The organism is Agrobacterium leguminum, assembly GCF_015704895.1.
Taxonomy (GTDB): domain Bacteria; phylum Pseudomonadota; class Alphaproteobacteria; order Rhizobiales; family Rhizobiaceae; genus Agrobacterium; species Agrobacterium leguminum.
Genome location: NZ_JADQWB010000013.1, coordinates 1 through 114,633, shown reverse-complemented (window position 1 = coordinate 114,633; position 114,633 = coordinate 1). Strand labels below are relative to the sequence as shown.

Annotated in this window: 108 protein-coding genes (1 of these 108 only partly in view); 46 read left to right on the top strand and 62 right to left on the bottom strand. The window is 61.1% G+C overall.

Annotation, left to right across the window (positions count from 1 at the left end; translation table 11 throughout):
* The 5 genes from I3J13_RS18425 to I3J13_RS18405 form a co-directional block, all read right to left on the bottom strand.
* Window positions 1–758, bottom strand: partial view of an ABC transporter permease gene (locus I3J13_RS18425; RefSeq protein ID WP_196379714.1) — the 5' portion only. The gene continues 175 nt to the left of window position 1, outside the view; 758 of the gene's 933 nt are visible here — the first part of the coding sequence; it begins with the start codon at window positions 756–758; its stop codon lies off the left edge, out of view.
* Window positions 755–1,822: an ABC transporter permease gene (locus tag I3J13_RS18420; RefSeq protein WP_196379713.1), complete on the bottom strand. Its 1,068-nt coding sequence runs from the start codon at window positions 1,820–1,822 to the stop codon at window positions 755–757. The genes I3J13_RS18425 and I3J13_RS18420 overlap by 4 nt, the downstream gene beginning before the upstream one ends.
* Before the next feature lie 32 nt (window positions 1,823–1,854).
* Window positions 1,855–3,495, bottom strand: coding sequence for an ABC transporter substrate-binding protein (locus tag I3J13_RS18415; RefSeq protein WP_065655285.1), 1,641 nt, complete (start codon window positions 3,493–3,495; stop codon window positions 1,855–1,857).
* A gap of 49 nt (window positions 3,496–3,544) precedes the next feature.
* The gene (locus I3J13_RS18410) at window positions 3,545–4,600 is read right to left on the bottom strand and encodes a dipeptidase (protein WP_196379712.1); all 1,056 of its coding nucleotides are present in this window, start codon (window positions 4,598–4,600) and stop codon (window positions 3,545–3,547) included.
* Between the two features lie 207 nt (window positions 4,601–4,807).
* The gene (locus I3J13_RS18405) at window positions 4,808–5,515 is read right to left on the bottom strand and encodes a phosphoribosyltransferase (RefSeq protein ID WP_196379711.1); all 708 of its coding nucleotides are present in this window, start codon (window positions 5,513–5,515) and stop codon (window positions 4,808–4,810) included.
* Between the two features lie 312 nt (window positions 5,516–5,827).
* Here I3J13_RS18405 and I3J13_RS18400 point away from each other — a divergent pair, with 312 nt between their 5' ends.
* A complete protein-coding gene (locus tag I3J13_RS18400; RefSeq protein WP_059761247.1) occupies window positions 5,828–7,000 on the top strand; it encodes a M20 aminoacylase family protein in 1,173 nt (390 codons plus the stop codon).
* Window positions 7,001–7,011: 11 nt separating this feature from the next.
* Here the strand turns inward: I3J13_RS18400 and I3J13_RS18395 are convergent, their stop codons facing one another.
* Window positions 7,012–8,259, bottom strand: a complete 1,248-nt coding sequence (locus I3J13_RS18395) for an MFS transporter (RefSeq protein ID WP_196379710.1) — start codon at window positions 8,257–8,259, stop codon at window positions 7,012–7,014.
* Window positions 8,260–8,351: 92 nt separating this feature from the next.
* Between I3J13_RS18395 and I3J13_RS18390 the strand changes: the two genes are divergently transcribed.
* Entirely contained in the window at window positions 8,352–9,275 is a 924-nt protein-coding gene (locus tag I3J13_RS18390; RefSeq protein WP_196379709.1) for a LysR family transcriptional regulator, read from the top strand.
* A 27-nt stretch (window positions 9,276–9,302) separates the two neighbouring features.
* Here the strand turns inward: I3J13_RS18390 and I3J13_RS18385 are convergent, their stop codons facing one another.
* The 9 genes from I3J13_RS18385 to I3J13_RS18345 all read right to left on the bottom strand — a co-directional run bounded on the left by I3J13_RS18385 (window position 9,303) and on the right by I3J13_RS18345 (window position 18,686).
* On the bottom strand, window positions 9,303–11,096 hold the full coding sequence (locus tag I3J13_RS18385; RefSeq protein WP_196379708.1) for an adenine deaminase: 1,794 nt from the start codon (window positions 11,094–11,096) through the stop codon (window positions 9,303–9,305).
* Window positions 11,093–12,013, bottom strand: coding sequence for a nucleoside hydrolase (locus I3J13_RS18380; RefSeq protein ID WP_196379707.1), 921 nt, complete (start codon window positions 12,011–12,013; stop codon window positions 11,093–11,095). The genes I3J13_RS18385 and I3J13_RS18380 overlap by 4 nt, the downstream gene beginning before the upstream one ends.
* A gap of 2 nt (window positions 12,014–12,015) precedes the next feature.
* Entirely contained in the window at window positions 12,016–13,041 is a 1,026-nt protein-coding gene (locus I3J13_RS18375) for an ABC transporter ATP-binding protein (protein ID WP_196379706.1), read from the bottom strand.
* Window positions 13,034–13,813 (bottom strand): ABC transporter permease, encoded by a 780-nt coding sequence (locus I3J13_RS18370; protein ID WP_065655279.1) that lies wholly within the window; start codon window positions 13,811–13,813, stop codon window positions 13,034–13,036. The genes I3J13_RS18375 and I3J13_RS18370 overlap by 8 nt, the downstream gene beginning before the upstream one ends.
* Window positions 13,810–14,637 carry an ABC transporter permease gene (locus I3J13_RS18365; protein WP_196379705.1) on the bottom strand — a complete coding sequence of 276 codons (828 nt, stop codon included), beginning with the start codon at window positions 14,635–14,637 and terminating at the stop codon, window positions 13,810–13,812. The genes I3J13_RS18370 and I3J13_RS18365 overlap by 4 nt, the downstream gene beginning before the upstream one ends.
* Before the next feature lie 165 nt (window positions 14,638–14,802).
* Window positions 14,803–15,825 carry an ABC transporter substrate-binding protein gene (locus tag I3J13_RS18360; RefSeq protein ID WP_003520909.1) on the bottom strand — a complete coding sequence of 341 codons (1,023 nt, stop codon included), beginning with the start codon at window positions 15,823–15,825 and terminating at the stop codon, window positions 14,803–14,805.
* The gene (locus I3J13_RS18355) at window positions 15,822–16,883 is read right to left on the bottom strand and encodes a LacI family DNA-binding transcriptional regulator (RefSeq protein WP_080853609.1); all 1,062 of its coding nucleotides are present in this window, start codon (window positions 16,881–16,883) and stop codon (window positions 15,822–15,824) included. Before I3J13_RS18355 ends, I3J13_RS18360 begins: the two co-directional genes overlap by 4 nt.
* Before the next feature lie 148 nt (window positions 16,884–17,031).
* Entirely contained in the window at window positions 17,032–17,664 is a 633-nt protein-coding gene (locus I3J13_RS18350) for a VOC family protein (protein ID WP_196379704.1), read from the bottom strand.
* A gap of 98 nt (window positions 17,665–17,762) precedes the next feature.
* Entirely contained in the window at window positions 17,763–18,686 is a 924-nt protein-coding gene (locus I3J13_RS18345) for a LysR family transcriptional regulator (RefSeq protein WP_174058699.1), read from the bottom strand.
* Between the two features lie 168 nt (window positions 18,687–18,854).
* Here I3J13_RS18345 and I3J13_RS18340 point away from each other — a divergent pair, with 168 nt between their 5' ends.
* Window positions 18,855–19,970, top strand: coding sequence for an acyl-CoA dehydrogenase (locus I3J13_RS18340; RefSeq protein WP_236001012.1), 1,116 nt, complete (start codon window positions 18,855–18,857; stop codon window positions 19,968–19,970).
* A gap of 222 nt (window positions 19,971–20,192) precedes the next feature.
* On the opposite strand, the gene I3J13_RS18335 is transcribed toward I3J13_RS18340, so the two are convergent.
* Complete coding sequence (locus tag I3J13_RS18335; RefSeq protein ID WP_196379702.1) at window positions 20,193–22,259, bottom strand: TonB-dependent receptor; 2,067 nt, start codon at window positions 22,257–22,259, stop codon at window positions 20,193–20,195.
* A gap of 298 nt (window positions 22,260–22,557) precedes the next feature.
* On the opposite strand from I3J13_RS18335, the gene I3J13_RS18330 reads away from it, so the two are divergent.
* A complete protein-coding gene (locus I3J13_RS18330) occupies window positions 22,558–23,334 on the top strand; it encodes an IclR family transcriptional regulator (RefSeq protein ID WP_196379723.1) in 777 nt (258 codons plus the stop codon).
* 2 nt (window positions 23,335–23,336) lie between these two features.
* Here I3J13_RS18330 and I3J13_RS18325 read toward each other — a convergent pair whose 3' ends face one another.
* Window positions 23,337–24,638 (bottom strand): NtaA/DmoA family FMN-dependent monooxygenase, encoded by a 1,302-nt coding sequence (locus I3J13_RS18325; RefSeq protein ID WP_196379701.1) that lies wholly within the window; start codon window positions 24,636–24,638, stop codon window positions 23,337–23,339.
* 214 nt (window positions 24,639–24,852) lie between these two features.
* Here I3J13_RS18325 and I3J13_RS18320 point away from each other — a divergent pair, with 214 nt between their 5' ends.
* The 7 genes from I3J13_RS18320 (at window position 24,853) to I3J13_RS18290 (ending at window position 32,961) form a co-directional block, all read left to right on the top strand.
* Window positions 24,853–25,653: an ABC transporter ATP-binding protein gene (locus tag I3J13_RS18320; protein ID WP_196379700.1), complete on the top strand. Its 801-nt coding sequence runs from the start codon at window positions 24,853–24,855 to the stop codon at window positions 25,651–25,653.
* Entirely contained in the window at window positions 25,650–26,663 is a 1,014-nt protein-coding gene (locus I3J13_RS18315) for a FecCD family ABC transporter permease (RefSeq protein WP_196379699.1), read from the top strand. Before I3J13_RS18320 ends, I3J13_RS18315 begins: the two co-directional genes overlap by 4 nt.
* An 11-nt stretch (window positions 26,664–26,674) precedes the next feature.
* Entirely contained in the window at window positions 26,675–27,739 is a 1,065-nt protein-coding gene (locus tag I3J13_RS18310; RefSeq protein WP_196379698.1) for a FecCD family ABC transporter permease, read from the top strand.
* A 23-nt stretch (window positions 27,740–27,762) separates the two neighbouring features.
* Window positions 27,763–28,716 carry an ABC transporter substrate-binding protein gene (locus I3J13_RS18305; RefSeq protein ID WP_196379697.1) on the top strand — a complete coding sequence of 318 codons (954 nt, stop codon included), beginning with the start codon at window positions 27,763–27,765 and terminating at the stop codon, window positions 28,714–28,716.
* Between the two features lie 234 nt (window positions 28,717–28,950).
* On the top strand, window positions 28,951–29,790 hold the full coding sequence (locus I3J13_RS18300) for a siderophore-interacting protein (RefSeq protein WP_196379696.1): 840 nt from the start codon (window positions 28,951–28,953) through the stop codon (window positions 29,788–29,790).
* On the top strand, window positions 29,783–30,061 hold the full coding sequence (locus I3J13_RS18295; protein ID WP_196379695.1) for a phosphopantetheine-binding protein: 279 nt from the start codon (window positions 29,783–29,785) through the stop codon (window positions 30,059–30,061). Before I3J13_RS18300 ends, I3J13_RS18295 begins: the two co-directional genes overlap by 8 nt.
* A gap of 62 nt (window positions 30,062–30,123) precedes the next feature.
* Window positions 30,124–32,961 carry a condensation domain-containing protein gene (locus tag I3J13_RS18290; protein ID WP_196379694.1) on the top strand — a complete coding sequence of 946 codons (2,838 nt, stop codon included), beginning with the start codon at window positions 30,124–30,126 and terminating at the stop codon, window positions 32,959–32,961.
* 201 nt (window positions 32,962–33,162) lie between these two features.
* Here the strand turns inward: I3J13_RS18290 and I3J13_RS18285 are convergent, their stop codons facing one another.
* Together I3J13_RS18285 and I3J13_RS18280 are read right to left on the bottom strand one after the other, a co-directional pair.
* On the bottom strand, window positions 33,163–34,509 hold the full coding sequence (locus tag I3J13_RS18285) for a condensation domain-containing protein (RefSeq protein ID WP_196379693.1): 1,347 nt from the start codon (window positions 34,507–34,509) through the stop codon (window positions 33,163–33,165).
* A gap of 60 nt (window positions 34,510–34,569) precedes the next feature.
* The gene (locus tag I3J13_RS18280) at window positions 34,570–39,018 is read right to left on the bottom strand and encodes an amino acid adenylation domain-containing protein (RefSeq protein ID WP_196379692.1); all 4,449 of its coding nucleotides are present in this window, start codon (window positions 39,016–39,018) and stop codon (window positions 34,570–34,572) included.
* A gap of 81 nt (window positions 39,019–39,099) precedes the next feature.
* Between I3J13_RS18280 and I3J13_RS18275 the strand changes: the two genes are divergently transcribed.
* The 6 genes from I3J13_RS18275 to I3J13_RS18250 all read left to right on the top strand — a co-directional run bounded on the left by I3J13_RS18275 (window position 39,100) and on the right by I3J13_RS18250 (window position 46,485).
* Complete coding sequence (locus I3J13_RS18275; protein WP_196379691.1) at window positions 39,100–40,275, top strand: isochorismate synthase; 1,176 nt, start codon at window positions 39,100–39,102, stop codon at window positions 40,273–40,275.
* 17 nt (window positions 40,276–40,292) lie between these two features.
* Window positions 40,293–41,918, top strand: a complete 1,626-nt coding sequence (locus I3J13_RS18270) for a (2,3-dihydroxybenzoyl)adenylate synthase (RefSeq protein WP_196379690.1) — start codon at window positions 40,293–40,295, stop codon at window positions 41,916–41,918.
* Between the two features lie 95 nt (window positions 41,919–42,013).
* Entirely contained in the window at window positions 42,014–42,883 is an 870-nt protein-coding gene (locus I3J13_RS18265; RefSeq protein WP_196379689.1) for an isochorismatase, read from the top strand.
* Window positions 42,884–42,896: 13 nt separating this feature from the next.
* Entirely contained in the window at window positions 42,897–43,652 is a 756-nt protein-coding gene (gene dhbA / locus I3J13_RS18260; protein WP_196379688.1) for a 2,3-dihydro-2,3-dihydroxybenzoate dehydrogenase, read from the top strand.
* A gap of 78 nt (window positions 43,653–43,730) precedes the next feature.
* On the top strand, window positions 43,731–44,444 hold the full coding sequence (locus I3J13_RS18255) for a 4'-phosphopantetheinyl transferase family protein (RefSeq protein WP_196379687.1): 714 nt from the start codon (window positions 43,731–43,733) through the stop codon (window positions 44,442–44,444).
* Between the two features lie 127 nt (window positions 44,445–44,571).
* On the top strand, window positions 44,572–46,485 hold the full coding sequence (locus I3J13_RS18250) for a PhoX family protein (RefSeq protein ID WP_196379686.1): 1,914 nt from the start codon (window positions 44,572–44,574) through the stop codon (window positions 46,483–46,485).
* Between the two features lie 108 nt (window positions 46,486–46,593).
* Here the strand turns inward: I3J13_RS18250 and I3J13_RS18245 are convergent, their stop codons facing one another.
* The 14 genes from I3J13_RS18245 to ubiT form a co-directional block, all read right to left on the bottom strand.
* A complete protein-coding gene (locus tag I3J13_RS18245; RefSeq protein WP_031234041.1) occupies window positions 46,594–47,289 on the bottom strand; it encodes a cytochrome c3 family protein in 696 nt (231 codons plus the stop codon).
* Between the two features lie 2 nt (window positions 47,290–47,291).
* Entirely contained in the window at window positions 47,292–47,783 is a 492-nt protein-coding gene (locus I3J13_RS18240) for a nitrate reductase cytochrome c-type subunit (protein WP_065655264.1), read from the bottom strand.
* Window positions 47,753–50,257 (bottom strand): periplasmic nitrate reductase subunit alpha, encoded by a 2,505-nt coding sequence (gene napA, locus I3J13_RS18235; RefSeq protein ID WP_196379685.1) that lies wholly within the window; start codon window positions 50,255–50,257, stop codon window positions 47,753–47,755. Before napA ends, I3J13_RS18240 begins: the two co-directional genes overlap by 31 nt.
* Complete coding sequence (locus I3J13_RS18230) at window positions 50,232–50,519, bottom strand: chaperone NapD (RefSeq protein ID WP_196379684.1); 288 nt, start codon at window positions 50,517–50,519, stop codon at window positions 50,232–50,234. Before I3J13_RS18230 ends, napA begins: the two co-directional genes overlap by 26 nt.
* Window positions 50,512–51,012, bottom strand: coding sequence for a ferredoxin-type protein NapF (locus I3J13_RS18225; RefSeq protein WP_196379683.1), 501 nt, complete (start codon window positions 51,010–51,012; stop codon window positions 50,512–50,514). Before I3J13_RS18225 ends, I3J13_RS18230 begins: the two co-directional genes overlap by 8 nt.
* Before the next feature lie 7 nt (window positions 51,013–51,019).
* Window positions 51,020–51,205, bottom strand: a complete 186-nt coding sequence (gene napE, locus I3J13_RS18220; protein WP_031234042.1) for a periplasmic nitrate reductase, NapE protein — start codon at window positions 51,203–51,205, stop codon at window positions 51,020–51,022.
* A 201-nt stretch (window positions 51,206–51,406) separates the two neighbouring features.
* Complete coding sequence (locus I3J13_RS18215; protein ID WP_196379682.1) at window positions 51,407–52,594, bottom strand: NnrS family protein; 1,188 nt, start codon at window positions 52,592–52,594, stop codon at window positions 51,407–51,409.
* Window positions 52,591–53,343, bottom strand: coding sequence for an ATP-binding cassette domain-containing protein (locus I3J13_RS18210; RefSeq protein ID WP_196379681.1), 753 nt, complete (start codon window positions 53,341–53,343; stop codon window positions 52,591–52,593). Before I3J13_RS18210 ends, I3J13_RS18215 begins: the two co-directional genes overlap by 4 nt.
* Window positions 53,340–54,149, bottom strand: a complete 810-nt coding sequence (locus I3J13_RS18205; RefSeq protein ID WP_142845982.1) for an ABC transporter permease — start codon at window positions 54,147–54,149, stop codon at window positions 53,340–53,342. Before I3J13_RS18205 ends, I3J13_RS18210 begins: the two co-directional genes overlap by 4 nt.
* 5 nt (window positions 54,150–54,154) lie before the next feature.
* On the bottom strand, window positions 54,155–55,138 hold the full coding sequence (locus I3J13_RS18200) for an ABC transporter substrate-binding protein (RefSeq protein WP_196379680.1): 984 nt from the start codon (window positions 55,136–55,138) through the stop codon (window positions 54,155–54,157).
* A 148-nt stretch (window positions 55,139–55,286) separates the two neighbouring features.
* A complete protein-coding gene (locus tag I3J13_RS18195; RefSeq protein WP_196379679.1) occupies window positions 55,287–55,670 on the bottom strand; it encodes a hypothetical protein in 384 nt (127 codons plus the stop codon).
* Complete coding sequence (gene ubiV / locus I3J13_RS18190) at window positions 55,667–56,605, bottom strand: ubiquinone anaerobic biosynthesis protein UbiV (protein ID WP_196379678.1); 939 nt, start codon at window positions 56,603–56,605, stop codon at window positions 55,667–55,669. Before ubiV ends, I3J13_RS18195 begins: the two co-directional genes overlap by 4 nt.
* A 5-nt stretch (window positions 56,606–56,610) precedes the next feature.
* Window positions 56,611–57,588: a ubiquinone anaerobic biosynthesis protein UbiU gene (gene ubiU / locus I3J13_RS18185; RefSeq protein ID WP_196379677.1), complete on the bottom strand. Its 978-nt coding sequence runs from the start codon at window positions 57,586–57,588 to the stop codon at window positions 56,611–56,613.
* A complete protein-coding gene (ubiT, locus tag I3J13_RS18180; protein WP_196379676.1) occupies window positions 57,579–58,094 on the bottom strand; it encodes a ubiquinone anaerobic biosynthesis accessory factor UbiT in 516 nt (171 codons plus the stop codon). Before ubiT ends, ubiU begins: the two co-directional genes overlap by 10 nt.
* Window positions 58,095–58,243: 149 nt before the next feature.
* On the opposite strand from ubiT, the gene I3J13_RS18175 reads away from it, so the two are divergent.
* From I3J13_RS18175 to I3J13_RS18165, 3 genes are read left to right on the top strand one after another with little or no spacing between them, the layout of a single operon-like run.
* Window positions 58,244–58,594 (top strand): DUF488 domain-containing protein, encoded by a 351-nt coding sequence (locus tag I3J13_RS18175; protein ID WP_196379675.1) that lies wholly within the window; start codon window positions 58,244–58,246, stop codon window positions 58,592–58,594.
* A 55-nt stretch (window positions 58,595–58,649) separates the two neighbouring features.
* Window positions 58,650–60,164: a UbiD family decarboxylase gene (locus tag I3J13_RS18170; protein ID WP_196379674.1), complete on the top strand. Its 1,515-nt coding sequence runs from the start codon at window positions 58,650–58,652 to the stop codon at window positions 60,162–60,164.
* Entirely contained in the window at window positions 60,161–60,751 is a 591-nt protein-coding gene (locus I3J13_RS18165; RefSeq protein ID WP_196379673.1) for a UbiX family flavin prenyltransferase, read from the top strand. The genes I3J13_RS18170 and I3J13_RS18165 overlap by 4 nt, the downstream gene beginning before the upstream one ends.
* Before the next feature lie 4 nt (window positions 60,752–60,755).
* On the opposite strand, the gene I3J13_RS18160 is transcribed toward I3J13_RS18165, so the two are convergent.
* Together I3J13_RS18160 and I3J13_RS18155 are read right to left on the bottom strand one after the other, a co-directional pair.
* Entirely contained in the window at window positions 60,756–61,433 is a 678-nt protein-coding gene (locus I3J13_RS18160; RefSeq protein WP_196379672.1) for an NnrU family protein, read from the bottom strand.
* A gap of 12 nt (window positions 61,434–61,445) precedes the next feature.
* Window positions 61,446–61,601, bottom strand: a complete 156-nt coding sequence (locus tag I3J13_RS18155; protein ID WP_003504656.1) for a hypothetical protein — start codon at window positions 61,599–61,601, stop codon at window positions 61,446–61,448.
* Between the two features lie 137 nt (window positions 61,602–61,738).
* Between I3J13_RS18155 and I3J13_RS18150 the strand changes: the two genes are divergently transcribed.
* From I3J13_RS18150 to I3J13_RS18115, 8 genes are all read left to right on the top strand, one after another.
* A complete protein-coding gene (locus I3J13_RS18150) occupies window positions 61,739–62,272 on the top strand; it encodes a cytochrome c oxidase subunit 3 (protein WP_196379671.1) in 534 nt (177 codons plus the stop codon).
* A gap of 4 nt (window positions 62,273–62,276) precedes the next feature.
* Window positions 62,277–62,567 carry a cytochrome C oxidase subunit IV family protein gene (locus I3J13_RS18145; protein WP_196379670.1) on the top strand — a complete coding sequence of 97 codons (291 nt, stop codon included), beginning with the start codon at window positions 62,277–62,279 and terminating at the stop codon, window positions 62,565–62,567.
* Between the two features lie 166 nt (window positions 62,568–62,733).
* Entirely contained in the window at window positions 62,734–63,186 is a 453-nt protein-coding gene (locus I3J13_RS18140) for a c-type cytochrome (RefSeq protein ID WP_046800955.1), read from the top strand.
* A gap of 24 nt (window positions 63,187–63,210) precedes the next feature.
* Entirely contained in the window at window positions 63,211–64,557 is a 1,347-nt protein-coding gene (locus I3J13_RS18135; protein ID WP_020811069.1) for a nitric-oxide reductase large subunit, read from the top strand.
* A gap of 64 nt (window positions 64,558–64,621) precedes the next feature.
* Window positions 64,622–65,434 carry a CbbQ/NirQ/NorQ/GpvN family protein gene (locus I3J13_RS18130; RefSeq protein WP_196379669.1) on the top strand — a complete coding sequence of 271 codons (813 nt, stop codon included), beginning with the start codon at window positions 64,622–64,624 and terminating at the stop codon, window positions 65,432–65,434.
* Window positions 65,435–65,502: 68 nt separating this feature from the next.
* Window positions 65,503–67,401 (top strand): nitric oxide reductase activation protein NorD, encoded by a 1,899-nt coding sequence (locus I3J13_RS18125; protein ID WP_196379668.1) that lies wholly within the window; start codon window positions 65,503–65,505, stop codon window positions 67,399–67,401.
* Between the two features lie 143 nt (window positions 67,402–67,544).
* A complete protein-coding gene (locus I3J13_RS18120) occupies window positions 67,545–67,850 on the top strand; it encodes a DUF2249 domain-containing protein (protein WP_196379667.1) in 306 nt (101 codons plus the stop codon).
* A gap of 78 nt (window positions 67,851–67,928) precedes the next feature.
* Window positions 67,929–68,462 carry a DUF2249 domain-containing protein gene (locus tag I3J13_RS18115; protein WP_196379666.1) on the top strand — a complete coding sequence of 178 codons (534 nt, stop codon included), beginning with the start codon at window positions 67,929–67,931 and terminating at the stop codon, window positions 68,460–68,462.
* Window positions 68,463–68,545: 83 nt separating this feature from the next.
* On the opposite strand, the gene I3J13_RS18110 is transcribed toward I3J13_RS18115, so the two are convergent.
* Entirely contained in the window at window positions 68,546–69,778 is a 1,233-nt protein-coding gene (locus I3J13_RS18110) for an NnrS family protein (RefSeq protein WP_196379665.1), read from the bottom strand.
* 236 nt (window positions 69,779–70,014) lie between these two features.
* Between I3J13_RS18110 and nirK the strand changes: the two genes are divergently transcribed.
* The 3 genes from nirK (at window position 70,015) to I3J13_RS18095 (ending at window position 73,036) form a co-directional block, all read left to right on the top strand.
* Window positions 70,015–71,157, top strand: a complete 1,143-nt coding sequence (gene nirK / locus I3J13_RS18105; protein WP_196379664.1) for a copper-containing nitrite reductase — start codon at window positions 70,015–70,017, stop codon at window positions 71,155–71,157.
* 109 nt (window positions 71,158–71,266) lie between these two features.
* The gene (locus I3J13_RS18100; protein ID WP_196379663.1) at window positions 71,267–72,184 is read left to right on the top strand and encodes an SUMF1/EgtB/PvdO family nonheme iron enzyme; all 918 of its coding nucleotides are present in this window, start codon (window positions 71,267–71,269) and stop codon (window positions 72,182–72,184) included.
* A gap of 150 nt (window positions 72,185–72,334) precedes the next feature.
* Entirely contained in the window at window positions 72,335–73,036 is a 702-nt protein-coding gene (locus I3J13_RS18095; protein ID WP_078053290.1) for a Crp/Fnr family transcriptional regulator, read from the top strand.
* 72 nt (window positions 73,037–73,108) lie between these two features.
* On the opposite strand, the gene I3J13_RS18090 is transcribed toward I3J13_RS18095, so the two are convergent.
* The 11 genes from I3J13_RS18090 to I3J13_RS18040 all read right to left on the bottom strand — a co-directional run bounded on the left by I3J13_RS18090 (window position 73,109) and on the right by I3J13_RS18040 (window position 84,772).
* Window positions 73,109–73,504 (bottom strand): c-type cytochrome, encoded by a 396-nt coding sequence (locus tag I3J13_RS18090; protein ID WP_196379662.1) that lies wholly within the window; start codon window positions 73,502–73,504, stop codon window positions 73,109–73,111.
* 69 nt (window positions 73,505–73,573) lie between these two features.
* Window positions 73,574–74,134, bottom strand: a complete 561-nt coding sequence (locus tag I3J13_RS18085) for a gluconate 2-dehydrogenase subunit 3 family protein (protein ID WP_196379661.1) — start codon at window positions 74,132–74,134, stop codon at window positions 73,574–73,576.
* Window positions 74,134–75,819 carry a GMC oxidoreductase gene (locus I3J13_RS18080; RefSeq protein WP_059760993.1) on the bottom strand — a complete coding sequence of 562 codons (1,686 nt, stop codon included), beginning with the start codon at window positions 75,817–75,819 and terminating at the stop codon, window positions 74,134–74,136. Before I3J13_RS18080 ends, I3J13_RS18085 begins: the two co-directional genes overlap by 1 nt.
* Before the next feature lie 149 nt (window positions 75,820–75,968).
* Complete coding sequence (locus I3J13_RS18075; protein ID WP_196379660.1) at window positions 75,969–76,823, bottom strand: TIM barrel protein; 855 nt, start codon at window positions 76,821–76,823, stop codon at window positions 75,969–75,971.
* Between the two features lie 129 nt (window positions 76,824–76,952).
* Window positions 76,953–78,122, bottom strand: coding sequence for a Gfo/Idh/MocA family protein (locus I3J13_RS18070; protein ID WP_196379659.1), 1,170 nt, complete (start codon window positions 78,120–78,122; stop codon window positions 76,953–76,955).
* Window positions 78,123–78,132: 10 nt separating this feature from the next.
* Window positions 78,133–79,182 (bottom strand): sugar phosphate isomerase/epimerase family protein, encoded by a 1,050-nt coding sequence (locus I3J13_RS18065; RefSeq protein ID WP_196379658.1) that lies wholly within the window; start codon window positions 79,180–79,182, stop codon window positions 78,133–78,135.
* A 33-nt stretch (window positions 79,183–79,215) separates the two neighbouring features.
* The gene (locus I3J13_RS18060; protein WP_196379657.1) at window positions 79,216–80,238 is read right to left on the bottom strand and encodes a LacI family DNA-binding transcriptional regulator; all 1,023 of its coding nucleotides are present in this window, start codon (window positions 80,236–80,238) and stop codon (window positions 79,216–79,218) included.
* A gap of 3 nt (window positions 80,239–80,241) precedes the next feature.
* Window positions 80,242–81,210, bottom strand: a complete 969-nt coding sequence (locus tag I3J13_RS18055; protein ID WP_137087700.1) for an ABC transporter permease — start codon at window positions 81,208–81,210, stop codon at window positions 80,242–80,244.
* A gap of 1 nt (window position 81,211) precedes the next feature.
* Entirely contained in the window at window positions 81,212–82,156 is a 945-nt protein-coding gene (locus I3J13_RS18050) for an ABC transporter permease (RefSeq protein WP_196379656.1), read from the bottom strand.
* Window positions 82,153–83,646 carry a sugar ABC transporter ATP-binding protein gene (locus I3J13_RS18045; RefSeq protein WP_196379655.1) on the bottom strand — a complete coding sequence of 498 codons (1,494 nt, stop codon included), beginning with the start codon at window positions 83,644–83,646 and terminating at the stop codon, window positions 82,153–82,155. Before I3J13_RS18045 ends, I3J13_RS18050 begins: the two co-directional genes overlap by 4 nt.
* Window positions 83,647–83,749: 103 nt before the next feature.
* Window positions 83,750–84,772 (bottom strand): substrate-binding domain-containing protein, encoded by a 1,023-nt coding sequence (locus I3J13_RS18040; protein WP_003522041.1) that lies wholly within the window; start codon window positions 84,770–84,772, stop codon window positions 83,750–83,752.
* 304 nt (window positions 84,773–85,076) lie between these two features.
* On the opposite strand from I3J13_RS18040, the gene I3J13_RS18035 reads away from it, so the two are divergent.
* Complete coding sequence (locus I3J13_RS18035) at window positions 85,077–85,472, top strand: (R)-mandelonitrile lyase (RefSeq protein ID WP_196379654.1); 396 nt, start codon at window positions 85,077–85,079, stop codon at window positions 85,470–85,472.
* A gap of 157 nt (window positions 85,473–85,629) precedes the next feature.
* Window positions 85,630–86,589 carry a LysR family transcriptional regulator gene (locus tag I3J13_RS18030; RefSeq protein WP_196379653.1) on the top strand — a complete coding sequence of 320 codons (960 nt, stop codon included), beginning with the start codon at window positions 85,630–85,632 and terminating at the stop codon, window positions 86,587–86,589.
* A 149-nt stretch (window positions 86,590–86,738) separates the two neighbouring features.
* Here I3J13_RS18030 and I3J13_RS18025 read toward each other — a convergent pair whose 3' ends face one another.
* A complete protein-coding gene (locus tag I3J13_RS18025) occupies window positions 86,739–87,989 on the bottom strand; it encodes a Zn-dependent hydrolase (RefSeq protein ID WP_196379652.1) in 1,251 nt (416 codons plus the stop codon).
* Window positions 87,990–88,536: 547 nt separating this feature from the next.
* On the opposite strand from I3J13_RS18025, the gene I3J13_RS18020 reads away from it, so the two are divergent.
* Together I3J13_RS18020 and I3J13_RS18015 are read left to right on the top strand one after the other, a co-directional pair.
* Window positions 88,537–89,853: an MFS transporter gene (locus tag I3J13_RS18020; protein ID WP_236001004.1), complete on the top strand. Its 1,317-nt coding sequence runs from the start codon at window positions 88,537–88,539 to the stop codon at window positions 89,851–89,853.
* Between the two features lie 60 nt (window positions 89,854–89,913).
* The gene (locus I3J13_RS18015; RefSeq protein ID WP_196379650.1) at window positions 89,914–90,552 is read left to right on the top strand and encodes an RraA family protein; all 639 of its coding nucleotides are present in this window, start codon (window positions 89,914–89,916) and stop codon (window positions 90,550–90,552) included.
* A gap of 88 nt (window positions 90,553–90,640) precedes the next feature.
* Here the strand turns inward: I3J13_RS18015 and I3J13_RS18010 are convergent, their stop codons facing one another.
* From I3J13_RS18010 to I3J13_RS18000, 3 genes are all read right to left on the bottom strand, one after another.
* Window positions 90,641–91,045 carry a RidA family protein gene (locus I3J13_RS18010; RefSeq protein WP_196379649.1) on the bottom strand — a complete coding sequence of 135 codons (405 nt, stop codon included), beginning with the start codon at window positions 91,043–91,045 and terminating at the stop codon, window positions 90,641–90,643.
* Entirely contained in the window at window positions 91,042–92,004 is a 963-nt protein-coding gene (gene lhpI / locus I3J13_RS18005) for a bifunctional Delta(1)-pyrroline-2-carboxylate/Delta(1)-piperideine-2-carboxylate reductase (RefSeq protein ID WP_196379648.1), read from the bottom strand. The genes I3J13_RS18010 and lhpI overlap by 4 nt, the downstream gene beginning before the upstream one ends.
* Window positions 92,005–92,123: 119 nt before the next feature.
* Window positions 92,124–93,023 (bottom strand): LysR family transcriptional regulator, encoded by a 900-nt coding sequence (locus I3J13_RS18000; RefSeq protein WP_196379647.1) that lies wholly within the window; start codon window positions 93,021–93,023, stop codon window positions 92,124–92,126.
* Window positions 93,024–93,159: 136 nt separating this feature from the next.
* Here I3J13_RS18000 and I3J13_RS17995 point away from each other — a divergent pair, with 136 nt between their 5' ends.
* Complete coding sequence (locus I3J13_RS17995; protein WP_196379646.1) at window positions 93,160–93,933, top strand: SDR family oxidoreductase; 774 nt, start codon at window positions 93,160–93,162, stop codon at window positions 93,931–93,933.
* Between the two features lie 150 nt (window positions 93,934–94,083).
* Window positions 94,084–94,962, top strand: coding sequence for a hypothetical protein (locus tag I3J13_RS17990; protein WP_196379645.1), 879 nt, complete (start codon window positions 94,084–94,086; stop codon window positions 94,960–94,962).
* A gap of 19 nt (window positions 94,963–94,981) precedes the next feature.
* On the opposite strand, the gene I3J13_RS17985 is transcribed toward I3J13_RS17990, so the two are convergent.
* The gene (locus tag I3J13_RS17985) at window positions 94,982–96,016 is read right to left on the bottom strand and encodes a LacI family DNA-binding transcriptional regulator (RefSeq protein ID WP_059761019.1); all 1,035 of its coding nucleotides are present in this window, start codon (window positions 96,014–96,016) and stop codon (window positions 94,982–94,984) included.
* Window positions 96,017–96,155: 139 nt separating this feature from the next.
* Between I3J13_RS17985 and I3J13_RS17980 the strand changes: the two genes are divergently transcribed.
* The 8 genes from I3J13_RS17980 (at window position 96,156) to I3J13_RS17945 (ending at window position 103,675) form a co-directional block, all read left to right on the top strand.
* Window positions 96,156–97,190 (top strand): Gfo/Idh/MocA family protein, encoded by a 1,035-nt coding sequence (locus I3J13_RS17980; protein WP_196379644.1) that lies wholly within the window; start codon window positions 96,156–96,158, stop codon window positions 97,188–97,190.
* A 12-nt stretch (window positions 97,191–97,202) separates the two neighbouring features.
* Window positions 97,203–98,105, top strand: a complete 903-nt coding sequence (locus tag I3J13_RS17975; protein WP_078053304.1) for a sugar phosphate isomerase/epimerase family protein — start codon at window positions 97,203–97,205, stop codon at window positions 98,103–98,105.
* A 62-nt stretch (window positions 98,106–98,167) separates the two neighbouring features.
* Window positions 98,168–99,400: an ABC transporter substrate-binding protein gene (locus I3J13_RS17970; protein WP_196379643.1), complete on the top strand. Its 1,233-nt coding sequence runs from the start codon at window positions 98,168–98,170 to the stop codon at window positions 99,398–99,400.
* 111 nt (window positions 99,401–99,511) lie between these two features.
* A complete protein-coding gene (locus I3J13_RS17965; protein WP_196379642.1) occupies window positions 99,512–100,414 on the top strand; it encodes a carbohydrate ABC transporter permease in 903 nt (300 codons plus the stop codon).
* Window positions 100,411–101,238: a carbohydrate ABC transporter permease gene (locus I3J13_RS17960; RefSeq protein WP_065655228.1), complete on the top strand. Its 828-nt coding sequence runs from the start codon at window positions 100,411–100,413 to the stop codon at window positions 101,236–101,238. Before I3J13_RS17965 ends, I3J13_RS17960 begins: the two co-directional genes overlap by 4 nt.
* Entirely contained in the window at window positions 101,235–102,320 is a 1,086-nt protein-coding gene (locus tag I3J13_RS17955) for an ABC transporter ATP-binding protein (protein ID WP_196379641.1), read from the top strand. Before I3J13_RS17960 ends, I3J13_RS17955 begins: the two co-directional genes overlap by 4 nt.
* A gap of 54 nt (window positions 102,321–102,374) precedes the next feature.
* Window positions 102,375–102,596 carry a hypothetical protein gene (locus I3J13_RS17950; protein WP_196379640.1) on the top strand — a complete coding sequence of 74 codons (222 nt, stop codon included), beginning with the start codon at window positions 102,375–102,377 and terminating at the stop codon, window positions 102,594–102,596.
* A 92-nt stretch (window positions 102,597–102,688) separates the two neighbouring features.
* Window positions 102,689–103,675 (top strand): LacI family DNA-binding transcriptional regulator, encoded by a 987-nt coding sequence (locus I3J13_RS17945; protein ID WP_196379639.1) that lies wholly within the window; start codon window positions 102,689–102,691, stop codon window positions 103,673–103,675.
* Between the two features lie 32 nt (window positions 103,676–103,707).
* Here the strand turns inward: I3J13_RS17945 and I3J13_RS17940 are convergent, their stop codons facing one another.
* The 3 genes from I3J13_RS17940 to I3J13_RS17930 are packed head-to-tail and all read right to left on the bottom strand — an operon-like array spanning window position 103,708 to window position 106,895.
* Window positions 103,708–105,393: a metallophosphoesterase family protein gene (locus tag I3J13_RS17940; RefSeq protein WP_196379638.1), complete on the bottom strand. Its 1,686-nt coding sequence runs from the start codon at window positions 105,391–105,393 to the stop codon at window positions 103,708–103,710.
* Complete coding sequence (locus I3J13_RS17935) at window positions 105,387–105,995, bottom strand: dual specificity protein phosphatase family protein (protein WP_196379637.1); 609 nt, start codon at window positions 105,993–105,995, stop codon at window positions 105,387–105,389. The genes I3J13_RS17940 and I3J13_RS17935 overlap by 7 nt, the downstream gene beginning before the upstream one ends.
* 60 nt (window positions 105,996–106,055) lie before the next feature.
* Window positions 106,056–106,895, bottom strand: coding sequence for an inositol monophosphatase family protein (locus I3J13_RS17930; protein WP_196379636.1), 840 nt, complete (start codon window positions 106,893–106,895; stop codon window positions 106,056–106,058).
* A gap of 342 nt (window positions 106,896–107,237) precedes the next feature.
* Here I3J13_RS17930 and I3J13_RS17925 point away from each other — a divergent pair, with 342 nt between their 5' ends.
* Window positions 107,238–109,211: a putative bifunctional diguanylate cyclase/phosphodiesterase gene (locus tag I3J13_RS17925; protein ID WP_196379635.1), complete on the top strand. Its 1,974-nt coding sequence runs from the start codon at window positions 107,238–107,240 to the stop codon at window positions 109,209–109,211.
* Window positions 109,212–109,259: 48 nt separating this feature from the next.
* Here I3J13_RS17925 and I3J13_RS17920 read toward each other — a convergent pair whose 3' ends face one another.
* From I3J13_RS17920 to tssI, 7 genes are all read right to left on the bottom strand, one after another.
* Entirely contained in the window at window positions 109,260–109,562 is a 303-nt protein-coding gene (locus tag I3J13_RS17920) for a PAAR domain-containing protein (protein ID WP_080853669.1), read from the bottom strand.
* Window positions 109,563–109,584: 22 nt separating this feature from the next.
* Window positions 109,585–110,373 carry a cell division cycle protein 123 family protein gene (locus I3J13_RS17915; RefSeq protein WP_196379634.1) on the bottom strand — a complete coding sequence of 263 codons (789 nt, stop codon included), beginning with the start codon at window positions 110,371–110,373 and terminating at the stop codon, window positions 109,585–109,587.
* A complete protein-coding gene (locus I3J13_RS17910) occupies window positions 110,374–110,904 on the bottom strand; it encodes an SMI1/KNR4 family protein (protein WP_080853671.1) in 531 nt (176 codons plus the stop codon).
* A 10-nt stretch (window positions 110,905–110,914) separates the two neighbouring features.
* On the bottom strand, window positions 110,915–111,838 hold the full coding sequence (locus I3J13_RS17905; RefSeq protein WP_059761059.1) for an HNH endonuclease: 924 nt from the start codon (window positions 111,836–111,838) through the stop codon (window positions 110,915–110,917).
* Entirely contained in the window at window positions 111,835–112,314 is a 480-nt protein-coding gene (locus I3J13_RS17900) for a hypothetical protein (protein ID WP_196379633.1), read from the bottom strand. The genes I3J13_RS17905 and I3J13_RS17900 overlap by 4 nt, the downstream gene beginning before the upstream one ends.
* Complete coding sequence (locus I3J13_RS17895; RefSeq protein WP_142781238.1) at window positions 112,311–112,907, bottom strand: DUF4123 domain-containing protein; 597 nt, start codon at window positions 112,905–112,907, stop codon at window positions 112,311–112,313. The genes I3J13_RS17900 and I3J13_RS17895 overlap by 4 nt, the downstream gene beginning before the upstream one ends.
* Window positions 112,908–112,915: 8 nt before the next feature.
* Window positions 112,916–114,633, bottom strand: a 1,718-nt coding sequence (tssI, locus tag I3J13_RS17890; protein ID WP_196379632.1) for a type VI secretion system tip protein TssI/VgrG, incomplete at its 5' end; no start/stop codon positions are given.

The following is a 114,633-nucleotide window of genomic DNA, read 5'->3' as shown; positions in this document are numbered from 1 at the left end:
GCGCCGAGACCGAGGAAGCCGAGGCCTGCGGCGGTGAGGATGATGCCCGCCATATCCAGCGTCACGCGCACGATGAGCGACGACAGGCAGAGCGGCATGACGTGCTTCAGCACGATACGGAAAGGCGACGCGCCCATGAGTTTGACCGCGGCGATGAAATCGGAATTGCGGAAAGTCATGGTTTCGGCGCGCGCGATGCGCGCATAGGGCGGCCATGAGGTAAGCGCGATGGCGAGCACCGCGTTTTCGATGCCCGGCCCAAGCGCCGCGACCAGCGCCAGCGCCAGAACGAGCTTCGGAAAGGCAAGGAAAATATCGGTGATGCGCATCAAAACCGCATCCACCCAGCCGCCGGCATAACCGGAAACCGTGCCGACGATGAGGCCGACGGGAGCTGCGATGATGGCGACCAGCAGAACCACGAACAGCGTCAGCCGCGAACCGTGAATGAGGCGCGAGAGAATATCACGCCCCTGATCATCCGTGCCGAGCAGGTAACCTTCCGTCCCCGGCGGCAACAGCCGGGCATTGCGCAGATCGCCCTGCACCGGGTTATGCGGCGCCAGAACATCGGCAAACAGCGCCACGAACAGCAGCGCGATGATGATGCCGAGCCCAAGCAGCGCCAGACGGTTTTCCGAAAAGCGCCGCCAGATGACATAGGCGCGGCCAAGCCGCGCCTGCTTGCGCGAGGCCGGCCGGTCGGAGAGCAGCCATTCGCGGCTGTAGGGTTTCAGTGTATCGGTCGAAATCGTCATCGGCTGCGCGTCCTTGGATCGAGCGTCCGGTAAAGCAGATCGGAGAAGAGATTGATGCCGACAAAGATGGCGCCGATCACGATCGTGCCGCCAAGAACGGCATTCATATCCGCATTCTGCAGGGAATTGGTGATGTAAAGGCCGAGCCCCGGCCAGGCGAAGATGGTTTCGGTCAGCACCGAACCTTCGAGCAGACCGGCATAGGACAGCGCAATCACCGTCACCAGCGGCACGGCGGCGTTGCGCAGCGCGTGGAACCAGATGATGCGGGTTTCCGAAAGCCCCTTGGCGCGGGCCGCGACGATATATTCCTGGCTTAGCTCGTTCAGCATGAAGGAGCGCGTCATGCGGCTGATATAGGCCAGTGAAAAATAGCCGAGCAGACAGGCTGGCAGGATGATGTGGCGGAAGAGATCCCACAACACGTCCCATTGCCGCTGCCAGATCGCGTCGAGCAGGAAGAAGCCCGTGACCGGCGTGAAGGTGAATTCATAAACGATATCCATGCGGCCGGGATAAGCCACCCATTGCAGCCGGGCGTAAAACACCAGCAGCGCCAGGAGGCCGAGCCAGAAGATCGGCACGGAATAACCGATGAGGCCGATGACGCGCACCACCTGATCGGCAAAGCTGCCGCGCTTGACGGCGGCAAGCACGCCGAGCGGAATGCCGAAGACGGCGCCGATGATGGTGCCAAGCGTGGCAAGCTCGATGGTGGCCGGAAACACCCGCTTGATATCCTCCATCACCGGATTGGTGGTGAGGACGGAGGTGCCGAAATCGCCCGATAGCGCCTGTTTCAGATAAAGGAAGAACTGCTGCCAGAGCGGCAGGTTGAGGCCGAGCTGCTCGCGCACCCGCTCGACCACATGCGCAGGCGCACGGTCGCCGACGATTGCCAATGCGGGATCGATCGGCACGACGCGGCCAATGAAGAATGTGACCGCCATCAGCCCCAGAAAGGTGGTGATGACGGTGACGGCGAAGCCGAGAACGGCTTTCAGGCGGGCATTGGCACGGCGTTTGCCGTGCCTCGCCCTGCTGTTGGTTTCAACCATGCTCATTCAACGATCTCCAAGGGACCGATCCTTCCGGATCATTCCTTGGAAATGGTGTAGACGAAGTTGGTGTCGAAGCTCGGTCCGAGCTTCAGGCCCTTCAGCTTGGCGGAATATCCCGCCACTTCCGTCTGCTGGAAGATGATGACGAAGGGACCCTTCGCCAGAACTTCCTTCTGCAGGTTTTCATAGATGGCGGCGCGCTTGGCGCTGTCCTTCTCCAGAAGCGCCGACTGGGTTTCCTTGGTCAGATCAGGAACATCCCAGGCATTGCGCCAGGCGAGCGTCTTGTTCTTGCCCTCATCGGAATTGTCGTAGTTGATCGTGAAGGTTTCCGCATTCGAGTTCGGATCGAAATAGTCCGAGCCCCACTGACCGATATAGATATCATGGGTGCGGGCGCGGTACTTGGTCAGCGTCTGCTTGCCGTCGCCGGGGATGATTTCCAGCTTGATGCCGGCCTGCGCCAGCGTCTGCTGCACGCTTTCGGCAATGCCGGTTACCGGCTGGGTGTTGCGCACATCCATGGACACGGTAAAGCCGTCCTTCAGGCCGGCCTTGGCGAGAAGCTCCTTGGCCTTGGCGACGTCGAGCTTGTAGGGGTTCTCGTCAAGCGCGCCAAGCTGGCCCTTCGGCAGGAAGGTCTGGTGAACTTCACCGATGCCCTTGATGATCGTCGCACCGATGGCGTCGTAGTCGACGAGATATTTGAAGGCTTCGATGACCTCGGGCTTCTTCAGGTTCTCGTTCTTCTGGTTGAGGCTGAAATAATAGACGGTGCCCTTCGGCGCGGAGGTGACGGCAAGGCCTTCCTTCTTGGAAACGGCTTCCATGTCGCCCGGCTCGAGGTTGCGGGCCACATCGATATCGCCGTTCTCAAGCGCCAGACGCTGGCCGGAGCTTTCCTTCATGTGGCGATAGACGACGCGCTTCAGCTTCGGCTTCTCGCCGTAATAATTCGGGTTGGCTTCGAGGATCACCGCCTCGTTGGCCTTCCAGCCGAGGATCTTGTAAGGGCCCGAACCGGCATAACCGGTCTTCAGGAACTCGTTGCCGAAATCGGTATCGTACTTGTAATCGGCGCTCGGCGTGACCGACTTGGCCTTTTCCGTCACGAATTTCTTGTCGACCACCGAAGCGACGGTCGCGGTCAGCACGTTCAGCACGAAGCTCGGCGCATAGGGCTTGTCGACCGTCAGAACGAAGGTGTTCGCATCCGCAGCCTTCGCCTTTTCGGTGACGTTATCACCGCTGAGGCCGAACTGCGTCAGCAGGAATGCCGGCGACTTGTCGAGCTTCACGGCGCGTTCGAAGGAGAAGGCCACATCATCGGCCGTGACCGGATTGCCCGACGCGAATTTCAGGCCGGATTTCAGCTTGAACGTATAGGTGAGACCATCGTCGGAGGTCGTCCAGCTTTCGGCCAGATCGCCGATAACCTTGGACGTGTCGTTGAGATCGATGGAAACCAGCTTGCTGTAGGTATTGCCGGTGACTTCGGCTGCGGACAGCTCGAATGCCTCGCCCGGATCGAGCGTGATGATGTCGTCGATGGCGAAACCTTCGACCAGCGTATCGGCCGGCGTTGCGGCAAAAGCATGGGGCGCCGCCAGCATCATCAGCGACAAAGCGGCGCTGGTGCTGAGAATACGCATGGATTTGTTGAGCGATTTGATCATAGGATCTCCCCTTTTGTTATAAGCTTGATTTGGTTCGCTTCAGCTCTTCTCAGGCCGCCTCGTGCCAGGCCTCAGACAAAACACGCAGCCAGTTTTCCCGGCATATTTTAGCAAGTTCTCCATCACCGTAGCCCGCCGATTTCAGCGCCGCAACCAGATTGTGATTGCCGCTCGCATCGGCAACGCCGACGGGTATCGTCGCGCCGTCGAAGTCCGATCCCAGTGCCACGCAATCGATGCCCATGCGCTCCACCATGTAATCGATATGGCGCACCATGTCGGAAAGCGGCGTATCGGCAATGTCGCGCGCATCCGCGCGCAGCATGGTAACAGCGTAATTGAGACCCACCAGCCCGCCGCTTTCCTTGATGGCATCCATCTGCCTGTCGGTGAGATTACGGGCCACGGGGGTAAGCGCATGCGCATTGGAATGGCTGGCGATCAGCGGCTGGTTGGTGGTCTTCGCCACATCCCAGAAGCCTTTTTCGGTGATATGCGCGAGGTCGATGAGAATGCCGAGCCTGTTGCATTCCTTAACCAGCGCAAAACCGGCGTCGGTGAGACCGGGCGCCGTATCGGGAGACATGGGATAAGAGAACGGAACGCCATGGCCGAAGATATTGTGCCGGCTCCAGACCGGGCCGAGCGAGCGCAGGCCGGCGGCATAAAACACCTCCAGCGCGTCGAGATCGGCCCCAATCGCCTCGCAGCCTTCCATATGCAGCACGGCGGCGAAAATATCCTCGGCGAAGGCCTTGCGGATATCGGCCGTGGAGCGGCAAAGCCGCCACGCGCCGGCGCGGTCGAGCCTCAGCGCAATCGCCGCCTTTTCCATGGCGATATCGAGCGAAGGCTGGCGCTCCAGTGGGGCGGCGAGCGGCGTGTTGTAATGGCCGCTTTCATCCGGTTCCTGAAGAATGAGATCGCCGGAGGGAATATAGATCGCGCAGATGCCGCCGCCGAGACCGCCTGCCCTCGCACGCGGTCCGTCTATGTGGCCTTCCCGTGTGCCATTCCTGAATTCGGCCACCGGATCGGCACCGGCCTTGCTGTTGCGCCACAACCGAAGCAGCACATCATTATGACCGTCGAACACTGCGTGCATGGGAAGAAATTCCAGTCATCGGAAAGAACAAAACGGGGGCGGGCAGACGCCGGGATGACACCGCGTGAAAGCAAACCGGCGCATTGTTCGCCGACCGCTATTGTCTGTCGGAGGCGATCTTAGGACGATCTCTTCGAGCTTCGCAAGACACAAATTAGGCAGCGGTGAAATTATCACCACTTGCCTTTTGCCGGAATTTGCGCTTCGTCAGGCGCGCCAGCCGCCTTCCGCTTTCGTGAGCAGCGGCGTTGAAAAAACACCCCTCACCCGCTCCGGCCACTCCGGCCCGAAAGCGGCGATTTTTTCCCGCCAGCGATCCGATTGCAGCATGGCCGCGCCGATGACGGCGGGCCGGATGCCGGAGGCGCCGAGAAGCGAAAGACCCGCTATGATGGAGCTGCCGCTGGAGATCACATCATCCACCAGCGCCACCCGCCGGTTCTCGATGAGCGGCAGCATGCGCGGATCGATATAGAGCCGTTTTTCCTGCCTTGTGGTGATGGAGGACATCGGCACCGACAGTTCCTCCAGATACCAGAATTTGCGCGAGGTGCCGAGCGGCACGTAACGGGAATGGCCGAGATGCCGGGCAACGGCGGCGGCGAGCGTCAGCCCCAGCGTCGGCAGGCCGATGACGACATCGGGCTTGAAGGGAAGAAGCTGTGCGGCAAGGTCGGCCGCCAGGGCCTCGAGCACCTCAAAAGAGGCCTGATTGACGATAAGCGAGGCGAGCGCATGTTCGCCATCCGCCAGCGGCCTTATCGGCAGACATATCTGCCTTCCGTCATCCAGCGCCGCCGGAAAGAAGGCGGAATGCGGGCCTGCCGTTTCGAAGCTGCGGCGCGGATGGATCTCCTGCCAGAACTCATGCGGCGCGGCGGGAGAATGGGCGGCAGGCGATGCGGATGACGGCATCGGTTTTTTCCTTTCAGAACCGGGATGGCGCAAGGCGGAGGCGGTTTTCGGCCACGCCAATCCCGTTCGGCAGATTAGTCATTTTAGCAACCACAGAGACACTGCGGGTTCATTTCATTGGCTTTTTCCGCTAGGGTATTTCCGTTTTTCTCCGAAACACGGAAATACCCTAGCTCTTTGTTGTACGCATTTCCGAACGCAAAACCGCTACACACTTTTGCTGGAAATGCTCTAGAAGAGAAAAAAGCAACAGGCATTCGGATGAACCCACCTATGACGCGGGTTTTTCCTATATTCAAGGACAAGCTGCCCATGAGACTGCTGGACCGCATCGGCGAGGACCTGCCATTCCTGACGGAGCTTCGCCACGACCTGCACGCGCATCCCGAACTGGGCTTCGAAGAGGAAAGAACCAGCGCCATCGTCGCCGATCTTCTCGAGCGTGCCGGGCTGAAGGTGCATCGCGGTCTCGGCGGCACCGGCGTGGTCGCCACGCTGCAGGTGGGCAACGGCACCCGCAGCATCGGCCTGCGTGCCGACATGGATGCGCTTGCCATGCCGGAAGTGCCCGACCGGCCCTATAAATCGAAATTTCCCGGCAAGATGCATGCCTGCGGCCATGACGGCCACACCGCCATGCTGCTGGGTGCTGCACGTTACCTCGCAAAGACCCGCGATTTTTCCGGCACCGTGCATTTCATTTTCCAGCCCGCCGAAGAAGGCCGTGGCGGCGCGAAAAAAATGGTGGAGGACGGGCTTTTCACCCTGTTTCCCTGCGATGCGGTCTATGGCCTGCATAATATGCCGGGGCTCGGCATCGACGAAATGGCGGTGGTGGAAGGCCCGCAGCTCGCCTCTTCCGACAGCTGGCGCGTCACGTTCAAAGGCATCGGCACCCACGGCGCCAAGCCGCATCTCGGCCGCGATCCGGTGACGGCGGCGGGCACCTTCCTCGCTTCGCTGCAAACCATCGTCGGCCGCGTTGTCGATCCGCTGCAACCCGCCGTGGTCAGCGCCTGTTCGGTGCAGGCGGGCGACCCGAAGGCGCTCAACGTCATTCCCGATCTCGTCGAAATCGGCGGCACGGCGCGCGCTTATGCGGCTGACGTGCGCGACCAGCTCGAAGCGGAAATCGGCAGGCTGGCGAAGGGCACGGCGGCGATGTTCGGCATCGAGGCGCATTACGAGTTCATCCGCCGGATTCCACCCGTCATCAACGAGGCGGATGCCACGAAACGGGCGCTGCGCGCCGCAAGAACCGTCTTCGGCAACAGGACCCGCAACGCCTTCCCACCCTCGACCGCCGGCGACGATTTCGCCTTCTTCGCGGGCGAAGCGCCCGGCTGCTATGTCTGGCTGGGCAACGGCCCGGCGGTGGATGGCGCGCTGCACCACAACACCTCCTACGACTTCAACGATGCGGCCATCGTGCCGGGCGTGGCGTTCTGGGCGACGCTGGTGGAGCAGGAACTGGCGGCGGAGTGACGGCGACGCCCTCAGACGATCCGGGCACCTGAGCGAGCGAGGCTGGCTAAAATTCCGGCAAGCGCGCAGCCGGCGGTAATCGCCATGATGCCGGGCCAGCCGGCATGGATCCAGAACCAGCCGCCGACCCAGCCGGTAATGCTCGCTCCGCAATAATAAAACAGCAGATAAAGCGCGGAAGCATGGCTTTTGGCGGCGCCCGCATTCGCGCCCACTCCGCTGCTGGCAGCCGAATGCCCGATGAAAAATCCGATGGTTATCGCCGCAATTCCCGCCACGATGAGGATGATGCTCGAGGCGAATGTGAGCAGGATACCGGCAAGAATGGTGGAAAAGGCAACCACCAGCATGATCCGCCGGCTGAACCTGTCGACCAGCGCGCCGCCATAGGAGGACGCGACGATACCCAGGGCGAAGGTCAGGAAAATCATGCTGACGGCCGTGCGGCCCAATTCGTAAGGCGGTGCGACGAGGCGAAAGGCGCAATAGTTGAAAACGGTGGTGAACACGCTCGTCAGCATCGCGCCCAGGAAATAGAACCGCCGAAGTTCCGGGTTTCCAAGATGTTGCGCCCATATTCTCAGATGATTTTTAAGCGGCATGTGCTGCGGCCGGAAATTCCGCGAGGGCGGAAGCAGCAGCAGGAAGCCGATGGCCGCGAGGATGCAGACCGCCCCCAGCGCATACATTGCCACCTGCCAGGAGGTATAGGCGGACACCAGCCCCATGCCGACACGCCCCGCCATGGAGCCGAAGGCCGTGCCGCCGACATAAAGCCCCATCGCCTTGCCGAGGCTGGAAGGTTCGATCTCCTCGGCAAGATAGGCCATGGCGACGGCCGGAACGCCGCCGAGCACGAAGCCTTCCAGCGCGCGAGCGGCAAGCAGCCATGCCCAGCCTTGCGTACTTGCTGCAATGATATTGGCGATGGCGGCCAGCATCATCGAAACAAACATCAGATTTCGACGGGTGAAGAGCTGGGCAAAGGCACCGCTGAGAAGAATGGCGAAGGCGAGCGTTCCGGTCGTCAGCGACAAAGCAAGCGATGCGGTTGCAGGGTTGATGCCGAATTCCGCCGGAAATTCCGGCAAGAGCGGCTGTACGCAATAGATCAGCGAAAAGCTGGCGAAGCCCGCGAGGAAAAGCGCCCAGCTCGCCCGGCGAAACTGGCGGCTTCCCTGCCGTATCCAGAGCACATCCGGCGGCTCCTCCATCATGACGATCGGCGGGGTGAAATCCTGTTTTTTGAGCTGGCGCATCGGGTTTGTCCTTTTCGCTCCCAGCTATAGCGCAGCTCCGTCTTTCATTCTAATATATGGAAGGCGTTCCCATCATATCTGGATCTAATATCATGGAACTCAGGCACATCCGCTATTTTCTGGCCATCGCCAATGAAGGCAGTTTTACACGGGCGGCAGAACATCTGGGAATCGCGCAGCCGCCGCTCAGCCAGCAGATAAAGGTTCTGGAACAGGAAATCGGCGTGCGGCTGTTCCGGCGTCTCGCGCATGGCGCGGAACTGACACCGGCGGGCCATGCCTTTCGTGCAGCGGTGACCCATATTCCGCATCAGGTGGGCGAAGGTGTCCGGCTCGCACGCAGGGCGGCGGCCGGCGAAACCGGCATTCTGAGAATAGGCGTTACCGGCACGGCGGCGCTCAACCCTCTGGTTCCGGCCTGCATCCGCACCTACAGACGCCAATATCCCGACGTGGAACTTCAGGTGATGGAGGCTGCTGCCCTGGCGTTGACGCCGGCCCTGCTCGAAGATCGGCTGGACGTGGCGCTTTTGCGCCCTTCTCAATCCGATCCCGATACATTGCTCGAGGAAGTGCTCACCGACGAACCGCTTCTGGTCGCCCTGCCGGCATCCCATCCGCTCGCGCGGCGCGGCACCGCCATAGACCTGATGGAATTGCGCGACGACCCTTTCATTCTGACGCCACGCAACGTCGGCACCAGCCTTCACGATGCATCGATAAAAGCCTGCCAGGAGGCCGGTTTCACGCCGCGCCTCGGGCCGGCGGCGCCGCAAATCGCCTCGATATTGTCGCTGGTCGCGGCCGAACTCGGGGTTTCCCTCCTTCCGGAATCCGTCGCGCAGGTCAAAATGCAGAACATCGTCCTATTACCCTCCAGCGGCCCGCCGCCGCAGCTTTCCATATCGCTCGCCTATCGGCGCGGAACGACATCGCCGGTGGTGAAGAATTTCGTGTTGGCGGCGCGCATTGCCGCGCGCGAAACACAGACGCCTGATGCGCCCACCGTCGAATAAACCGCAGCCCGCAGATGCGGGCCGCCGCTATTCGAGAACGGCAATCACCGGGCTTTCCATCACCCTGCCCGTCAACACATCGGCAATGCCCATATCTGTCTGGTGCGGGCCGATATTGCAGGCGAGCGTGGCGCCGAAGCAGGCCTTGAAGACGAGATAGGGCGGCTGCCATTCCACCACCCTGCCGACGGCTTCGCGCAATTCTTCGAAAGCCTTTGCCACGTCTTCAAGCGGGGCATCGGAAACGAGGCCGGAAAGCGGCAACGGGAGAAGTGCGGTCACCTTGCCCTCTGAGGCAACGGCCATGCCGCCGCCCGCTTTTATCACCGCATTAGCGGCCAGCGCCATGTCCTCGGCATTGCCACCAAAAACGGTGAGGTTGTGGCTGTCATGCGAGACGGTGGTGGCGAAGGCGCCGTTCCAGTTTCCCCAGCCGGTGAGAAAGCCGGTTCTGGTGATCGGCTCGGCCATGCCGTGGCGATGGGTGACGGAAATCATCGTCGCACCTTCGGGCGGAACGACGAAACCGTCCTTCCCATCGGCTTCCGCCTCGCCCCATTGCGTGAAGCGCGGGCGGTCGATGGTGGCGAGGCGCACCTTCGCGCCTTCGCAGGCAACCCGAAAATCATCGGCTGCGCGCAGCGGCAGTTTCATCGAGCCTTCGAGCGCCGCCGCATCGCAGGCCGGAATGTCGACGAGCATATGCCCGCCTTCCGCAACCGCCCTGCCCGAGGCCAGAACGTGGCGGGCGGCAAAACCGCTCAGATCCTCAAAGACGACGATATCGGCGCGGCGGCCGGCGGCGATGAGGCCGAGATCGGCACGGCCGAGCCTTTGCGCGGCATTGAGCGTTGCGGCGCGCAGCGCCCATTCGGGCTTCAGGCCATAACGGACAAGACGGCGCACCACATCGTCAAGCCCACCGCCCTGCAGCAGATCGTCAGGGAAGACGTCGTCGGTACAGAGCGTCACCGTCTGCGGCAGGTGGCCGAGCGTATTCAGAGCTTCCACGAATTCAGGCAGCAGGTGATCGTGCGAGCCGCGCAGCTCGATGGTCATTCCTGCCCGCAGTTTCGTCATCAGGTCTTCGCCCGAGACCAGCTCGTGATCGGAAGAAACGCCCGCCGCCATGAAGGCATTGAGATCAGCGCCCTTCAGGCCGCGTGCATGGCCGCAGACCAGCTTTTCCGAGGCAAGCCCGGCCTGCACGATACCGCTCATGCGCGGATCGCGCTCGATGACGCCGCGCATGTTCATGATTTCCGCAACACCGCCGACCTGCGGCCAGGAGAGGATATCAGCGAGAATTCCGGCGTCGAAATCTGCGCCGCCGCGCTCCAGCCCCGGTGCTGACGGCACTGACGACGGTGCAAGCAGAATGGCGCGCAGCGGCAAGTTTTCGATGGATTTCGCCGCCCAGCGCACCCCTTCCACACCGTGCACATTGCCGAATTCATGCGGGTCCCAGACGATGGTGGTAACGCCACGGGCGACCACGGCCGCCGCATAGACGGCCGGTGTAACCATCGAGCTTTCAATATGCATATGCGTGTCGATGAGACCGGGTGAGATATAGGCGCCTGCCGCATCGATGATCCGTGCAGCGTCGCTCCGGCTTGCCCGCTCGTGCACGCTGGCGATCAGAGCGCCGACGATGCCGATATCGGCGGCGCGAAGCTCTCCCGTCACCACATCCACCAATGTTCCGCCGGTGATGAGAACATCGAAAGGCGCATCGCCGCGTGCGGCGGCGACCGCGCGGCTGCGCAGCGCATCATCGGTGAGATCGGCAGGCTCGCGTGTCGAAGAGTTCACGTTCATCGGGCGGCCTCCCGGCGCAGCGCCTCGAGAATCGCCGTCTTCGCACCTTCGGCATCCACCGTTTCGGCGAAATGCGCGTTGAAGGCTTTCGCTTTCTGAGCGCGCGTCTCGACCACGGTTCGCCCACGCGTCAGCGTCGCCTGAAGCTCGACATCAATCCGCGCATGACGCCACCCGATGAGACCGGAGGCGAATGCGACGCCGGCCACGGGATCGTAAAGCGCCATGGCGGCTCTGCCACGGCTGGTGGCGATGCCGATAAACCCTTCCAGCAGATCGGCGATCAGCCCGGCATTCCTGCCGCCGGCATTGCGGATCGGCAGCACATCGGCCGGCGACGCGGTGACTTTGCGGCAGGCGTCCAGATCGACCATGCGCAACGGCAGGCCGTGGGAGAGCACGATCGCCAGCGCTTCCGGATCGGCAAAGGCGTTGAATTCGGCCGAGGCTGTGTGGTTGCCGCTGGTCACGCCGCCACCCATCCAGGTGAGATCGGAAATTTTTGCGGCAAGATCGGGCCGGGCAAGGCACAGAGCGGCGATATTGGTGAGCGGTCCGAGTGCGAGAAGGCGCTTTTCGCCTTCCCCCTCCAGCCAGCCGCAGAGCGCGGCAAAGGCATCGCTGTTCGGCACGGCAGGCGCATCCGGCAGGCTTTGGCCGACGGTCGGAATGCCGTTATCGCCCAGAATGCATTGCGCGGTTTCGAGCGCGCCCAGCACCGGCATGGCGCGGCCCCGATGGATCGGCATCGACCAGCCGAAGGCTGAGACGGCGCCTGCAGCGTTGCGGCAGACCGCCAGAAGCGTCGTGTTGCCGAAGACCAGCGAAATGCCGTCGATGGCAAGGCCCGACGATTGCACCACCATGATGGCGGCGATGTCGTCAAAGCCCATATCGGTATCGATCCATACACCCATGGTCAGTTGAACACCTTGAGGCTTGCCGCCTTTTCGACCGGCAGGTCGAAGGCGAGCGTATCGCCGATTGCGTGGGAGGTCAGGGCGGCGTCCGTTTCCGCCTTGATGGGGCCGAGCGGCGTATCGAGCAGATATTCGCGGCTGTTGCCGGCAAAGGAGGTGCCGCGCACGGTTCCCTGGAAAGGACCTGAACCGAGGGTGACCATGCGCGGCCGCCAGGCCAGTCCGGATGCTGAAAGGACTGGTCCGGGAAGCGGTGTTGTGCCGTTTGCGGTTTTCAACGCGCCGCCTTCCAGCGCGAAGATGTTTTCGAAGCCGACGAAATCCGCCACGAAGGACGAAACCGGCGCGTTGTAGATATCTTCCGGCGTGCCGATCTGCTCAATCTTGCCGCCCTTCATGACGACAATGCGGTCGGCGAGCGCCAAAGCCTCGATCTGGTCATGGGTGACGAAGATCATCGTCACGCCGGTTTCCTTCTGCACGCGCTGCAATTCGGTGCGCATTTCAAGCCTGAGGCGGGCATCGAGGTTGGAGAGCGGCTCATCGAGCAAAAGCACCTTCGGTTCCATGACCATGGAGCGCGCCAGCGCCACGCGCTGCTGCTGGCCGCCGGAAAGCTCCGCAGGCTTTCGCGAGGCGAAGCTGGACAAGCCCACCGATTTCAGGCCGGAGGCGACCTTGTCTTCCAGCGCCTTGCCGCTCATGCCCTTGAGCTTCAGGCCGAAGGCGACGTTTTCGTAAACCGTCAGATGCGGGAAGAGCGCATAGGACTGGAACACCAGACCCACGGCGCGCTTGTTCGCGGCCACCCGGGTAATGTCTGCCCCATCGAGATCGATGCGCCCGCCCGCCACCGGCATCAGCCCGGCAATGGCGCGCATCGTCGTGGTCTTGCCGCAGCCGGAAGGCCCCAGAAGCGCGAGCAGCTCGCCCTTGCGGATATTTAGATCGAGTTCCTTGACGGCAATGCTGTTGCCATAAGCGAGCGAGACTTTTTGGAGCGAAAGGTAATTTGCGTCAGACATAACGGGAGAACCCCAGAAAACGTTCGGCCATGAAGACGATGCCGATGGAAAGGAAGGCGAGCAGCGAAGAAAGGGCTGCAACGGAGGGATCGAAGACGATTTCCATGTAGCCCAGCATGTCGATGGGCAGCGTGCGAACGCCGGGGCCCGACAGGAACAGCGACACCGGCACCTGGTTGAAGCTCGTTACGAAACCGAGAATGAAGGCTGAGAGAATGCCGCCGCGAATATTCGGCAGCACGACGCGGAAAAACGCCCCGACCCGCGACGAGCCGAGCAGCACCGCCGCCTCCTCGATATCCGAGCGCAGATTGTTGAGGCTGGCCGACACCACCCGCACCGCATAGGGCAGGATGAGCGCGGTGTGGGCGAGAAACAAAGCAAGCGTGATGCCGATGCCGAAGGGCACGACGAAATAACGCAGCAGCGCGAGACCCACGATGATGCCGGGCACGATGATCGGCGCGGAAACGATGGTGCGCACCGTCTCGGCAAAAGGCAGCTTGTAGCGCGACATGGCGTAGGAGGCGGGAATGCCGAGGATGAGCGCCGCAAACGTGCCGCCGATGGCGAGGAACATCGACATCGCAAAGCTTTCGCGGAAGCTCTCAACGGTAAAGACCTTGGCGATCCATTTCAGCGAAAAGCCCTGCGGCGGAAAGGCGAGCGTATCGCCGGCCGAAAACGAGGCCGCGACGATGATGAGGAACGGCCCGATCAGGAAACCGACGACAAGCAGAAGCGTGAGCGGAATGAAGAGCTGCCGGGTCATTTCTTGTTCCTTGCGGTGGCGATGCGCTTCAAGAGGATATTGGCGGCAAAGCTCATGACGATCAGGATGAAGGCGATGACGCTGGCGGAGACGAAATTGTTGGAAACCGTCACCTGCTGGTAAAGCAGGGTTTCCAGCATCAGCACCTTCGAGCCGCCGAGAATGGCGGGCGTGATATAGGCCGTCAGCGAACCGGTGAAGACCAGCGTGCCGCCGACGACCAGCCCTTCCTTGGTGAGCGGCAGGATGACCTTCCAGAACACTTGAAACCAGCTTGCGCCGAGAACGCGGGCAGCCGCAATCGTATCCTTCGGCATATTCTCCAGCGCGCTGATGAGCGAGATGATCATCAATGGCAGGAACAATTGCAGAAGACCGATGAAGACGGCCGTTTCGGAAAACAGGATACGGATCGGCCCGTCGCTGAGGCCGACCGCCTGTAGTGCCTGATTGACGATGCCGGTTCGACCCAGAATGACGATCCAGGCATAGGTGCGGGCGACGGGCGAAATCATCAGCGGCAGCACGACCAGATTGACGACGTGCCCCTTCGCCCCCTGCGACAGGTTGACGATGGCGAAGGCCGCCGCATAACCCACCACCGCCGAGACGATGGTGACAAGCGCGCCGAGCTTCAGGGTGCGCAGGAAAACCGTCTGGTTCAGCGGATCGGTGAAGAAATCGGCGTAAGCCGACAATGTCCAGCCATCGGCGGTGCGGAAGCCCTCCGACAGCAGGATGAAGACCGGCACAAGAAAGACCGCCGCCGCGAAAATTGCGGCGGGCAAGGCAAGCGCCAGCGCTTCGGCCCGGTTCTGAAACATGGGTTTATTCCCTGAACGGCCTGAGGGCCGGTTGTTACGGCAGCCGGACGCACCGGCCTGCGAAATTGGAAGGTGGAAAAGCGGTCAGGGGACGACCGAACCGCTTTTCCGGGAATGGAGCCGCCCTGACGGACGTTCAGTGCCCCATTCCAAACGGTGAACGACTTACTGGCCGACCTTGGAGTTCCACTCTGACAGCCACTTGTCGCGGTTATCCAGCGTCACGTCGGAAGGAATGAGCTGAAGGCTTTTTGCGGTTTCGTCGCCATAGGTGATGTTGTTCGCCACCTCGTCGGAAACCTTGACTTCCCTGTTGGTCGGGCTGTCCACCAGCTTTTCGGCCAGCGCCTTCTGAACGTCGGTCGAGAGCCAGAAATCCATGAACTGCAACGCCAGATCTTCGTTCTTCGTGCCCTTCGGCACCACGAGCACGTTCATGCCGCCGGTCTGGCCTTCCTTGGGCGTTGCCCAGGCAAGCGGCAGGTCGAGCTTGGTGAAAGGCGCCCAGGAGAAGCGGCCGATGGGCGCTGCCCAGATTTCTTCCTGCTGCATCAACTGCACCAGCTGCGAGGATTTGACGTAGAAAGTGACGATATCGTCCTTCTTTTCGCCCACGGCCTCGATGGCGCCGGAAAGATCGGGCGTATCCTTGCCGATGGCCTTGCCGAGCATATAAAGCGCCGGCGGGCCCTGGTTGGTGGTGACATTCGGGAAGGCGACGTGGTCGACGATACCGTCCTTCAAAAGATCGGCCCAGCTGTCGATCTTCATCTTGTCGGTGCGGTAAACGATGGAGGTGGCGTAGAAATTGACGCCGACACTCATGCCGTCGCCATTCGGATCCTTGGCGATGTCATAGAGCTTTTCGATATTCGGAACCTTGGAAGCGTCGATCTTCTGGATCAGGTCCTTGCGGGTGGCCGACAGCGCATCCGCCATGGAAACGATGGCGAGATCGACCACCGGATTGGCCTTGTTGGCCTCCATCTTGGCCAGACGCTCGACGCTGTTGCCGGTCTCGACAACCAGCTTGCAGCCGCATTGCTTTTCGAACGGCGTATAGACCAGCTCCTTGAATTCGTCCTGCGCGAAGGCGTAGACGGAGATGGTCAGCGTCTTGTCCTGCGCCTGCGCGGCGCCCATCGTCAGCATCAGGGCGGCACCCGATGCAAGAATGATTTTTTTCATGGTGTGAGTTCTCCTGCTGTCGTTTTTTTGGCTTCAATCGCATCATGCTTTGCCTTGCCGGTGGAGCCGCGCATGATCAGCGCCATCGGTACTTTCGAGATATCCGCCGTCACATCGACGGCGACGCCGTTTTCGCCTGCGCCGTCGATTGCGCGCAGCAGCGCGCCGACGGCGAGATCGGCGATGCGGCCCATATCCATGCGCATGGTCGTCAAGGGCGGAGTGACCACGGCGGAAAAGATGAGATCGTCGAAGCCGGTGACACTGGCCTCTTCCGGCACTTCGATGCCCTCGCGCTGCAATTCGGTGAGCACGCGCAGCGCATGCAGATCGGATACGGCGGCAAAGGCGGTAAAACCTTCGGCAACCTTTTCTGCAAGACCAAGCCGGCAACCCGCACCGCCCGCCTGTTCAATGGCGTCCACCCAGAGCGTCTGCGTCACGCACGCCTTGCCAAGACCATCGCGAATGCCGCCAAGACGGTCGTTCTGCACGTTGGAATCGCGGTTCTTGCCCACCAGCACCACCTTGCGATGGCCAAGCCCGGCCAGATATTCGCCCACCTGCCGGCCGCCATCCCAATGGTCGGCGGCGACCGTGTTGCCGGGCGTCGAGGGGCTGTCGATCACCGCAACAGGGCAATCGACATCGGCGATACGCGTGCCGCGGCGGGGAACGATGACCATGCCATCCACACCGCGCTCGATCAGCCGGTTGATCGCATCCGTCTGCATGGCGATCTCGCCGCGCGAGTCGGCGATCAGCACGCCGTAACCGGCAGTGACGGCCGCCTTTTCGATGGCCTGCGCAATCTGCGGAAAGAGAGGATTGGCAATATCCGGCAGAACCAGCCCCAGAACACCGCTTCTGCCGGTGCGCAGCGCCCTGCCCGCCGAGCTCGGCACATAGCCCAGCTCGCTTGCCGTCTTGCGAATGCGCTCCACCAGCTCCGGCGAAACGCGGCCCTTGCCCGACAGCGCATTGGACACGGTTGCCGCCGACACGCCGAGTGCCGCTGCTATCGCGCTCAGATTGGTGGCAGGCCGTGAAGACGCCATAATGGTCCGAAAGGGCTGATTAAACGTTTAATCACGATAATCGAGCAAGGCCGCCCTGTCGAGTCTGGAGGCGACAAAAATCAGGACTATCCCCGGAAACGGGAAAGATTGTAGCCGGGCGCGCCAAGCGGCTACCGGCCGGATGAGATCATTGCTGCGGCCTGACCTGCGACATGATTGCCAAAATGCCACCATCCGGGTCTTTGAAAAAGGCCATCCACTCCTCGGTTCCATCGCCATGACGATGAATGAGATGCGGAGGACTTTTAAATTCGACGTTGCGTGACAACAGCCCTTCATAAGCGGCGCCGATATCATCCACCCTGAAATAGATGACCGCATTTGTCGGCCCTCGCCCATCGACCGAAAGGAAGAGGCGCGTGCCGCCACAATCGAAAAACGCCAGATCGCCGAATGTATAGAGATGGGTTAGCCCGAGCACATCCCGATACCATGCCTCGGCCGCAGGCAGATCGCTGACGGAACGGGAGATCTGGCCAATGGCGCCGAGCGCGATATTTTTATTCATCGGGTTCCCCTGTTTTCCCAAGGCGCTGTCGACCGGCACGGCGAACCAGCGCAGAAGCATTTTCCTGTTGTCGAGACCAAGCTTCCCGAGCGCATTGGCGATGTGAAACTTGACGGCATCGAGGCTGATGCCGCGGCGGCTAGCGATCTTTCGGTTCGTCATGCCGTGCTGGACGGCATGAACGGTCCGCCATTCGGCGGGCGTCAGAATATCCTCATGCGCAGGCCGGCCGCGCTTCCTTTTTGGTTTCATGACCGATTTCATAGCCCGGCTTGCCGCGATTTTCCCTCCCCCTGCCGGTATTTATCGCCGCGAGGGTCAGCATCCGTTAAACCGTCTCTGCCACGGCTTTATGAAAGGGGCGCATTGCGGGCGGCATGATAGGCCTCCACCTGCCGCACCAGCCAATCGCGAAACAGCACGACCGGCACGTGATTGGCGCGCGAAAGCGGCGCCACGGCATAATAGGAGCTGGGGCTTCTGGCCTGATGATCGAAGGCCTTTACCAGTTGCTTCGATTTCAGCTCGTTGTCGATCAGGAAAAGCGGCATCAGCGCCACGCCGAGCCCGGCGATGCAGGCCTGCGCCACGCTGGAAAACTGTTCGAAGCGCATGCCCTGCGGCAAGGCGAGCGACAGGCCGAGGCTTTCGAACCAGTGACCCCATGCGCCCGGCCGCGAGGCCATGTGCAGCAGCGGCAGGGCGGCGATATCCTCTCCCTTTTCCACGGGATGGGCGCTGAGGAATTGCGGGCTGCACACCGGCGCAACCATTTCATGCATCAGAAAGGTGCTTTCCGCCCCCGGCCAGTCGGCCTGACCGATATGGATCGCCATATCGAGCTGCTCGCGCTCAAAGTCGAATTGGCCGATACGGGTGGCGAAATTGATGGTGATTTCGGGGTGGTTCGCCACGAAATCCGGGATACGCGGCAGAAGCCAGCGGGTGCCGAAGGTGGGCAGCATGGCGAGGTTCAGGGTATTGCCATGCGTTTTGGTCATGATCTGCAGCGACGCGGAGCGTATCTCGCCAAGGGCGGAGGCAATCGATTTTGCATAGGCGCGACCCTCGGTCGTCAGCGCCACGCCGCGTGCACCGCGTTCGAACAGGCGCACACCAAGCTGTTCTTCCAGTGACATAACCTGCCGGCTGATCGCCCCCTGCGTCAGGGCAAGCTCATCGGCGGCCGCGGAAAAGCTGCCGAGCCGGGCCACGGAATCGAAGGCGGCGAGCGCACTGGTGGAGGGCAGGAGTTTGCGGCTGAGAGACGTCATGAGCCATTACTATATGTAATGCAAAAATGAGTAAACATGGCTTGTGCCGACTGGCCCGAATACCAATAATCCGGCCAGCAAATCCGGAGGCATCACGTGAGCGAACACGCAGCATTCAATTGGCAGGACCCTTTTCTGCTCGAAGACCAACTGAACGACGACGAGCGGATGATCCGCGACGCCGCCGCCGCCTTCGGCAAATCGGAACTCTTGCCGCGTGTCTCCGAGGCCTATCTTTCTGAGACCACCGAACCGGAACTGCTCCGCCTGATGGGCCGCACCGGCCTGCTCGGCGTCACCCTGCCGGAAGAATATGGCGCGGCCAATGCCAGCTATGTGGCTTACGGCCTCGTCGCCCGCGAAGTGGAGCGTATCGACAGCGGTTACCGCTCGATGATGAGCGTGCAGTCCTCGCTCGTCATCCATCCGATCTTCGCCTATGGCTCGGACGAGCAGAAGAAGAAATACCTGCCCGGCCTCGTCTCCGGCGAGCTGATCGGCTGTTTCGGCCTCACCGAGCCGGATGCCGGCTCCGATCCCGGCGGCATGAAGACCCGCGCCGAGAAAATTGCCGGCGGCTATCGCCTGCGCGGTTCGAAAATGTGGATTTCCAATGCGCCAATCGCCGATGTCTTCGTCGTCTGGGCGAAATCGGAAGCCCATGACAACCAGATCAGGGGCTTCGTGCTGGAAAAGGGCATGAAGGGCCTCTCCGCTCCCAAGATCGGCGGCAAGCTGTCGCTGCGCGCCTCCATCACCGGCGAGATCGTTCTGGACGGTGTGGAAGTGGGCGAAGACGCGCTGCTGCCCAATGTTTCCGGCCTGAAAGGCCCGTTCGGCTGCCTCAACCGCGCCCGCTACGGCATTTCCTGGGGGGTTATGGGGGCTGCGGAAGACTGCTGGTTCCGCGCCCGACAATATGGTCTCGACCGCAAGCAGTTCGGCAAGCCGCTCGCCGGCATGCAGCTTTACCAGAAGAAGCTCGCCGACATGCAGACCGAAATCGCGCTCGGCCTTCAGGCATCGCTTCGCGTCGGCCAACTGATGGACGACCATAAGATGGCGCCGGAAATGATCTCCATCATCAAGCGCAACAATTGCGGCAAGGCGCTGGATATCGCCCGCCAGGCCCGCGACATGCATGGCGGCAACGGCATCCAGATCGAATATCACGTCATGCGCCACGCCCAGAACCTTGAGACGGTCAACACCTATGAGGGCACGCACGACGTCCACGCGCTGATCCTCGGCCGGGCGCAGACGGGCATTCAGGCATTTTTCTGAGGCTTTATCCGCGTCGAGGAGTTCGGCTTTAAAGAGGCCCAAAACCTCTCCTTCGTCATGCTCGGGCCTGTCCCGAGCATCTGCAACCGATTGTTCTAACGAGACGTGGTTGGATCCTCGGGACAAGCCCGAGGATGACGGCGAGTGCGAGAGAGGGTCAACAGTTCGAGACCTCCGAAAATCATTTCGGAGGTCTCTTCGCTTTTCAACTCAGGTGACAGCTCAGAACGTGCCACGAACACCGACGCCAAACATGCGCGGTTCGGTCATGCTGGCCTCGATACCGCCAATGCCGCGGTTTTCCTTCATCAGCGTCGGTGCCCGCTCATCGAAGACGTTCTTGACGTAAGCGTAGAATTCAAGCTCCTCCTGGAACTTGTAGCTCGCCCGCACATCCGCAATCGTATAGGGATCGATTGCATAAACGGCCTTGTTATCCGTGTCGGAATAATAGCCGTCGAGATGGCGCACCTGCCCCGAAACGGTGAATTTATCCGTCACGTCCCAGCTAGCGCCGACGGTGAAGCTGTAACCCGGCGACTTGGCGAATTCCTTGCCGACATAGGCGGCATTGCTGGAAATCTCGTCGATTTTCGTCTTCAGCAGACCGGCGCTGGCCTTCAGCGTCAGATTGTCGAGGACCTGATAATCCACGCCGATTTCCAGACCGTAAGCATGAGCTTCTTCGGCATTGACGGTGTAGGATTCGCTGATGCCCGTGGAGACGACGACCGGCACGTTAAACTGGGCATTCTTCATGTCCATGTAGAACAGGTTGCCGTTCACCGTCAGCGTATCGTCCAGCAGGCTGGCGCGGGTGAACAGCTCGTAGTTCCAGATGGTTTCCTTGTCGAAGGTGCGCCATTTGCTGGTCGTCAGGTCGAATGCGACGCCGCCGGGATTGTAACCGCGGCTGATCAGGCCGCCCACCGTCCAGTCGTCATTGATGGCGTAGGCCAGCGACGCCTTGGGCAGGATTTCCGAGAAGGTTTCGTCATAATTGACCGAGCTTCTGCTGGTGGCGGAGAGCGTCCGGTAACCGGCGCGCTGAATCTGGTCCTGCTGGTAGCGCAGACCACCCGTCAGGGTCCATTGATCGGTCAGGCGATAGCTCAACTCACTGAAGAGGCCGAGATTGTCCTTGGTATCGTTGAAGCGCGAGGTTCCACGCAGATAAAGCACCTCGTCGGCTTTCGTATGTGCGTAATAAATACCCGCGACACCGCTCAGCACGTCTTCCTGATCACCGAAGGTCACGCGTGTTTCATGGGACGTGTTCTTCAGGTCGATATCGGCATCACCCGTATTCGCAATGCCGACCCGGCGCTTGGCGATGGACGAGGAGAACTGCGTCTGGTTGAACAGTTTCACGCCGTTTTCGAAATCGTAATTGATGTCGAGAATGCCGGTATTGGTGTACTGGCTGAAATTCGGCATCGTCGTGGTGACGTGGTTGAGATCCTCGAAGGGGCGCGACGCCGCTTCCTGGCTCGGCCGGTTAGAGGCGTTGTAGGAATAGGTGAGCTTCGTCGAAAGGCCGGGAATTTCCGACGGTTCCCACAGAAGCTTGAAGCGACCGTTGAATTCCTTGAAGTTCTGGTCCGTTCCCTCATGGGCGAAGGCGGAATTGATGTAGTCGATGAAGGTATCGCGGCCGGAATAATCGATCGCCATACGCGCCGCCAGCTCATCCTCGATCAGCGGACCGGAAAAGGCGAAGGAACCGCGCTTCTGGTGATAATTGCCGATTTCCGCCTGATAGCTGGCTTCGGGCGTAAAGGTCGGGTCCTTGGTGTTGACGAGGATCGCGCCGGCAATGGCGTTGGCGCCCTGCGAGGTGGTCTGCGGGCCGCGGAACACCTCGATGCTTTCGACATCCCAGATGGAGCTCGCGCCATAGATGAACTCGTTATAACCGAGATAGTGGCCGTCGACATTGATCGTCGCGCGCGGCACCGTGCCGGTGAAGAAAGCGATGGAGCCGGTATTCGGTCCCTGCGTATCCTGTCCGCGAATGATCGGGGCGCTGACATTGTCGGTGTAAACGACGTTCGGAATATCCTTGATCGCGTCCGATACGGTCGGGTCGCCGGTCTTTTCTTTCTTGATTTTATCCCCGGATATGACCGAAACGGACGACGCCGTGTTCTTCATGTCGCGCGCCACTTTTTCACCGGTCACGACGATCGGCTTCAGGACGGTGGTGCCCGCCGTCGCCGCCTGCTGATCCTGACCGAGAACCGGCGTCACAAACAATGTCGCCAGCGTCAGAGCGCTGACCCCGCTCATCAAACGACCGTTAGAGCTAAACCCCATCACACACCCCTAATAAACATGAGTATTAAAGTCATATTCAAGTAACGGAAGCGTTATCCGTTTCGCAATAGAGAATGCGTTCTGTATTGCGGACAAAAAGGCTTCCGTAACGGGATGTGCCATATTTACAACAAAGTTTACCGACCGCCGCTTGCGCACCCGCAGCGTTTCGAAAGGGAACAGCATGGTTCCGTCCGCAGAAATCGATTCCGATTTCCGGTCCGATGCGTTAGGCATGCTCAACAAAACGGGGGGAACGCGCTTGAACGCCATGGATGACGATTCGGACAATCTGCCGGAAAACGAGGGCGAAAAGCGCTCGGCCCTCATTCAGTCGGTGTCGATCGCGGCGCGTTTCCTCAATCTTCTCGCCAGATCGGACAGGGCGCTGGCACTTGGCGAACTGGCCAAACGCGCCGGCACCGGCCGTTCCACCGCGCATCGCTACATGCAAAGCCTCGTGCGGGAGGGGCTGGTGATACAGGACCCCGCAAGCGGCAGTTACGATCTCGGACCCGCGGCGCTCGGAATAGGCATCAGCGCGCTCAGGCGAATCAATCCGGTTGAAACCGCCGGCCGCCAGATGAATGCGCTTGCTTCCAGGATCGGCGCCAGCTGCGGCGTGGCGATCTGGACCGAACGCGGCCCGACCGTGGTGCGGTGGGCGAGAAGCGCCAGCTTTTCCATCAGCACCGTGGCGCTCGGCGATGTTCTGCCGCTGGACAACAGCGCCTGCGGGCTGGTTTTTCAGGCCTACCTGCCGCCGGACAGGATAGCCGCCGTGCGCAGGCTGCAACCGGCCGCCTTTCGCGGCTCCCGTCCCGATGCCGGCATTCTGGAAACCATCCGCGAAGCGGGTGGCGCGGAACTCAATGAACATCTGTTCTCCGCCCTGACGGGCAAGGCCGCGCCGGTTTTCGACGCCCAGGGCGAACTCTGTTGTGTCGTCACCACCGTATCCTTCGTGGCCACCGCCGAGACCGAACGGCATTTTTCCCGACTGATCGAAGCAGCCGGACAGGCGACGGCCGAATCCGGCGGCGCGTAAGCCTATTCGGCCAGATGCTCCGCAAAGGTGCGGCCGGAATAGGCCGTGCGGAAAAGCCCGGCATCGGCGAGCTTCGGCAACAGCCGCTCCAGCACCAGCCGCATGGACGCCACCGAACCGCCGGGCACCGCGACGAAACCGTCGATCGCACCGGCAGCCGCCCATTCGCGGATGGCCTCAAGGGCATCTTCAACGGTGCCGATGATCTGCCAATGGCCCGACCCCATCACTTCCGGACGTCGCAATAATTCCGCAACACTCAGCGTCTCCCGCTCGATCAGCCGGCGTAGCAGGCCGGCATGGGTGCGGCTTCTCGGTGTCTCCGGCGGCGGCGGCAGGTCGGAGGCGGTAACGATCCGCGTGAGCGGCCAGTCCGTGAGATCAAGACCCGTCATATCGCGAATGGAGGCAAAGGCGCGGGCGCGGTTGGCGCGGGCATGGGTCTCCACGAAGAGTTCCAGCGCCTCCCTGCCGGTCTCCGCGAGATAGAGGCTGAGGCCCGGCATCAGCTTCACGCCGTCGGGGTTGCGACCGTGGCCCTCGGCACGCCGCCGCAAATCCGCCCTGAGTTCGATGGCCGCCTGCATGTCCGGCGTCGAGGCAAAGACAGCATCGGCCACCGACGAGGCGAAATCACGACCTTCGGGAGAAGCGCCCGCCTGCACCAGTGGAATGCGGCTGGCATGGGACGGCAGGTTGAGCGGGCCTTTGACGCTGAAATGCCTGCCCTCATGCGCCACCGGCCGCACCAGCGAGGAATCGGCGAACCGACCGCTTTCCCGGTCGAGTTTGATAGCTTCGTTCGGAAAACTCGCCCATAGCGCTCTCACCACCTGCGTGAATTCGGCGGCGCGCTCGTAGCGTTCCTGCGGCGAAGGCATCTCTTTCAGGCCGAAATTTTCGTGCCCCTCAAGCGCCGTGACGATATTCCACCCCGCCCTGCCATTGCTCAGCCAGTTCAGCGACTGGATCTGGCGGGCGACGACATAGGGCGGCAGAAATGTGGTCGAAACGGTGGACAACAGCCCGACATGGCTGGTTTCCCGCGCAATGGCCGCAAGAAGCATGGTCGGGTCCATGCTGGCAAATCCGCCGCCGGTCTCCAGCCCCTCGGTGCGCAGAAAAAGCGTATCCGGACGAAACACGAAATCCACATGGGCAGCTTCCGCGCGCTGCGCCAGATCGACGAAATAGTCGCTGGAAAACACCCCGTTTATATCGCTGTCCGCGCGCCGCCATGCCTCGCCGCTGAGCCAGGTTGGGGCCAGCGACATGCCGACATGAAGCTTGGCTGCGACTGACATGATGCACCTCGACTGAAATAACCGGCAAGAAATCCGCACATTGAATCGGCAAATTTCGATTTGTGGAGAGTTTTACTATAGTTTAGTGTCGCTTCAAGACCACACCGTCGCGCCTGCCGGAAAGAAATGCTTTTTCCACGGGTTCGATATTTAAATTCAAATACTTATAACGACCGTGCGGCGTCTCGACGCATGGGTGCATGAATAATAGGAGTTGTATCCGGTGCTTGACGCCACGGACCTTCACGCCAGCTATGGACATGTTCCCGTCCTGCGGGGGCTTTCCGCCCGTTTCCAGAACGGCCGCGTCACCGCGCTGATCGGCCCCAATGGCTGCGGCAAGTCGACGCTGTTGAAGACCATCATGGGTTTCGTGCCTTTGTCATCGGGGGCAATAAGGCTCGGTGAGCGTTCGATCGGCGAGATCGGACGCCGCGAACTGGCGCGGCGCATCGCCTATCTGCCGCAGGAGTGCCATTGCCCTGACTATATGACGCTCGGTGAGCTGATCGAGCTTGCCGGTTACGCCCGTTACGGCCTTGCGGGCGGCCCGACCGAACGCGACCGCGCGCTTTTTGCCGAGGCGCTGACGACCGTCGGGCTGGAAGACAAGGCGAAAGCGCAGGTCAACACGCTTTCCGGCGGCCAGCGCCAGCGCGCCTTCATCGCCATGGTGCTGGCGCAGGATACGGACGTGATCCTGATGGACGAACCGGTCAATCATCTCGACATGAAGTATCAATATGCCGTTCTCGGCCTCGTGCGCGAACTGACCGACAGGCATGGCAAGACCGTCATCGTCGTGCTGCACGATCTCAACCTTGCCTCCACCTTCGCCGATGATGTCATCATGCTGAAATCCGGGCGGGTTCTGGCGTCCGGGCCGGTTGCCAAAGCGGTCACACCCGAAAATGTCGCCGAGGTCTTCGATCTCGAAGCCGATATCTTCTCCCGGCAGGGGCGGCTCATCTGCGTGCCCCGGCTGGAGCGGCAGGAACAGGCCATTCCGGCATGACCCCGAAAATAACGCTGATTTTCGCCGCCGCGCTGCTGCTGGCCGCCATCCTCGCCATCAATCTGCTGGTAATGTCCGGCGACATGCCGCCTGCCGAAATACTGGCGACGCTCTGGCGCGGCGAGGCCGACAGCTATGAGCAGTCGGTGCTTCTCTATCAGCAAATCCCACGCGCGCTGATTGCCATCTATGTGGGGGCGACTACGGCCGTCAGCGGTTGTGTGCTGCAGGGGCTTGCGCGCAATCCCCTCGCCTCACCCTCCACCCTGGGGCTGAATGCCGGTGCGACGCTTTTTGTGATTGCCGGCGCGCTGGTGTTCGATTTCTCTCCGGAAATACAGGGCCTTGCCGCGCTCGCAGGCGCCGGCTTCGGTTTTGCCGCCTGCTTCATCGTCGCGCGTCTCGCCGGGCGGGCGAACGATCCGCGCGGCCTGTCGCTCATCCTTTCCGGCGCGCTGGTTTCCATGCTGCTGATCGGCGTGACCAACGCCCTGCTTCTCTCCAATCCCACACGCCGGGCCGAGTTCCTCAGCTGGGTGGGCGGCAATATCAACCACGTCTATGCCGAGCGCCTGTTCGATTTCTGGTGGATCGGCGCAATTGCGCTCGTCATGTTGTGGGCGGTCGCCCGGCCGCTGACGCTGGTTCTGCTGGGCGCGGAAAAGGCCGCCTCCGCCGGTGTGAATGTCACGCGCATTTCCCGCATCGCGCTCTTCGCCACCATGCTGGCGTCGGGTTCGGCGGTGGCGATCTGCGGCCCCATCGGCTTCGTCGGCCTCATCGTGCCGCATATGATCCGGCCGCTGGTTGGCGTGAACTTCACGCTTGCCCTGCCGGCCTCCGCGCTTGTCGGCGCGGGCCTCTGCGTGCTGGCCGATCTTGGCGCGCAAACCCTGTTTGCGCCCTATGTGGTCAATACCGGGCTGTTCATGGATCTGCTCGGCGGCCTCGTCTTCATCGTCATCGTCAAGCGCTTCTACCTGTCGCCTTCGGCGAGGGGGCTGTCATGAAGGGGGCTTTCATGAAACGGCATTTCGCCACCGACGGCAAAGCCGTCCTCCGGCTGCCGAGCGGCCTGCAGATCGGCATCGGCAATCTGAAAGCCGGCCTTGCGCTGATGGTGCTGGCGCTGGCGCTGGCCGCCCTGTCCGCCAGCCTCGGTAATACCGAAACGGGCCTCGCCGATCTCCTGCGCGGATTGGTGGGCGGGCATCTCGGCGACGATCAGGCCTATGCGCTGTGGACGGTGCGGCTGCCGCGTATCCTGCTCGGTTTCATGGCCGGCTGGAGTGTGGCGCTGGCGGGCGCCATGCTGCAATCCGTCGCCCGCAATCCGCTCGCCGATCCCGGCCTGTTCGGTCTGAGCCAGGGTTCGATGACCACCATCATGCTGCTTCTGGTGCTGGTGCCAACCGCACCCAAGACACTGGTGGCGCTCGCGGCCGTTGGCGGCGGTCTGGCCGTCGCCTTCCTTCTCATCGCCCTCGTCGGGCGGGAACGCTCGAGCGGCCTTTCCATATTGCTGATGGGCATCGCAATTGAATCGGCGCTTTCCTCCGTTTCGTCCGTGCTTCTGCTCTACACGCCGGCCGAAACCTCGCTGTCGCTGGCTGACTGGATGGCGGGTTCGCTGTTTCAGGCCAGTTGGTCGACCATCCTCGTTTTCGCGCACCTCTTTGGCGCAAGCCTCGTGGGCATTTTTCTCATCGGCCGGGCGCTCGCCGTCTTCGATCTCGGCAATGAAATGGCCATGGCGCTCGGTGAAACCGTCAGGCATTCGCGCCCGCTCGTCATTGTTTTTGCGGTCATCCTCAGCGCCTCCTCGGTTACCGCCGTCGGCCCGCTCACCTTCCTCGGCGTTATCGCCCCGCATCTCGCCACCTTCGTTTCGCCCGCCGTCGGTCGCGCCAGGCTTTTCCTGTCGGGGCTTACCGGCGGCATTCTGGTCGTCACCGCCGATACGCTGTCACGCGGGCTGGTGGCCGATACGCCGATGCCGATCGGCCTTGCGCTGACGCTGATCGGCGTGCCGCTTTTCATCCTCACGCTGCGCCTTCAGGCGCTGCGCAGAACCAATAGCCACTGAAGACATCGAATAAAGGGAATGCCATGCGAATTGCCATCCTCATCACCGCACTTCTGGCCGCCGGAACGAGCCTCGCCGCCGAGCGCAGCGTGACCGATGCCGCCGGCCGCACCGTCTCCGTTCCGGAAAAGCCGCAGCGCATCGTCGTCATGCATGAGCCGCTGCTCGGCGTGCCGCTGATGGATCTCGACGCCAATGTGGTCGGCGCCTATGGCCGCAACAGCGACGGCAAATTCGCCACCGCCGTCGACTTCGTCGACACCGTTCTCGGTGAAGGCCGCACGAAACCGAAGGGTTTCGGCGCGGTCGGCCAGATCGACCTCGAAAAACTGCGGGCGCTGCAACCGGACCTGATCGTCGCCACGGAAATGGATGGCGGCAAGGCCGAACAGCTCTCCACCGTCGCGCCCGTCTATCTGCAAAAGGTCAGCACCGGCCATGCCTACGGTTTCAGCGTCGAAGAAAACCTTGCCGCCCTGGTCGGGCGAAGCGATGTCTTTGCCGAGCGCCGGAAGACCTATGACACGAAGCTCGCCGCCGTCAAAAAGACGCTGGGCGACGATATCAAGGGCAAGACCTATCTCGCGATCCTGCTGACCGACCAGATCAATGCGGTGGGTGACATGTCCGGCGCGGTGCAGGCATTGGAGGATTTGGGTTATACCCGCCTGAAGATCGACAACGCCGCCTCTTCGGGCGGAATGGGCTCGACCCTGATGATGCCGCTGAGCGCCGATGCCTTCGGCAAGCTCAATCCCGATCTGCTGGTGGTGATGAACAGCTATACCAGCCCCGCCCGCGGCGAGGCCGGAACGCGCGCCGCCCTTGAAAAGATCATTCCCGGCTGGGAGCGTTTCTTAAAACCGGCGCGCGAGAAAAGGATCGTTTTCCTCGATTCCACCAGGGTCACGACGCCTTCCATTCCGAGCGCCCTGCACACATTGAATGAGGTGGAAAGCTGGGCAGGCCGCCGCTGAACGACGTTATCCAAAGCCAATCCCGGCACGATTTATGTGCCGGGTATAAACTTGAGTTTTTGAAGAAAGTTATATTGCCCGGGCCGAAACCGCCTGTTATGGTTCGAGCATCTTGACGCAACGACGCCGGAATATCGCGCCGGATGAGATTCCCAACGCGCGATCGTCCGGCACGCCGACCCGGGACAGCGAGACCGCCGAACCCGTCGGCGATATCCCAGGAAAGACAACAGCATGAGCATGCCAGAAACCATAGATTCCCCCATTCCGGACCGCACTCCCAAACGCCATCGCCACGCCGTCGCGCTGCGCGCGCTCAATGTCGCGCGTGTCGAAAAGCTCAGCCGGTCCATGGTCCGCATCGTCCTGACCGGGCCGGAACTGGAGGGCTTTGCGAGCCTCGGTTTCGACGACCACGTCAAGATGTTCTTTGCCCAGCCCGGCGAAACCGAACCGAGCCTGCCGGTGATCGGCCCGAACGGCATTGAATTCCCGGAAGGCGCGCCGCGCCCGCTGGCGCGCGACTACACGCCGCGCAGCTTCGATGCCGAAAAAGGCGAGCTCGCCATCGATTTCGCCACCCATCACGACGGCCCCGCCAGCAACTGGGCGAAAGCCGCCAAAGCGGGTGACAAAGCGTGGATCGCCGGTCCGCGCGGCTCTTTCACCGTTCCCTTCACCTACGACTGGCATCTGCTGATTGCCGACGATACCGGCCTTCCCGCGCTGGCGCGGCGGCTGGAGGAAATGCCTGAGGGCACCCGCGTCGTGGCGCTGATCGAGGTCGAGACGGATGCCGACCGGCTGGAGCTCACGACGAAGGCGGATGCGTCTATCGTCTGGGTGACGCAGAAGACGGAGAACGGAACCGACCACAACGCGCTGGTGGGCGCTCTGCGCAAGCTCGACCTGCCGAAGGGCGATTTCTTCAGCTGGGTCGCCTGCGAATCGAAGGCTGCAAAGGAGGTTCGCGCCCTTCTGGTCGAAGAATTCGGCGCCAACCCCAAATGGACTCGCGCTTCCGGTTACTGGCGGCGCGGCGCCAGCGGCGTTCACGATCATTTCGATGAATGAACCGGCAATCGCGGCGGACGCCATGCCGAAGGCGGAAACGATGATGACGGAAATCAAGGCCCTTGTCGCCAGGGTTCTCGACGATGAAGCGCGCGACATCGAACCGGGGGACAACCTGTTCGGTCGCGGGCTTCATTCGCTTGCCCTCATGCGGCTGATGCCGCCGCTTTCACAGCTTGCCAGAACACGGCTCGATTATGACGATCTGGCCCGGCAGCCCACGCTTGCCGCCTGGCAGGCGCTCATCGAACGGTCGCGCGCGGGACATTGATCCCACGATACAGCACTTTTCGCGCCGGAGCGCGATTCCCGAATATTTCCAAGGAGAGGACCATGGCAGCAGACAATACGCGTATGCTCGCACGTCGCATCGAAGAAACTTTCGACAGGGGGGATGCAGCCCCGCCGAGCCAATACGAAGAACGGGTCTGGTTCGAGCAGTTTCAGGATCCCGATCAGGTCTTCCGCGCCCTTCTCGCCTATCGCATCGGTGAAGAGTGCGATCTGCTGCGTCTGACCTCGGCGCTGAAGACGGTTTGCGAGGTCTGGCCCGAACTTCGTGCACGCTTTGCCTTCGGCGAGGACGGCACGCTTGCCAAGAGCATCGAAGCCCCGTCCGCATCCATCGTGCAACTGCTGCATGTTCCATCGGCGGGCGAGGCCCTGACCTTGCTGCACGACCTGCAGGCAAGGCCCTTCGATGCCGAGACCGACCCGCCGTTTCAGGCCGTCGTGCTCTTAAGCGAAGGAGAAATCCTGCTGGCATTTCTGGTCCACGGCCTGCTCGGCGAAGTCCTCTCGCCGCAAATCCTGCTGGAAGGCATTACGGCGGCCTATGCCGGTGAGACACCGAAACAGCTTTCGCCGCGCGCGGTCGAAAGCGACGGCGTCGACCCGCTTCCGCTTCAATGGCTGCAACGTCCGGCCTCCGGCTCGACCGTCGTGGCGCTGCGGCAAAACGGGATCGACAGGCCGGCGAGCCACAGCCACGGCGTCGATCTTCCCGTCACCCTGCTCGGCCTCAACAGCTCCACGGCGACGAACGCTCTTCTGGCCCGCGCCGGATCGCGTTTTGCCCTTTTCCTGGCGAAAAACGGCGGTCCCGAGACCGTAACCCTGCGCCTGGAGCCTGGTACCGGCGCTTCAATGCCGATGTCGGCTGAGGCTGCGGCACGGGTAGCGATCTCCCGCGACCAAACGTCCGAACAGGCTGAAAAAGCCGTGCTGTCCGGTCTGGAGCAGCGAAACGACAATGAAGGCGGAACCGCAACCTTCACGCTGCAGGCGCTTGCGACACCCGTTCAAGCCATATCGGAGCATGGGCTCCAGTTTGAGCACCTGCCCCTGCCCTCCCTGCAATCCGGTCTCGGTCTGACGCTTGCCGCCGGTCCGACAGCCGCCGGCGACATCCGCCTCGAATTGACGGGCGGAAGGGAGACATCGCCGCATGCGACGGCCTTCCTGCTGGAGCGCTTCGTCAGCCATCTCGAAGGCGGCGCGGATTTTTCCGGCATCGTCCCTCAAAACGCCGTGGCGACACCGCAGCAGGCGGCCCTTTCGCCCGCTGCTTCCGGTGAAAACGACGACGACACCGCCGCAACGATCCTTGCGGAATTCCGTGAAGCGCTCGTCTCGCCCGACATGGGGCCGGATGACGATTTCTTCGATTTCGGCGGCCATTCGCTGATTGCGACGCGCATCATCGGACGTCTTCTCAGCAATCACGGCATCGAGCTGCGCTTCAACGACCTGTTCAGCTACCCGACCGCCGCCTCGCTCGCAACACAGGCGACCCGGCTCGAAACCGCAGCACCCGCGCAGGCCGAAGCGACGGCGAGCGGCTCGCTCACCGCACCGCTTTCGCTGGCGCAGATGTCGCTCTGGAAGGCCTATGCCGCCTTCGGTTTCGGCGAAATCTTCAACATTCCCTTCGCACTCGATTTCCTCGATCCGGTGGATGAGAATGCCTTCGAATGCGCCTTCCTCGATATCATCGAGCGCCATCCCGGCCTGCGGACCCATTTCTACGTCGAAGACGATACGGTTCTGCAGAAGATCGTGCCGATGCACGACCTGCCCGGTTACAAATGGTTCTGGACCAGCGAAGAAAGCGAAGGTGTGGACCGGCACGCGGAGGCCGGCTGGCGGTTCGATCTTGCGCATGAACTGCCGATGCGGCTGCGCTTCCTTAAGGATGCGCAGACCGGCCGCCAGGTGCTTTCCTTCCTCTTCCATCACATCGTACTCGACGAATGGTCGGTGAACCTGATGATGGACGAACTGACCGAGGCCTACCGGGCAAGGGCGGCGGGCAAGGCTCCGGTCTTTGCCACCAAGCCGGCGCCCTTCCATGAATTTGCGAGAAAACAGGTCGCGTCAGGCGTCAATGCCGGCCACCTTGCCTATTGGACCGATATGCTGCGGGATGCGCCGAAAGGCCTTACCCTCAACGGACAGGACGGCACGCCGCACGAGGCATCGCAGGACGAAGCACCGGCGGGCGGCTGGATCGAGTTCAAGCTGGAAAAACATGTCAGCGACGGGCTTTACGCCATTGCCAAGCAGAACAGCGCCTCGCTGTTCAACGTGGTCTATGCTGCCATCGCCGCATCGCTGCGCCATCTCGGCGGGTTGAGCGATCTCGTGGTCGGCACCTCGGCTTCGGGCCGCACCGATAGCAGCTATTTCGATACGATCGGTTATTTCACCACGGTTGTCGCCCATCGCGTGCGTTTCGGTGAGACCATGACCGTCGGCGACCTGATTTCTTCGGTGAAGAACACCATCAACGGCTCGCTGGAACATAGCGAAATCCCGATCGATCTCGTCGAGGAAGCGCTGGGCATGACGCCCGGCCGCGACCATCTGTTCGAGGTCTTTATCCAGATCCACGCCAAGAACAAGCTTAACGGCACCCTTGCCGGGCCGGATGGCAAGCCGGTGGAGTTCCGCCAGATCGACCCCGACAAGCATGAATCCATGCTGGGGCTGCAATTCGAGGTGATGGAAGAGACGATCGGCGGCGAGCGCTCCATTCGCGTGCTGATGAGCTACCGTTCGGACCGGTATGGCCCGCAGGACGTCGAGCGGCTGCGCAACACCACTAGCGGCGTCTTCAGCCGCTTTGCCGAAGCCGGCGCTTCGAGCCGCGTGCTGACAACGCTCGCCTGAGCTGGACTTGCGCAGGGAAAACCCGGCTTCGCCTTAGCGGAGCCGGGTTCAATTTGTTGGCAAAATCCTGAAAGCCCACCTCCGTCATGCTCGGGCCTGTCCCGAGCATCTGCAGCGCCTCGACTTATTGGACGTGATTAGATCCTCGGCACAAGGCCGAGGATGACGTAGAGTATCGGGTAAGCGTTATCGGCCTTCCCCTCAAACCGCCAGACGGAATGTCGTGGACGCCTCAGCCGCCGCAAGCGTCAGCGCCTCTTCGCGCAGCATGGCATCGAGGAACAATGGCAACTCCTCGCGGTAACGGGCGAAATCCTCCGCTTGCGTCAGCGCTGAATCCGCATCGATATGCAGGTTCAGCTCGCTGCCGTCATCCTCGCCACGGAAGGTCAGGTTGAACCCGTCGCCGGGACCGTTGGCAAGGATGTGCCTGACAACGGCAAGCCCGGCAAAGACCGGTGCGCTGAAGGGCAGGACATTGATGAGCGGCGAGAAGAAGAAGCGCCGGCCCTTCGGGATTTCACGGTCGGCGGCGATCTGCTCGATGCGGTAGCGGCCATGCAGGCGCTGCTTTCTCAGATTGGCGGCGTTGCGCGTCAGAAATGCGCCGAGGCTTTCGCCCGGCTCGATGGTGAGATGGAAGGGCAAAATATTGACGAGCATGGCCGGCATATGCGCGCCGACGCTGCCCCAGCGGCTCATGAAGGGCAGCCACAAGGTCAGCACATCGCGGTCCGGCCGCGGCAGGACGCGGTGGAGATAAAGGCCGGAAAGCAGCACCAGAAGGTCCGGCCAGCCGATCTCCATTGCGCCCGCCACCTGTTGCAACCGCGTGCTGAAACCCTGCGGCAAGGCCGCGTCCGTATGCAGGCCGCCGCCGCCATAATCCTCGCAATCCTTGTCCAGCACCGGCAGATCGGCGGGTGCGGCAAGATAGGCCGCCCAGAAATCGCGGTCCTTTTCAAAACGCCGGCTTTGCTTGTAGGCATCCTCTTCGGCAAGGAAATCGCCGAAGGGGTGGAAATCCGGACCCGCTTCGCCTTTGCCGCAATAGTGCCCGTAAAGCTGGCCGCAGCGCTGCTCGACCAGCGTCAGGCCATAACCATCAACGACGATATGATGGGCGCGGATATACCAGAGATAACGATCGTCGGCGATACGGTAGAGCAGCTGCGCCGAAAGCCTGTCGGTTCTGAGATCGAGCCTTGCTTCCACATCCGCGTTCATGCGCCGCAGCGCCTCTTCCAGGGGAGCGGAATCGCCGCGGAGATCGACAAGCTCCACCACCGGGGCATGGCTCGGGTCGCAGCATTGCTGCGGCGTCTCGCCGTCGTCGCCGATGCGGAAACGGATCGACAGGACTTCGGATTCGCGCACGGTGCGTTTGATCGCCTCGATGAGCGCGCTTTCATTCACCGCACCGGAAAGATCGATGTAGTGGGCGACGGTGGAAACCGGCTCGTCGGGATGGAAGGAAAACTCCTCCCAGAAATCGAGTTGCGGCTGCGTCAGTGGAAGCCAGCCGCCGGCAGGATCGATATGCGCCATCTGTTTTTCCTTGCACAATTTCCGTTATCGGACGCGAAGTGCCGCCCGAAATGATTGGGTTCACGCCGCCCGGGCGGCCAGGAGCGAAGTCACCTGTCTGGCGTTGCGGCACCGCAGAAGCTGCTGCGGTGTGAGCTCCACGCCGAAGGCGGTGCGGATTTCAGCCGAGACGGTTTTCAGATGCGAAGGCAGAAGACCGAGCGCCAGCAGGTCGCTGTTCGCATCCACATTCGCCGGTTTTTTACCCAGCACGCCGAGATAAATATCCAGCACCCGGCGGTCGCCCTGATCGACGGCGGGAGCCGCAGGGGCGGAGATTTTTGCCGGTTCCGCAGCACCGGTCAGCAATTCGCGGGCGCGACGGCGATCCGGCTTGCCATTGGCCGAGAGCGGCAGATCGTCGACCTTGAGAAACCGGCCGGGCACATGCGATTCCGGCAGATGCTGGCGGGCAAAATTGCGCAGATCGGCGGTCGAGAGTTCAAGGCCCGGTGCAACGACGTACAGCACGCCGATGGCCGCCTCGCCCTTTTGTTCGACGCCGTAATCCACCACCAGAACCCGCTGGATGGAAGGATGGCGGATAAGCTCGTTTTCCACATCCGGCAGCGAAACGCGCACGCCGCGCACCTTGACGTAACCATTGACGCGGCTGGCAAACATGATCTTGCCATCCGGCCGGTAACGGCCCCGGTCTCCGGTGCGGAAGGCGCGCACGGGGTTTCCTTCCGGATCGGCAACCGTCACGAAATCCGTCTGGGTAATCGCGCCATCCTCGAGATAGCCGATGGCCGCATTCACGCCGGCCGTATGGATGCGGCCGACGACACCGGCCGGGCAATGGCCGCCCTGATCGTTGAGGACGAAATAACGATTGGCGGGCAGCGGGTGGCCATAGGGCACGGCCGCCACATCTTCCGCAACGATCTCGTGCCAGATGCTCCAGATCGTGGTTTCCGTCGGCCCGCCGAGCGATATCAGCCGCAGGCCGGGCTTCAATCTGCGAAGCTCTTCGACGATCATCGGCTTGATGTAATCGCCGCCCTGCGCGACGAGCCGCAGCGAGGCAAGCTGGTCGCCACGGCGGCAGGAGAGAAGCATTTCGAGGATGGCCGGCACCGAGCACCAGAGCGTGACGCCATGTTCGGCCACCAGCTCGTTCCAGCGCACCGCATCCTTTTCCTCTCCCGGTTCCGGCAGCACCAGCGTCGCGCCGGCGACAAGCGCGCCGAAAACATCGAAGACGGACATGTCGTGATGCAACGGCGTGACGGAGATGAACACATCGCCATCCGTCACCGTCCATTCCGCAAGCGTGCTGCCGATGACATTGGCCGTGGCGCGGTTGGAAAGCACGACGCATTTCGGTTTGCCCGTCGTGCCGGAAGTGTAGAGATAATAGGCAGGCTCTTCGCTTTGGGAAAGCGCCGCCACCTCCGCCATGGTAACGGGTGCACCAGCCGGTGCGGGCGTGGACAGAAGCGCCGCAGGATCGACAGCGTCGAAACCCTGCGGAACGCTGCGGGCGACGATGACGGCCGGGCGGCAATTGGTCAGCAGATAGCGCAGGCGATCTTCCGGCGAGCCGGCATCGACAGGCACCCAGACCGCGCCCATCAGCGCTGCAGCGAGCGTGATGGCCGTATGTTCCGGGCTGCGCGGCAGGCAGACGGCCACGACATCGCCCCGGCCGATGCCGCGCGCCTTGAGGCCCGCCATCGCCCCTGCCACCATCTGACCGAGTTCGCCATAGGCGATGCGCCGCTTGCCGCTGACGAGCGCCGTGCGTGACGGGTCGCCCTCGAAAAGATGGCCGGCGATCCGCTCCAGAAATGGCGGGCAGACGAAGTTTCCTTCGTCGCCGTTCAGCCGGTAATGGGACAGGTCGACAATATCGCTTGTGTTGAAGGAGAAAGCGCCGCTATTGGCGATCCCGGCAATCGCGCGTTCGATGGCGGCGAGAATATCCGCCACCGTCGCCGCATCGATCGCCTGCTCGGCATAGTCGATATCGAGCACGAGATCGCCCTGCGGATTCTGCGAAAAGCGGAAATCCAGCGCCACCTGTGGCGTCTGGGTAAGCCCGCCGGTCCATTGCATCGTCGATTCGGATGAAAGCGTCGGCCAGGTCAGACCGTTGGTGATCACCACCGGCAAGGCGAGCCCACCCGGATTGGCATTGAGAAGCACACGATTGAGATCGATACCCGAAAAGGCGAGATGGTTCAGCCCTTCCAGCACATCCGTCTGGAGGCCTGCCGCCCGCTCCGCAAAGCTATTCTTGGCCGCATCCCATTGGACGGCAATGAAGCTGGAGCGGTTGGCGAAGGCGCCTTCCACCTGCGGAGCGACGGGAATGCCGACGACGAGCGCGCCTTCGTTGAGCCAGAGCGAGAGCACATCTAGAATAACGGCCGTCAGCGCCGAATTCTTGAACAGCCGCTGTTTCGCACCGATGCGCGAAAAGGCGGTGAAACGCTGTTTTTCGACAGTCAGGCTCTGGCGGCTGTAACGCGAGGTGGGAATGGTTTCGAGCGGTGCTTTCCACGGCAGTTGCGAGGGCACCTCGGCATCTTTCAACTTTTCAGCCCAATAGGCGGCATCCCCGGCACGGGCCGCCGAGATATCCTCCTTCGGCGTTCCGGTCGTAGCGGCGGCTTCCGGCGGCACGACGCCATCGAAGAGTTCCGCCGCGAGGCTGGCAATGGCCCGCCCATCAAGGATAAGCGCGTCGAAACGCAGGAAGACCACGACCTTATGCCCCGTCGGCCCCGCATCCGGCGTAAGAAACACCGTGACCTGCCATGGCGAGGCTGCGAGATCGAAATGTGCATGGGAGAAATCCCGTCGCACCGCGCCGATCCTTGCCTCGGCTTGCGGAACAGACATGGCCGAAAGATCTACGAGATCGAGATTGATCTTCGGCTCATCGGAGACCATCTGCACCAACCGTCGCTCGTCGATACGGGTGCGCAGGCTTTCATGTCTCGCGACCATCGCGGCAAGCCGCGACCGCAGCAGTTCCGGGTCGATATCGCCGCGATATTCGCGGAACTCCTGCATGGCCACGCCGCTCAGCGGCAGATGGGTGCCGCGCCCGAGCAGATAGGCCTGTTGCAGGGGTGAGAGGGGACGTTCCATGGGTTTTCCTTTTGCCTCGGCTGCCGTTTCCGACCGCTGCGCGACCAATCGCGCCACGCTTTCGCAAACAAGATCGGGGCTCTCGGCAAGCCGGCGAAGAAGAGCGACGTAGGTTTCGAACAAGGCGCGCAGCCAGCGTTCCGGCAGCGCATCGAGCCGCACATCCCAGTTGATCAGCAGACCGCCATCCACCGCCGCCACCTGCGCATCCAGCGCCACCCCCGGCCCCTGCGAGACGGTGTGGACCATCGGACCGAATACCCGCCCGACCCGTTCCGAAAACAGCTCCCCACCCGGAAGATCGACGCCTGCGGTGAAAACCACCGGCGAGGTCTGCAAACCACCGCGCTGGCGGGAGAGATCGCGCATGACGCTGACGCCCGGATAGGACTGGTGTGCGAGAAGCCCGTTCATCTCATCAAATAGCCGACCAAGCAGCGCTTCAAGCGATTCTTCAGACCTGATATCGACGCCGAGCACGAGCACGTTGGAAAATTCGCCGACGATCTCATCGACCCCTTGCACCAGCGGCGCGCGCCAGAAACCCGGCACGGAAAGCCGGAATTTTTCCGCCCCCGACGCCTGCGACAGCGCCAGTGCGAAAACACCGAGCAGAAGGGTCGATGTCGTCACGGAAAAACGCCGCGCCGTCTGCTCCAGACTGCCGCGCTCCGCCGCTGAAAGCAACGCGGCGAGCCGGTCCGTGTGAACGGCGCGCAAGGGGTCATCGGACAGAAACGGCAGCGGCGGAGCGTCCGGAACATCGGTAAGCCGTTGTCGCCACCACAGGCGGTCCCTTTCGCGCAAGCCCCTCAAGTCCGGATCGGACATGAGACGTTCCGCCCAGTCGAAAAACGACGGGGTCACCGATTCGAAAGTCCGGGTTTCGTCTGCGCCTGACGCCGTCTCGTAAAAACGGGCAAGGTCTTCCATCACGATCCGCATGCTGGCCGGATCGACGGCCAGCATGTCTGTGTCCACATGCAAACGGCAACGTCCCCCCGGCAACAGGCTGAGCGAGATCGCCGCCGGTGCGGCAATGCGTAAATCGGCCCGGCGATGGCTCCATTCCTCGCGCTTCGCCTCAAGACGGCGTGCAAGCGCCTCCGAATCAAGCGCGGCCATGTCCTCCACATCGAGGCGGAGCGGCCGGCCGGCAGGATCGACGGACTGAAGCCCTTCAGCATCGATCCTGAGGCTCAGCATGGGGTGACGCCGGCAGAGCCCTTCCACGGCAACGGCCAGTTTTTCCGCATCCACCGCCTGCCCGTCGAATTCGAGGTAGAGATGCGGCGTAACTTTCCCGAGTATTCCATCCGCCTCGCGGCCGACCCAATAGGCCACCTGCATGGGGGTTAAATTTAGCATGTGAATTTGAACCGGTTGACAAAACATGATTAGCATACTCAAGTATAAGCCATCGTCAACCACTCGCACAGGAGGCATCCCATGAAAACGGGAGCACTCAGGACGAATGACGTCGAATCCGACGAAATTACTGAATTTAATAGAGAATTTCTGTTTACTTCCGGCAGCGGGCAATTGCGCGCCAAGGGCATTCGCGAAAAGATAGCGATTCCCGCCCGGGGCGGCGAAGACATTGCCAGCCCGCTGCAGCAGGCACTGGCCGGCGCGTTCGAGCGTGCGCAGCGGGAGGGACAGGAGAACCCCATCGCCATCGGCGCGATCCCCTTCGATGTCAGCGAACCTTCATGCCTGTATATTCCATACAACTATGAATGGAATTCCAAGGATGCGGAACCGATCGTCGCCGATTCGGCCATGCCCGCACTTGTCGGCCAGAACAGCCTGCCGGACGAGAGCGGTTTCAAGCACGCCGTCGAACATGCCATCGTCAATTTCCGCCATTCCGAAGTCCGCAAGGCGGTGCTTTCCGTCATGCGTGAACTGACTTTCGCCTCCGAGGTCAATGTCGAAAGATTGCTGGCGAGCCTCGCCAAACAGAACCGCGAAGGTTACCAGTTCCGCATCCCGCTGCCCGATGGCGGCGACCTGATCGGCGTCAGCCCGGAACTTCTGATTCGCAAGCAGGGCGAGAAAATCATCTCGAACCCGCTGGCGGGATCGGCAAAACGCATGGTCGATCCGGCGGCGGACAAGGCCAATGCGGATCGGCTCTCGGCTTCGGAAAAAGACCATTACGAGCATAGCCTCGTCATCGAGGATATCCGCTCGCTGCTTTCGCCGGTCTGCGCGGAACTCGATGTTCCCGAAAAACCCTCCCTCATCAACACGGCGGCGCTCTGGCATCTTTCGACCCGCATCGAAGGCCGTCTCGCCGATCCGGAAACCAATGCGCTGCAGCTTGCCTGCCTGCTGCACCCGACGCCAGCCGTCTGCGGCTTCCCCACCGAGCGCGCCCATCGCCTCATCCGCTTCGTCGAGCCTTTCGAGCGCGGCCTCTTCACCGGCATGGTCGGCTGGACGGATTCGCAAGGGAATGGCGAATGGGTGGTGACGATCCGTTGCGGCACCGTGCAGCGGGAAACCGTGCGGCTCTTCGCCGGCGCGGGCATCGTGGAGGCCTCGGAGCCCGAATCCGAATGGGCCGAGGTGCAGACCAAGCTCAAGACCATGCTGAACGCCTGCGGTCTTGCGGCCTAATTTTCCAGGGACAAACCATGACAATCGAATTCCAACGCTGGCCCGAGGATTTCGTTCGCCGATACCGCGAACGCGGCTACTGGATCGACCGGCCGCTGAGCGGCATTCTCGCCGAACAGGTGGAGCGCCGGCCGGACGCCACAGCGCTGATCTGCGGCGACCGTCGTTTCAGCTACGCCGATCTCGACCGGCAATCCTCCAATCTGGCCGGACATCTCTCCGCCGCAGGCATCGGCAGGGGTGATACGGCGCTGGTGCAGTTGCCGAACATAGCCGAGTTCTATCTCGTCTTTTTCGCGCTCATCAAAATCGGCGCCGCCCCCGTCAATGCGCTTTTCAGCCATCGTCGGCTGGAAATGACCTCCTATGCGGAGCAGATCGCGCCGAAGCTGGTGGTCGCCTCGCGCAGCCACGAGCTTTTCGCCGATGACACATTTGTGGAGGCGCTGAAGGCGATCTCTCCAAAGCTTGCCGTGACCCTGCTGCTCGGCGAAACCGATCCGCAGCGCAGCCTGGAGCAGAAGCTGGCCGCCCCGGCCGAAAATCCACCGGCTTACGCCCCTTCCGCCGCCGATGAGGTGGCGCTGTTCCAGCTTTCCGGCGGCAGCACCGGAACGCCGAAACTGATCCCCCGGACGCATAACGACTACGACTACAGCGCCCGGGCCAGCGCGGAGATTTGCGAACTTTCGCCGCTGACCCGCTTCCTCTGCGCCATTCCGGTGGCGCATAATTACCCGATGAGCTCGCCCGGCGCGCTCGGTGTGTTCCACGCCGGCGGCGCCGTGGTCATGGCCGCCAATCCGGAGCCGCTTGCCTGCTTCGATCTGATCGAAAAACACGGCGTCGATATCGTGCCGCTGGTGCCGCCGGCGGTGGCGCTGTGGCTGCAGGCAGCTCCCGCCCATCGCGAACGGCTGAAATCGCTCAAACTCCTGCAGGTCGGGGGCGCAAGCTTCGCCGAAGCGCTCGCCCGCCAGGTGCCGGAGGTGCTGGGCTGCGACCTGCAGCAGGTGTTCGGCATGGCGGAAGGTCTGGTGAACTACACCCGCTTCGGTGACCCCGACCATATCGTCTTCACCACGCAAGGCAGGCCGATCAGCCCGGACGACGAAATCCGCATCGTCGACGAGGATGGTAATGACGTGCCGGAGGGTGAAGCCGGCATGCTGGCGACCCGTGGTCCCTATACGTTCCGGGGCTATTACCGCGCGCCCGAACACAGCGCCCGGGTCTTCGACAAGGACGGCTTCTATTATTCCGGCGATGTCGTGCAGCGCACGCCCGAAGGTTATCTGCGGGTCGTTGGCCGGGTGAAGGACCAGATCAATCGCGGCGGCGAAAAGGTCGCTTCGGAAGAGATGGAAAACCTGATCCTGCGGCATCCGGATGTGACGCATGCGGCGCTGGTGGCGATGCAGGACGAACTTCTCGGCGAAAAAAGCTGCGTCTTCGTCGTGTCGCGCAATCCCGCGCTCAAGGCGCCGGCGATCCGCCAGCATCTCGCCGGTCTCGGCGTCGCGGATTACAAGCTGCCGGACCGCGTGCGCTTCATCGAGGCCATGCCGCTCACCGCCGTCGGCAAGATCGACAAGAAGCGCCTTCGCGATTTGTTGACAGCCCCCGTCGCCATCAGCGCCTGACACGCAGCACCAATCGAAAGGGACGCTCAAAAGGGCGTCCCAATTCCAAAGATTACGCGCCGCCCAAGCCGGCGCAGCACAAAACCGAGGTCATCATGACGATCCCCACCATTTCCGACTATCCGATGCCGGTCGCCGCGAGCTTTCCGGCCAACAAGACAAAATGGCAGCCCGATGCGAAACGCGCCGTACTGCTCATCCACGACATGCAGCGTTATTTCCTGCGGTTCTACGAGGCCGACGGTAAGCTGATGACCACCCTCATCGACAATCTCGCCAAGGTGAAGGCATGGGCCGTAGAGAACGGCGTGCCGGTCATCTATACCGCCCAGCCGCATAACCAGCCGCCGGGCGACCGCGCGCTCCTGAACGACATGTGGGGACCGGGTCTCACCGTCGTCGATCCCGAATTGCAGAAGGTGGTCGACAAGCTCGCGCCGACACCCGACGACGTGGTGCTGACCAAATGGCGCTACAGCGCCTTCCAGCGTTCCGACCTTGCTGAGCGCATGAAAGGCTGGGGCCGAGACCAGATCATCGTCGGCGGCGTTTACGCCCATATCGGCTGCATGATGACGGCGGTGGAAGCCTTCATGAAGGATATTCAGCCCTTCATGATCGGTGACGGCGTCGCCGATTTTTCCGAGGCCGAACACCGCATGGCGCTGCAATATGTGGCGACGCGCTGCGGCGTGGTGATCGACACCGCAAGCCTTGTCGGCGCGGGCGAGGCCACCGGCACCCGCGAATGGCTGAAAGCCCGCGTCCTGCAGATGGTGGAGGATGAAAGCGATATCGACCCCGATGAGAACCTCATCTTCTACGGGCTGGATTCGTTGCAGGTGATGAAGCTCGCCGGCGAATTGAAGGAGCGCGGTGTCACCGTCGGCTTCGATGAGCTTGCGCGTGTGCCGACACTTTCCGCCTGGTGGGCGCTGATCGACGAAAAGCGGCTCGCAGCCTGAGCGGACGGACAAGATGACGCAACAGAGATTTACCGGACGGCGCGTGCTGGTGACGGGCACGGCCCAGGGCATCGGCCGCCGCATCGCCGAACGTTTCATCGAGGAAGGGGCCGAGGTCATCGGCCTCGACCTCCTGGCCGACACAGTGGGGGCCCCCTTCCGCCAGATCGCGCTCGACATCACCGACGCGACGGCGGTGGAGACGGTCTGCAAGGCGATAGAGAGCGAATGGGGCGGGCTCGATATTCTGGTCAATGCCGCCGGCATTTTACGGCTCGGCGACAGCGAAAGCCTGACGCCGGCGGACTGGAAAGCCTGCATGGATGTCAACGCTGCCGGGCCGTTCTATATGCTGCGACAATGGAGCGGCACCTTCAAGCGGCAGCGGCGCGGTGCGATCGTCAATGTCGGCTCCAATGCCGCCGTCGTGCCGCGCATCGGCATGATGGCCTATTGCGCTTCCAAGGCGGCGCTGGTCAGCCTCAGCCATTGCGCCGCCCTTGAGCTTGCGCCCTATGGCGTGCGCTGCAATGTCGTTTCACCCGGCTCCACCGATACGCCGATGCTTGCCGGCATGTTGAGCGATCCTTCCGGCAAGGACCGGTTGGTCGCCGGCCTGCCCGAGCAGTTCAAGCTCGGCATCCCGCTCGGCAAGATCGCGAGGCCGGACGATATCGCCGATACGGTGCTGTTCCTCGCCTCCGATCAGGCCGGCCATGTGACGATGCAGCAGATCGTCGTTGATGGCGGCGCAACGCTTGCGGCCTGAACGGGAGCGGGAGGGCGAAAAGCGTGAGCGGTTTCGCCATCTCATCATGATCTAGGCCGCTGGATGGAGGTGACGGACATGGCCATTGCAACGGCGTTTCATCGCGAAGCCGTCTCCGGCGATCCACCGGAGGCCATCTGGCCTTGGCCGGACGACAGCGGCGATTGCCATTGCCTCACCCTTCGTTACAGCGCCGATGAGGGTTGCGGCGGCGAGGTCCCTCCCTTGCCGCCGCAGCTTTTACACGCCCTGCCCAGACGCAAGGCGGAGTTCATCGCCGGGCGCAGATGCGCGGCAGAAGCCGTCCGCCGCCTCACCGGCCGCTCCACCTTTCCCGGCATGGGAGAGGACCGCGCGCCGATCTGGCCAGAAGGCGTGATCGGCGCGATTTCCCACAGCCATGAACGGGCGATTGCCCTTGCCGGCTCTTCCGGGCGGTTCCGCGGCATCGGTATCGATATTGAAAGGCTTCTGAATGAAGAGGAAGCCCGCGATATCGCCGCGCAGGCCCTGACGGCAAACGAACGTCACAGCCTCGGGAATGACATCGATCCCTTCATGACCGGCTTGATCTTTTCGGCCAAGGAAAGCCTGTTCAAGGCGCTTTATCCGACAGTGAAACGGTTTTTCTTTTTCGAGGCGGCGGAATTATCCGGCTTCGACGACAACGGCTCGGCCTCGCTGCGGCTGACCGCCGACATAGGCGGCGAATGGCGCAGGGGAACGGAGATTCCCTTCCGTTTCTGCCGTCTCGACGGCTTTCTCGTCACCCGCATCCTGATCGGGCGCTGACGAAAAAAGCCGCCCCGGCGCAGGGAAAATGACCGCCGATACTGCCCTTTCCGTCATCCGCATGAAATATTGGGACGGTACGCACCTTGCTGGAATGATTCCAAACAAGCAACGGTGGAGACAGACTATGACCGACATCGATACGAGCAAATTGTCCTGGGACGAGTGGGACGAACTGCAGAACCCGCCGCCGGCCGAAACCGATTTCGACCGCGTGGTCGAAACCGCGATTTCCCGCCGCGGCTTTCTGGGCGGCGTGCTTGCCTTCGGTTCGGCCGCGGCCGCCATGGGCACGCTCGGCAACCTGATGAGCAGCACCTCGGCCGAAGCGCAGGAAGCCGCCGTCGGCCGTTTCCCCTTCAAGCCGGTTGCCGCCGCCACCGACAACACCATCCATGTCCCGGAAGGTTATAACTGGAAGCCGCTGGCGAAATGGGGCCAGCCGCTGTTCTCCAACGTTCCCGATCTCGACCCCGCCAAGGGCGTCAGCGTTGAAAACTCCGACAAGGTCTTCGGTGAAAACACCGACGGCATGGAACTCTTCGTGGTCGGCAGCCACCAGCTGATCGCCGTCAACCATGAATATGTGAACCCCGAAATCAACCTTCCGCACGCTGAGAAAGGCAACCCGACGACCGCCGACGACGTGAAGATCCTGCAGAACATGCAGGGCGTCACCGTCATGGAAGTCGCGGAAGACAAGGACGGCTGGAAGATCGTTCTCGACAGCCCCTTCAACCGCCGTATCCACCACAATACGCCGATGAAGCTTTCCGGCCCGGCCGCAGGCTCCGATCTCGTCAAGACCGCCGCCGACCCGAAGGGTGTCGACTGTCTCGGGACCTTCAACAATTGCGGCGCCGGCCGCACGCCCTGGGGCACTTACCTCACCTGCGAAGAAAACTTCAACGGCTATTTCGGCACCACCGACGCCGCCTTCAAGCTGCCTGACGATTACAAGCGTTACGGCATCGTCGCCGAAACCCGCTACGCCTATGAGAAGTTCGACGCGCGTTTCGACGTCGCCAAGAACCCCAACGAACCGCGCCGCGCAGGCTACGTGGTCGAGATCGACCCTTCGGACGCCTCCTCCACCCCGATCAAGCGCACTGCGCTTGGCCGCATCAAGCACGAAAACGCCGCCGTGGTCATCGCCCGCGATGGCCGTGTCGTCGTTTACATGGGTGACGACGAGCGTGGCGAGTTCCTCTATAAATTCGTCTCCAACGGCATTTACGTGCCGGGCGGCGACACCTCGAAGCTGCTCGACGAAGGCACGCTTTACGTCGCGAAATTCTCCGACGACGGCGCCGGCGAATGGCTCGCCCTGACGCCTGAAACCACTGGCATGAAAATCGACGAAATCTGCGTCTTCACCCGTCAGGCCGCTTCCAAGGTCGGTGCAACGACCATGGACCGCCCGGAATGGGTCGCCATCAACCCGGTCGCCATCGAAGCCTATTGCGCGCTGACCAACAACAGCCGCCGCGGCGAAATGAAGGACGGCAAGCTGCGCGCCAATGCCGGCGGCGACGCCATGGCCATCAATGCCGCCAACCCGCGCGAAAAGAACGAATACGGCCAGATCGTGCGCTGGTATCCGGAAAATGACGACCATGCGGACGGCAAGTTCAAGTGGGACCTGTTCTGCATGGCCGGCAACCCTTCCGTTCACAAGGACGCCTATGCGGGTTCTTCGAACATCAATGAAGGCAACATGTTCAACTCGCCTGACGGCATGATGTTCGATAGCACCGGCCTGCTCTGGATCCAGACCGATGGCGAGGACACCAATGAAGGCAACTTCGCCGGCCAGGGCAACAACCAGATGCTGGCGGGCGACCCGGCCACCGGCCGTATCGAGCGCTTCCTCACCGCCCCGAAGGGTTCCGAAGTCACCGGCCAGACATGGTCCGGCGACAAGCGCACCCATTTCGTCGGCATCCAGCACCCCGACGCCCCCTTCCCGGATGGCGAAGGCAAACTGCCGCGCTCGGCCCTCATCGCCATCAAGCGCGATGACAATGTGAAGATCGGCTAAGCCACAGACATATTGGCAACCGGATCGCCGCGACAGCTGCGATCCGGTTGTACTGACGAAAACGCCGTGCGCCCGAAGGGATGCACGGCGTTTGGTTTTTCAGGCGGATCAGAACACGTTCCGGTGCACATCCGTCATCGCGCGCCGCAGGTCATCGACGGCAGAGGCCGTTGGCCCCGGCTGGTCGTTGAGCGCCGGCGGCATTTTCCAGCCGGGGTCTATGCCTTCCATATTGGGCAATTCATGGGCGATACCTTTATGGCAATCGATGCAGGTGGCCTTGCCCGTCAGCAGGTATTTGGAGTGGATATCGGCGGCGCGCTGTGTCTGTTTGGTAAAATCCATGGCGGCGGAGGAATGGCAGTTGCGGCATTCCAGGCTGTCATTGGCCTTCAGGCGCGACCATTCGTGCTGGGCAAGCTCCAGCCGCTTGTCGAGGAACTTCTTGCGCGTATCGATGGTGCCGAAAATCTTGCCCCAGACCTCCTTCGAGGCCTGCATCTTGCGGGCGATCTTGTCCGTCCACTCATGCGGCACATGGCAGTCCGGACAGGAGGCGCGCACGCCGGAACGGTTGGAGAAATGCACCGTCCGCGTCAGTTCCTCATAAACATTGGCGCGCATCTCGTGGCAGGAAATGCAGAAGGCTTCCTTGTTGGTCATTTCGAGCGCGGTGTTGAAGGCGCCCCAGAACATGACCCCGCCGACGAAACCACCAAGGGTTAGGAAGGCCAGGCTCAGCGTGCCGGCCGGTGTCGTCAGAACCGCCCAGAGCCAGACGAGAAGTTTTTTCACACGGGCGATCATCATTCGCTACCCGCCGGTTTGACGCCCATCTCGCTCATGTCCTGAAAGGTGTTGGGCACGAGCGGCCGTGTGTCGGCCTGCGGCACATGGCAGGCCGTGCAGAAATAACGGCGTGGCGAAACATCCGCCAGCATCTGGCCTTCGCGCGTCATGTAATGGGTGACGCTGATCATCGGCGCGCCGGAATCCTGCGTGAATTCGCGCTTGTGACAGGAGAGACAGCGGTTGGCGTTGACCGAAAGCTGGTAGCCGTCGATCGAATGCGGGATGACCGGCGGCTGCTCCGGATAGGCGCGCATGCGCCTGAAATCGTCGATCACCCATTTCGGCAGAGGTTTGGCGGGTTCGGTCTGCATGGCGTCACCGCGCGGGCCGGACAATTCCGGCACCATCTGCGCAACGGCCCCCGTCGCCACCGTCGCAACAACGAAAGCGGCGATCATCCATCCGTGTTTCCTGATCATGCGACCGGCTCTATCTTGACTGCGCATTTCTTGAAATCCGTCTGCTTGGAGATGGGATCGGTTGCGTCAAGCGTCACCTTGTTGATGAGCTGGCTGGCATCGAACCAGGGAACGAAGATGACGCCGGGTGGCATGCGGTTGCGGCCGCGCGTTTCCACGCGGGAGCGTATTTCGCCACGGCGCGAAACGATGCGGATTTCCGCGCCCTGATTGAGCCCTCGCTTGCGCGCATCGTCGGCATTCATGAAACAGCGGGCACCCGGGAAAGCCTTGTAGAGTTCCGGCACGCGCATGGTCATGGAGCCGGAATGCCAGTGCTCCAGCACGCGGCCCGTCACCAGCCAGGTATCGAATTCCGCATCCGGAGATTCCGCCGGCGGCTCGTAGGGCACGGCGATGATGACCGCCTTGCCGTCCTTGTTGCCGTAGAATTTCACGCCCTCGCCCGGTTTGACATAGGGGTCGTAACCTTCGCGGTAACGCCACAGCGTTTCCTTGCCATCCACCACCGGCCAGCGCATGCCGCGCACCTCGTGATAGGCATCGTAAGGCGCCAGATCATGGCCGTGGCCGCGTCCGAAGGCGGCATATTCCTCGAAAAGACCCTTCTGCAGATAGAAACCGAAGTGTTTTGCTTCCTGGTTTTCGTATTCGCCGTTGATCTCGCTTAACGGGAACTTGCCGACATCGCTGTCCTTGAAGAGCACCTCGTACAGCGTCTTGCCGCGATAGGCGGGATTGGCGTCCAGTATCTCCGCCGGCCACACCTCATTCGTGGTGAAGCGTTTGGAAAATTCCACCAGCTGCCAGAGGTCGGAACGCGCTTCACCCGCGGCCTCGACAAGCTGGTGCCAGACATGGGTGCGCCGCTCGGCATTGCCATAGGCGCCTTCCTTCTCCACCCACATGGCGGCGGGCAGGATGAGGTCGGCGCTCATGGCCGTGATGGTCGGATAGGCATCCGAAACAACGATGAAATTTTCCGGGTTGCGATAGCCCTGATAGGTCTCGTTCTTGGTGTTGGGACCGGCTTGGACGTTATTATTGACCTGCACCCAGTAGAAATTCAGCTTGCCGTCATGCAGCATACGGTCCTGCTGCACGGCGTGGTAACCCGGCTTTTCCGGGATGATGCCGTGCGGGATGCGCCAGATTTCCTCGGCATGTTTGCGGTGTTCCGGGTTCGTCACCGTCATGTCGGCCGGAAGGCGATGGGCGAAGGTGCCCACCTCGCGCGCCGTGCCGCAGGCCGATGGCTGGCCGGTGAGCGAGAAAGGGCTGTTGCCCGGCTCGGAAATCTTTCCGGTCAAAAGATGGATGTTGTAGACCATCTGGTTGGCCCAGACGCCGCGCACATGCTGGTTGAAACCCATGGTCCACAGCGACATGACCTTGCGGTTCGGGTCCGCATAAAGCTCGGCCAGCTCCTCCAGGAAGCCGGCTTCCACCCCCGTCATGGCGGCGGTCTTTTCCAGCGTGTATTCGGAGACGAATTCCTTGAAGGTCTCGAAATCGATCGCTTCGGTCTTGGTCGGATCGGTGGAATTGGCGGCATTCACCTCCGCCGGATTGTCGGGCCGCAGGCCATAACCGATATCGGTGACACCGCGCACGAATTTCGTGTGGTTCTTCACGAAGTCTTCGTTGACGCGCCCGGTCTTGATGATGTGGTTGGCAATGTAATTGAGGATGACGAGATCCGTACCCGGCTTGAAGACCATCGGAATATCGGCAAGGTCCATGCTGCGATGGGTGAAGGTCGAAAGTACCGCCACCTTCACATGGTCGAAGCCCAGGCGCCGGTCGGCAATGCGCGTCCACAGGATGGGATGCATCTCCGCCATGTTCGAACCCCAGAGCACGAAGGCATCGGCATGTTCGAAATCATCGTAACAGCCCATCGGCTCATCCATGCCGAAAGTGCGCATGAAGGCGTAAGCGGCGGACGCCATACAGTGGCGGGCATTGGGATCGAGATTGTTGGAGCGGAAGCCGGCGCGCATCAGCTTGGTCGCCGCATAGCCTTCGAAGATGGTCCATTGGCCAGAGCCGAACATGCCCACGGCCGTCGGCCCCTTCTCCTTCAGCACCCGCTTGCACTGCTGCGCCATCACGTCGAAGGCCTCGTCCCAGCTCACCGGCTCGAACTCGCCGTCCTTGGCGTAGACGCCGCCTTTCTTGCGCAGAATCGGGGTTTGCAGGCGGTCCTTGCCATACATGATCTTGGACAGGAAATAGCCCTTGATGCAGTTGAGGCCGCGATTGACCTCCGCCTGCATGTCGCCATGGGTGGCGACGACCTTGCCTTCCTTGACGCCGACCATGACGCCGCAGCCCGTGCCGCAGAAACGACAGGGCGCCTTGGACCACTTGATCTGCAATGCGGAAACCCCGCCCGGCACCGGCTGGGCGGCGGCCGGCAGCGCAATGCCCGCCGTTGCCGCCGCAATGCCGGCGGCATGGGCCTTCAATAGATCACGCCGCGTCAGTTCGCTGCTCATCGCCGCTTGTCTCCTCTGTGTCGACGTGTTCGAAAACCATGTTGGCGGCAATCACACCGTCGAGTGTCGAAATATAAGTGAGCGTATCGCCCAGCATGCCGGTGCTCGTGCCGTCTATGACGATGACGATCTTGCCGTTGCCCTCGCCGTGGACCTCGACATTGTCGAGCGTTAAAAGCGTTGCGAACACGGCGTCCCGCATCTGCGGCATCACCGCCACCACGGCGCTTGAAACATGATACCGGCCTGTATTTTCAGGCATATTGCATCTCCGTGGCTCTCTCTTTGATCTCGATCACACTGGCGGGACAGACGGACACGCAGGCCCCGCAACCGGTGCAGGCATCTTCCAGCAGTTCCGGAACGAATGGGCCGCCGCGCCGGGGCCGAAACCGGATAGCCTCGGTCGGGCAGGCATCGCGGCAGGCCTGACAATCGATATTGCCGAAGGCGAGACACCGCTCACCGATCGCCATGACATGATCGAAGCGCTGCGCCGCGGGGGCGGCAAAGACCGGTTCGGGACAGGCCTCCGCGCATTTGCCGCAGAAGGTGCATTCCCCGACGGAGAAATCCACCGAAGGCAAACCGTCCGCCATAACAATGATGCCGGTGGGACAGACCTCGACGCATTTTGCGCAACCGCTGCACGCGGCGAGGTCACTCAACGCGACCCCGGGGGGACAGATGCGTGGTCTATTTTTTTGCCCGCCGCGCAGGAAATCGCGCCGGCTGAGAGAGACTTCCATCATCATCTCGCCCTCAATGGCCGGGCGGCCCCGGCGGGCCGTAAATGATCTGGAACATCCAGACGATAAAGCCATAGGCTCCGACAAATCCGACCGCCAGAATGGGCCAGATTCCGAAAGCCAGAACGGCGAAGGTCACAAGTTCCTTCGTCCGGCTCGGCTTTTCATCTGCGTGTTGAGGCGCGACTATTTTAGGCATATTCGCGTTTCCCTATTCGGTTGGAGTGATAATCGACCAAAAAGAAAATATGTTCAACCATTTGATTTTATTGATTATTTATCAAAACTAACATTCATCAATATCCCTCTTCTAAGTCACTGATTTCACATTGTGCTTTTGCTGAAAAAATAAACAAATTCGCCGGAACAGTGATGTCGCCGCGGCTGGACAAGGTCTCTCTCATCCGCATGCGCCAGCCTCATCGATGCCAGGCGCGCGCATGAAAGGCAGAAAGCCCTGCAACCAGACCCCGAAGCTCGCCGCCCACAAAACGGCGCTGAGGCCATGGTGATAGGGCGATAATGTTGCGGCAAAATCGAATTCCGGCAGGATGCGGACCAGACCGGCCATCGCCATCAGAAGGGCGGCCGCATGCGCCTGCCATGGCAGATGCGTCAGATTGCGGCCCGTATGCCGCAGCCCGGCAATGATGAAGACGGCCATGATGGCGCATCCCAACGCCCCGACCGTCAGCAGATGCAGCCCCGCGGCGGGCGTGACGGGAAAACCGAGCCGTGTCGCGCCGAGCGCCAGAAAACCCGCGCCCGCAAAGGCGTTGCCGAGGCCAAGCAACAGCACCTCTGTCTTGAAGACGGCGCGCCCAATGAACCATTCGGCCAGCCGGTCGAAAAAGGCGGCGCCGGCCGCAAGCGAAAGCCAGGCGCAGACATCGCTTTGCGGAAAGAAAAGTTTCGCCGCCATGTAAAGCGTCACCATGGCGCCAGCCATATGCTGGCGGCCGGGATGCGGCCGGTAAGGCGTGGTCTCGCCGCCCGGATCGAGCGCCAGATTGATGACGACAACATTGATACGCGCGGCGGAAAGTGAAAACAGCACGGTGAAGATGCACAGGGCCGCTTCCAGAAAGCGGGATGCAAGTTCGAGATCGCCGCTCCACCAGGCATAACGCACACCCGCTTCAGCCGCCGTAAACAGAAGAAGCCAGATAAGGAACGCCAGGTGTTTCATCGTGCGCCGCGCCAGCATCGCCCTGCCGATGAGAACGCAGAGCGCGAGCAGAAAGGCGAGATCGAAAAAACCTGCAAACAGGCTCCCTGCCTCCATCCCGAGAAAGCCGATAAGGCGGCCCGGCAACCAGAGGCCGGCGAGATGAAGCAGCGTTCGTCCCTGCACCGGCTTCGTATCCGTCCATTCCGGCACCGCCGAGCCAAGAAAACCGGCAAGCGCCATGCCATAGGTGCCGAAGATCATTTCATGGGCGTGCCATTGCGATGCAGGCACTGCATCGGCGAAAGGCAGGGCATAACCACCGATGACGATCCACAGGAAGGGCCAGCCTGCGCCATGCAGGGCGGCCAGAGGGAAAAACAGCCGCAGGGCTTCGGAAAGGATGGGGAGTTGCCTCATCGCACCCGCTCCTTTGCCGAAAACAGTTCGGCGAAGGTCGGGCTCTCGGACAGGCGTTCCGCCTCGTCGAAAACCGCACGCGCCATGCGCCGGCCCGGCGAACCTGCGGGCTTATGCGCGGCAATGACTCGGCCATCGACGCCGGAGAGCACGATCAGCCTGTCGGCAACCAGCAACGCCTCATGAAGATCATGGGTGACGAGAAGGGTGGAAAAACCGCGCCGACGAGCGGCGCCCACCAGAAGCTCCTGCAAATGACGGCGCAGGCCGACATCGACGGCGCTGAAGGGCTCATCCAGAAACAGCATGTCCGGTTCCACGGCGAGCGCCCGCGCCACGCCGGCGCGCTGGCGCATGCCGCCAGAGAGTTCCACCGGATATTTGCCGAAATCCGCCGTCTCCAAACCGACCTCCAGCGCAAAAAGGCCCGCCCTTTCGCGCCGCTCCCGTTTCGGCATGCCGGCCGCCGCAAGGCCGTAGGCGATATTGTCGATAAGCGTCATCCACGGCAGCAGCCTTGGCTCCTGAAACACCAGCCCCTGCCGGCGATAATGGCGGTGCACGCGGCCGCGAACAGGATCGATGATACCAGCCGCGATCTGCAAAATCGTCGTCTTGCCGCTGCCGGAGGGGCCGAGCAGCGCCACGGTTTCCCCGGGCGCTATGCCGAGATTGAAATTCTCGAACAGGCTGCGGCCGAGAAAGGCGTGGCCGACATGTTCGAAGCGCAGGATGGAACGGTCGCTCATCGTTTGACACCCCATGGCAGCCCGGCGGCGCGCCAGCGTTCCAGCGCCTCGCGCAGCAGATGCAGCAGGCCGTAATCGGTCAGCAGCGCCAGCGCGACGGTGATGGTGAGCCAGGCGCTGACCTGCGCGATATCGAACAGCGCGCGTGCGGTGGCCAGTTCGCCGCCAATGCCGCCGGAATTCGAAAGGAGCTCGGCCATGACGGTTACTTTCCACGCGCTTCCGGCCGTCGTCGTCCAGGCCGGGAAGAGGTAGGAGAGCACATGCGGCATGGTGACGGTGCGCAGCCGGTAAAACCATGGAGCGCCGAAGGCCTGCGCCATCACCTCCAGCTGACGGTCCCGCTTGGCGACACCTTCCAGCGCACCGGCAAAGGACACGGGAGCCGAGGCGATGATGACGGTCATGACAGCCGTGCCCCCCGACGAGCCGAACCAGATGAGCGCCAGCACGATCCAGCCGATGGGCGGCACGCCGAGCAGAACGGTGACGACAGGCTTCATCAACCGCATGGCCGCGAAGGAATAACCCGCCAGCACGCCCGCCACCGTGCCGATGCCGGCAGCGATGGAAAAGCCGGTCAGGGCCCTGACGGCGCTCTGCGACAGGATGGCGAAGAAATCCGGCCGCGCCGCCAGAAGCCCCATTGCCGTGAAGGTCTCTCCCGGCGAAGGCAGGATGAAGGAGCCATAAATCTCATGCCCGGCCTGCCAGGCGGCGAGAAAACAGAAAATGCCTGAAAGCCCGGCCCAGCCCGCCCAGAGATAGCGGCCCATCCAGCCAAGACTTTCGAGAATGCGGTTCATGCCTGCTACACCAGATAAAACCCGTCATCCGGCCGCCGGCCGCCGATGATTGCCGGGTCGGCCCTGGCAAGCTCATCGTAAAACGCCTCAAGATCGGCGCGCGCAGCGCTCGCCTTCAGGGCGCAAAGATGACTTGTCGGAAAGGAGGCGGCGATGATTTCCGGCGGGAAACCCAAGGCATCGGCGGCCGCAGCGGCCGCCATCTTCGGATCGGCCGCGGCGCTGGCGAGCGCCGTCTCCATGGCGTCCTGCAAAGCCTCGATACCGGCCCTGCCGAGTTTTTGCTGGACCGGCGATGTCAAGGCGAGGCCAGCCTGCGGAATTTCAGCCTTGCCCGCCACCTTCGCCCATTCCCGCTGAATATCGATGGTGCGATGGACGGTCATGAAAAACGATTTCGCCTTGATGAGCACGGCGGTCGCGGCCGGCTCGCTCAGCAGGGCGGCATCCACCCGTCCCGTCAGCAGCAATTGCACGGCTTCCGGCGGCGAGGCGGCATATTCCAGCTTGATGTCGCCGGGCTTCAGGCCGTTTTCGGCAACAAGCCGGCGCAACACGAGATCGGGCATGTCGTTCTTGAACGGCAAAGCGAGGGTCTTGCCGGAAAGGCTCTGCAGGGAGTTCAGCGTCCCGTCTTTCGAAACGATATAGAGCAGGCCCGTGGTCAATACGTTCAACAGCCCGAGGCCGAGACCGCGATTGTGGAGATTGGCGACGCCGTAGCTCGGCATCACCACCGCCCCCATGGAACCAGAGGCGACGGCGGCGCGCATTTCATCCGGCGTTTTCCAGGCTTTGAAGACCGCTCCGGGTGCGACATCCTTCAGGAACCCGGCCTTTACCGCATGGGCCAGCACGGCGGAGGGCGCGGCCGGAGGGCCATAAAAGGTGAGCGGCGCTTCCGCCTTCGCAACATGCGGTGCGGCAAGTGTCGCGACCGCGAGCCCGGAAAAGGCTGAAAGAGCCTGACGACGGGTGAGATGGGCCATGGTCCTGATCCTTTCGCGCCGGAAGCGCCATAATGCACCTAACGCTCGCTCAGACCGTTTTCCGGTCCCGGCGCGTCACCACCCCGGAAATGACATTTTGCAAGCGCCCGCTCTTTGCGCAGGATCAAACAGGGCCGAAAACAGGGATTTACTCACCCTTCTTGAGTGAGAGCGCGTCCCGCAGGAGCCGCGAGCCCTCCTGAGCGGCGGCGGCGATATCGAGAAACATCAGGCTTGCGGTTTCAACCACGCCTTGATCCACCGTGTCGTCTTCGGCGAAATCGCAGAGCATCTCGGTCAGGAGCGCGATCTTGCGCCGCTCCTCGCGGGCGGCGGCCAGAAGCTTGACGATATTGCGCTGGCGCTCGAAATCCTCGAGTTCGCGCAGCGCCTCGTGCACCCTGTCGCGGCAGCCGCAATCAAGCGCGCTCTGCAAGACAATGTCGCGCACCAGATGGATTGCCGCCGCGATATCCGCTCCGCCCGGCGTCGCTGCGGGCAGCTTTTGCTCGCTTTGCCCGTTCGTCGTCATGCATTCACCCCGTGCGCCGTGTTGCGGGCGCGGGCGATCCAAGCCGCCCCTTCCTGCCCGTGGTGAAAACCATTGGAAAAGGGCACATCCGGATAGATTTGCCCGAGACGCGCAAGACCGTCCTCCGCCTCCCGCCTGCCGGCCAGAACATCGTCATGGATTTGCGCCACCGCAACCATGTCGCAGTCCTGCGGCGACAGCCGGAAGCGGGAAATGCCGGCGGCGGCCAGATCCTGTAATTCGCCAAGCAGCGACTGGCAGGTATGCGACACCGTCTGTACGCCGTTCAGCGCCAGAAACGACTGCCGGTCGAGCGTGCGTACCGGCAATCCATCCGGATCGTCCCCGCAGACGAACTGGCAATTATCCTTGATATTGCCCTTGGCGCGGGCATGGGCGCAGCGCGCCGAAATGGCGAGCGGCAGGCGGCCGAAGGCGAAGATTTCGAAGTCCACATCAGGCGTCTGCGCCACGATGCGCTCCACCGAGGTCATCGGCAGTTCCGGCGGCAGGCATATGGCGCTCGCGCCGCGAGACGACAGCAACCGCGCGGTCGCGGCATTATAGACATTCACCATTGGACCGACGACATGCGGCGTGCCGTGCAGCATGCCGAGCGCGGAAAGATCGTTCGCCTCGACCGGATAGGGACTATCGGCGATCAGGCCGCGCAGGTGGCGACTTTCCCGCTCCAGCGTCACCAGCGAAAGCGTCGAGAGGATCACCTGTTTCCCCGCACTCTCCAGCCGCTCGATCACCTCTGCCAGATGCGGCTCGGTGAAATGAAACCGTTTGGAGCAGACGGTTTCACCGAGATAGACATGGCTGACGGGCGCTTCATCGGCGATGCGGAAATAGAAATCGCGCCATTTCTCGCTCTGCCAGAGATAGAGGACCGGGCCGAGCGCCAATGTGGCTTTTGCGGGTTTTGCCATCGCCGTCATCTCCAGCGTTTCTCATAAGCACCGACGGTGGTGCGCTGGCCTTCGCTCAAGAGCCGGAGGCGGGAAAGCAGCCTGCCACGCTCTTCAGCACCGGCAGCAAGCGCCCGGTGCAGGGTGGAAACCACTTCCGCCACATAGGCCTTGCCGCGCTGGCGGCCCTCGATCTTTAGCGCGCTGACCCCCGCCTCGCGCAAGGCATCGATCTGGTCCATCACGTCAAGCGACACCGGATCCTCGAAGGCATAGGACCTGTCATCGGCAATCTCGAAACGGCCCTTGCACAGCGTGGGGTAACCCGCCGCCTCGCCGGCCGGAAAACGGTTGATGGTATAATCGCCAAGTTCCGACACCAGCTCCTGCCCGTCCTGCCGGTAGCGGACATGGCTTGCCGGCGAGCAGACGCCGTTCATGTTGGGTGACTTGCCTGTCGCGTAGGAGGATAGCGAGCAGCGCCCCTCCGCCATGACGCAGAGGCCGCCAAACACGAAGATTTCGATCTCGCAGCGGATTTGCCGCGCCAGCCGGGCGATGTCGGCAATCGTCAGCGTGCGCGGCAGCACCACGCGTTTCGCGCCGAAGGCATCGACGAGGAAATTCACCGCATCCGCATTGGAGGCGGAGGCCTGCACGGAGACGTGGATCCGCTGCTGCGGATGATGTTCCGCCACATGCGCCATCAGGCCGAAATCGGCAAGGATAAGCGCGTCCGCCCCCGCCTTCACGGCATCGGCCGCGCCGCGATACCAGATATCCTCATGCCCGGCGCGCATGAAGGTGTTGAGCGCCACGAAGGTCTGGACACCGCGCTTTTTCGCGTAAACGATGGCCTCGGCAAGTTCCTCGCGGGAAAAATTAAGGCCGGGGAAATTGCGGGCATTGGTTTCATCGCGAAACCCGCAATAGACGGCATCGGCACCGGCATCCACGGCCTCGCGAAAGGCGGCGGGCGTTCCCGCAGGACAGATCAGTTCCATGCCTTACCTCCCCGCGTTTCGGATAGAACATGGCCGCGCAGGCGGTTCGCAAGGCCCGTTACCATTGGCGCGAAAGGTCCGGCAAATGCACCGAGATCGCGCGGCAGATCGATGCCGCTATCATCGAGCGCATTGCGCAGCGCCAGCATCGCCTCCATGTCACCCGTCACGCTCAGGTCACGCGAAAAAAACAGCGCATCGGCATCCTGCCGCCCCTCCATCAACGCAAGCAGCATGAAAAGCGGTCCCTCGACCGCCGCGTCCGTCTTGGGCAGGCGGGCCTTGCGGCTGACGGTGATGGCGGGACCTGCCGGCTCGACCATGAAGGCGAAGGGGAGATCGACGGGCAGAAAGGCGTAGCGCTTGCCACGATGTTCACCGAGCCGGACGAACATATCCGGATGCCGCTTCATGATCTGCGCCAGCATCGCCGCCGTCGCTCGCTGCACCACGGCAATGGGCAGAAAATTCATGGGGCGGGCGATGGCGGCGGGAAAAGGTCTCATGAAAGGTCCTGTCGGCTCAGTTGCGGGCGGCAACCTAACCGCAACGCGCGGGTGGCGGTTTGAGCGAACGCAAAGACAGGGAAATTTTCGGGTGCACCTTCACAAAAGCCGCTATAAATCATTCACTTGCCAAGCGAAGGAGGCCGCCCGTGTCCGATTTAAGGGTCAAACGGATTTACGAACCCGCCAGCGACGATGACGGCGCGCGCATTCTGGTAGACCGGCTCTGGCCCCGCGGCATGAGCAAGGAAAACGCAAAGCTTTCCCTGTGGATGAAGGAAATCGCGCCCAGCAACGAATTGCGCAAGAACTTCTCCCATATGCCGTCTCGCTTTGAGGAATTCACCCGGCATTATCGTGAGGAGCTTTCGGCCAATCCCGATGCCGTGGCGCACATGAAGGAACTGATGGCGAAGGGCCGGGTCACGCTGCTTTATGCCGCCCACGATACCGAACACAACCACGCTCTGGTTCTCGCCGACTATCTTCGTTCGCACTGAGCCGCATTTGCGGCAGCGCAAGGACATGCCGCACTGGCGCCTGCAAACAGGCGGCATGAGAGACGAAGCAACAGAAACGAGACCCATCCGCACCGCCGATCTGCGCGGTTTCATCCGGCTGCTGGAAGAACGTGGGCAGCTGCGGCGAATCCGCCAGCCGGTATCGCTGGTGCACGAAATCACTGAAATCCACCGCCGCGTGCTCGCCGATGGCGGACCCGCGCTGCTTTTCGAGCGACCTGTCGACCATGAGGGCAAGGTGCGGGAAATGCCGCTGCTTGCCAATCTGTTCGGCACGCGGCAGCGCATCGAATGGGGGTTGGGGCTGGAGACCGGCGGCCTGCCCGCACTTGGACGAACGCTCGCCGAATTGCGCGAGCCGCAGCCGCCGAAATCCATGGCCGAGGCATGGGGTAAGCTACCTCTTCTGAGAGCAGCACTTTCCATGCGGCCACGCAACGTCTCGCGCGCGCCGGTGCAGGAAAAGGCACTGACGGGTGATGCGGTCGATCTTGCCTGCCTGCCGGTGCAATGGTGCTGGCCGGGCGAGCCGGCCCCGCTCATCACATGGCCGCTGGTTATCACCCGTTCGCCTGACGATCCCGACGATATCAATGTCGGCATCTATCGCATGCAGGTGTTGGGACCGGACAGGGTGATCATGCGCTGGCTGGCGCATCGCGGCGGCGCGCATCACCACCGGCTGTGGCGGGCGCGCGGGCTGGATATGCCTGTTACCGTCGCCATTGGGGCCGATCCTGCCACCATTCTCGCCGCCGTGATGCCGCTTCCCGACCATATCAGCGAGCTTGGCTTCTCCGGCCTGCTGCGCGGCTCGAAAAGCCGCATCGCAAAAGCCTTGACCGTGCCGATGCCGGTGCCGGCCAATGCCGAGATCGTGCTGGAGGGCACCGTTTCGGCAACGGAAACGGCACTCGAAGGCCCCTATGGCGACCATACCGGCTATTATAATTCGGTCGAATCCTTCCCGGTCATGACGCTCTCGGCAATCACCATGCGCCGCGATCCGATCTATCTTTCCACCTATACCGGCCGGCCGCCGGACGAACCCTCGGTTCTCGGTGAAGCCATGCTCGAGATTTTCCTGCCGCTCGTGAAAAAGCAGTTTGCGGAAATCGTCGATCTATGGATGCCGCCGGAGGCCTGTTCCTACCGCGTCATGGTCGCATCCATCGACAAGCGTTACCCGGGACAGGCAAAGCGGGTGATGATGGGCCTTTGGTCGATGCTGCCGCAGTTCAGCTATGTGAAGCTCATCATTCTGGTCGATCCCGACATTGATGTGCGCAACTGGGCGGATGTCATATGGGCGCTATCCACCCGTTTCGATGCTTCGCGCGATACGACGATCATCGACGATACGCCAATCGATTATCTCGACTTCGCCTCTCCTAAAGCCGGTCTCGGCGGCAAGATGGGGCTGGACGCCACCCGCAAGCTACCGCCGGAGACGGAGCGCGAATGGGGCCGCGTGCTATCCATGACGCCTGACGTGATCGCGAAAGTGGATCTGATGTGGCGCGATCTCGGCCTTGGAGAACGGCCATGACCCCGTGCCGCGTCGTGGTCGGCGTCACCGGCGCTTCGGGTGCCGGCATCGCCCTGCGTATTATCGAGCGCCTCGCAGCGATGAAAAGCGTCGAAATCCATCTCGTCCTGTCGCAATCCGCCAGACGCACCGTGTTGCATGAGGAAGGGGCGCAAGCCATGGGGCGGATGTTTTCGCTCGCCGGCGTCAATCATGCCATCGACGATATCGGCGCGGCGATTGCCAGCGGCTCTTTCCCGACGGCCGGCATGATCGTCGCCCCTTGCTCCATGCGGACGCTCGCGGCCATTGCAACCGGGCTTTCGGACAATCTCCTTACCCGCGCCGCCGATGTGCATCTGAAGGAACGTCGGAAACTTGTGCTGATGACGCGCGAGACGCCGCTGCATCTTATCCATCTGCGCAACATGTGCACGGTGACGGAGGCTGGCGCCATCGTCATGCCGCCGGTGCCGGCCTTTTACAACAGGCCGCAAAGCGTCAACGATTTTGTCGACCAGCTTGCCGCCCGCGCCATCGATCAGCTCGGCATCGCTTCCGCGCCGCAGGCACCGATATGGCAGCCGCATATGGTGAAGGCGCCCTAAGCGATCAGAGATAGGCCATGGGGTCCGCGCCGAAGAGCATGGCATGGCCGCCGGCCAGCAGCCACCACACCGTCAACCCCGTCAGCGCCGCGGCGAGCAGCATCGGCCCATCGACGGCGATGCGGGTTTTGCCTGTGAGAGCCGCCGCGAAGGGAATCGTAGTGCTTCCGGCAGCCGCCAAGTTCCACGCATTCCCCAGCCTTTTCCGGGCGCGTTTCTCGGTCATGGCCATTCCGCCCATCGAAAACAGTGCAAAGCCGCCGAACAGGATGACGGAGCGCAGGTCGCCATTCGGCACGACATGGCCAAGCGACCAGAACAGGAAACCGATAAGCACCGGATGGCGGGTGATGCGGACAATGGCCCCCGGCTCCTGCCCCTGCCGCACGGAAATGGAGAGCGGATTGACGCTGAGGAGGCCAGCCAGCACGAAAAACAGGCCAATTGGGGCAGCGAGAAAGGTGACATGCGCCTGCCAGGGCGCGACATCCCAGAGCGGAATATAATCGACCGACAGCGCGGCATAAAATACCCAGCCCAGCGTCAGAAGCGAGACGACGGAATAGGCCCCGAAATAGGCAGGCCTGCCGATGGCCGCGATCAGCCGGCCGCGCACGGCAGGTACGGCGGGAATGGAATGCAGCGCCACGAAAAGCGAAAAAGCGGCGACAAGTTCAAGCATGCGACTGTCTTCTCACTGGTTCAGGAACAGCACCGAAGCAATGGCCACGGAGGCAAGCACGGCGGAAACCGCGCCCATGCGCTGCAGCACTCCCATACGGTACAACAGCACCGCAAAGCCAATGATAACGGGGGTTGCGACAATCAGCCCGACCTGTGCGTCGTTCATGGGAAGCTCCATTTTTGAGAGTTGCGCTTTGTCATGACAATAGGACTTTGCGCGCTCCCTTCTTTGACCGACCGCAAAGAAGCGGGGTTTGAGGACGCCTAAGCGTGGCTTGCTGTTTTACAATTACGGACAAGGCCATGGCGACAAATACGGAAGAGGAAAGCGGAAACGTGCTCCTTTGGATTCTGGTCTGGAGCGAGCTTGCCGCCTTCGGCGCGCTGACCGGCGCTTTCATCATTGCCTTCGCCCTCAATCCCGATGCATTCGCTGCCGCGCGTCAGCATTTGCAGCCGCAGCTTGCCGGCTTCAACACTTTGATTTTGCTGGCGAGCGGCTGGCAGGCGGCCGTCGCGGCCAGCTGTCACACCGCGCTGCCGGGCAAAAGGCGGGCGCTCGTGCTTGCCGGTCTGCTGGGCTTCTTTTTCGTCGGCGTAAAACTCCATGAATATTCCACCGAAATCGCCTTCGCCTCCGATCCCGCCTATGGCGCGTTCTTCGAGCTTTATTTCCTGCTCACCGGCTTCCACCTGCTGCATGTCGTCTTCGTGGCCGTGCTGCTGTTTCTCGTCGCAGTCTTCCCGAAAAACGAGAACGTCACGCTGGTGACGACGCTGTGGCATGTGATCGATCTCGTCTGGATCGTCATTTTCCCCGTTATCTATCTGGTTTGACATCATGATCCACCGCACCTCCCGCCAGCTTGCAAGAAGTTTTGCAGCACTCGCCATTCTCGTTCTCGCCGGTACGGTCGTCGTGACATCGTGGAAAGCGGCGCTTCTGCCGCCGGTCGCCGCCGCCTGCCTGATGCTGCTTTTCGCGCTCCTGAAATCCAGACGCGTCATCGACGATTTTCTCGGCTTTCGCGAAGAGCGTGGCCTGCTGCGCACAGCGCTTCTGGCATGGCCGGCCATCTTTACCGCCGCAGCCCTGTTACGGGCGTTCCTGCAGGGCATTTTGTCGCTCTGAAGAGGCGGACCACACCACCTCTCCACTTGTTTGCCAAATGGCAAAGAACGCCGGCGGCCAACGACTAGAAGGGGGTGAGACCCGAAGCCTGCCGGTAAATCCCGGCAAGAGGGTTCGATCAAGCCAGTCCGCATAAGCGGTCTTCCGGATGGAAAGGACCATTGGCATGGCAGAACGCCTGACCAAAACAGGAGCGCGAAACGTCTTTTACGGCGGCTCCATCTTCTTCTTCGCCATATTCGTCGGGCTGACGGCCCATAGCCATTATTACATGCGCACCACCTCGACGGATGAAAGCACGCTGACCGAAAGCGTCGCGCGCGGCAAGCACGTGTGGGAGAAAAACTCCTGCATCAACTGTCACACGCTGCTCGGCGAAGGCGCCTATTTCGCACCCGAACTCGGCAATGTCTGGAAGCGCTATGGCGGTGTGGAAGACAAGGAGACGGCGCGCGATTCCATCAAGGCGTGGATGGCCGCCCAGCCCACCGGCATCGAGGGCCGGCGCCAGATGCCGCAGTTCAATCTCACCGAACAGGAACTCGATGATCTCGTCGACTTCCTCGAATGGACGAGCCGGATCAAGACGCAGAACTGGCCGCCGAACGATGCGGGTTGAGGTTGACGGCAAGGAGATGACGAGATGAAATACCAGACGCAAAAAGTCGCCATGCTGTATTTTTACGGCGCAATCGGGCTGTTCGTGGCGCAGATCCTGTTCGGCGTCGTCGCCGCGACGATCTACGTGCTGCCCAATACGCTTTCCGAGCTTCTGCCCTTCAACATCGTGCGCATGATCCACACCAACGCCCTTGTGGTATGGCTGCTGATGGGCTTCATGGGCTCGACCTTCTATCTTCTACCGGAAGAAACGGAAACGGAGCTTTACAGCCCCAAGCTCGCCATCGCGCAGTTCTGGATCTTCCTGGTGGCCGCCGCCGTCGCCGTGGTCGGTTATATGTTCCGCATCCATGAAGGCCGCGAATTCCTCGAGCAGCCCTTCGCCATCAAAGTCGGCATCGTCCTCGTTGTCCTGATGTTCCTGTTCAACATCACCATGACGGCGCTGAAGGGCCGCAAGACCACCGTCATCAACATCCTGCTCTTCGGTCTCTGGGGTCTGGCGATCTTCTTCCTCTTCGCCTTCTACAATCCCATGAACCTCGCGCTCGACAAGATGTACTGGTGGTACGTTATCCATCTTTGGGTGGAAGGCGTGTGGGAACTGATCATGGCCTCGATCCTCGCCTTCCTGATGATCAAGCTCAACGGCATCGACCGCGAAGTGGTGGAAAAATGGCTCTATGTCATCGTCGGCCTTGCGCTTTTCTCGGGCATCCTCGGCACCGGCCACCACTATTACTGGATCGGCGCGCCGGGTTACTGGCAGTGGATCGGCTCGCTGTTCTCGACGCTGGAAGTGGCCCCCTTCTTCACCATGGTCATCTTCACCTTCGTCATGACCTGGAAAGCCGGCCGCAAGCATGAGAACCGCGCAGCGCTGCTCTGGTCGATCGGCTGCTCGGTCATGGCCTTCTTCGGCGCCGGCGTCTGGGGCTTCCTGCACACGCTGTCTTCGGTGAACTATTACAGCCACGGCACGCAGCTCACCGCCGCCCACGGCCACCTCGCCTTCTTCGGCGCCTATGTAATGCTGAACCTTGCCATGATGGCCTATGCCGTGCCGGAAATGAAGAAACGCGCGCCCTACAACCAGTGGCTTTCGATGACGAGCTTCTGGGTCATGTGCACGGCCATGTCGGTGATGACCTTCGCGCTGACCTTTGCCGGCGTGGTGCAGATCCAGCTTCAGCGCGTCATGGGCGAAAGCTTCATGGATGTGCAGGACCAGCTGGCGATCTTCTACTGGATCCGCCTCGGCTCCGGTTTCGCAGTTCTCATTTCGGCAATCATGTTCATCTGGGCAGTCCTGGTGCCGGGCAAGCAGAAACAGGGTGACGTCGCCCGCCTCGTGCAGCCCGCCGAATGAGAAACGGACCGGCCCTCCTTTTCCCCCGGAGAGCCGGTCCTTACCATCAACCATGGAGATGACCATGAATACGATTTTCCGCCCCGCGCCGCAGCCTTTGCCGGACGCACCTTTTTACACACCGCTCGGCAATGAATGCACGCTGTTCGAAAGCGCCTGGGTGCGGCAATTGCCGCTTCTGCTGAAAGGCCCGACAGGTTGCGGCAAGACCCGTTTCGTCAGCCATATGGCGGCGAAACTCGGCCTGCCGCTTTCCACCGTTTCGTGCCACGACGATCTTGCTGCCGCTGATCTGACCGGCCGTTACCTGCTGAAAGGCGGCGAAACCGTGTGGATGGACGGCCCGCTGACGCGATCCGTGCGGCAGGGCGGCATATGTTACCTCGATGAGATTGTGGAAGCGCGCAAGGATGTGGCCGTCGTGCTGCATCCGCTCACCGACGACCGCCGTATCCTGCCGCTGGAGCGCACCGGCGAGGTTCTGGAAGCGCCCTCCGGCTTCATGCTCGTCGTGTCCTACAATCCCGGCTACCAGAACCTTTTAAAGAGCCTGAAACCCAGCACCCGCCAGCGCTTCGTCGCCATTGAATTCGACTTTCTGCCCAAGGAGCAGGAAATCGCTGTCGTTTCGCATGAAAGCGGGCTGGATGCGCGCGATGTGGAGCCGCTCGTCGATCTTGCCCACCGCCTGCGCGGCCTGAAGGGCCACGATCTGGAAGAAGGCGTTTCCACCCGCCTGCTCGTTTATTGCGCCAGCCTCATCGATACCGGCCTTCCCGCCCGCCAGGCCGTGCGCGCGGCGATGATCGAACCGCTGACCGACGAGCCGGATGTGAAATCCGCGCTGCATGAAGTGGCGGATGCGATCATCCGATAGCGCGCTTTGATATCCACACCGGATTGCGCGGCCCCGCGCATTCCGGCCCGATGCCATGAGGATAAACCATGCTGGACTTTCTGGAACTGGAAGAAACCGTCGGCCGCGCCTGGCACAGGCTGATCGGCGAAACCGGCACATGGCTGCGCTTCCCGGATCATGCCGTGAAGCTGGAGGATATGCAGGCTGTACTGGCCATCTGTTTCCGCGGTTTTGGCGGTGAACATGCGGTGCAGATCGCCCCGGCCCGCGCCCGCACTTCCAGCCACCGGCTGAGGCTGCGCCAGCGCATGGGCCTTGGTGAAGAAAAGCTCGCCCAGCCCGGCCGCGATCACGCCACGCTGATGCTGCCGCCGGTGCTCGATCTGTTTCCCGACCGCCACCTCAACCGCGACCTTTATCTCTGGCTCGCCGCCGCCATGGCGATGATGCCGCTTGAACCGATCACGGCACCTGACCCGCTGCGCAACGATCTTGCCCGGCTCGACCGCGCCGTAGAACTGGCAGAGGCCGTAACCCATGCTTTTCCCGGCATGAAGGCCCGTTATCGCCGGCTATGCGCCGCCATGCTGGCGGTGCGGCAGAAGCGGCCGTTGCCGCAGGCGGAACAGCAGGTAGAACAACGGGTGCTTTCCATGCTGGCCGATGCGGCAGGGATCGAAGGCTATCCGCCGCCCGCCGGTCTTCCGGAAAAAGCACCGCCACGCTACCTGCCGATGCTGCCGGTGCCGCTGTGGCCAGACACGCTGCTGCGCGAAACCTCCGAAGCCCGGCAAAGCGAGGACCAGCCGGCCGCGAGCGCCGCGCTGCAGGGGGCGGAGACCGTCCGTCATATCGCCGTGCGCGAAAAGGCGGAGAACCGGCAGACGGAACGCAGCCCCTTCATCCTCAACCGTTTCGAAAAAATCCTCGCCATGGCGGAGATGGTCAATGTCGACCGGCCGGGCGACGACAGCGACGATGCCGACGGCAGTGCGGCCGACGAGCTGGATGACATGACGCTGGGTGAAAGGAAGGGACGGCCTTCCACCCGTTTCCGCTTCGATCTCGACCTGCCGCCTGAAGTGCTGAACCATACGCAGCTGACGGCGGAACTGACCTATCCGGAATGGGACTATCGCAACGGCACCTATCTCGCCCATCATTGCCGGGTGATCGCCGGACCGGCGAAGGATGCCGAAACGGCACCGGAACCCGACCCGGACACCAAAAGCCTTATCCGCCGGGTCAGGCGGCAATTCGAGGTGCTGCGGCCACGCCACGAAATGCTGCGCGCCCAGCTTGACGGCAACGATCTCGATCTTGACGCGGTGGTTCGCGCCAGAAGCGATATTGCCGCCGGCGGACAGGGCAGCGACCGCATTCATATGGCCAGCCGCCCGCAGGCGCACGATCTCGCCGTAACGATCCTCGTCGACGTGTCCCTATCGACCGATGCCTGGTTCGACAATCGCCGGGTTCTCGATGTGGAGAAGGAAGCGCTGCTGGTGCTTGCCCACGGGCTTTCCGCCTGCGGTGACAGTCACTCCATCCTGACCTTCACCTCCCGCCGCCGTTCCTGGGTGCGGGTGGAGACGGTGAAGGATTTCGATGAGCCGATAGGCCACGCTGTCGAGCGTCGCATCGCGGCGCTGAAGCCCGGTTTCTACACCCGCATCGGCCCCGCCATCCGCCACGCCAGCGCCAAGCTGCACGAGAGGCCGGAACGCCGCAAGCTACTTCTGCTGCTGACGGACGGCAAGCCGAACGATGTGGATCACTACGAAGGCCGCTTCGCCATCGAGGACAGCCGCCGCGCGGTTTCCGAAGCCAGGCGTTCGGGCGTCAGCGTTTTCGGCGTAACGGTCGACAGCAAGGCGCAATCCTATATTCCGGCCATGTTCGGCCAGAACGGTTATGCCATCGTCAGCAGGATCGCCAAGCTGCCATCGGCGCTGCCGGCAATCTATCGCAGCCTTGCCGGCTGATTGTCGCGCAGACGGACCTGACGAATCTCAGGTTTGTTTGCGCGGCGACAATGTCTCCCAACGGCACGGCGGATAGGTTTTTCCGGTCCGCCGGCCGGCCGCACCGCCGGACATAGTGTCATCCGCGGCCGTGGAGCCAGCTTATGTCCGAAGCCCAATCCGCAACCAATATCGATGTGCGTATCATTCCGCATCGCGAACGCCACCCGCGCATTTTCGGTGCGCTCGGCGCATTGGCTCAAGGGCAATCGCTGCAGATCACCAGCGATCACGATCCCCGTCCGCTGCTTTACCAGCTCGCCACCAATTTCCCCGGTGAATTCGGCTGGGAATATCTCGAACAGGGTCCGGAAGTCTGGCGTCTCGATATCGGCCGGCTTGAAGAACAGGCCGAAGGTTCCGATGAGGATATGTCCGGCTGCGAATGCTGCTGCGGTTCCGAGCATTGACCTCAGCGCCAGCGGCATGGTGAAAAGACCTCTGGCGGACGGCCCCTGCCGCCGCCAGCCGACAGATGAGGTGATGCAATGACGGAAATGATCAGGGAACTCGATGTCCGGCCGCTTTTACTGAGCGGCGGCGAGCCCTTTCCGGCCATCATGGAAGCTGTGGCCGGGCTTGCTCCCGGTGAGGCGCTGCGATTATACGCCACCTTCCGGCCCGTTCCGCTGTTCAAGGTGATGGCGGAGCGCGGTTTCGACCATCAGGTGAGGGAAATCGGCGGCGGCGACTGGGAAGTGCTGTTTACGCCGCAATCCACTGAGACCGAACAGATTTCCGTTTCGCCGGCGCTTGCGGGCAATGCCGAGGAGCCGCAGATATGGCCCGATCCGGTCATTTATCTCGATCTCAGCGACGAGGCAGCCGAGGGTCAGGCGAGCCGTACGCTTACAGCACTCGACCGTCTTCCGCCCGGCGCCGTGATCTTCGTGCTGATGCCGCAGGAGCCGACCTTTCTTTACCCCGAGCTTCTGGCCCGGGGCCACCAATGGGCCGGCAATTTCGACGAGGCGCGCACGGCGTTTCGTATATTTATCCGCGCCGGTGCGGGCGCACATTAAACCATCGGGTATCCCAGATAACGAAACGCCCCGGAAATTGCTTCCGGGGCGTTTCGTTTTGGCGGTGTGGCAATGAAAGCCGCCTATGCTTTCAACGGTTTGCGTTCCCGCATCAGAATCGGCCCATATTCGATGCAAAAGAGACCGAAGCCCACGATCCAGAGGATCGCCGAGCAGGCATAAAGATGCATCATCGCACCGGGGAAGAACTCGGCTGCCGGTCTCAGCAGCGCACAAGCGATCAGCGCCACATAAGCGGCGATGGTGACCCTGCTGGCCGCGAGCTTGCGTCCGGTATGGCCAAGGCTCGCTCTCGTCATCACCGCAAGCATCATGCAGGCGATGACGCCGACGGTGAAGACATGCAGGACGGAGCGCGTGTCCATCACGTCAAGCGCCGCCAGCGCTATGGTGATGAAACCGACGGGAATGAAGGCATAGGCCACATGCAGCACCACCAGCACCTGCTCCGGCCATGTCGTCCAGCCGCGCCAGCGAATGAGACGCACGGCGTGCATGAATGCCGCCAGAAGTGCTGTGGGCACGACCACCATGCTCTCGGGCTCTATTGTCCAGACGGCCAGCGCCGCGATGCCAGTCAGGATAGCGGCTGTATCGAAGCCGTTGTAGGGGACGGGAAAATCCGTGCGGCCGAACCGGTTCAGCCAGTTGCGAGTAAAACTCGGCACGATGCGGCCACCGACGATGATGACAAGAACCGTATAGGCCGAGACCGCAAGGCGGGTCGCGATCTGGCTATGATCGCCTTCTATCGCCGCCACATGGAATACGATGTTGGCGACCGAAAGCGCCAGCAGCCCACCCAGCACCTTGAGGTCCTTCCATTTGCGCCCGGCAATGACCTCGCGCGCGCAGATCGCCAGAAGCGCCGGCAGGAAAAGCCCGTCCACGGCTGCGGCGGTGACCACGCCCACCGTGTCCGGCACAAGCAGCAAAAGCCGGCCCGCGCACCAGAGCGCAAACAGCCAGACCAGCGGTTTGCCCGATACCGGCAGTCGTCCCGTCCAGTTCGGCACGGCCGTCAAAAGAAAACCGGCCAGCACCGCCGAAGCGAAACCGAACAGCATCTCATGGGCATGCCAGTTCGGTGCGCCGTAATCCCCGCCAAGGTCGATGAAGCCGGAAAGGGCTGCGATCCACAACACCATCGCCACGATGGCCCAGAGCGCGCCGCCGAGGAAAAACGGCCGGAAGCCGTACGAAAAGATAACCGGGCCGGTGCGCGCCAGCCCTCTTGGAATGCCGCCCTTTGGCCGGCTGCGCCCTTCGGTGAGAACGGTTTGGCTGCCACTCATTATGATGCTCCTTGCTTGGTCTTGACATATGTCTAGACGCAAGCCCGTCCGACTTCTTTGCGAACAGGCAAAGAGGCGGTGCGACGCTTCCACAGCAGCCTTCAGCCGCCTGCCAAAATGTCGCAGGGCGCCGAAAGCGAAGTTTGCTCCATCTCAAATTGTATTTCCGCCCCTCCGCTACAAATGCTGTGACAGAGCGAAACATGCTCTGCCCCAAGAGGGATAGGAGAAAAATGATGACGGAAACCTTCCACATCACACGGCGTAATATTCTCGCAGGCGCAGCATTTGCAGGGGCTATAGCTCCCGTCATCATGCCATCGGCAGCGAGCGCGACGGAGGAAAAGAAGGCTGCGGCAAAGCCATTGACGAGCGCGGAGATTGCAGCGCTTCCTCGCGTAAAGGTTGATCTCGTCAAGCCGCCCTTCGTGCACGCCCACACGCAGAAAGCCGAAGGCGGACCGAAGATCGTCGAGTTCACGCTGACGATCAAAGAGCAGAAGATGATCCTCGACGACAAGGGCACCGAGGTCCACGCCATGACCTTCAACGGCTCGGTTCCCGGCCCCTTGATGGTGGTGCATCAGGACGACTATGTCGAACTGACCCTCATCAACCCTGATAGCAACGAACTGCAGCACAATATCGATTTCCACTCGGCCACCGGCGCGCTCGGCGGCGGCGGGCTCACCATCGTCAACCCCGGTGAAAAGGCAATCCTGCGCTTCAAGGCCACCAAGGCCGGCGTCTTCGTCTATCACTGCGCACCTCCCGGCATGGTGCCGTGGCACGTTACCTCGGGCATGAACGGCGCGATCATGGTGCTGCCGCGTGAGGGCCTGATGGACGGCCACGGCAAGGAGCTTGTTTATGACAAGGTCTATTATGTCGGCGAGCAGGACTTCTACGTTCCCCGCGACGAGAACGGCAATTTCAAGAAATATGAAAGCGCCGGCGACGCCATGGCCGACACGCTGGAGGTGATGCGCAAGCTGACGCCGAGCCACATCGTCTTCAACGGCGCAGTCGGCGCCCTGACGGGGGAACACGCCCTTCAGGCCGCCGTGGGCGAGAAGGTGCTGATCGTTCATTCGCAGGCGAACCGTGATACCCGCCCGCACCTCATCGGTGGCCATGGCGATTATGTCTGGGCGACGGGCAAGTTCCGCAACCCGCCGGATCTCGACCAGGAAACCTGGTTCATTCCCGGCGGCACGGCAGGCGCTGCCTTCTACACCTTCGAGCAGCCCGGCATCTACGCTTATGTCAACCACAACCTCATCGAAGCCTTCGAGCTGGGTGCAGCCGCTCACTTCAAGGTGACGGGTGAGTGGAACAACAACCTGATGCAGGCCGTGCTCGCCCCCTCGAGCATCTGACGCAAACCGGAGCGCGCCGCCGCCAGCGGTCGCGGCACGCTCCCCCTTCTGCTATGCGGCCTGAAAGCAGGTCCGAACTTTGGCGTCTTCTTGACGCAGGCAGGTTCCCATGGGCATTCCCGGCAACAGCCATTTCCCAAATGCCGTCTCGCTTCTTTTGCCGCTCTCGCTTGCCGCGCTGCTGGCAACGGCCATCGGTTTTCAGTCCGGGATCATCCGCAGCGGCGCCGATCCACGCGCCGCCATAATCGCTCCGCAGGTCGTCACAGTGCCCGCCGGACATTTCACCTACCGGGCGGAGGGCGAATATTTCCGCAATGGTTATGCCGTCGATGGCCCGATGATCGACGTGACGATGCGGCAAAATCTGACGATCATGAAATATCAGGTATCGAGCGCGGATTATGCGCGCTGTGTGGCCGAAGGCAGCTGTCAGCAGCCGGAACCCGGCTTTGCCGCCCCCGTCGACGGCGCGATACCGGCAACCGGCATCAGCCAGGATGACGCCCGCGCTTATGCGGCGTGGCTGAGCGAACGGACAGGCGCTGTCTGGCGCCTGCCGAGTGATGCCGAACTTGCTTTTGCCGCCGGGTCGCTTTTCCCGGATGAGACGCTCGGCGTGGCTGCGGATAGCGAAAACCCCGCTTTGCGCTGGCTGGCGGATTACGAGCGGCAGACCAGCCGCAAGGCGTCGGGCAATCCCGTTCCGCAATCTTATGGCAGCTTCGGTGAAAACGAATATGGCCTTACCGATTTCGGCGGCAATGTCTGGGAATGGACCTCCAGCTGCAGCCACCGTGTGACGCTCGGCAAGGATGGCGATGTAGTCGATACCGTCGCCTCCTGCGGCATTCCCGTCGCTTCGGGAAAACACCGGGCGGCGATGAGCGCCTTCGTCAAAAACCCGAAAAGCGGCGGCTGCGCCGTCGGCGTGCCGCCGGACAATCTGGGGTTCCGGCTGGTGAGGGATACGCGCTGGTATGCGCCGCTTCTCGAAAAGCTTGGCGCAGCCGCTCCGTCTTCTTGATAATCGTCAATAAAAACAATTGGTTGATTCATATCATTTGATCTTCTTCAGCCCGTGATAGTGCTGTATTGTGAGGATACAGAAGAGGCCGACACCCGGGGTGCCCATTGCGGGAATCAGGGCGGCGGCCAATCACCGGAGAGGGTGCAAGTGAAGATTGACCGAAGCGTCATCCGGTCGCTGGCCTTGTTTGCCAAGATGGCCGACGATGAGCTGGACGGGCTGCTGACCCACGCCACATCCCGGCTGGTGCCGCCGGGCGAAGCCATTTTCGAGCAGGGCCAGCCGGCCACGCATTTCTTCCTACTCATTCACGGCCGCCTGAAGGTGACGCAGGTGACCCATGACGGCCAGCAGATCATCGTGCGGGTGGTGCATCCCGGCGATCTCTTCGGTTTTGCCCGGGCGCTGCAACGGTCGGATTATCCCGGCACCGCCACGACGGCTGCCGAAAGCGTGATACTCTCCTGGCAGACGGACCTCTGGCCGCAATTCGTCGAACAGAACCCGCATCTCGCCGTCTCCGCCATGCAGACCATCGGCCAGCGTCTCGAGGAAGCCCATACACGCATCCGCGAAATGTCGACGCAGGAAGTGGAGCGCCGGGTAGCCCACGCCGTGCTGCGCCTCTCCCAACAGGCGGGCCGCAAGGAGCTGGACGGTATCCGCATCGACTTTCCGATCTCGCGACAGGATATAGCCGAAATGACCGGCACGACACTGCACACCGTTTCCCGCATCCTCAGCAGTTGGGAGAGCAAGGGGCTGGTGCAGGGCGGGCGGCAGAAGCTTCTGGTCTGCAATCTGCCGGGCCTCGCCCAGCTGGCGGAAGGCGAAGTGAGCCAGGTGTAGCGTGTAGGCGCCTGCCGCCATGCGCCTCACCTTCGCCAGGAGCTTTGCTTCCACCGCGTAACCGCGCTGCTCTCACTCAGCGGGCTTCGAAGCGGCGCTTTCGATATAGGCGATGAGATTGTCCAGATCTTCCGGCTTGCTGATGCCGGCCAGCGCCATCTTGTTGCCGGGTATTTTCTTTTTGGGCGCGCTCAGGAAATCCCGCAATTCTTCCGGCGTCCAGACGAGACCGTCCTCGCCCGCTTTTTTCATCGCAGCCGAATAAGTATAGTCAGGCACGCCGCCTGCTGCACGGCCGATGATGCCGTTAAGCTGCGGGCCGACCCTGTTTTTCGCGCCCTCGCCGATGGCGTGGCAGGCGGAACAGCGCTTGAACACCGCCTCCCCCTTGGCAACATCGCCCTCCGAAAGAGCGGGAATGGCGCTTGCGGCAAACATTGCCGCCGCGATGATTGTTATATTGCGCATCGTATAATCCTTGTCTTGCCGCTTGAGCGTGGCCCGCCCGCAAATGCGGACGGGCCAACAGTTCTCTCTTCAGGTCGTGCCCCAGGCCGGCGTGCCCTTCTTGTAGGGAACGCGGTCTTCGAAACCGCCGGGAATCTCGTCGTAGACGAGAACTTCCGTGGCGCCGATCTTCGAGGTGAAGAAGCCGAGCAGCGTCAACTGCTTGACCAGCGTGAAGGCGTGCGGCTTTGCCGGCGTCTGTTCCGCCTTGGCCTGCTTGTCCAGCGCGGCAAGCAGCGCCTGCCGCTGTTCCGTCGTCAGCTCCAGAAAGGGCTTTTTGTGTTCGGCCTGACTGCGCTTCTCGACGTCGGAAATCGCCGAAAGGAAAAGTGTCCGCTGCTCGTCGGTATAACAATCGGCCGCATAGACGGCCATGAATGCACCCACTTCGGCATCCTTCGCCCCCGGCGTGGAGGTGCGGGGAATGATGGTTTCCGCCACCTCATCCAGAAAGCGGATTTCCTCCGGGGTGAAGACGTGGGCAGCGCCGGCGGGCTTGGCGGCGTTTTCCGCAGCCGTCAGAACATCCGCGCCGATCAGCGGAAGGCCGGTGGCAATGGCTATCAGTTTCAGCAGTTCGCGTCTGTTCATCACAGGTTCCCCTTCTTGCGTTCGGAAACGGCAAAATCGGCGGCACGCGCCGTCAGCGCCATGTAGGTCAAAGACGGGTTGACGCAGGAGGCCGAAGTCATGCAGGCGCCGTCAGTCACGAAGACGTTCTGCGCATCCCAGACCTGGTTGTTGCCGTTGAGGACGGAGGTTTTCGGGTCGCGCCCCATGCGGGCAGTTCCCATTTCGTGAATGCCCATGCCCGGCGCATAGCTGCCCCGCGAGGGTTTGACATTCTTGATGCCGACCGCCTCGAACATCTCGACGGCGTCATTGACCATGTCTTCGCGCATGTCGAGTTCGTTCTGCTTCATCTCGACATTCATGGAGAGGACCGGCAGGCCCCATTTGTCCTTCTTGTCATGATCGAGCTTCACGCGGTTGTCGTGATAGGGCAGCATTTCGCCGAAGGCGGTCATGCCGATGGTCCAGCCGCCCGGCTCGGTCAAGGCCTCCTTGTAGTCAGCGCCGATATTGAGTTCGGCGATCTCCCGCTCCCAGCGCGAACGGCTGGCAGACCCCTGATAACCGAAACCGCGCAGATATTTGCGCTTGTCGTCGCCGGTATTGCGGAAACGCGGAATGTAGAAGCCCGCCGGACGGCGGCCCTTGAAGTAGAAGTCCTCGAAGCCTTCCACCTGGCCGGTGGCGCCCATGCGGAAATGGTGGTCCATCACGTTGTGGCCGAGTTCGCCGGAGCTGCTTCCAAGCCCGCCTTCCCATACATCGGTGGCCGAGTTCATCAGCACCCAGGTCGAGTTCAACGTCGAGGCATTGAGGAAGATGATGTCGGCAGTGTATTCGTAGGTCAGGTTGGTTTCGGCATCGATGATCTCGACACCGCGCGCCTTCTTCTTGTCCTTGTCGTAGAGGATTTCCTTGACGATGGAGAAGGGCCGAAGGGTGAGATTGCCGGTGGCGACCGCCGCAGGCAGGGTCGAGGCCTGCGTGCTGAAATAGCCGCCGAAGGGACAGCCCAGCCGACACTTGTTGCGGAATTGACAGCGCGTGCGCTCCTGATCGGGAAGTTCCTGGGTAATGTTGGCGCAGCGTGAATTGATGAGGTGGCGCGTGCCCTTGAACGCCTTCTTCAGCCGGCTTGCCACATCCTGCTCTACGAAATTGAGCGGAATGGGCGGCAGGAATTCGCCATCGGGAAGAATATCCAGCCCCTCGCGGCTGCCGGAAATGCCGGCAAAACGTTCGACATAATCATACCAGGGAGAAACATCCTCATAGCGGATGGGCCAGTCGACGGCGATGCCGTCCTTCGCATTGGCCTCGAAATCGGTCTGCGACCAGCGATAGGTCTGGCGGCCCCAGAGCAGCGAGCGACCGCCGACGTGATAACCACGGAACCAGTCGAAGCGCTTTTCCTCGACATAGGGCGTTTCCTGCTCGTCGGCCCACATGCCGAGCGTTGCCTCTTCCAGCAGGTAATCGCGGCTGAGAACGGGGTATTTCGCCTTCATCTCCTGCGTGGCGCGGTTGCGATGGGGGTAATCCCAGGCTTCCTTGTCGGCATTCTGATAGTCGGTGACGTGCTCGATGTTACGGCCACGCTCCAGCATCAGGACCTTCAGGCCCTTTTGCGTGAGTTCCTTTGCGGCCCAGCCTCCACTGATGCCCGAGCCGACAACAATCGCATCATAATGATTGTTTGCCATGATAACTCCTCCGATGTGAGCTTGGAAAAAACGACAGGGCAAAGCGCTTCCCGTCGCGACGCGGCGGAAACTGGTCATGCGTCTGTCGAACCTCATGCTCCCCGCCGAAACCGGCCGCCGGGGAGCGGTTCTGGTTTTACTGGCAGTGTTTACTGAATGGTCGGCAGGCGTTCGTTGAGGAACGCGTTGCCCTTGGTCACCACCGCTTCGGCATCGAGCGGAAGATCGTGCTCAAGGATGAACCATTTTGCGCCGGCATGTTTGGCCGCCGGCAGAATTGTCTTCCAGTCGAGAACGCCGGTGCCGAGTGTGGCAAAACCGCGCTCGTTTTCCGCCGTGCCGGCCGGTGCGTTGTCCTTGGCGTGGATGGCAAAAACCTTGCCCTTCAAGGTGCCGAGGAATTCGGCCGGATCATTGCCGCTGCGCGCCACCCAGGCGACATCGACTTCGGCCTGCAGTTTCGGGCCTGCCGCGTCGAGCAGCAGTTCCAGCGCCGTCTTGCCGTCGAATTTGACCATTTCAAAGTCGTGGTTGTGATAGGCCATGGAGAGGCCCGCCGCGGAAAGCTTGTCCGCGTAACCGCCAAGCTCCTTGCCGAAGGCGGTCCAGCCGGCGGCGTCCTTCGGGCGGTCTTCCGGCTTCAGGAACGGCACGGTCACGACCGGGTTGCCGACGGCCTTCTGCTCGGTGATGACTTCATCGAGATTGCCGCGCAGCTTGTCGATCGGCACATGCGAGGAAATGACCTTGATCTTGTGCTTTTCCAGCAGCGTGTTCAGTTCGCCGGCGCTGACCTTCTGCATATCCACCGTTTCCACGGCGGAAACACCTGCACGGTTGAGAATGGCAAGCTGCTCCTCCAGCGTTCCGGAATTGCGCAGCGTGTACATCTGCGCGGCGATCGGCAGCACCTTGCTGTCATCGGCAAAACCCGGATTTGCGAAACCGGCCGCCAGTCCGACGACGAATGCCATGCCAGCGAATTTTGACTTGAACGTTTTCAAACGCGTAACTCCCTTTCCGTTTGATCAATATGACGACACGCGTACCCTCGCCTTTCCCGGCCGTCTGGCCGGGTCATGCCGGGCACCGCCTCCTGTGCCCTGCGTCGTCCGTCCTCGATATGCGATGATCTAGATGTCGATCCCTACCCAGGACGAGGTCCGACTGGACCGGACGGCCGCATCGATGAATGCGAGACCCGCAAGGCCGTCCTCTATGCCGGGGTAAATCACCTCCCCGGCGGCTGTCTTTCCCTCCCTCTTTGCGATGATTGCATCTGCGGCTTCGCGGTAAATCGTCGCAAAACCCTCGAGATATCCCTCCGGGTGCCCGGATGGCACGCGGCTGACGCGGTTGGCGGCAGCACCTGCCCCCGCACCGTTGCGGGTGATAAGCCGCTTCGGTTCACCATAGGGGGTGAACCACAGTTCGTCCGGCACGCGGTGGTGCCATTCAAGCCCGCCTTTATCGCCATAGACCCTAAGCGACAGCGCGTTTTCATTGCCAACCGCGATCTGGCTCGCCCAGAGCATGCCTTTTGCGCCGCTTGCATAACGAAGCAGAATATTGGCGCTGTCATCCAGCTGCCGGCCCGGAACGAACGACGTCAGATCGGCATAAAGGCTTGTCGGGATTTCGCCCGTGACGAAGGCAGCGGCGTTGAAGGCATGGGTACCGATGTCGCCGATTGCGCCGCCTGCGCCTGAACGGCTGGGGTCCGTGCGCCATTCCGCGCCCTTTGCGCCTGTCTTTTCAACGGCTTCGGTCAGCCAGTCCTGCGCATATTCGGCCTGAACGTGGCGCAGCTTGCCGATGGATCCATCAGCGATCATCTCGCGCATCTGCCGAAGCATCGCATAGCCGGTGTAATTATGCGTCAGGACGAACAGGCTGTCGGATGCCCTGACGATCTCGGCCAGCGCCTTCGCTTCCTCCAGCGTCGCGGTAACCGGCTTGTCGCAGATGACGTGGATGCCGGCTTCGAGAAAGGCTTTGGAGGGGGCGAAATGCAAATGGTTCGGCGTGACGATGGCGACCGCCTCGATACCGTCCTCGCGTCCAGCCTCAGCCGCCGCCATGTCCTCGAACGAGGCATAGGAACGCTCGGGTGCAATGCCGAGCAGGGTTGCCGAAGCGTTAGCGCGTGCGGGATCGGAGGAAAGCGCGCCGGCCACCAGTTCATAGCGGTCATCCAGCCGGGCCGCGATGCGATGCACGGCACCAATAAAGGCGCCCTGACCACCGCCGACCATGCCGAGACGGATACGGCGGCTGTTAAATTTTGCTGTTGCGGAGGACATGATGTTCCTTTCAGAGACCGAGAAGGCGGCGGTTGGCGGCATCATCGACACCGCTTTTGGCGAAATCGTCGAAGGCCCGCTCGGTCACGCGGATGATATGGTTTTCAATGAAGCCCGCACCCTCACGAGCGCCGTCTTCCGGATGCTTCAGCGCGCATTCCCATTCCAGCACCGCCCAGCCGTCGAAATCATATTGGGTGAGCTTGGAAAACACCGCGCCGAAATCGACATGCCCGTCGCCGAGCGAGCGGAAACGTCCCGGCCGGTCAACCCAGCTTTGATAGCCGCCATAAACGCCGGAACGGCCGGTCGGATTGAACTCGGCATCCTTGACGTGAAAGGCGCGGATACGCTCGTGGTAGATGTCGATGAAATCGAGATAATCCATCGCCTGAAGGACGAAGTGGGAGGGATCGTAGAGGATGTTGGCGCGCGGGTGATTGCCGGTGGCCTCGAGGAAACGCTCGAAAGTGATGCCGTCATGCAGATCTTCGCCCGGATGCAGTTCGTAGCAGAGATCGACGCCGCTCTCCTCGAAGGCATCGAGGATAGGTGTCCAGCGCTTGCCGAGTTCGGCAAAGGCCATTTCGACAAGACCGGCCGGGCGCTGCGGCCATGGGTAAACGAAGGGCCAGGCTAGCGCCCCGGAGAAAGTCGCGTGGCTCTTGAGGCCAAGATGCTGCGAGGCTTTCGCCGCATATTTCAGCTGGTTGACCGCCCATTCCTGCCGCGCCTGCGGTTTTCCACGCAGTTCGGCAGGCGCAAAACCGTCGAACATTTCGTCATAGGTCGGGTGAACGGCGACGAGCTGGCCCTGAATATGGGTCGAAAGCTCGGTGATCTCGATACCCATGTCGGCAAGCCGGCCCTTGATATCGTCGCAATAGGTCTTGGATGCAGCGGCTTTCTCAAGATCGAAGAGCTTGGGATCGGTCGGCACCTGAATGCCCTTGTAACCGAGGGAAGCCGCCCATTGGCCGAGATTGTCGAGCGTGTCGAAGGGGGCCTTGTCCCCGACAAATTGCGCGAGGAAAATCGCCGGGCCTTTGATCGTCTTCATGTCCTTACACTCCTTGCATTCATAGTCTGGCCGCTACCGATGCGGCGGGCGGCAGGGCGCGACCGAGCCGCGCACCACCAGTTCCGTATCCAGCACGATGGTTTCAGCCGTGCGTTTTCCGTTCAGCCGGTCGACCATCAGCGCCATGGCCCTGCGGCCCATTTCCTGCCGGGGCTGGCGCACCGTCGTCAGCGGCGGTTCGAAGGCATTGGCGAAAATGATATCGTCGAAGCCGATGACGGAGACATCGGCCGGAACCGAAACGCCACGCGCACGCAATTCGCTGATCGCACCAATCGCCATCTGGTCGCTCGAGGCGAAGATTGCGGTAAAGGCAATGCCGCCTTCGAGAAGGCTGCCAATTGCCTGACGACCGGCCTCAATGCTGTAATCGCCCGTCACCACCAGTTCGTCGGCATAAGCGATGCCGGCTTCGGCAAGTGCCGCGCGATAACCATCGAAACGCTCCTGCGCCAGACTTTCCGGGACCGGACCGGCCAGATGCACGATCCTTTGATGTCCCGCCTCGATGAGGTGGCGCATGGCGTTTTGGGAGGCGGCGCGGTTGTCCACCTTGACGGTCGGCAACGCGAGGCCGGGCACCGTTTCCGACGCGATGACGATCGGCGGCAGCGCGTCGCCCTGTTCGAGAAGCTCGGCGGGAAACTGGCCGGTCATCAGGATCAGGCCGTCGGCATGTTTCTGGCGTACCATGTCGATATGGGTCGCCACGCGGTTCTCGTCGTTGCGGGCATCGCCCATCAGCACCTTGAAGCCCGCTTCGCCCGCCGCTTCCTCAACGCCCTTGTAGATTTCGAGATAAAACGGGTTGCCGATATCGCGAACGAGAAGGATGACGGTGTTGTTGGATTGCCGGCGGAAGCTTGCCGCCTGCGCATTGGGAACGAAGTTGGCCTGCCGGACGGCGTCGAAAACCTTCTTGCGGGTTTCCGGGCGAACCTTGTCGGGTTGCTGCAACGCCCGCGATACGGTCGCGATGGAAACGCCCGCGAGAGCTGCCACTTCCCTGATATTCGAACCTTGGTCTTTGCTCATCTGTCACACACGCAACTGCTTTTGGCGGCCATAAAGCAGCATCAGCGCTAGCAACGTGACACCGAATATGATCTGCCGTGCCCATACATCGAGGTTGAGCGTTATCAGTACGCTTTGCAGAATGGTGAGCGCAACCGCCCCGGCCATGGTTCCGACATATCCGCCCGCGCCGCCGGCAAGCGAGGTGCCGCCGATGACAACAGCGATGATCGACGGAAGCACATATTGATCGCCGACGGAGATGAAGGAGGTGCCGGTGTAACCGATCACGCACACCCCGGTCAGCCCGGCAAACAGGCCGGAAAGCCCGTAAAGCAGCGTACGGATCAGGGAGACCGGCAATCCGGTGAGCGTCGCCGCCCGCTCGTTCGAGCCGATGGCGTAGATGGCGAAACCGAAGGCGGTGCGGCGCAGCACGAAAAGCATGATCGCGGCGATGCCAAGCCAGACGAAGAGTACGCCGGGAATGCCGAAGATGAGCGGCCGGTTGATGAAACCTGCCAGCAGTGGTGCTGCCGCGCCTGACGGAACACCCTGCGAATAAACGACCAGCCCGCCCTGAATAACCGCCGTCATGCCAAGCGTCATGACCAACGGCGGAATGCGCACGAAGGTAATGCCGAGGCCGTTGATGAGGCCGATCAGGAAGGGAATGCCGCCCGCAACGAGAATGGCGAGCGGAATGCCCGCATTCTGACCGTTCATCATATTGCCGGCAAGGACGGCGCCGAGCGAGATCATCGCGCCGACGGAAAGATCGATGCCTTCGCGCCCGCCGAGGATGACGAGGTTCTGCCCCGCCGCGACGATGCCGAGAATGGCGGCAATCGTCAGCAGCCGCACGATCTGCGAACCCTGCGCAAAGCCGGGCGACAACAACTCGCCGACCAGCAGCAGGAAGACCGATGCACCAATGGCGATGGTCAGGGGATCGGTGACGATGGATTTGATTTGCAAGCCGGGATTGGTCATATCAACGCCTCGTCACCAGAACGCCGCCGGCCAGCGCCGTCAGCACGATCAAACCCTGCACCAGTGTCTGGTACTCAAAGGGCAGGCCCGCAAAGAAAATCACATTGCCGATCATGCCGAGCACCAGCGCGCCGGCAATCGACCCTGTCGAGCTGCCGAAACCGCCGGAAAGTGCGGTGCCGCCCAGAACCACGGCCGAGATGGAGGAGAGCGCCAGACTTGCACCCAGCAGAGGGTCGCCCGAGGCCGTCTCCCCCGTCAGGCTCAGCGCCGCCAGCGCCGAGAACAGACCGGAGATCATATATGCGCCGATGCGGATGCCCGAGAGGCGCAGACCCGTCTGGAAGGCTCCGGTGCGATTGCCGCCGACGGCCAACAGGTGCGTATGAAACGGAATACGCGACACGATGAGGGTGAAGGCAATGCCGGCCAAGAGCACCCACAGCACGAAGGGCAAACCGATGAAGCTGCCGGAATAGGTCTGCCAATAGGCCTCCGGCACCGGAAGACCCGCCTGCGGCAGCACCCAGATCGCCAGCCCGGCAAAGATGATGCCGGTGGCAAAGGTGGTGACGATCGGCTGGAAGCGCAGGCCGGAGATGAAGAGGCCATTGACCAGTCCGCAGAGCAGCCCAACCGCCGCACCCGCCGCCATGCCGGCGAAGACGGCGCCCGTCGTGCCGCCGAGTGCTGCGATGACACTGACGGTGACGACATTGGCGAGCGCCACGATGCTGCCGACCGACAGATCGATATCGCCCGCCAGAATGACATAGGTCTGGCCGATGGCGACCAGGATCAGCGGCAGAAACGTCGTCAGGTTCGATTGCAGCACGGAGGGCTGAACGAAGGAGGGTTGCAGGAACGTGTTCACGGCGATGAGAAGCGCCAGTACGACGAGGGTGATGACCCATGGCTGCCTGCGCAGAAAACCGGAGGCGCTCATGCGGCATCTCCATAAGCGGCGCGGGTCATGTTTACGGATGTCATGTCGGCTCCGGTCAGTTCCGCAGAAATGCGTCCACCGTTGAACACAAGAATGCGGTCGGCATATTCGAGGATTTCCGCATCCTCCGAGGAATAAAGAAGGATGGTCGCACCGGCATCGGCCTGCTGGCGCATCAGGGCGAAGAGATCGGCCTTCGCGCCAAGATCGATGCCCTTGGTCGGGTCGTCGAGCAGCAGCAGTTTCGGTGCGGTTGCGAGCCAGCGGGAGATGAAGATCTTTTGCTGGTTGCCGCCCGAAAGCGTGCCGATCGGCATATCGAGGCCTGCAAACTTCGTCTTCATGTCGTCCGCGACCTTCTGCACGCGCGGCTTCAGCGTCGCGGGACGGACCAGCCGCATCTTTTCGCGCACCATCAGCGCCGCGACGAGATTTTCGAAGATCGACCGACCCTGAAGGGAGGCGTCACGCCCGCGGTCGCCGGATACATAGGCAAAACCACTATGAACCGCCTGCGAAGGCTTGCCGATGGTGATTTCACGACCCTCAAACCGGATTTGGCCGGCAGCGAATGGGTTGGCGCCGAAAAGACCCTTCAGCAAGGCCGACTGGCCCTGACCCTGCAGACCGGCCAGACCGACGATTTCGCCCGGATAAGCTTCCAGAGAGACACCGCGAACGCCCTCACCCGCCACATCCGTCAGCTTCAGGCTCGGCGCAGCAGCCGAACGCCCGTTCTGACGGGCAGGAGCGGCCCGAACATCGCCGACCATGTCGTGCACGACAGCCTCGCGGGTGGTGGCGGCCGTATCGAGTTCGGAAATCGTCGCGCCGTTGCGCATCACGGTGATGCGGTCGCAGACCGCGAAAACCTCATCGAGACGATGGGAAATCATGATGGTGGAGACACCGTCGGCCTTCTTGGCCCGGAGAATCTCGAAAAAGCGCTGGGACTGACGGCCATCGAGCGCCGCCGTCGCCTCGTCCATGATCATCAGGCTGGCATTCTGGGCGAAGACCTTGAGGATTTCGACGAGCTGGCGCTGATCGGGCGGCAGATTGCCGACAATCGCATCCGGCTCCAGCCCTTCGCCAGCCACGCCGTCAAACAGCGCGATCAGTCTCGCCGCTTCGGCCTTCAGCGCCTTGCCGTCGACAAAGATGCCCCGTTTCGGCTCGCGGCCGAGAAAGATATTATCGGCGACCGAAAGCTGCGGAACGAGGCTGAGTTCCTGATAAAACAGCGCAATACCGGCATTTTCGGCGTCCCGCGGGCTTTTGAAGCGCACGTCTTCGCCATTGAACCTGATCGCGCCGCTGGTCGGCGCAACAGCACCCGCAACGATCTTGCAGAGCGTGCTCTTGCCGCAGCCATTGGCGCCCAGAAGCGCGTGAATTTCACCGCGACCGACGGTCAGCCTGCCGTCGGAAAGCGCACGCACGGCGCCAAAATTCTTCGTTATGCCGGCCGCTTCCAAAGCGTTCGCCATCGCATGTCCCCGAATAATGCTTGTCACAGGCGGCCGGCCAAGGCCCGGTCCGCACTCGAAATTCTGGTTCGGGCCGGCGCTTGTCGCCGACCCGAAACGGCTCTTACTTGAAGAACTCGCCGGCCTGTTCCGGCGTCACGGTCGCCGTGACGGACCAGTAGCCCGGCTTGCCATCGGCAGCCTTGATATTGTCGGCAAGGTTGTCATTGCTGACGAAGGGGATCGGAATATAGATGGCGTTACCATAGGTGCCGCCGAAAATGCCGTCCTTGAATTCCTTGCCCTGCAGCTTCAGGACAGCAACGTTGAGCGCGCTGGCCATGACGCCCGGAGGATTGACCGAAGCGCCGGAATTGAACTTTTCCTTTTCCCAGCGGGTCATGAAGTCCTTGCGGATTTCACCGGTCGCGGCAATGTCCTTGGTCTTGCCGGCGGCTTCGATGGCGCGCCATGCGCCGTCCGCCATGCCGTCCTGCACCCACACACCGCTGATATCGGGATAGGTGGCGAGCAGGTTCTGCATGGCCTGCTGGCCCTGCGCCTGATCCCAGCTCGCATTGGCTTCGTTCAACACCTTGATGTCAGGGTATTTCTTGAAAACTTCGCGATAACCGGCAACGCGGGCTTCGTTTGCCGGGTTGCCGGCAATGCCGTTAATGGCGACGACGCTTCCCTTGCCCTTCAGCGCATCCGCAAGCCATTGCGCGGATTGCGCCGCCCATGCCTTCTGGTCGATGCCGACATAGAGCGCATCCTTCGAGGACACTTCGGCGTCGGTTGCGATGACGAGAATATTGCGTGCCTTGGCCTGCGCGAAAATCGGATCGAAGGCCGTCGGGCTGCCGGGATTGATGAGGATTGCATCAACGCCCTGGTTCATGAAATTGCGGATATGGCCGATCTGCCCCTGCACATCGACATTGCCGCTCTGAACGACAACCTCAACCTTGACGCCCTTTTCGCCCCACGCTTTGGCGGCAGCCTGAGCCTCTTCGATCATCTGCGTGCGCCATTCGCTGCCGACGAAAGAATTGGAAAGACCGATCTTGAAGCTCTGCTCCTGGGCATGCGCCGACGTGCCCGCCGCCAGCACCATCGCGGCAGCAGCCATCAAATGTCTAAACATGAAATTTGCTCCTCCAAGCACGGTTTTTAACAAATGAAACCGTTTACATCAGCGAATGTAACCGTTTTCATAAATGAGTCAATCCCGAGAATGATTTTTATCGAAGGGCGTGAAACGGCGGCGGATGAGCTGTTCCGACCTGCGGAAAAGGCTTGAAAAATCGAGACATGGGCCGGGACCGGCGCGGCGCGGAGCTTCGGAAAACGTCCTTGGCCGGCAGATCATATCGGTTTTCATTTCACTGTGGACAATGGGAGGATTCCCGCTTCAAATCGCCTCGAGTCAGCCATCAGGAGAACGACCAATGGAAATATTGCGTGCAGGAACACGGGCATCGGCGAAAGGCCCCGAGGCATGGTTCACGGGGCAGGTCCGCATCGATCCCCTCTTCAACCCCTTTGATGCCGAGCGGGTTCAGGGCGCTCAGGTCACCTTCGAACCCGGCGCCCGCACCGCCTGGCACACCCATCCCCTTGGCCAGACCCTGATTGTGGTTTCCGGTTTTGGCCGGGCGCAGCGCGAAGGCGGCCCGGTGGAGGAAATCCGTCCCGGCGATACCGTCTGGTTCGCACCGGGAGAAAGGCACTGGCACGGGGCAGCACCGAATGTCGCCATGACCCATATTGCACTTCAGGAGGTCAAGGATGGCAAGGTGGTGGACTGGATGGAACAGGTGACGGATGACCAATATGGCGGCTGACGCGGCCGCGCCGACGTGGCGGGCCGCTTTCCGCAGGCCCGCCGGAGAATAAAATCGCGTCCCCGGCCAAAAGCGCCACTCTTTGCAGCCGGTGGACGTTTTTCGCCGGCAAAAATAGCTATAGGATGCAACCGCAATTCATTCGAGGAACGCATCGTTGTCACGTTATGCCCCCCGCATCCAGCATCTGAACTGGAACCTGCTGCGGACCTTTCTGGTCATTGTCGAGGAAGGCAGCATCACGCGGGCGGCCAACCGGCTTTTCGTGCGCCAGCCCTCGGTAACCGCCGCGCTGCAAAAGCTGGAGGAAACGCTGGGGTGCCAGTTGATCCAGCGCGACAGCCGCCGTTTCGTGCTGACGGTTCAGGGCGAAATGCTTCGTCAGGAATGTGCTGAAATTTTCCTGCGTGTCGAGCGCATCGGCGAAAAACTCTCGACCGAGGCGGACGATTTGACGGGTCAGGTGCGTGTCCTCATCGTCACCAATCTCGTGCTTCCACAGCTCGATCAGGCGCTGCGCCAGTTGCGGCGGCGTCATCCATCCGTCACCATTCGTATCGATGTCGCCAATACGCAGGATATCGTTCGCGCCATCGGCCAGAAACAGGCCCCATTCGGCATTTGCCTGCTGCCGAAACCGCTTGCCGGAATGGACTGCAAATTCCTGCTCAGGGAAACATTCGGCATTTATTGCGGTGCTTCCCATCCCTTTTACGGTCGTGGCGACATCACCATGGAGGAATTGCGGCAGGAAGCCTTCGTGGCCTTCACCTGCAGCCAGGAAGGCGGCGCGCTGGAACCGATGATCGCCCTTCGCGACGGCGTGGGGCTCGGCAAATGGACGGTCGGTTCCAGCCCGCATATGGAAGAAGTCCGGCGAATGATCATCGCCGGCATCGGCGTGGGAATCCTGCCGCTGGATGCGGCGCGCGGCTTTGAGGAAGACGAGCTTTGGCATATCCCGCTGCTTCAGGATTCGCTCGGAGCCGACGCCTATTTTCTCCGCAACCCCGATATGGACCTCGGCGGCGCCGAGCGGGCATTTCTTACGATTTTCGAAAACGAGCTTTTCGATGCGCAGGCGGCGGCGGCCCTTGTGGAAACAGAGGGCGAATAGGAAAACGGCGAAAAGCGATCCCGCTTTTCACCGTTCCATTTAAAGCATTTTCCAGCCAAAGCGGACCCCGGCACTGCCGGCCGGGAATACGCTAAAACAGAGTGTTGGGGCCTTTTCGCGCTTCGCAGAAAAGCGAAAGCGCCCCAGCTTCAGTCGGCGCGGTTCGCGCGCTCCAAAACGGCTTGAACCAGCACGTTAACACCGGGTTCGATGTCGGCAATCGTGACGTTTTCCGCCTCGTTATGAGAAAGACCGCCCTCGCACGGCGTGAAGATCATCGCCGTCGGCAGATATTCGGCGACATGCATGGCGTCATGCCCGGCCTCGGTAAGGAGGTCCATCGAGGAATAGCCGAAAGCATCGGTGGCATTGCGGATGAGTTCGATGCAGCCGGCGTCGAAATGCATGCCGCCATAGGCCCAGCCTTCCTTGACGACGATGCTGCAGCGCGAGCGCTCTTCCAGCTCGGGAAGTCTCGCCTTGAAGGCTTCGAACATGGTGCTGACAACGGCATCGTCGGGGTGGCGCATGTCGCAGGTCATTTCCACGAAATTCGGTAGCGCACCGAGGAGATTGGGTTCCGCCCTGATGCGCATCGTCGTGGACTTGCCGCCGGTCTCGTGACTGGCCCAGCCGATCTCATTGATCGCCAGCGTCACCTCAGCGGCACCCACCAGCGCATTCTTGCGCGCCGGCATCGGCGTCGGGCCGACATGGCCGGTCTCGCCGTGCACTTCCACCACGAAACCGCGCACGCCGAAAGCGCCGGTAACGATGCCGAGTTGCTTGGCCGCTGCCTCCAATCGCGGCCCCTGTTCGATATGCAGTTCGAACAGACTGTCGAAAGCCTCCGCCGAAATCGCGTCTTTACCCTTGAAGCCGATGCGCTCCAACTCGCCGCCAAGCGTAAAGCCATCGCGATCCCTGCGGGAATAGGCGAATTCCGCCGCCTTGGCGCCGGTAAAAACCGCCGAGCCAATCATCGGCGGCTCGAAACGCGCGCCCTCCTCATTGGTCCAGTTCACAAGGGTGATCGGCCGACGTGTGGCAATCGCATGGTCGTTCAGTGTGCGCACGAGTTCCAGCCCGGCCAGCACACCAAGAATACCGTCGAAGCGGCCGCCATGAACCTGCGTGTCGAGGTGGCTGCCAACCAGCACGGGCTTCGCATCCGCATCGGTTCCTGCCCGTTCGGCGAAGATATTGCCGACGGCGTCGATCCTGACCGTCAGGCCCGCCTCCTCGCACCAGTGAATGAACTGGTGCCGCATCGCCGCATCCTCGTCGGAAAGCGCCAGCCGCTTCAGGCCGCCCTTTTCGGTCGCGCCGATTTCGGCGGAACGCATCAGCGTCGCCCAAAGGCGTGACATGTCCGGCCGGATATTGCTCAATCTCTTCATTTCGGTCCCCTGTTATGGTCTCGCGGCAGCAATGCCCCGGCGTAGCCGGCAGCCCGCAGACGACCTCTTTTCACTCCGTGGAATGACAAAGGGGATAAGACCAAACCGGAAAATTCAAAAATAGATAGATTCGATACTTAGAATAAGAGTGGCGGTCCTTGCGGCCGAAAAAGAAATTTCAGCCGGTCAAAAGACAGGCAGGGACTGCGCAGCCGAGCGGCAAAGAAAAACAGCGCCTGCGATATTTCCCTGATTTTATTATCTATTTCAAAATTCATAGACGGCACCAAGATGCCCGAAAATGCCCAGGATTTGGTCTATAGCGCGGCCCTATGGAAGAAATCTGCATTATCTATTTGTCGGGAGCCTCCCGCTTTCCCATCATTGCGCAAAACAGGGGAACATCGCAGCATGTCGGACTGACGGAGAGTACCGAAAACGGTTGCTCCGCCGGAAATGGCTATCGTCATCTCATGCCTTCGGCGTGGGGCCGCTCCGCTTCGTCGTTTCCCCGTTTTCCTTCACAGCAACATAAAGGGGAATGTTCATGCAAGGGGAAACCGCACTCGTGGGCTCCGTCGAGAAACAGCCGGTTGGCGTTCGGCGGATCGCCGTCGCAAGCGTCATCGGCACCACCGTCGAATGGTACGATCTTTTCGTCTTCGCCACCGCTTCGGCGCTGGTCTTCAACAAGGTCTTCTTTCCGAGTTTCGATGCGCTCGTCGGCACGCTTCTGGCCTTCGGCACCTTCGCCTCGGCCTATCTCGCCCGCATCGTCGGGGCAGCGCTTTTCGGCCATTTCGGTGACAGGATCGGCCGCAAGTCGATGCTGCTCGTCTCGCTGGTCATGATGGGTGTGGCAACCTTCGCCATCGGCCTTCTGCCCAATTACAACCAGATCGGCGTCTGGGCGCCCATCCTGCTTCTGGCGCTGCGTGTCGTGCAGGGTCTGGCGCTCGGCGGCGAATGGGGCGGCGCGGTTTTGATGGCGGTGGAACATGCGCCGCAGAACCGGCGCGGCCTTTATGGCTCCTGGGTGCAGATCGGCGTTCCGGCCGGCACATTGATCGCCAACCTCGCCTTCCTTGCCATCGGTTTCACCATGGCGCCCGAGGACCTGATTTCCTGGGGCTGGCGCATTCCGTTCCTCGTCAGCATTCTTCTGGTCGCCGTCGGCGCCTATGTTCGGCTCAACACCGCCGAAACGCCGTCCTTCGCCAAGGTGAAGACGGAAGAGGCGACCGTGCGCGTGCCCTTCTTCGAACTGCTTTCCAAATCCTGGAAAACGGTCCTTCTCGGCGGCATCGCCACCATGTCCACCGGATCGTCCTTCAACCTCATCGTCGCCTTCGGCCTGAGCTATGGCACGCAGGCGCTCAACATCTCCCGCAACGAGATGCTGGTGATCGTACTGATTTCCTGCATGGCGTGCATTTTCCTGCTGCCGCTCTTCGGCCTGCTTTCCGACAAGGTCGGCCGCCGGCCGGTCATTCTCGGCGGCATTCTGGCCGAAGCGCTCGTCGCTTTCCCGATGTTCTGGCTGATGGATACCGCCACCTTTGCCGGCGCACTTGCGGGCTACCTGCTGATGATGACGGCCTTTGCCGCCAATTACGGCCCAATCGCCACCTTCCTCGCCGAACTTTTCGGCACCAAGGTCCGCTATTCCGGCCTGTCCATCGCCTATATGCTCTCAGGGGTTCTGGGCAGCGCGCTTACTCCCGTCATCACCACCTGGCTGCTTTCCGCCACCGGCAGCGGCGCATCCGTCGCCTGGTACATGATCGGCTCCGCCCTGCTCTCGGCCGTCGCCCTGCTGGCGCTGACCGAGACCGTGAAACGCGATCTGGCCAAGACCAACTGAACCATATTGCCATATCACAGACGCCGGCCCCGCGCCGGCGTCTTTCTTTTGGAGACACCCATGGAAAGTCCCGACACAATCAACGAGGCGATCGAACTGCTCCGGAGCGTCGAGACAGCGACGATCGGCCATTTCAGATCGGATGGTTTCATGGATCCGGCGATGCAATGCGTGATCGACGGCGTCCGCATCGCCGGTCGCGCGCTGACCGTCAGCCTGCCAGGAGATGACGGGACAGCGCTTCCGCATGCCCTTTCCCGCGCCATGCCCGGCGATATTCTCGTCATCGAGCGACTGAGCGACGACCGGCATGCCTGCTGGGGCGCGGTCATGACCGCCGCAGCACTCGCGCGCGGTGTCACCGCCGTCATCCTTGATGGTTATGTCACCGATATCGGCTCGATCCGCAGCGCCGGCCTGCCGGTCTGGTGCCGGGGACGCTCGCCCATCACCACCAAGCTCAGAGGACGGGGAAATGTCGCAGGGCCGGTCGTCTGCGGCGGGGTCAGGGTTCAGAACGGCGATATCGTGCTGGCCGATGAAAACGGCGTCAGCATCCTGCCACCCGGAGAAGCACTGGCAATAGCACGGCAGGCTCTCGCCATTCAGGAAAAGGAGCCCGGCATCGTTGCAAGGCTCGAAAAGGGGGAAGATATCGTAGCGGTTTATGGACTTTCACCGCTGGAGCAGTCCACGTAAAGCCGGCCTGCAATCTTGCGCTCCGGGAAATGCATGTGGGCGCGTCAGCCGATCCGGCCGACGCGCCCTTTTTCATGCCCGCCTGCCCTCAAAGGACAGCAAGGCACTCGATTTCGATATCGAAGGGCAAGGTCCAGGGTTTGATGGTTGCCGAGGTGCGCGCCGGAAAACCGGCTGCGAAATATTCACGGTATATGTCGTTCACTGTTCCCATCAGCGCTGCATCGGTGACATAGACGGTGGTCTTGATCACATCTTCGAAGGTGGCGCCCGCTGCGGCCAGTGTCACCCGCAGGGCTTCCAGCGAGGCCCGGGTCTGGACGGCGATATCGCCCCTGACGATGTCGCCCGTCTCAAGATCGACGGGCGGCATGCCGCAGGTGGCGACGATGTTGCCGGAGCGGACAAGCGCCGAGGTTGGCGCGCCCAGCCGGCGGATCGCCTCTGAAACCACCGGCACTTCAAGGATTTCGCGTTTGGCCATGTCTGTCATCCTTTTCCGTTCAGCGTCGCGGCCTCATAGACCATGGTGGCCGCCGCAAGATCGGCGAGCGCGGTTCCGACAGCCTTATAGAGCGTGATCTCATCATCGCCACTGCGCGCAAACCGGTTTGCCCTGCAAAGTCCGGCAAGCGTCGACCTGACGTTTTCCTCTGAAAACAGGCCCGCCTTGATCGGCTGAACGAGATCGCCCGCTTCGTGCAGCGCTTCCTCCGTATCGATAAAGACCGAGGCGCGGCCTATGGCTTCGTCATCTGCCTCGCGCATGCCGGGCGTGAAGCCGCCGATGAGATCGACATGCGTGCCGGGGCGCAGCCACGCGCCCCGGATGAGCGGCGTGGTGGCGAGCGTCGCGGCGCTGACGATATCGGCCTCGGCAACCGCCCTTTCCAGATCATCGACCACCGTGGCCGCAAGTCCCGACACCTCGATGCTTTTCGCCAGCCGCTCGGCATTGCCACGATCAATATCCCAGACGGCCACCTGCTCAAGCGGTCTGATGGCCCGATAGGCGTCGGGAATAAGGCTCGCGACACGGCCGGCGCCCAGCACCAGAAGCCGGCTGGCATCCTTGCGCGCAAGATAATCCGCTGCAAGCGCCGACGCCGCAACAGTCCGGCGGCCGGTGATGACATTACCGTCCAGCGTGGCGAGCTGGATGCCTGTCTGCGCGTCGTAAAGCATATAGGTCGAGGTCAATCCCGGCAGGTTTCTGCCGGCGTTTCCGGGAAAGACGGTGACGATCTTGATCCCCAGATAACGTGTGGACTGCCGTGCGCCGTGCCAGGCCGGCATCAATAGCAGTGTCGCGGCGGCTTCATTTGGCACATCGATCGTGTGGTGGTGCCGCACAGGCATCTCACAGCCTTCCGCAAAGGCGGCGGCAAGTGCCTTGATAAGCCCGTCAAACGGTAAAAGCCCGGCTGTTTCCTGTGAATTGATCGTGAGCATATGCGCCTCCCTTCAGATTTCTGGCGGAGGTCAAAATGGCGCAAGCGGCTACACTTTATAACGCCGAATCTCGCTATGATAAAAATAGGCTGGAGCATCGCCACAGCAGGCATGTTGGGCTACAGAAGCCGTCGCCGCAGCAGGGCTTCCAGCCACTCCGCAAACACCTGCAGCCGCCGCGACAGATGCTGTCGATGGGGATAAAGCAACGTCATCGGCATTGGCTCGGCCCGATGGGTCGGCATGACCTCGATGAGGTCGCCGCTCTCCAGATGCGGCCTGACGTCGTAAGCCGGTATCTGGATCAAGCCGAGACCGGCAAGACAACAGGCGATATAGGCTTCGGCATTGTTGACGGTGACGCGGCCGCGCATGGAAAGCGAATGCAGTGTCTCGCCTTCGATCCATTCCCAGTTTTCCACCCGCCCGCTGGAGGGCGAAGCGTAATTGACCGCCCAATGGCGGGAAAGATCGTGGGGCGTTTTCGGTGTTCCATAACGCGCCAGATAGTAGGGGCTTGCGACATTGATCAGCGGCAGCTTGCCTATCGGCCGCGCGATCAGGCCGGAATCGCTGAGCGGTCCGACGCGCAGCACGCAATCGATATTGTCTTCCACCAGATCGACGGCGCGGTCGGTAACGCCGAGGCCTATGTCGATCTGCGGATAAAGATCAAGAAATTCCGGCAGCGCCGGTGCGATGACCAGCCGCCCGATCCGGCCCGGCACGTCGATCCGCAACCGGCCCGAAGGCTGCGCCGCCGTCTGCCGGAAGAGATTTTCCGCATCTTCGACATCGGCGATCAGCCGCTGGCAGCGCTCGTAAAAGGCCGAACCATCCTCGGTTGGCGAGACCTTGCGCGTCGTGCGGTTCAGCAGCCGCGCACCGACACGCCCTTCCAGTTCCTGCACTGCCGCCGAAACCGAAGAGCGTGGTATGCCGAGCGTATCGGCGGCCCGCGTGAAACTCGCGCAGTCAACGACGCGTGTGAAGATGCGGAACAGGTCGATACGGTCCAACCGGAAACACCCTATTGTGCGGCTTTTCTGACAAGTTATGTCAGAGTAAGCGCCTTTATCACGCAAAGCTAGACGATATCCTGCTGCAACGAAAGCGGCCGCCAGTTGGCCGAGCACGGCAAAAGGAGGCCGACCCATGACAGACCATTCCCTCAAGGGCAAAACCGTCATCATCGCCGGCGGCGCGAAAAATCTCGGTGGATTGATTGCCCGCGATTTTGCCGGCCAGGGTGCCCGCGCCATCGCCATCCATTATAACAGCGCCTCAACCAGGGCCGACGCCGAGGCAACGGTGGCCGCCGTGAAAGCGGCCGGCGCTGAGGCCGTCGCCCTTCAGGCCGATCTCACCACGGCAGGTGCGGTCGAAAAGCTGTTTGCCGATACAGTCGCCGCCATCGGCCGCCCGGATATCGCCATCAACACCGTCGGCAAGGTGCTGAAAAAGCCGATCCTCGACACGTCGGAAGCCGAATATGACGAGATGACCGCCGTTAACGCCAAGTCGGCCTTCTTTTTTCTCCAGCAGGCCGGACGCCACGTCAGCGATAACGGCAAGATCTGCACCCTCGTGACATCGCTCCTGGGCGCTTTCACCCCGTTTTACGCCAGCTATGCCGGCACCAAGGCCCCGGTGGAACATTTTACCCGCGCGGCGGCCAAGGAGTTTGGTGAACGCGGCGTCTCGGTGACGGCAATCGGCCCCGGACCGATGGATACGCCATTCTTCTACGGTCAGGAAACGCCGGAGGCGCAAGCCTATCACAAAAGCGCCGCCGCTCTTTCCGGCTTCTCGAAAACCGGTCTCACCGATATCGAGGACATCGTTCCCTATATCCGCTTCCTCGTCACGGATGGCTGGTGGATGACCGGCCAGACCATTCTGGTCAATGGCGGTTACACCACAAAATAGTCGCTGCCGGATGACACAGCGGCTCAGGCCGCCGGCTCCTTCCGGGTCGCAAAACCGCGATGCCAAAAATATCGAACGCCATATGGTCTGAATTATATATGCCGGTGTAAAACCCCCTCATCCTGTTGATGGAAACCTTGGGGGTATCGGATGAATTCCGGGCGTCGTGGCGTTCTCGCATTTCTGGGCGGCCTTGTACTGGCAAGGCCGTCTCTCGGCGCAGCATCGGGCAAGCCGGCGGCCTTTGCCGAATCCCGTTCCGAATACAAACCCCGGCATATCCTCTGCTTTCTTGGCACGGAAAATGGGCTGGCGGCGCTGCAGAAGAGCGCCCGCGCCGCCATCGATGATTTTGCGCCCGATTTCAGTCTCGACGAGGATTATTCACAGGACGAAGCGGACGACCGAATGGAACGTTCGTTCAATGTGTGCTGGGACCGCGTTGACCCCGATGCCTACCAGCCGGAGGATGAGGAAGCCGTCGCCGGGCACGGCTCGGTTCTTTATGTGCTCAGCCCGCCCATGGATGCCAAAACGGCTGTGAAGACATCTGCAAAGGCCCTCAGATTCGTACAGCACATGCTCGATCACGGCGCTGTCGCCGTGAAGGGTGAAAGTGCGGGCGTCGCCCATGGAGCAAGGCGCTGGAAGCAGCTTTACGAGCAGTCGCGCGGCGAGGCGGCCGCCGATGACGGGATGGCGCTTGCCAGAACCTGCCGTCTGGCTTTCGCACGCCGCCCCATAGGAGGCGATGCCGAAGGGATGACGAGCATCGGCTTTCACCTGATCGGCTTGCCCGATGTGCAGGTGCGCTTCACCAAAAAAGACGGGGATCAACCGTCCACCAACGCCGAACAGCTGAAGATCGCCGCCTTGATAGACGATATCGCCGAGCAAATGGCGCGTGAAGGCGTTGAAGCCACCCTAAAGGGCCGTCGCGCCACCCTCTCCGACGACGAACGGTATGAGGAAGACGAATATAAATTCAATCCTTTCGGCGTCGTGAGCGTTGACGGCTTCAAGCTTTGACGTTCCCGCGCAGCGGCGGCTATGGGGCGGGAGCCGGGTCGCTCTCGCCGGCTACCAGAAGCATGGGCCACACGCAATGGCGGGCCTGATCGGGGTAAAAGGGCGCATAGGCCGGCATGGTCGATAACAGCGTCTGGGCCACCGTGACGCCGAGATCATGCAGGGACATGCGGAAACTGGTCAGCCGCGGTTCCAGAAACTGGCCGCGCGGGCCATCGCGGAAGCCGATGACGGCGAGATCGCGCCCCGGCTTCAGGCCCACTTCCGCAAGCCGGCGATAAAGACCGACCGCCATCAGTTCGTAGATCAGCACAATCGCCGTTGGCCGGGGCCGCATCTGCAGCCATTCGCTGGCGGCGTGATAACCGCCCTGCTCGCTCGATTTCGCACGGATGACCAGCGAGGAATCGTAGGCGATGCCATTGTCTTCCAGCGCGCGCCTGTATCCTTCCAGAAAAACATAACCGAGATTGATATCGCTGTCGGGCACCGCCACAGCAATCGAGCGATGCCCGGCAGCGGCAAGGCGGTCGACCGCATTTTTCGCGACGCCCTCGAAATCGAGATCGATCCAGGCGTGAGTGTCGCTGGAAGCGGTCCGTCCGAGCGCCACGAAAGGCAGCCGGGTCTGCTTCAGGAAATCCACACGTTTGTCTATCCGCCGCGTCGCGGAAATGATCATCGCATCGACCATACGGCGCGCCACCATGCGCTTCAGATATTCATCCGGATCCTCTTCCCCCGGACAGGGCAGAACGATGAGATCGAGATTATGCCCGGAAAACACGCTTTGCAGACCGTCCGTCACACCGAGGAAGAAGTTGTCGGAGTTCTCCACGGTCTGCGCGTCGCTGCCGGTCATCAGGCCGATGACATTGGTGGTTCCCTGCCTGAGGCTGCGGCCGGACTGGTTGGCGACATAACCCAGCTTTTCCGCCGCTTCGAGAACACGCCGCCGCGTTTCTTCGTTCACATCCGGCTTGCCGTTCAGGGCACGGGAAACAGTGCCTATCGATATCTCCAGATAATCGGCAAGCTGACGAATTCCTTTCATGCACTCCCCTCCCAGGCCCGGCGCGCAATCGACGCGCCCCTTAACGGTCTTGACATATCTAACATCATTGGCATAGTCTCGTAAACGTTTACGACGCCCTGCGCAAAGAGGAGTTTGCGAAAGAGTCCGGGGAGATGAGATGACTTTCAATGCCGTTTTATGCGGGTGCGGAGCTATGGCCAAAGGCTGGTTGCGTGCCATTCAATCCACGCCGGAAATCGCCGGCGCGATCAGGATCGCCGGGCTGGTCGACCTGAACGAGAACACGGCCCGCGCGCTTGCCGAAGAATTCGCCCTCACGGATGCGGTCATCGGCACGGATCTGCGCGAGGTTCTCGCTAAAACGAAAGCCGACATCCTTTTTGATATCGTCATCCCGCAGGCGCGCTTCGCCGTGGTTGAGGCCGGTCTCGAGGCCGGGTGCCACGTGCTCAGCGAAAAGCCGCTTGCCGCCTCGATGGAGGAAGCCGGCACGCTGGTTGAACTGACAAAAAAAGCCGGCAAAATTCATGCCGTGGTGCAAAACCGGCGGTTTGTGGCCGGAATCCGGCGGCTGCGCCGCGCGCTGGAAGACGGCGTCATCGGCGATTTGACGGCCATCCATTGCGATTTTTTCCTTGGGCCGCATTTCGGCGGCTTCCGCGAGGAGATGAAGAACGTCCTGCTTCTCGACATGGCGATCCATACCTTCGATGCGGCCCGTTTCGTCGCCAATGAAAAACCCCTCTCCGTCTTCTGCGTGGAAAAGAACCCGGCCGGCTCATGGTATGCCCATGGCGCAAGCGCCAACGCCATTTTCGAGTTCTCGAATGATGTCGTCTTTACCTATCGCGGCTCCTGGTGCGCCGAAGGCGAGCGGACCAGCTGGGAAGCGCGCTGGCGACTGATCGGCTCGAAGGGCATGATTCTCTGGGACGGGGAAGACAATTTCTCCGCCTCCGTGGCCGGCGACGAACAGGGGCTTCTGCGCGGCTTCAGGACCGTAAACGTTTCCGAAGCCGTCTCCGAGAAGGATACGCGTGGCCATGCCAGCGTCATTCTCTCGTTCCTAGAGTCCATCCGTACGGGTGAGATGCCGGAAACGGCCTCCTTCGACAACATCAACAGCCTTGCCATGGTGATCGGCGCGATTGAAAGCGCCCGCCTCGGCCAGCGTGTTTCCATTGCAGCATAAGGACTGAAAGACGTGAGCAATCCGGCAACATCCATCCGCATCGGCACCATGGTCAGCGCCACCAAGGGACAGGCGGCCGAGCGCATCGGCCAGATCGCCGATCTCGGCTTTGAAAGCTTCGAGCCGTTCTTCTGGCAGACGACCAACGGTCAGGACCTTGCCGAACTCGGCAAGCGCTGCCGCGAGGCGATCGGTGAGCGCGACATCACCATCAGCACGCTCGGCATGTTCGGCAATCCACTGGAGGAAACCGACATCGACCTTGAGACATTGCAGGGCTGGAAAGACTGCATCGACAATGCCCACCATTTCGGCGCGACCTGCGTTGCGGGTTTTACCGGCCGGCTGCGCGGCAGGCCGCTGCCGGAGAGCCTTCCCCGATACAGGCAAATCTGGAGCGAGCTTGCAAAACGCGCCGCCGACAAGGGCGTGAAGATCGCCTTTGAAAACTGCGCCATGGACGGCAACTGGCAGACCGGCGACTGGAACATCGCGCACAATCCCGACGCATGGGAACTGATCTTCAACGAAACGCCGGACGAGCATATCGGCATCGAATGGGAACCCTGCCATCAGATGGTCTATCTGATCGACCCGCTGCCGCAGATCCGCAAATGGGCGGACAAGATTTTTCATGTGCACGGCAAGGACGCGACCATCCGCTGGGATGTCATTCGCGAGCACGGCATCTTCGGCAAGGAAAAATTCGTCTTCATGCGCACGCCGGGCTTCGGCGACAGCAACTGGACGGACATTATTTCCGAACTGCGCCTCGCCGGCTGGTCCGGCTCCATCGACATCGAAGGCTGGCATGACCCCGTCTATCGCGACGCGCTGGAAATGACGGGTCAGGTGCATGGCCTCAACTATCTGAAGAAATGCCGCGGCGGCGATTTCGTCGTCGATCCGACATAACGGAAACCTTTTGGGAGAAGGTTTTCGAAAATTGCAGAGACGATAACCAAGAGGAGGAGATTATGGGTATCGCGAAATGCATGATGGCCGGCGCATTTTTGCTGGCGGGCGTGTCCGCCGGCGCTATTGCGGCGCAGGCAGAAGATGTGACGTTGACCCTCTGGTCGCTGGATCGCGATATCCAGCCCGCGCCGAACCTCATCAAAGAGTTCAACGCGCTCAATAACGGCATCAAGATCGAATACCGGCAATTGCAGTTCGATGATGTGGTAAGCGAAGCGATGCGCGCCTATTCCACCGGCAATGCGCCCGACATCATCGCCATCGACAACCCCAACCACGCCATGTTCGCCGCACGCGGCGCCTTTCTCGATGTGACCGACATGATCGCCAAGTCGGATGTCATCAAGACGGAGAATTATTTTCCGGGACCGCTGAAATCGGTGATGTGGGACGGCAAATATTTCGGCGTGCCGAAGGCGACGAATACGATTGCGCTTTATTACAACAAGGACCTGTTCAAGGCCGCAGGGCTGGACGCGGCAAAACCGCCGCAGACCTGGGACGAGCTGGTGGAAGCGGCCCGCAAGCTGACCGACCCCTCGAAGAATATTTACGGCATCAGCTTCAGCGCCAAGGCGAATGAAGAAGGCACCTTCCAGTTCCTGCCCTGGGCGCAGATGGCAGGCGCGACCTACAAGAACATCAATACCGATGGTGCCGTCAAAGCGCTCGGAACGTGGAAGCTGATGCTGGACGAAAAGCTGGCATCGCCAGATACGCTGACGCGCAGCCAGTGGGATTCCACCGCCACCTTCAACGCCGGCAACGCCGCCATGGTCATTTCCGGCCCATGGGAAATCGACCGCATGCTGAAGGACGCCAAGTTTGACTGGGGTGTCGCTTTGCTGCCGGTTCCCACGCCCGACGCCCCGAGATCTTCGGCCATGGGTGACTATAACTGGGCGATCTTCTCCAAGACGAAACATCCGGAAGAGGCCTTCAAGGCAATCGAGTTCTTCGCCTCTAAGGACAAGGACATGTTCAAGAACTTCGGCCAGTTGCCGGCGCGCTCGGATATTCCCGTTCCGCCCACCGGCAATGCGCTGAAGGATGAGGCGCTGAAGACCTTCGTGGAACAACTGAAATATGCGCAGCCGCGCGGCCCTTCGCCCGAATGGCCGAAGATTTCCAAGGCGATTCAGGATGCTATTCAGGGCGCGATTTCCGGACAGATGACGCCGAAAGCCGCGCTCGATCAGGCTGCTGAAAAGATAAAGCTGGTCGAAGGCTGATCCGGGCGGGCGGCCGGGTTTCTCCGGCCTCCACCCAAGGGGTTCCTCCCGGTGGGGCTGCCTGTCGCGACAAGCGGCGGCGGCCCCGACTGGAGCTTGTGAGGATGTTTCATGAAAAAACTGTTTTCCAGCGTCAGTGACGGTCGCGGTTTCGATATCGTCCTTGTCGCCTTTCCTTTGGGCTTCCTGTTCGTCATGGCGGGGCTGCCGCTCATCTACAACATCGTCATGAGCTTTCAGGAAGTCGACATGTTCAGCCTGGGCACCTTCGTGCGCCCCTTCGTCGGCTTCAAGAATTATATCGATCTGTTCCGGCAGCCGGAAACATTGCCGATCCTTTTCAACACCGTCACCTTTGTCGTGGCCTCGATTGCCGGGCAATTCGCCATCGGCTTCGGTCTGGCGCTGTTCTTCTGGGTCAATTTTCCCGGCGCAACCTGGCTGCGCGGCTTGTTCCTCGTGTCATGGGTCATGCCCGGCCTCGTGGTGGGCGCGATCTGGAACTGGATCCTGTCCGGCGATTTCGGCGTGTTGAATTTCTTCCTACGGGAAAGCGGCCTGATATCGGGCAATATCTTCTGGCGCTCCGATGCAAATTTTTCGCTCTGGGCCGTTGTCATCGCCAATATCTGGCTCGGCACCTCCTTCAACATGATCCTGCTTTCCGTCGGTCTCGCCTCCATTCCCGGCGATCTCTACGAAGCCGCGGAACTGGACGGCGCCAATGCCTGGCAGCGCTTCTACACCATCACCCTGCCGATGATGCGCTCCACCATCGGTGCGATCGTCTCGCTCGGGCTGATCTTCACGCTGCAGCAATTCGATCTTTTCGCCGCCATTACCGATGGCGGACCGAATAACAGCTCCAACGTGGCGCAATATTGGGCCTGGGACCTGTCGTTCCGGCAATATGATTTCGGCAGGGGCGCCACGATCTCCGTCATCATGATCGTTTTCGTCATGCTGGCCTCCATCGTTTATGTGCGCTCCACACGGCATGAGGTGCGCGGATGAGCATCACGACCCGCAACCGCCTGATGCTGGCCATCGCCATCGTGCTCGCCATCATCTACCTTTTCCCGCTTTACTGGATGTATCTGACCTCGCTTAAAAGCGGCTCGGAAATGTTCGCCAATCCACCCGCCTTCTGGCCCACGGACCCGCAATGGCAGACCTATGCCTATGTCTGGAACAGCCGCAATATGGGCCGATACCTGTGGAATTCGGTGCTGATCGCTTCGAGCGCGGTGCTGCTGATCACCATTCTCGGCGTCGGCTGCGCCTATGTGCTGGCGCGCTATCGCAATGTCTGGGTGGATATCGGCCTGTTCCTCATCCTCATGCTGCAGGTTCTGCCGGCATCGTTGATGATCACGCCGATCTTCGTCGGCTTCTCGCAATTCGGGCTTCTCGATTATCCGCGCCTGTCGGTCATCCTCGCCATTGCGGCCAAAAGCATGCCCTTCTTCGTGGTGCTTGTGCGCGCCACTTTCATGGCCGTGCCGCAGGAACTGGAAGAGGCGGCGCTGGTGGATGGCAATTCCCGGGTCGGCGCTTTCTTCAACATCGTGCTGCCGCTTGCCAGAAACGGCATTCTCGTCAGCGCCATCCTCATCTTCATGCAGGCCTTCGGCGAGTTCGTCTATTCGAAATCGATGATCCAGGCGGCCGAATTGCAACCCGCCAGCGTCGGCCTCAATTCCTTCATGGGCCCCAATACCAGCGAATGGAACAACATCATGGCCTATGCGACCATGTATGTGACGCCCATTCTCGCCCTCTTCATTCTCTTGCAGCGCCGCATCGTATCCGGCCTGACATCGGGAGCGCTCAAATGACCCTTCAGATCGAACTTTCCGGCGTCAACAAATATTACGGCGCCTTCCATGCGCTGAAGAATATCAACCTTTCCATCAAGAAGGGCACTTTCGTCGCACTTGTCGGCCCGTCGGGCTGCGGCAAGTCCACGCTTCTGCGCTCGCTCGCCGGGCTGGAGACCATATCGGCCGGCGACATGCGCATTGCCGGCACGCTCATGAACGGCGTGCCGCCGCGCAAGCGCGATGTGGCGATGGTGTTCCAGTCCTATGCGCTCTATCCGCATATGACCGTGGAGGAAAATCTCACCTATTCGCTGCGTATGCGCGGCGTCGCCAAGGCCGACGCCCGCAAGGCGGCGGAAGAAGTTGCGGCCACGACTGGTCTTTCAAAGCTGATGAAGCGTTATCCCCGCGAACTCTCCGGCGGCCAGCGCCAGCGCGTGGCCATGAGCCGGGCGATCATCCGCAACCCGCAGGCCTTCCTGTTCGATGAGCCGCTTTCCAATCTCGATGCGGCGCTACGCGTCCACATGCGCAAGGAAATCCGCGCGCTGCACGATCGCCTGCATGCCACTTCGGTCTATGTCACCCACGACCAGATCGAAGCGATGACCATGGCCGATCACGTCGTCGTCATGCGCGATGGCGTGATCGAACAGCAGGGCACGCCGCTGGAACTATACGACCGCCCGGTCAATCGTTTCGTTGCGGGCTTCATCGGCTCGCCGGCCATGAATTTCATTCCGGCGACCGTCAGCCCGGATCGCGCGTCCCTTCAGCTCAGCTTCGGCGAAGGCGAACCGCAGCAATCGATCGGGAATCCGGCCTCCCTGCCGCCGGGCAAGGATGTGATCGTCGGCATCAGGCCGGAACATATCCGGCCGGCCGCAACAGACGGGGCGGCATTGACACTGCCGGTTTCCGCGGTGGAGACGACCGGCTCGGCCACCTTCCTCACCACGGGAACCTCCACCGAACTGGTTATCGCGGTGCAGGGACGCAGCGCAGTCAAGGCCGGTGAAACGATCGGCCTCGACATCGACCCGTCCGATATGCATTTGTTCGATGCGGAAACGGGCGTCGGCCTCCTGACCCGCTGAGCGGTGGTTTTGCCGGCTGTTTCCTCCGCCGGCAAACACGAAGCGTGGAGTCGAATGACCATAAACGGGAAAACAGTATTCTTTATCGGCGCGGCCATCCTCGCCGGTCTCGTCGTCATCCAGCTCAAGGATGTCCACATCGCCATCGGGGAACGCGCCATGGGAGGTTATGACGGTTCGAGCAACCCGGAAGCGGCCTCCCGCGCCGAGCGGGAGGCAAAGGAGGCAGCCGCGCGTGCCGAGGCTGCGGCAAGCGCGCTGGAACCGCAAAACTGACCGCGACCACAGCACCTGAAATATTTCAATTGGAATAGTCGCTGCAATCTGACCTGTGCTATCAGACATGTGGATTCGCAACGGGGGATTGAATGGCGAAAGGGTTCGTAACGGCCGAAGAAGTAGCAAAAAAGGCGGGTGTCTCACGCTCCGCCGTTTCACGCACCTTCACTCCCGGCGGCAGCGTATCCAAGGCCGTCCGACGCAGGGTGTTGAAGGCTGCGCAGGAACTTGGCTATCGCATCAACCGTTTGGCGCAGGGCCTCAATAACGACCGCTCCAACCTCGTTGGTGTTGTCGGAGCAAATCTCAGTTCTCCCTTCATTTCGAAACAGCTCGATTTCCTCAGCATCGGTCTCTTGCGCCGTGGCCTGCAATGCCTGCTGCTGAATGCGGCAGATGCGCGCAAGGACATCGCACCACTCATCGAGCGTCTCTTCGAATTCCGCGCGCAGGCCATCATCGTTCTTTCCGGTGAACCTCCGGCCTCTATTATCGACGAATGCATCGCCAACGGCGTGCGTCTCATCCTCATCAACCAGCATCTGGACCGCACCGATACGAATATGGTGCTGAGCGACGATTCCCACGGCGCCAATCTGGCCGCCATGCGGCTTGTGGCGGCCAGGTGCGGAAAGGTTGCGGTTGTCTCCAGCGGCAGCCGGACGCCGGCACAGTTGCGCCGCGTCAACGCTTTCACCGAGCGCATGACCATGGAGGGTATTCAGGTGGTTCCATGGTGCGGCGGCCCCACCAGCTATGACAGTGGCTATCAGGCCGGTCGAGAATTGCTCGCGGACAGGACCATCGACGGCGCCTTCTGTGTCACTGATCTGCTGGCTCTCGGTTTCATGGACGCCGCCCGGCTGGAAATGGGCCGCCGGGTTCCGGAAGATATCTCGATTGTCGGTTTCGACGATATTCCGCAGGCCGGCTGGAAAAGCTACCAGCTGACGACCGTTGCCCAGTCTTTCGACGCGCTGACCGAGAAGGTTTTGACCGCGCTCGATAGCGATGAGCCGGAAACCCGGCTTCAGGTCGTGCCCGTTTCCATGGTCGAGCGCATCACCGCGCGCTAGACCAAATGTCCTTCCGGGCAAAAATCTTCAGTTCAAACCGCAACCCGTTCACGCTGCAGTACAAGCCCAAGCTCCAGATCACGCGGGCTGCTTTCGGCACGCTCGAGAAACAGGCCGAGGGCTCCGAAGAAGATTTCGAGAAAGCTTTCGACCGAACCATCGTGACTATCCGGCTCGCGACCGAAACGCTCCGCCAGCGTTCGATAAAGGGAAAGCCGTTGCGGCGCGATATGCGGCAGTGCCAGACCTGCACCCTGGCGCAGGCAATACCAGTCAGCAATCAGTTCGAATATCGGCAGGTCCAAGGACAGGACAGCAGCATCAGGCGAGGATCGGCCTTCTTCTCCAAGCAGGTCGAGAACCTCCCGAACGCTTTTATCGGCGATTGCCGTGACGACCTCGGCCGGCCATTCCTTGGGGAAATAACGATACCTGATCAGCGCCCGCTTGTGGCCCAGCAGAAATTCACCGTAATTGCCGGCGGCAAAAGCCAGGTCGTTCGCCTCGCCCGCCAGTGCTGTCTCCTGCGCGTAACCATCGCAAATGCGGCCATTGACCGGCAGAGCAGCCATCTCCACCGTCTCGACAAGGATTGCCTGCCGCGACGGGTGGACGACCTTGAAAGCGGGCGGAAAGGCGACGAGCGACGGCACGGCGATATTGGTGAGCGAGTTTTCGCCTTCCCCGCGCCGGGTCACGCCTTCCACGTGCAGGTGCCCGCTGAAATGAACGGCAAGCCCGGCCTGTAACAGCGCATCCTCCACTGCCTTGCGCGGCGTGCGGCGCACGACATTGGTTTCACCGAACAGGGCGCCTTCCGCACCGCTTGCGCCATCGAAAGGATCGAGCGCCGGATAGTGGGAAAAGCCGAGCAATGTCTTGCCGTGCAGCTCCGCCCTGCGGCGCACATCAGCAATCCAGTCGATGAGGAAGGGCTTGCAGCGCAAAAGCGCATTCCAGCCACCGGAGGTGCTGTCGATAAAAGCCGCTTCCTCGCCCGCTTCGAACTCACCATCGAGCGGCTCGAAAATATTGGCGTCGATCATCAGCAGCCACAGGCCCGGCTCCGGTTCGACCAGATAGGAGGCATCCATCAGGCGGTAGATATTGCGCCCATCGGGTGAGCGCACCGCGTACAGCCGGTCCTCCGGCGCATCGGAAACACCGAAAGGGGTTTCCCAATGCAGATAATCCGGCTGGCGGAAATAACCGAAAGCCGCCATCGGGCCAAGGCCCACGGGATAACCTTCGCAATACATCCCGTCGCTAACGACGACGCGCTCACCGGCTCGCCGCGCATCGCTTGAAACGGAAAGGCATTTGCCGTTTTCCGTCAAAAACTCCTTGGTATGGTGCCGGCCGCGCGGTCCGAAAATATCGTGGTTTCCGGGCAATGCGTAGAAGGCCGTGCCGTGGGTGTCGCTGTGGCGTTGCAGGATGTTCTTCAGCGTTTCAGTCGTCACCCGCTGGCCATCATCGGTATAGTCGCCAAGCAGCACCACATGGCGAATGCCGCGCTGCCGCACCTTCTCCAGCGCCGCATGCAATGCATCGGCGCTTTCATTGAAAACCCGGGTGGATTCACGCGTATCCGACCAGCTGCGCATGGTGATGCGCTGACCGTCGATTTCGATGCCGGGAAATCCGAAATCGGCTGCCGTGTCATGGAAATGCGCGTCGGCGATGACGGCAACGGAAGGAAGCGTGCGTGTCAGCATGGTTGAGCGGTCTTTCTGCCCTCGACCATGTCGATCCAGTCGGAAGCACGGCGGGCGGCGGCGTAAAGCATCGGTTTCGGCGTCTCGAACCATTCGTCAGGCCGCAATTCCCGCTTCGTGCGGATCACGGCCAGCGCATCATCGAGGGTCGGATAGAGATCCGGCTGCTGCTTGTGCAGGAAAAGCGCCACCAGTGAGACGGAACGGCTGCGGCCGCTGCGGCAATTGACGAGCACATTGCCGCCATCGGCAAAGGGATAGGTTTCCCGCTTCGGCATGGTCTGGCGAAGCGCGCCGTCGAGAATGTAATAGGCGCCCAGCATCATGGTGTCGGGGCTGCCCTCACCATCGATAAGGCCGAGCTTGTAATAACGGATATCGCCATAACCCACGGTGCGCCTGTCGCCCTCTTCCGCCACCGCCTGCACGAGATTGATATCCAGATTGACGGCGCAATTGACGACGGTGGTGATGCCATGCCGGCGCAGGAGCCCGAGATCGCTCGCACCATCGCTGCCGCCAATGTAAAGCGCAGCATTGTGCGGGCCGAGCCCTTCCGAAATCAGGCTGATTGCGGGCCGGGCATAAACGGGTCTATCCATTTCATTCCTCCACATGCATGAAGCACGAGGCCCCCTCTGCAAAAGGGCCTCCGCCATAAATCACGCCGATGCCGCCCGCGGACGATCCGACAGCTGCCGCGCGACCAGCGCTATATTCGATGCCTGACTGACGCCTCTGGCAACACCGGCGGCTGCGGCCAGTACCGGCCCGCCCTCCCGGAGACTGCCGATCTCCAGAAAAGGGCACACATCGCCGCCAGCTTCGCTGACGAGTAGCAGCCCCGCAAGACAATCCCATGAATTCATGTGCAATTCGAGATAGCCATCGGAACGGCCATCAGCCACATAGGCAAGCGCCAGCGCGCCGGAGCCGGCGCGGCGGACATTGGCGCCCATATCGAGCAGGTTCCTGACGACATCGAGATAGGTCGCATTCGCGATGCGGGTGGACCACCCCATCTCGATCGAAGCCGCATCGAAGCGCTCCGTTTCCGCAGTCCTGATCGGTTGCCCGTTCCGCGTCGCTCCCTCGCCGCGGCGGGCGAAATAAAGCTCGCCAAGAGCGGGACTATAGATCGCCCCGATTTCGGTCTGGCCGTTTTCGACATAGGCGATGGAGATGCAGAAATGCGGAATGCCACGGGCAAAATTGGCGGTGCCGTCGATGGGATCCACGACCCAGACGCGCTCACCGATCTCGCCGCCGCCTTCTTCCCCGAAAAAACTGTCTTCCGGGAAAGCGGCCATGATCGCGCCGCGAATATGCGCTTCGGAGGCAGCATCCGTTACCGTCAGAAAATCCTGCGGCCCCTTCATCGAAAAGCTGCGCGTCGCCTCGCCCTGAAAACCTTTCAGCACCAGCTCCCCGGCGGAAAGAATAACGCTGCGGCACAATTCTGCACGCGCCGCCAATGTATCGGGATAGTGGATCGAATCCATGCGCAAGAACCATTTCTCAAAGTTTGAACACGCGTTCATATTGCACGCGCGTTCAAACTTTTCAAGGGGCGTTGAAACGGAGCTGATGAACATTGGAAGCGGGCGGGCCGATCATGCCAATTGAATGGATTCGTCGCAACTCATGGCATGAAGCAAAGGGCTTCCTCCCCCATCAGGAATATCCCCGCAGGAAACATTTAATACTGAAAACATTGGAATGTTGCGAAGCGAAGCGCCTGCATCTTGCGGTTGATGTAGTTGTCTGTCGGTTAACCGTGTGTATTTCCAATGATGTAACGGGAATTATGTTACGAATGCCGCTCTGTATTTGAAGAGCCATGAATGAAAATACTGACCGCCACACAAAAACTGCAGGACTTCATGTCCGTCCGGTCCGACAATCCTGATCTGCTGAAAGCACAGTACCGCGCTTTCACCCGACAGATGCCGATGATGTATTTCATCCTGCTTTCAAGCACATGGGCGCTTGCCGTGACGCACATACGATTGGCGCCGCCTTGGCTCACCGTTGGAGTTCCCGCCCTCTTCACACTCGGCTGCACGCTCAGGGTCGCCTTCTGGTGGAGGACGCGCGGCATGGATCCCGAACCGCGGGTGGCGCATGCAGCCCTTCGGCGCACGAATCGCCTCGCTGCCGGCATCGCCATGGCATTCACGCTCTGGTCTTTTCTGCTGGTGCCCTATGGGGATGCCTATACGCAATCCCACGTCGCCTTCTATATGGCGATTACCGTCATTTCCTGCATTTTCTGTCTGATGTATGTGCGTTCGGCCGCCTTCATGGTGACGCTCATCGTCAATGGCGCCTTCATCGCCTTCTTTCTGGCGTCGCAGCAACCGACCTTTGTTGCCATCGCCATCAACGTTTTGCTGGTCTGCACCGGCATGATGTCCATTCTGCTGACCAACTACCGCAATTTCGAGCGCATGGTCATTTCACAACAGCGTACGGAAGCGCTCAGCAACGAAAACCTGCTGCTTGCCAATATCGACAGCCTGACGGAACTGCCCAACCGCCGCGCCTTTTTCGCCCACCTTGAGGCCGAGCTCGAAAAAGCCAAGGCCAACGGAACCCGGCTGGCGTTGGGTGTCATCGATCTGGACGGGTTCAAGCCCGTTAACGATCTTTACGGCCACTCCGTGGGAGACAGGCTGCTTGTCAATGTCAGCAAACGCCTCACCGCCAATCTGAAAGCCAGCAGGGCCTTTCGGCTGGGCGGTGACGAATTCGCCATCGTCGCCCCGATCATACCGGATGACGCGCAACTCGTCGCAAATGCCAATGCGATCTCCGAGCAATTGAGGGCGCCGTACCATATGCCGGAAGGCACCGTGCATGTTTCCGCTTCCATGGGAATTGCCGTGTTTCCGAACCTCGCCTCAACGCTTGAACAGCTTTTCGACAGGGCGGATTATGCCCTTTACCACGCCAAGAAAACCCGGCGTGGCGATGCCGTTCTGTTCGATGCGGAGCACGAAAAGCAGATCAATATCGAAGCCCGCATCGAGCACCTGCTCAAACAGCGGGATATGGAAAACGAGCTTTCGGTCGTATTCCAGCCGATCGTCGATATACGCGACGGAAGGACGGCAGGTTTTGAAGCGCTGGCGCGCTGGCACAGCCCGCTTCTCGCACATGTGCCGCCTTGCCAGTTCTTCCCCATCGCGGAACGGGCCGGCATCGTCGGTTCGCTGACGCGGCCGCTTCTCAAGATGGCGCTCGCCTCCGCCGCCAAGTGGGAACCCTCCCTGCGCCTGTCGTTCAACCTTTCGGCCCAGGACCTCAATTCCCATGAGGGCGTGCTTTCCCTGCTCGGCATCATCGAAAACAGCAGCTTCGATGCACGACGGCTGGACCTTGAAATTACCGAGACGGCTTTTGCCCATGATTTCGAACAGGTCAGGCAATCGGTCGAAATGCTGCGGCGTCTCGGCTGCGGCATATCGCTGGACGATTTCGGCACCGGCTATTCCAGCCTGACGCGACTGCATGCATTGCCGCTGACCAAAATCAAGATCGACCGCAGCTTCGTGACGGACCTGCACGAAAAACCGGCCAGCTACAAAATCGTGAAATCCCTTCTCACCCTCAGCCGCGACATGGGGCTGGAATGCGTGGTGGAAGGGGTGGAAACACCAGCCGAGCTCACCGCACTCCAAGGCCTCGGCGCCACGCTGGTACAGGGCTATATCTATGCGCCACCGCTTCGGGAAGAGGATGTCGGTGCGTTTCTTTCGGAGCAGGTGACTAGAGGCAGAATTTCCAATGGCAAACGCAGAAACAGGCTCCGCTAGTCAAACAATTGCATGAGGCAGATTGTCGTCACGGCACCGTATTTCAGATTACTCGAACGTAATCCAGGAGGTTCCCTGCACCAATCTTCCACCATGCGCGCATGCATCCCCCTGCCGCACTATCTTCTTTCCATCAATAACGGCAAAGGACGAGCCGGCAGTAATTGTATCGGTCGTCGGAACTCCCGTGCACAAACAGGTATCACCGACAGTTGCGACCGGCGTTCCTTCAACCGTAACAAAACTCTGTTGGGTGGAGATGACGGGACCACCAACATGCGGTCTTGGGCCGGGATCGACCTTGGGGCAGACATGCATGTGGCCTTTAAGAGAGACTGGGCTGGCGGTCATTGGCTCCTCCTTCTCAACTAAATCAAGCCGCACGTGTAAAAGGCAACGGTGCTATGGCGAGCACTCGATTATTCCCGCCCCGGAAGCGTAGCCCCCTGTCAAAATCCCCCCCGTTCCTCCATTGAAAAAGGCACGGGTCGGACCGCACGATGAGCGGGTTAATATCCAGAAGCACAGCTTCAAATCCGGCGACATCGCCGGGTTTCAGGTAAATATCGACGATAGCATCATCAATATGAGCGACCTCCCTGAAACGGTCCGCAAAATCCACCAGAGCTGCCGCGATGGATTTGGCATTTGCCTCTATCTCAGGAAAAAAAGCCGTATGAAAATACTGCGAAGCGCCGAGGAATTCCCGGTTTTTCATGAAGAGCCTGAACTCAGACCATTTGGGAATGTCTTTCCAAGGCCGTATGAACATGCAAACGTCAAATTTATCTTGAAGTGAACTGGCAAGAAGTCCCGCCACACGGGGGTTATCCCGCAATATATGAGACATGAGTTGGGCGCTGTTGAAGATCGGCCCCTTTTGGTATTGTCCGGGCTGCTTGAAACTGCATCCACCGAAGCGAAAATGAGCACCGTCTTTGAAAACCGCCGTTTTGGCATCTATGCCTATGCGAAATTCATCTGATAGCTGGGTGAGTTCATCTATGTCGAACAGCTCGCGGAAAGCCGCAGTTCTACTTCCTATCGCGGCGCGATCCTGCTCCGAAATAAGCAACTGCTCGAAGGGCAATCCCAACTCGCACACTTCGTCCGGCCAGGATTCGATGAAGGTTGCTCGCCATTTTTCGTGCAGACCAAGCATTTATATCTCGTCGGCCTTTTTAAGATTGTAGAAAAACTCATAAAGAGACGGGGCTGCGAGACCCAGGCCGCGCGTGTTATTTCCCGTGCCGAAGGGATCCGACGCTTGCTCCCACAGCCATACTCGGTTGTCGGTCTTATCTCGACCATTCATCAACAAATACGAGTTCCCACCGTCAGCGGTGCCGAAGAATATCATTGGCAAGGTGAACTGGTCAGGCCACGTGGAGTTGCTTATGAACATGTCGTGTCGATCATAAAACCGCTTCTTGCCAGAAACCAGGACTTGGACCTCGTGCGCAGAACGCGCGCCATCCTCATACGTCACAATAAAATTTGCGTAGATATCGGGTTGTTCGAAGCCGTTCCAGCCATAGCGCATGAGAACCGCAACAAGCTGCTCCGGCACTGACAATGAGGTGTAGTCCTCAAATTCGAGAATGTCTTGGGCAGACCAGAGAGAGTCTTCCTCAAAAGACCAATCGCCCGTTTCCTGCATTCTGGCGATTGCTTCATCCAAAGTAACGCTCATAATATTTTCCTCAATAGGCAGGGTCTTTTACTGCTGAAGCGCCACCGGTATGTGCACCCCCACCCGACTTTACGGCATGGATTCGTTCATCAACAAGCTGCATCGTTGATGTATCTTCATTGTGGTGCCATGTGTAACCATCCTCCATTTTGGAAGCGTTCCAGCTGCCATACCTTTCTTTCATCGCTGTTCTCGCTTGCCCGAAATCGCCATTTCGCGCGGCGTGGTTACCCTGCATATCAGGGATTCGTGCTTCGATGGGTTTGCCGTCCGGGCCTTTTTGGCTGAAGGGCGAGAAATCGGGCTTACCATTTCGGTATTGAACGCCATCCTGTCCATATTCTTTCAGCGCCTTATCGGCCGGTGTCCCCGGTTCCGGGGACCACTTGCTGTTGCCCGGCTCTCCAGACCACTTCCCCTCCCGTGGAATGTTCTTGTATTTGCCGCCGTTCTTATATTCGTCGATCTTTTTCTGGCGGCATGCCTTCGTATTGCATTTTCTCAAATCTTCCTGAAGCTTGCGGTATGCTTCGCCGCGCTTGGAAGCCCAATACTTCGATGCCGCTGCCGACTTTCGTACATGGTCTTCGAGCGCTTTGACCTTGCGCTGGGCGGCAGCAACCTGACTCATCAGTTTTTCGGCATACCGCGCAATCTTGGTGCCTTTGGCAGCGGCCTTGGCCCCATCACCCCAGACAGGAATAAGACCGACCAGATCAAGCCCGGCATCCGCCCAGTTGCCGGTCCAGGCGTTTCCAATGGCGCTCGCAACATCCACGACACCGCCCACCACGGGAACGGACGAAGCAGCCAGCCAGCCCGCTTCTTTCGCGATTTCGGTATAGCGCTGGTTCAGCATGTCCAGATCACGACGGGCCAGTTCAAGCTCGCGTGTATCCGGAACATTGACGAGATCATCAAGATGCTGGCTCATTGAACGTCTCTCGCCTTGGCAGCACGCTCACGCTCGAACTCCTCCTCGATGTCGTCATAAGGGACGCCGAGAATGTTGTTCTTCATATATTGCGGGAACCAGAAGGCATTGTCGCTCCGCGCAATCGCATTTCCCTCCTGGCTCATGGTTGGCTCAAGGTTACAGCGCTCGATACGTTGTTCCTCGGTTTGGCTTCGGTCACCCAGGATGGATTTATACGGTTCGAAGAGAAAGAAATCCGGGCCGATCCGCCACATCAAAACGACAAAGTGAATTTGATAAACTGGGTCGGAAAAGCCGAAATGCTCCGCATAGCGTCTGCCCCAGCGTGTCATTTCGGTAGCCTGGGGCGACCCCGCCATATCAGCGAAACTGGGTAGATGCTTTGGCATCACTTCTCTGGTGAAATAATTCGTAAAATCGTCGTCATCATGCAGCATCGCATTCATCTGACGCGGATCGAATTCAATGATCATGATAATGCCCTCTCAACTGCCTTTGCCTGACCTGCGCCTCCGGAAGGCAAAACGATCTCACGATGTACAATGCCATTTCCAAAGCGGAACTTGAGGAATTCTCCCGCCTTCAGGTCGTTTTCACAATAAAAACACTCAATTCCGTTGAAAAAAACAGCGGCCTGCTCTGATGTTAGGACTGGCAGATATTGGCGCAGCGTTCGTGGGTCGTAATAACGAAAGAAGTGAATAGTCCCCTCACTATCTTTGACCATCGTAAATTTCCTCAAATGCCGAACAACATCCTCCAATGCATGCGACGTTCGCAGAAAAATTGACCAGCGTTTGCCAAAGCCATTGTCGATAAGCCACTGCAACACGCTTTCGTCAGATGTCATTTCTGCGACCCAAGCCGTATCGTCTCCAAACTCCTCAAGCGCGTTGCCTCTGTAAAGACATGCGACCTTGTCCGTCATGGCTTGAAGTGCTGGTGGAATAATCATGGGCGCCCGGGACGCATCGACAACGGCATAAAGGCGAGTAGTTCCCCCACTCCCCTGCTCCTCCCGAAGTTTGGAAAGAACTTCCTGCCTCTTCTCGCTATTGAGTTCCACGCCAACCCCTACTTCTTCGAGCAGTCTTCAGCAAAAGGTTTGTTCGTGCTTTTGCCGGCACTGCCCCGCTTGAAGTTCACAGCATTTGCTTTGACCTCGAACTTGGTTGCCTTGATAAACACCCCGTTTTTGTTGATCTCGATGACACCACCGGGCGCGGCAAGCACTATTTTGTCGCTAACGATCACCGTGTGATTTTCAGTTTGCGTAAAAATGGCTTTGCCAACGTTTATTTCGTAACGCTCTCCAACGGTTGTCTTCTTTGTCTTTCCGACGCTCTCCAGCGACGTCTGGCCTACATTCGTAACCTTGCTGACCCCGACCTGCTCAGCCTTCGCCACTCCAACGGATGTGGACTGAAACGCCCCGATGATCGTGTTCATGATGCCCGGCAGCGGAAACAATCCCGAAGCATCGGAACCGACGCCCGAACCGGAACCCGCAAGCGCCGTGCCCGCATCCGCGCGCGGGCTTGAGCCGGAAACGACACCCTCACGCGAGGAAAGACCGCCTGCGCCGAGGAAGCCGAGTGCGGATGAGGCGAGCGTGGTGGCGAAGGCAGCGACACCCGGGCCACCGCCGCCGGCGATCTGGGCGGCCTGCGAAAGCAACCCCGCCGTCTGCCCGGAGAGCGCCTGCACGCCCGCCATCGCCATCATCGCCATCGGCCCCGTGCCGCCGACGACGGTGTTCACCGAGCCGCCGATCTCGTGTTTCTGGTTGCCGGAAACTTCCACCGCGCGGTTGCCGCCGACCGAGGCGACCTCATGCCGGTCGATGCGCTTGGTCCGGTCATTCAATACCCGCGTCGTCTGGTCCTTCTGGGCGTGGAAGAACTGGTTCTCCTTGCCGGCCTCATCCTCGAAGGTGATTTCGTTGAAACCGTCGCCCTTGTGGCTGTTGGAACGCAGCACCATACGTGTCTTGTTGGCCGGCAGGTCGTAAGGCACGGAATTGGCCGGATTGTTGACCACGCCGATGACGAGCGGCTTATCCGGGTCGCCATCGACAAAGGCGACCATCACCTCCATGCCGATGCGCGGAATGACCTGCGCACCCCATGTGCCGCCGCCCCATGCCTGGCTGACCCGCACCCAGCACGTATCCGTGCCATCCTTCTTCGCCTTGCGGTCCCACGGGAACCACAGCTTGATGCGGCCATATTGGTCAGGATGGATTTCCTCACCTTCAGGGCCGGCGACGATCGCCACCTGCGTGCCTTCGATGCGCGGGCGTTTCGTTGACCGGTGCGGCGTCAGCGGCACACGGGCGGGGATCGCCTCGAAGTGATTGCGGTATTCCGGTTCGTTGCCATTGGTCTCATAGGAGAGGTCGACGATATTGTGGCTTGCCCGGATAATCACATGCTCTTCATAGGCGTGTTCGGGATGGGCGACCTCGTAAGGCGTGAAGCGGCGGCCGGCCTCCAGAATACGCGCGGTCGACGAACCGAAAACCCGGTCATGATCGGCTTCGATGGACTGGGTGCGCAGTTTTTGCGCGCGCTCGGCCTCTTCCACCGTCTTGATGCGAGCCGGATATTCGTAAAGCTCGCGCTTCGTCGCATCCGGCATCTGCACCAGCGACGGCGTCATCGTGCCCGGCACCATGCCCGGCGTCTCGAAATTCCAGTCGGCACCCGCACGCTGGCCCGAGACATAGGAAAAACGCCGCGCCCAGTCGTTGATGTGGTTGCGATCCGACGACCCCTGCGCCAGACGCACCG

Coding starts and splice junctions, on each gene's coding strand:
- I3J13_RS17900 (WP_196379633.1), bottom strand. CDS start 112,314: ATGATCATTGAATTCGATCCGCGTCAGATGAATGCGATGCTGCATGAT.
- I3J13_RS18380 (WP_196379707.1), bottom strand. CDS start 12,013: ATGGGTGTATGGATCGATACCGATATGGGCTTTGACGACATCGCCGCC.
- I3J13_RS18090 (WP_196379662.1), bottom strand. CDS start 73,504: ATGCGCAATATAACAATCATCGCGGCGGCAATGTTTGCCGCAAGCGCC.
- I3J13_RS18350 (WP_196379704.1), bottom strand. CDS start 17,664: ATGAAACCAAAAAGGAAGCGCGGCCGGCCTGCGCATGAGGATATTCTG.
- I3J13_RS18330 (WP_196379723.1), top strand. CDS start 22,558: ATGGATGACGATTCGGACAATCTGCCGGAAAACGAGGGCGAAAAGCGC.
- I3J13_RS17965 (WP_196379642.1), top strand. CDS start 99,512: ATGAAAAAACTGTTTTCCAGCGTCAGTGACGGTCGCGGTTTCGATATC.
- I3J13_RS18155 (WP_003504656.1), bottom strand. CDS start 61,601: ATGAACGACGCACAGGTCGGGCTGATTGTCGCAACCCCCGTTATCATT.
- I3J13_RS18305 (WP_196379697.1), top strand. CDS start 27,763: ATGCGAATTGCCATCCTCATCACCGCACTTCTGGCCGCCGGAACGAGC.
- I3J13_RS18400 (WP_059761247.1), top strand. CDS start 5,828: ATGAGACTGCTGGACCGCATCGGCGAGGACCTGCCATTCCTGACGGAG.
- I3J13_RS17990 (WP_196379645.1), top strand. CDS start 94,084: ATGAATTCCGGGCGTCGTGGCGTTCTCGCATTTCTGGGCGGCCTTGTA.
- I3J13_RS18045 (WP_196379655.1), bottom strand. CDS start 83,646: ATGGCGAACGCTTTGGAAGCGGCCGGCATAACGAAGAATTTTGGCGCC.
- I3J13_RS17915 (WP_196379634.1), bottom strand. CDS start 110,373: ATGCTTGGTCTGCACGAAAAATGGCGAGCAACCTTCATCGAATCCTGG.
- I3J13_RS18100 (WP_196379663.1), top strand. CDS start 71,267: ATGGGCATTCCCGGCAACAGCCATTTCCCAAATGCCGTCTCGCTTCTT.
- I3J13_RS18205 (WP_142845982.1), bottom strand. CDS start 54,149: ATGAACCGCATTCTCGAAAGTCTTGGCTGGATGGGCCGCTATCTCTGG.
- I3J13_RS17905 (WP_059761059.1), bottom strand. CDS start 111,838: ATGAGCCAGCATCTTGATGATCTCGTCAATGTTCCGGATACACGCGAG.
- I3J13_RS18355 (WP_080853609.1), bottom strand. CDS start 16,883: ATGGCGTCTTCACGGCCTGCCACCAATCTGAGCGCGATAGCAGCGGCA.
- I3J13_RS18255 (WP_196379687.1), top strand. CDS start 43,731: ATGGCCATTGCAACGGCGTTTCATCGCGAAGCCGTCTCCGGCGATCCA.
- I3J13_RS18285 (WP_196379693.1), bottom strand. CDS start 34,509: ATGGCGCATATCGATCCTGCCGGCGGCTGGCTTCCACTGACGCAGCCG.
- I3J13_RS18140 (WP_046800955.1), top strand. CDS start 62,734: ATGGCAGAACGCCTGACCAAAACAGGAGCGCGAAACGTCTTTTACGGC.
- I3J13_RS17955 (WP_196379641.1), top strand. CDS start 101,235: ATGACCCTTCAGATCGAACTTTCCGGCGTCAACAAATATTACGGCGCC.
- I3J13_RS18125 (WP_196379668.1), top strand. CDS start 65,503: ATGCTGGACTTTCTGGAACTGGAAGAAACCGTCGGCCGCGCCTGGCAC.
- ubiT (WP_196379676.1), bottom strand. CDS start 58,094: ATGAGACCTTTTCCCGCCGCCATCGCCCGCCCCATGAATTTTCTGCCC.
- I3J13_RS18295 (WP_196379695.1), top strand. CDS start 29,783: ATGAATGAACCGGCAATCGCGGCGGACGCCATGCCGAAGGCGGAAACG.
- I3J13_RS18280 (WP_196379692.1), bottom strand. CDS start 39,018: ATGCTAAATTTAACCCCCATGCAGGTGGCCTATTGGGTCGGCCGCGAG.
- I3J13_RS18150 (WP_196379671.1), top strand. CDS start 61,739: ATGGCGACAAATACGGAAGAGGAAAGCGGAAACGTGCTCCTTTGGATT.
- I3J13_RS17985 (WP_059761019.1), bottom strand. CDS start 96,016: ATGAAAGGAATTCGTCAGCTTGCCGATTATCTGGAGATATCGATAGGC.
- I3J13_RS17935 (WP_196379637.1), bottom strand. CDS start 105,995: ATGGATAGACCCGTTTATGCCCGGCCCGCAATCAGCCTGATTTCGGAA.
- I3J13_RS18240 (WP_065655264.1), bottom strand. CDS start 47,783: ATGCGCAGTCAAGATAGAGCCGGTCGCATGATCAGGAAACACGGATGG.
- I3J13_RS18085 (WP_196379661.1), bottom strand. CDS start 74,134: ATGAACAGACGCGAACTGCTGAAACTGATAGCCATTGCCACCGGCCTT.
- I3J13_RS18405 (WP_196379711.1), bottom strand. CDS start 5,515: ATGCCGTCATCCGCATCGCCTGCCGCCCATTCTCCCGCCGCGCCGCAT.
- napE (WP_031234042.1), bottom strand. CDS start 51,205: ATGCCTAAAATAGTCGCGCCTCAACACGCAGATGAAAAGCCGAGCCGG.
- I3J13_RS18110 (WP_196379665.1), bottom strand. CDS start 69,778: ATGAGTGGCAGCCAAACCGTTCTCACCGAAGGGCGCAGCCGGCCAAAG.
- napA (WP_196379685.1), bottom strand. CDS start 50,257: ATGAGCAGCGAACTGACGCGGCGTGATCTATTGAAGGCCCATGCCGCC.
- I3J13_RS18335 (WP_196379702.1), bottom strand. CDS start 22,259: ATGAGCGGGGTCAGCGCTCTGACGCTGGCGACATTGTTTGTGACGCCG.
- I3J13_RS18010 (WP_196379649.1), bottom strand. CDS start 91,045: ATGACAGACATGGCCAAACGCGAAATCCTTGAAGTGCCGGTGGTTTCA.
- I3J13_RS17930 (WP_196379636.1), bottom strand. CDS start 106,895: ATGGATTCGATCCACTATCCCGATACATTGGCGGCGCGTGCAGAATTG.
- ubiU (WP_196379677.1), bottom strand. CDS start 57,588: ATGGAACTGATCTGTCCTGCGGGAACGCCCGCCGCCTTTCGCGAGGCC.
- lhpI (WP_196379648.1), bottom strand. CDS start 92,004: ATGCTCACGATCAATTCACAGGAAACAGCCGGGCTTTTACCGTTTGAC.
- I3J13_RS18080 (WP_059760993.1), bottom strand. CDS start 75,819: ATGGCAAACAATCATTATGATGCGATTGTTGTCGGCTCGGGCATCAGT.
- ubiV (WP_196379678.1), bottom strand. CDS start 56,605: ATGGCAAAACCCGCAAAAGCCACATTGGCGCTCGGCCCGGTCCTCTAT.
- I3J13_RS18390 (WP_196379709.1), top strand. CDS start 8,352: ATGGAACTCAGGCACATCCGCTATTTTCTGGCCATCGCCAATGAAGGC.
- I3J13_RS18290 (WP_196379694.1), top strand. CDS start 30,124: ATGGCAGCAGACAATACGCGTATGCTCGCACGTCGCATCGAAGAAACT.
- I3J13_RS18250 (WP_196379686.1), top strand. CDS start 44,572: ATGACCGACATCGATACGAGCAAATTGTCCTGGGACGAGTGGGACGAA.
- I3J13_RS18270 (WP_196379690.1), top strand. CDS start 40,293: ATGACAATCGAATTCCAACGCTGGCCCGAGGATTTCGTTCGCCGATAC.
- I3J13_RS18170 (WP_196379674.1), top strand. CDS start 58,650: ATGAGAGACGAAGCAACAGAAACGAGACCCATCCGCACCGCCGATCTG.
- I3J13_RS18410 (WP_196379712.1), bottom strand. CDS start 4,600: ATGCACGCAGTGTTCGACGGTCATAATGATGTGCTGCTTCGGTTGTGG.
- I3J13_RS17995 (WP_196379646.1), top strand. CDS start 93,160: ATGACAGACCATTCCCTCAAGGGCAAAACCGTCATCATCGCCGGCGGC.
- I3J13_RS18365 (WP_196379705.1), bottom strand. CDS start 14,637: ATGTTTCAGAACCGGGCCGAAGCGCTGGCGCTTGCCTTGCCCGCCGCA.
- I3J13_RS18385 (WP_196379708.1), bottom strand. CDS start 11,096: ATGAACGTGAACTCTTCGACACGCGAGCCTGCCGATCTCACCGATGAT.
- I3J13_RS18165 (WP_196379673.1), top strand. CDS start 60,161: ATGACCCCGTGCCGCGTCGTGGTCGGCGTCACCGGCGCTTCGGGTGCC.
- I3J13_RS18310 (WP_196379698.1), top strand. CDS start 26,675: ATGAAACGGCATTTCGCCACCGACGGCAAAGCCGTCCTCCGGCTGCCG.
- I3J13_RS18230 (WP_196379684.1), bottom strand. CDS start 50,519: ATGCCTGAAAATACAGGCCGGTATCATGTTTCAAGCGCCGTGGTGGCG.
- I3J13_RS18120 (WP_196379667.1), top strand. CDS start 67,545: ATGTCCGAAGCCCAATCCGCAACCAATATCGATGTGCGTATCATTCCG.
- I3J13_RS18070 (WP_196379659.1), bottom strand. CDS start 78,122: ATGTCCTCCGCAACAGCAAAATTTAACAGCCGCCGTATCCGTCTCGGC.
- I3J13_RS18145 (WP_196379670.1), top strand. CDS start 62,277: ATGATCCACCGCACCTCCCGCCAGCTTGCAAGAAGTTTTGCAGCACTC.
- I3J13_RS18345 (WP_174058699.1), bottom strand. CDS start 18,686: ATGACGTCTCTCAGCCGCAAACTCCTGCCCTCCACCAGTGCGCTCGCC.
- I3J13_RS17920 (WP_080853669.1), bottom strand. CDS start 109,562: ATGACCGCCAGCCCAGTCTCTCTTAAAGGCCACATGCATGTCTGCCCC.
- I3J13_RS17960 (WP_065655228.1), top strand. CDS start 100,411: ATGAGCATCACGACCCGCAACCGCCTGATGCTGGCCATCGCCATCGTG.
- I3J13_RS18215 (WP_196379682.1), bottom strand. CDS start 52,594: ATGAGGCAACTCCCCATCCTTTCCGAAGCCCTGCGGCTGTTTTTCCCT.
- dhbA (WP_196379688.1), top strand. CDS start 42,897: ATGACGCAACAGAGATTTACCGGACGGCGCGTGCTGGTGACGGGCACG.
- nirK (WP_196379664.1), top strand. CDS start 70,015: ATGACGGAAACCTTCCACATCACACGGCGTAATATTCTCGCAGGCGCA.
- I3J13_RS18035 (WP_196379654.1), top strand. CDS start 85,077: ATGGAAATATTGCGTGCAGGAACACGGGCATCGGCGAAAGGCCCCGAG.
- I3J13_RS18065 (WP_196379658.1), bottom strand. CDS start 79,182: ATGAAGACGATCAAAGGCCCGGCGATTTTCCTCGCGCAATTTGTCGGG.
- I3J13_RS17940 (WP_196379638.1), bottom strand. CDS start 105,393: ATGCTGACACGCACGCTTCCTTCCGTTGCCGTCATCGCCGACGCGCAT.
- I3J13_RS18375 (WP_196379706.1), bottom strand. CDS start 13,041: ATGTCTGACGCAAATTACCTTTCGCTCCAAAAAGTCTCGCTCGCTTAT.
- I3J13_RS18050 (WP_196379656.1), bottom strand. CDS start 82,156: ATGAGCGCCTCCGGTTTTCTGCGCAGGCAGCCATGGGTCATCACCCTC.
- I3J13_RS18160 (WP_196379672.1), bottom strand. CDS start 61,433: ATGCTTGAACTTGTCGCCGCTTTTTCGCTTTTCGTGGCGCTGCATTCC.
- I3J13_RS18265 (WP_196379689.1), top strand. CDS start 42,014: ATGACGATCCCCACCATTTCCGACTATCCGATGCCGGTCGCCGCGAGC.
- I3J13_RS18040 (WP_003522041.1), bottom strand. CDS start 84,772: ATGTTTAGACATTTGATGGCTGCTGCCGCGATGGTGCTGGCGGCGGGC.
- I3J13_RS18060 (WP_196379657.1), bottom strand. CDS start 80,238: ATGAGCAAAGACCAAGGTTCGAATATCAGGGAAGTGGCAGCTCTCGCG.
- I3J13_RS18055 (WP_137087700.1), bottom strand. CDS start 81,210: ATGACCAATCCCGGCTTGCAAATCAAATCCATCGTCACCGATCCCCTG.
- I3J13_RS18360 (WP_003520909.1), bottom strand. CDS start 15,825: ATGAAAAAAATCATTCTTGCATCGGGTGCCGCCCTGATGCTGACGATG.
- I3J13_RS18200 (WP_196379680.1), bottom strand. CDS start 55,138: ATGGCCCATCTCACCCGTCGTCAGGCTCTTTCAGCCTTTTCCGGGCTC.
- I3J13_RS17950 (WP_196379640.1), top strand. CDS start 102,375: ATGACCATAAACGGGAAAACAGTATTCTTTATCGGCGCGGCCATCCTC.
- I3J13_RS17925 (WP_196379635.1), top strand. CDS start 107,238: ATGAAAATACTGACCGCCACACAAAAACTGCAGGACTTCATGTCCGTC.
- I3J13_RS18210 (WP_196379681.1), bottom strand. CDS start 53,343: ATGAGCGACCGTTCCATCCTGCGCTTCGAACATGTCGGCCACGCCTTT.
- I3J13_RS18195 (WP_196379679.1), bottom strand. CDS start 55,670: ATGACGACGAACGGGCAAAGCGAGCAAAAGCTGCCCGCAGCGACGCCG.
- I3J13_RS18025 (WP_196379652.1), bottom strand. CDS start 87,989: ATGAAGAGATTGAGCAATATCCGGCCGGACATGTCACGCCTTTGGGCG.
- I3J13_RS18415 (WP_065655285.1), bottom strand. CDS start 3,495: ATGATCAAATCGCTCAACAAATCCATGCGTATTCTCAGCACCAGCGCC.
- I3J13_RS17980 (WP_196379644.1), top strand. CDS start 96,156: ATGACTTTCAATGCCGTTTTATGCGGGTGCGGAGCTATGGCCAAAGGC.
- I3J13_RS18395 (WP_196379710.1), bottom strand. CDS start 8,259: ATGCGCCAGCTCAAAAAACAGGATTTCACCCCGCCGATCGTCATGATG.
- I3J13_RS17910 (WP_080853671.1), bottom strand. CDS start 110,904: ATGAGCGTTACTTTGGATGAAGCAATCGCCAGAATGCAGGAAACGGGC.
- I3J13_RS18115 (WP_196379666.1), top strand. CDS start 67,929: ATGACGGAAATGATCAGGGAACTCGATGTCCGGCCGCTTTTACTGAGC.
- I3J13_RS18420 (WP_196379713.1), bottom strand. CDS start 1,822: ATGAGCATGGTTGAAACCAACAGCAGGGCGAGGCACGGCAAACGCCGT.
- I3J13_RS18315 (WP_196379699.1), top strand. CDS start 25,650: ATGACCCCGAAAATAACGCTGATTTTCGCCGCCGCGCTGCTGCTGGCC.
- I3J13_RS18370 (WP_065655279.1), bottom strand. CDS start 13,813: ATGACCCGGCAGCTCTTCATTCCGCTCACGCTTCTGCTTGTCGTCGGT.
- I3J13_RS18340 (WP_236001012.1), top strand. CDS start 18,855: ATGATCCGCGACGCCGCCGCCGCCTTCGGCAAATCGGAACTCTTGCCG.
- I3J13_RS18130 (WP_196379669.1), top strand. CDS start 64,622: ATGAATACGATTTTCCGCCCCGCGCCGCAGCCTTTGCCGGACGCACCT.
- I3J13_RS17945 (WP_196379639.1), top strand. CDS start 102,689: ATGGCGAAAGGGTTCGTAACGGCCGAAGAAGTAGCAAAAAAGGCGGGT.
- I3J13_RS18325 (WP_196379701.1), bottom strand. CDS start 24,638: ATGTCAGTCGCAGCCAAGCTTCATGTCGGCATGTCGCTGGCCCCAACC.
- I3J13_RS18300 (WP_196379696.1), top strand. CDS start 28,951: ATGAGCATGCCAGAAACCATAGATTCCCCCATTCCGGACCGCACTCCC.
- I3J13_RS18275 (WP_196379691.1), top strand. CDS start 39,100: ATGAAAACGGGAGCACTCAGGACGAATGACGTCGAATCCGACGAAATT.
- I3J13_RS18225 (WP_196379683.1), bottom strand. CDS start 51,012: ATGATGATGGAAGTCTCTCTCAGCCGGCGCGATTTCCTGCGCGGCGGG.
- I3J13_RS18135 (WP_020811069.1), top strand. CDS start 63,211: ATGAAATACCAGACGCAAAAAGTCGCCATGCTGTATTTTTACGGCGCA.
- I3J13_RS18020 (WP_236001004.1), top strand. CDS start 88,537: ATGCAAGGGGAAACCGCACTCGTGGGCTCCGTCGAGAAACAGCCGGTT.
- I3J13_RS17970 (WP_196379643.1), top strand. CDS start 98,168: ATGGGTATCGCGAAATGCATGATGGCCGGCGCATTTTTGCTGGCGGGC.
- I3J13_RS18015 (WP_196379650.1), top strand. CDS start 89,914: ATGGAAAGTCCCGACACAATCAACGAGGCGATCGAACTGCTCCGGAGC.